Source organism: Nannocystis exedens (assembly GCF_002343915.1).
Classification (GTDB): domain Bacteria; phylum Myxococcota_A; class Polyangia; order Nannocystales; family Nannocystaceae; genus Nannocystis; species Nannocystis exedens.
This window is the reverse complement of sequence record NZ_NETK01000001.1, coordinates 2817773-2933115: the sequence shown is the minus strand read 5'-3', so window position 1 is coordinate 2933115 and position 115343 is coordinate 2817773. Positions and strand designations below refer to the sequence as shown.

The 115343-nt window shown below is 72.4% G+C and carries 84 protein-coding genes (1 of these 84 cut by a window edge); 38 read left to right on the top strand and 46 right to left on the bottom strand.

Annotation, left to right across the window (positions count from 1 at the left end):
* Positions 1–94 precede the first annotated feature (94 nt).
* Positions 95–328, bottom strand: coding sequence for an MYXO-CTERM sorting domain-containing protein (locus tag NAEX_RS11370; protein ID WP_096327533.1), 234 nt, complete (start codon positions 326–328; stop codon positions 95–97).
* Entirely contained in the window at positions 325–915 is a 591-nt protein-coding gene (locus NAEX_RS11365) for a hypothetical protein (protein ID WP_096327532.1), read from the bottom strand. Before NAEX_RS11365 ends, NAEX_RS11370 begins: the two co-directional genes overlap by 4 nt.
* Positions 916–1155: 240 nt before the next feature.
* Here NAEX_RS11365 and NAEX_RS11360 point away from each other — a divergent pair, with 240 nt between their 5' ends.
* The 3 genes from NAEX_RS11360 (at position 1156) to NAEX_RS47670 (ending at position 2161) form a co-directional block, all read left to right on the top strand.
* Positions 1156–1416 (top strand): hypothetical protein, encoded by a 261-nt coding sequence (locus NAEX_RS11360; RefSeq protein WP_096327531.1) that lies wholly within the window; start codon positions 1156–1158, stop codon positions 1414–1416.
* 83 nt (positions 1417–1499) lie between these two features.
* Positions 1500–1766 (top strand): sigma factor, encoded by a 267-nt coding sequence (locus NAEX_RS11355; RefSeq protein WP_096327530.1) that lies wholly within the window; start codon positions 1500–1502, stop codon positions 1764–1766.
* Positions 1767–1777: 11 nt separating this feature from the next.
* On the top strand, positions 1778–2161 hold the full coding sequence (locus NAEX_RS47670; RefSeq protein ID WP_143141531.1) for a hypothetical protein: 384 nt from the start codon (positions 1778–1780) through the stop codon (positions 2159–2161).
* On the opposite strand, the gene NAEX_RS11350 is transcribed toward NAEX_RS47670, so the two are convergent.
* The 3 genes from NAEX_RS11350 to NAEX_RS11340 all read right to left on the bottom strand — a co-directional run bounded on the left by NAEX_RS11350 (position 2133) and on the right by NAEX_RS11340 (position 5193).
* Positions 2133–2741, bottom strand: coding sequence for a hypothetical protein (locus NAEX_RS11350; RefSeq protein ID WP_096327529.1), 609 nt, complete (start codon positions 2739–2741; stop codon positions 2133–2135). The genes NAEX_RS47670 and NAEX_RS11350 overlap by 29 nt on opposite strands.
* Before the next feature lie 153 nt (positions 2742–2894).
* Complete coding sequence (locus NAEX_RS11345; RefSeq protein ID WP_143141532.1) at positions 2895–3800, bottom strand: sigma-70 family RNA polymerase sigma factor; 906 nt, start codon at positions 3798–3800, stop codon at positions 2895–2897.
* The gene (locus NAEX_RS11340; protein ID WP_096327527.1) at positions 3727–5193 is read right to left on the bottom strand and encodes a tetratricopeptide repeat protein; all 1467 of its coding nucleotides are present in this window, start codon (positions 5191–5193) and stop codon (positions 3727–3729) included. The genes NAEX_RS11345 and NAEX_RS11340 overlap by 74 nt, the downstream gene beginning before the upstream one ends.
* A 426-nt stretch (positions 5194–5619) precedes the next feature.
* Here NAEX_RS11340 and NAEX_RS50010 point away from each other — a divergent pair, with 426 nt between their 5' ends.
* The gene (locus tag NAEX_RS50010; RefSeq protein ID WP_170135644.1) at positions 5620–7518 is read left to right on the top strand and encodes an IgGFc-binding protein; all 1899 of its coding nucleotides are present in this window, start codon (positions 5620–5622) and stop codon (positions 7516–7518) included.
* A 167-nt stretch (positions 7519–7685) separates the two neighbouring features.
* Here the strand turns inward: NAEX_RS50010 and NAEX_RS11330 are convergent, their stop codons facing one another.
* Complete coding sequence (locus tag NAEX_RS11330; RefSeq protein WP_170135643.1) at positions 7686–7862, bottom strand: hypothetical protein; 177 nt, start codon at positions 7860–7862, stop codon at positions 7686–7688.
* 139 nt (positions 7863–8001) lie between these two features.
* Between NAEX_RS11330 and NAEX_RS11325 the strand changes: the two genes are divergently transcribed.
* Positions 8002–9006, top strand: a complete 1005-nt coding sequence (locus tag NAEX_RS11325; RefSeq protein WP_143141533.1) for a hypothetical protein — start codon at positions 8002–8004, stop codon at positions 9004–9006.
* A gap of 1129 nt (positions 9007–10135) precedes the next feature.
* The gene (locus tag NAEX_RS11315) at positions 10136–10603 is read left to right on the top strand and encodes a DUF3592 domain-containing protein (protein ID WP_096327522.1); all 468 of its coding nucleotides are present in this window, start codon (positions 10136–10138) and stop codon (positions 10601–10603) included.
* An 81-nt stretch (positions 10604–10684) separates the two neighbouring features.
* Here the strand turns inward: NAEX_RS11315 and NAEX_RS11310 are convergent, their stop codons facing one another.
* From NAEX_RS11310 to NAEX_RS11280, 7 genes are all read right to left on the bottom strand, one after another.
* Positions 10685–11437 carry a hypothetical protein gene (locus NAEX_RS11310; protein WP_096327521.1) on the bottom strand — a complete coding sequence of 251 codons (753 nt, stop codon included), beginning with the start codon at positions 11435–11437 and terminating at the stop codon, positions 10685–10687.
* Between the two features lie 152 nt (positions 11438–11589).
* Complete coding sequence (locus tag NAEX_RS11305; RefSeq protein WP_170135345.1) at positions 11590–12225, bottom strand: IS630 family transposase; 636 nt, start codon at positions 12223–12225, stop codon at positions 11590–11592.
* On the bottom strand, positions 12158–12610 hold the full coding sequence (locus NAEX_RS11300; protein ID WP_170135622.1) for a helix-turn-helix domain-containing protein: 453 nt from the start codon (positions 12608–12610) through the stop codon (positions 12158–12160). The genes NAEX_RS11305 and NAEX_RS11300 overlap by 68 nt, the downstream gene beginning before the upstream one ends.
* Before the next feature lie 309 nt (positions 12611–12919).
* Positions 12920–13165: a hypothetical protein gene (locus NAEX_RS11295; protein ID WP_096327520.1), complete on the bottom strand. Its 246-nt coding sequence runs from the start codon at positions 13163–13165 to the stop codon at positions 12920–12922.
* A gap of 320 nt (positions 13166–13485) precedes the next feature.
* The gene (locus NAEX_RS11290) at positions 13486–15309 is read right to left on the bottom strand and encodes a WD40 repeat domain-containing protein (RefSeq protein ID WP_096327519.1); all 1824 of its coding nucleotides are present in this window, start codon (positions 15307–15309) and stop codon (positions 13486–13488) included.
* 470 nt (positions 15310–15779) lie between these two features.
* Positions 15780–16058, bottom strand: a complete 279-nt coding sequence (locus tag NAEX_RS11285; protein ID WP_143140991.1) for a hypothetical protein — start codon at positions 16056–16058, stop codon at positions 15780–15782.
* A 13-nt stretch (positions 16059–16071) separates the two neighbouring features.
* Entirely contained in the window at positions 16072–19311 is a 3240-nt protein-coding gene (locus NAEX_RS11280) for a WD40 repeat domain-containing protein (protein WP_096327517.1), read from the bottom strand.
* A 1094-nt stretch (positions 19312–20405) separates the two neighbouring features.
* On the opposite strand from NAEX_RS11280, the gene NAEX_RS11275 reads away from it, so the two are divergent.
* The 3 genes from NAEX_RS11275 to NAEX_RS11260 all read left to right on the top strand — a co-directional run bounded on the left by NAEX_RS11275 (position 20406) and on the right by NAEX_RS11260 (position 24454).
* Entirely contained in the window at positions 20406–21038 is a 633-nt protein-coding gene (locus tag NAEX_RS11275) for a hypothetical protein (RefSeq protein ID WP_096327516.1), read from the top strand.
* Positions 21039–21183: 145 nt separating this feature from the next.
* Positions 21184–21570: a hypothetical protein gene (locus NAEX_RS11270; RefSeq protein ID WP_096327515.1), complete on the top strand. Its 387-nt coding sequence runs from the start codon at positions 21184–21186 to the stop codon at positions 21568–21570.
* An 889-nt stretch (positions 21571–22459) separates the two neighbouring features.
* Complete coding sequence (locus NAEX_RS11260) at positions 22460–24454, top strand: esterase/lipase family protein (protein WP_096327513.1); 1995 nt, start codon at positions 22460–22462, stop codon at positions 24452–24454.
* A 362-nt stretch (positions 24455–24816) separates the two neighbouring features.
* On the opposite strand, the gene NAEX_RS11255 is transcribed toward NAEX_RS11260, so the two are convergent.
* The 5 genes from NAEX_RS11255 to NAEX_RS11230 form a co-directional block, all read right to left on the bottom strand.
* On the bottom strand, positions 24817–25311 hold the full coding sequence (locus NAEX_RS11255) for an ADP-ribosylglycohydrolase family protein (protein WP_096327512.1): 495 nt from the start codon (positions 25309–25311) through the stop codon (positions 24817–24819).
* A gap of 3 nt (positions 25312–25314) precedes the next feature.
* Positions 25315–26628 carry a DmpA family aminopeptidase gene (locus NAEX_RS11250; RefSeq protein WP_245913678.1) on the bottom strand — a complete coding sequence of 438 codons (1314 nt, stop codon included), beginning with the start codon at positions 26626–26628 and terminating at the stop codon, positions 25315–25317.
* 527 nt (positions 26629–27155) lie between these two features.
* Entirely contained in the window at positions 27156–27398 is a 243-nt protein-coding gene (locus NAEX_RS11240; protein ID WP_096327509.1) for a hypothetical protein, read from the bottom strand.
* Positions 27399–27646: 248 nt separating this feature from the next.
* Positions 27647–29353, bottom strand: coding sequence for a gamma-glutamyltransferase (ggt, locus tag NAEX_RS11235; protein ID WP_177325990.1), 1707 nt, complete (start codon positions 29351–29353; stop codon positions 27647–27649).
* 430 nt (positions 29354–29783) lie between these two features.
* Entirely contained in the window at positions 29784–31352 is a 1569-nt protein-coding gene (locus NAEX_RS11230; protein ID WP_143140989.1) for an MYXO-CTERM sorting domain-containing protein, read from the bottom strand.
* A 175-nt stretch (positions 31353–31527) separates the two neighbouring features.
* Here NAEX_RS11230 and NAEX_RS11225 point away from each other — a divergent pair, with 175 nt between their 5' ends.
* Positions 31528–34548 carry a poly(A) polymerase gene (locus NAEX_RS11225; RefSeq protein ID WP_096327506.1) on the top strand — a complete coding sequence of 1007 codons (3021 nt, stop codon included), beginning with the start codon at positions 31528–31530 and terminating at the stop codon, positions 34546–34548.
* A 366-nt stretch (positions 34549–34914) separates the two neighbouring features.
* Here NAEX_RS11225 and NAEX_RS11220 read toward each other — a convergent pair whose 3' ends face one another.
* Positions 34915–37374 carry a DUF4215 domain-containing protein gene (locus tag NAEX_RS11220; RefSeq protein ID WP_096327505.1) on the bottom strand — a complete coding sequence of 820 codons (2460 nt, stop codon included), beginning with the start codon at positions 37372–37374 and terminating at the stop codon, positions 34915–34917.
* Positions 37375–38335: 961 nt separating this feature from the next.
* On the opposite strand from NAEX_RS11220, the gene NAEX_RS50005 reads away from it, so the two are divergent.
* Positions 38336–38728: a GlcG/HbpS family heme-binding protein gene (locus tag NAEX_RS50005; RefSeq protein WP_170135641.1), complete on the top strand. Its 393-nt coding sequence runs from the start codon at positions 38336–38338 to the stop codon at positions 38726–38728.
* A gap of 565 nt (positions 38729–39293) precedes the next feature.
* Positions 39294–40076, top strand: coding sequence for an SDR family oxidoreductase (locus NAEX_RS11205; RefSeq protein ID WP_096327502.1), 783 nt, complete (start codon positions 39294–39296; stop codon positions 40074–40076).
* 89 nt (positions 40077–40165) lie between these two features.
* On the opposite strand, the gene NAEX_RS53760 is transcribed toward NAEX_RS11205, so the two are convergent.
* From NAEX_RS53760 to NAEX_RS11190, 3 genes are all read right to left on the bottom strand, one after another.
* A complete protein-coding gene (locus NAEX_RS53760; protein WP_275937587.1) occupies positions 40166–40654 on the bottom strand; it encodes an NUDIX hydrolase in 489 nt (162 codons plus the stop codon).
* 71 nt (positions 40655–40725) lie between these two features.
* On the bottom strand, positions 40726–41247 hold the full coding sequence (locus tag NAEX_RS11195) for an EXPERA domain-containing protein (protein ID WP_096327500.1): 522 nt from the start codon (positions 41245–41247) through the stop codon (positions 40726–40728).
* A 270-nt stretch (positions 41248–41517) separates the two neighbouring features.
* Positions 41518–41874 carry a hypothetical protein gene (locus NAEX_RS11190; RefSeq protein ID WP_096327499.1) on the bottom strand — a complete coding sequence of 119 codons (357 nt, stop codon included), beginning with the start codon at positions 41872–41874 and terminating at the stop codon, positions 41518–41520.
* A gap of 92 nt (positions 41875–41966) precedes the next feature.
* Between NAEX_RS11190 and NAEX_RS11185 the strand changes: the two genes are divergently transcribed.
* On the top strand, positions 41967–42668 hold the full coding sequence (locus NAEX_RS11185; protein WP_096327498.1) for a trimeric intracellular cation channel family protein: 702 nt from the start codon (positions 41967–41969) through the stop codon (positions 42666–42668).
* Between the two features lie 30 nt (positions 42669–42698).
* Here the strand turns inward: NAEX_RS11185 and NAEX_RS11180 are convergent, their stop codons facing one another.
* Entirely contained in the window at positions 42699–43898 is a 1200-nt protein-coding gene (locus NAEX_RS11180; RefSeq protein WP_143140988.1) for a hypothetical protein, read from the bottom strand.
* Between the two features lie 585 nt (positions 43899–44483).
* Between NAEX_RS11180 and NAEX_RS11175 the strand changes: the two genes are divergently transcribed.
* The 4 genes from NAEX_RS11175 to NAEX_RS11160 all read left to right on the top strand — a co-directional run bounded on the left by NAEX_RS11175 (position 44484) and on the right by NAEX_RS11160 (position 49624).
* The gene (locus NAEX_RS11175; protein WP_096327496.1) at positions 44484–45659 is read left to right on the top strand and encodes a tetratricopeptide repeat protein; all 1176 of its coding nucleotides are present in this window, start codon (positions 44484–44486) and stop codon (positions 45657–45659) included.
* Positions 45660–45736: 77 nt separating this feature from the next.
* Positions 45737–46219: a hypothetical protein gene (locus NAEX_RS52040; protein WP_177325989.1), complete on the top strand. Its 483-nt coding sequence runs from the start codon at positions 45737–45739 to the stop codon at positions 46217–46219.
* A 268-nt stretch (positions 46220–46487) separates the two neighbouring features.
* Positions 46488–48266 carry a DUF1592 domain-containing protein gene (locus NAEX_RS11165; protein WP_143140986.1) on the top strand — a complete coding sequence of 593 codons (1779 nt, stop codon included), beginning with the start codon at positions 46488–46490 and terminating at the stop codon, positions 48264–48266.
* Complete coding sequence (locus tag NAEX_RS11160) at positions 48266–49624, top strand: DUF1552 domain-containing protein (RefSeq protein WP_096327493.1); 1359 nt, start codon at positions 48266–48268, stop codon at positions 49622–49624. The genes NAEX_RS11165 and NAEX_RS11160 overlap by 1 nt, the downstream gene beginning before the upstream one ends.
* A 68-nt stretch (positions 49625–49692) precedes the next feature.
* Here the strand turns inward: NAEX_RS11160 and NAEX_RS11155 are convergent, their stop codons facing one another.
* The 3 genes from NAEX_RS11155 to NAEX_RS11145 form a co-directional block, all read right to left on the bottom strand.
* Entirely contained in the window at positions 49693–51270 is a 1578-nt protein-coding gene (locus tag NAEX_RS11155) for a right-handed parallel beta-helix repeat-containing protein (RefSeq protein ID WP_096327492.1), read from the bottom strand.
* A gap of 209 nt (positions 51271–51479) precedes the next feature.
* On the bottom strand, positions 51480–52616 hold the full coding sequence (locus tag NAEX_RS50000) for a BPSS1187 family protein (RefSeq protein ID WP_170135640.1): 1137 nt from the start codon (positions 52614–52616) through the stop codon (positions 51480–51482).
* 80 nt (positions 52617–52696) lie between these two features.
* Positions 52697–53401, bottom strand: coding sequence for a glutathione S-transferase family protein (locus NAEX_RS11145; protein ID WP_096333581.1), 705 nt, complete (start codon positions 53399–53401; stop codon positions 52697–52699).
* A gap of 177 nt (positions 53402–53578) precedes the next feature.
* Between NAEX_RS11145 and NAEX_RS11140 the strand changes: the two genes are divergently transcribed.
* On the top strand, positions 53579–54760 hold the full coding sequence (locus tag NAEX_RS11140; RefSeq protein WP_143140985.1) for a sensor histidine kinase: 1182 nt from the start codon (positions 53579–53581) through the stop codon (positions 54758–54760).
* A gap of 32 nt (positions 54761–54792) precedes the next feature.
* Here the strand turns inward: NAEX_RS11140 and NAEX_RS11135 are convergent, their stop codons facing one another.
* Together NAEX_RS11135 and NAEX_RS11130 are read right to left on the bottom strand one after the other, a co-directional pair.
* Positions 54793–56238 (bottom strand): DUF1552 domain-containing protein, encoded by a 1446-nt coding sequence (locus NAEX_RS11135; RefSeq protein ID WP_096327490.1) that lies wholly within the window; start codon positions 56236–56238, stop codon positions 54793–54795.
* Positions 56239–56262: 24 nt separating this feature from the next.
* Complete coding sequence (locus NAEX_RS11130) at positions 56263–58359, bottom strand: DUF1588 domain-containing protein (RefSeq protein ID WP_096327489.1); 2097 nt, start codon at positions 58357–58359, stop codon at positions 56263–56265.
* Between the two features lie 432 nt (positions 58360–58791).
* Here NAEX_RS11130 and NAEX_RS11125 point away from each other — a divergent pair, with 432 nt between their 5' ends.
* The 3 genes from NAEX_RS11125 (at position 58792) to NAEX_RS11115 (ending at position 62950) form a co-directional block, all read left to right on the top strand.
* Positions 58792–59763: an STAS domain-containing protein gene (locus tag NAEX_RS11125; protein WP_096327488.1), complete on the top strand. Its 972-nt coding sequence runs from the start codon at positions 58792–58794 to the stop codon at positions 59761–59763.
* A 300-nt stretch (positions 59764–60063) separates the two neighbouring features.
* Positions 60064–61341, top strand: coding sequence for a hypothetical protein (locus NAEX_RS11120; RefSeq protein WP_143140984.1), 1278 nt, complete (start codon positions 60064–60066; stop codon positions 61339–61341).
* Between the two features lie 298 nt (positions 61342–61639).
* Complete coding sequence (locus tag NAEX_RS11115; protein WP_096327486.1) at positions 61640–62950, top strand: serine/threonine-protein kinase; 1311 nt, start codon at positions 61640–61642, stop codon at positions 62948–62950.
* 393 nt (positions 62951–63343) lie between these two features.
* Here the strand turns inward: NAEX_RS11115 and NAEX_RS11110 are convergent, their stop codons facing one another.
* Together NAEX_RS11110 and NAEX_RS11105 are read right to left on the bottom strand one after the other, a co-directional pair.
* The gene (locus tag NAEX_RS11110) at positions 63344–64510 is read right to left on the bottom strand and encodes a serine hydrolase domain-containing protein (RefSeq protein ID WP_096327485.1); all 1167 of its coding nucleotides are present in this window, start codon (positions 64508–64510) and stop codon (positions 63344–63346) included.
* 194 nt (positions 64511–64704) lie between these two features.
* Complete coding sequence (locus NAEX_RS11105; RefSeq protein ID WP_096327484.1) at positions 64705–65451, bottom strand: hypothetical protein; 747 nt, start codon at positions 65449–65451, stop codon at positions 64705–64707.
* 525 nt (positions 65452–65976) lie between these two features.
* Here NAEX_RS11105 and NAEX_RS11100 point away from each other — a divergent pair.
* Together NAEX_RS11100 and NAEX_RS11095 are read left to right on the top strand one after the other, a co-directional pair.
* Entirely contained in the window at positions 65977–66624 is a 648-nt protein-coding gene (locus NAEX_RS11100) for a hypothetical protein (protein ID WP_096327483.1), read from the top strand.
* 201 nt (positions 66625–66825) lie between these two features.
* Positions 66826–67419, top strand: a complete 594-nt coding sequence (locus tag NAEX_RS11095) for a hypothetical protein (RefSeq protein ID WP_096327482.1) — start codon at positions 66826–66828, stop codon at positions 67417–67419.
* A 50-nt stretch (positions 67420–67469) separates the two neighbouring features.
* Here the strand turns inward: NAEX_RS11095 and NAEX_RS11090 are convergent, their stop codons facing one another.
* The 3 genes from NAEX_RS11090 to NAEX_RS11075 form a co-directional block, all read right to left on the bottom strand.
* Positions 67470–68339: a sigma-70 family RNA polymerase sigma factor gene (locus NAEX_RS11090; RefSeq protein ID WP_096333580.1), complete on the bottom strand. Its 870-nt coding sequence runs from the start codon at positions 68337–68339 to the stop codon at positions 67470–67472.
* A gap of 7 nt (positions 68340–68346) precedes the next feature.
* Entirely contained in the window at positions 68347–68817 is a 471-nt protein-coding gene (locus tag NAEX_RS11085; protein ID WP_096327481.1) for a carboxymuconolactone decarboxylase family protein, read from the bottom strand.
* A gap of 360 nt (positions 68818–69177) precedes the next feature.
* Complete coding sequence (locus NAEX_RS11075) at positions 69178–70152, bottom strand: NmrA/HSCARG family protein (RefSeq protein ID WP_245913677.1); 975 nt, start codon at positions 70150–70152, stop codon at positions 69178–69180.
* A gap of 34 nt (positions 70153–70186) precedes the next feature.
* Here NAEX_RS11075 and NAEX_RS11070 point away from each other — a divergent pair, with 34 nt between their 5' ends.
* A complete protein-coding gene (locus tag NAEX_RS11070) occupies positions 70187–71152 on the top strand; it encodes an AraC family transcriptional regulator (RefSeq protein WP_096327478.1) in 966 nt (321 codons plus the stop codon).
* 348 nt (positions 71153–71500) lie between these two features.
* Here the strand turns inward: NAEX_RS11070 and NAEX_RS11065 are convergent, their stop codons facing one another.
* A complete protein-coding gene (locus NAEX_RS11065) occupies positions 71501–72079 on the bottom strand; it encodes a hypothetical protein (RefSeq protein ID WP_096327477.1) in 579 nt (192 codons plus the stop codon).
* Between the two features lie 755 nt (positions 72080–72834).
* Between NAEX_RS11065 and NAEX_RS11055 the strand changes: the two genes are divergently transcribed.
* Positions 72835–73596: a hypothetical protein gene (locus NAEX_RS11055; RefSeq protein ID WP_096327475.1), complete on the top strand. Its 762-nt coding sequence runs from the start codon at positions 72835–72837 to the stop codon at positions 73594–73596.
* Between the two features lie 110 nt (positions 73597–73706).
* On the opposite strand, the gene NAEX_RS11050 is transcribed toward NAEX_RS11055, so the two are convergent.
* Entirely contained in the window at positions 73707–74528 is an 822-nt protein-coding gene (locus NAEX_RS11050; protein WP_096327474.1) for an SDR family NAD(P)-dependent oxidoreductase, read from the bottom strand.
* 209 nt (positions 74529–74737) lie between these two features.
* Between NAEX_RS11050 and NAEX_RS11045 the strand changes: the two genes are divergently transcribed.
* Positions 74738–75376, top strand: a complete 639-nt coding sequence (locus tag NAEX_RS11045; protein WP_096327473.1) for a TetR/AcrR family transcriptional regulator — start codon at positions 74738–74740, stop codon at positions 75374–75376.
* A 166-nt stretch (positions 75377–75542) separates the two neighbouring features.
* Here NAEX_RS11045 and NAEX_RS11040 read toward each other — a convergent pair whose 3' ends face one another.
* Positions 75543–76442 carry a LysR family transcriptional regulator gene (locus NAEX_RS11040; protein WP_096327472.1) on the bottom strand — a complete coding sequence of 300 codons (900 nt, stop codon included), beginning with the start codon at positions 76440–76442 and terminating at the stop codon, positions 75543–75545.
* 100 nt (positions 76443–76542) lie between these two features.
* Here NAEX_RS11040 and NAEX_RS11035 point away from each other — a divergent pair, with 100 nt between their 5' ends.
* From NAEX_RS11035 to NAEX_RS11025, 3 genes are all read left to right on the top strand, one after another.
* Positions 76543–77175, top strand: a complete 633-nt coding sequence (locus tag NAEX_RS11035; RefSeq protein WP_096327471.1) for a glutathione S-transferase family protein — start codon at positions 76543–76545, stop codon at positions 77173–77175.
* 22 nt (positions 77176–77197) lie between these two features.
* The gene (locus NAEX_RS11030) at positions 77198–78166 is read left to right on the top strand and encodes a pyridoxamine 5'-phosphate oxidase family protein (protein WP_096327470.1); all 969 of its coding nucleotides are present in this window, start codon (positions 77198–77200) and stop codon (positions 78164–78166) included.
* A gap of 119 nt (positions 78167–78285) precedes the next feature.
* Positions 78286–79836 (top strand): hypothetical protein, encoded by a 1551-nt coding sequence (locus tag NAEX_RS11025; protein WP_096327469.1) that lies wholly within the window; start codon positions 78286–78288, stop codon positions 79834–79836.
* A gap of 389 nt (positions 79837–80225) precedes the next feature.
* Here NAEX_RS11025 and NAEX_RS11020 read toward each other — a convergent pair whose 3' ends face one another.
* Entirely contained in the window at positions 80226–80942 is a 717-nt protein-coding gene (locus NAEX_RS11020; RefSeq protein WP_096327468.1) for an MBL fold metallo-hydrolase, read from the bottom strand.
* Positions 80943–81186: 244 nt separating this feature from the next.
* Positions 81187–82137 carry a hypothetical protein gene (locus NAEX_RS11015; RefSeq protein ID WP_096327467.1) on the bottom strand — a complete coding sequence of 317 codons (951 nt, stop codon included), beginning with the start codon at positions 82135–82137 and terminating at the stop codon, positions 81187–81189.
* Positions 82138–82895: 758 nt separating this feature from the next.
* Here NAEX_RS11015 and NAEX_RS11010 point away from each other — a divergent pair.
* The gene (locus NAEX_RS11010) at positions 82896–83957 is read left to right on the top strand and encodes a DUF4215 domain-containing protein (RefSeq protein ID WP_096327466.1); all 1062 of its coding nucleotides are present in this window, start codon (positions 82896–82898) and stop codon (positions 83955–83957) included.
* 146 nt (positions 83958–84103) lie between these two features.
* Positions 84104–85084 (top strand): hypothetical protein, encoded by a 981-nt coding sequence (locus NAEX_RS49995; RefSeq protein WP_170135639.1) that lies wholly within the window; start codon positions 84104–84106, stop codon positions 85082–85084.
* Between the two features lie 438 nt (positions 85085–85522).
* Here NAEX_RS49995 and NAEX_RS47645 read toward each other — a convergent pair whose 3' ends face one another.
* Positions 85523–86080: a hypothetical protein gene (locus NAEX_RS47645; RefSeq protein ID WP_143140983.1), complete on the bottom strand. Its 558-nt coding sequence runs from the start codon at positions 86078–86080 to the stop codon at positions 85523–85525.
* Positions 86081–86495: 415 nt separating this feature from the next.
* Between NAEX_RS47645 and NAEX_RS10990 the strand changes: the two genes are divergently transcribed.
* The gene (locus NAEX_RS10990; RefSeq protein ID WP_143140982.1) at positions 86496–87338 is read left to right on the top strand and encodes a HEAT repeat domain-containing protein; all 843 of its coding nucleotides are present in this window, start codon (positions 86496–86498) and stop codon (positions 87336–87338) included.
* A gap of 211 nt (positions 87339–87549) precedes the next feature.
* Here NAEX_RS10990 and NAEX_RS10985 read toward each other — a convergent pair whose 3' ends face one another.
* The 3 genes from NAEX_RS10985 to NAEX_RS10975 all read right to left on the bottom strand — a co-directional run bounded on the left by NAEX_RS10985 (position 87550) and on the right by NAEX_RS10975 (position 104290).
* Positions 87550–88746 carry a hypothetical protein gene (locus tag NAEX_RS10985; RefSeq protein ID WP_143140981.1) on the bottom strand — a complete coding sequence of 399 codons (1197 nt, stop codon included), beginning with the start codon at positions 88744–88746 and terminating at the stop codon, positions 87550–87552.
* Positions 88747–89868: 1122 nt separating this feature from the next.
* Positions 89869–91266, bottom strand: a complete 1398-nt coding sequence (locus NAEX_RS10980; RefSeq protein WP_096327460.1) for an FAD-binding oxidoreductase — start codon at positions 91264–91266, stop codon at positions 89869–89871.
* Positions 91267–91696: 430 nt separating this feature from the next.
* Entirely contained in the window at positions 91697–104290 is a 12594-nt protein-coding gene (locus tag NAEX_RS10975; protein WP_096327459.1) for a hybrid non-ribosomal peptide synthetase/type I polyketide synthase, read from the bottom strand.
* Positions 104291–105378: 1088 nt separating this feature from the next.
* On the opposite strand from NAEX_RS10975, the gene NAEX_RS10970 reads away from it, so the two are divergent.
* Positions 105379–106242, top strand: coding sequence for an alpha/beta hydrolase (locus tag NAEX_RS10970; RefSeq protein WP_096327458.1), 864 nt, complete (start codon positions 105379–105381; stop codon positions 106240–106242).
* Between the two features lie 192 nt (positions 106243–106434).
* Here the strand turns inward: NAEX_RS10970 and NAEX_RS10965 are convergent, their stop codons facing one another.
* Positions 106435–107859, bottom strand: a complete 1425-nt coding sequence (locus NAEX_RS10965; protein WP_245913676.1) for an aminotransferase-like domain-containing protein — start codon at positions 107857–107859, stop codon at positions 106435–106437.
* A 154-nt stretch (positions 107860–108013) separates the two neighbouring features.
* Here NAEX_RS10965 and NAEX_RS10960 point away from each other — a divergent pair, with 154 nt between their 5' ends.
* From NAEX_RS10960 to NAEX_RS10950, 3 genes are read left to right on the top strand one after another with little or no spacing between them, the layout of a single operon-like run.
* Complete coding sequence (locus NAEX_RS10960; RefSeq protein WP_096327456.1) at positions 108014–108511, top strand: cupin domain-containing protein; 498 nt, start codon at positions 108014–108016, stop codon at positions 108509–108511.
* Complete coding sequence (locus NAEX_RS10955; protein ID WP_096327455.1) at positions 108508–109401, top strand: dihydrodipicolinate synthase family protein; 894 nt, start codon at positions 108508–108510, stop codon at positions 109399–109401. The genes NAEX_RS10960 and NAEX_RS10955 overlap by 4 nt, the downstream gene beginning before the upstream one ends.
* Before the next feature lie 32 nt (positions 109402–109433).
* Complete coding sequence (locus NAEX_RS10950) at positions 109434–109958, top strand: DUF3565 domain-containing protein (protein WP_096327454.1); 525 nt, start codon at positions 109434–109436, stop codon at positions 109956–109958.
* Between the two features lie 54 nt (positions 109959–110012).
* On the opposite strand, the gene NAEX_RS10945 is transcribed toward NAEX_RS10950, so the two are convergent.
* Together NAEX_RS10945 and NAEX_RS10940 are read right to left on the bottom strand one after the other, a co-directional pair.
* Positions 110013–111383: a leucine-rich repeat domain-containing protein gene (locus tag NAEX_RS10945; RefSeq protein WP_143140980.1), complete on the bottom strand. Its 1371-nt coding sequence runs from the start codon at positions 111381–111383 to the stop codon at positions 110013–110015.
* Between the two features lie 263 nt (positions 111384–111646).
* On the bottom strand, positions 111647–112405 hold the full coding sequence (locus tag NAEX_RS10940) for an SDR family oxidoreductase (protein WP_096327452.1): 759 nt from the start codon (positions 112403–112405) through the stop codon (positions 111647–111649).
* 154 nt (positions 112406–112559) lie between these two features.
* Between NAEX_RS10940 and catB the strand changes: the two genes are divergently transcribed.
* Complete coding sequence (gene catB, locus NAEX_RS10935; protein ID WP_096327451.1) at positions 112560–113213, top strand: type B chloramphenicol O-acetyltransferase; 654 nt, start codon at positions 112560–112562, stop codon at positions 113211–113213.
* Between the two features lie 400 nt (positions 113214–113613).
* Positions 113614–114522, top strand: coding sequence for a metal-dependent hydrolase (locus NAEX_RS10930; RefSeq protein WP_096327450.1), 909 nt, complete (start codon positions 113614–113616; stop codon positions 114520–114522).
* Positions 114523–114555: 33 nt separating this feature from the next.
* Here NAEX_RS10930 and NAEX_RS10925 read toward each other — a convergent pair whose 3' ends face one another.
* On the bottom strand, positions 114556–115343 hold the 3' portion of the coding sequence (locus NAEX_RS10925; protein WP_096327449.1) for a hypothetical protein. The gene runs 340 nt beyond the window's last position; 788 of the gene's 1128 nt are visible here — the last part of the coding sequence; its start codon lies off the right edge, out of view — the gene reads right to left on this strand; its stop codon occupies positions 114556–114558.

Sequence of the window (115343 nt, the reverse complement as noted above, 5' to 3'; positions counted from 1 at the left end):
CGCAGGCTGTCCGAAAAGACAGAGGTGCCGACCGTGAATCCCGAGCACGATTACCAGAGCGGGCACGGCCTGCGCGGAGTCGTCGGGACCGTTGTCAGCGCGGCCGCGACCGGCGGCGGAGCAGCAGCGCGGCGAGCAGGGCCGGGAGACCGCTCGCACCGGGGGCGCCGTGGCAGCCGCAGCCGGTGTCGCCGATGTTCTCGCCGGGGTCGGGGGCGCCGCCGGAGCTGTCCTCCGGGATACGATTCTCGCCGCGGGCGCGGTCGCCCTCGGGTGGTTCGTGCTGGGGCTCAACATGCTCGGGGACGACTCCGCGCGTAATCGTCACTGGTCTACGATCATGGGGAGGCCCCGGCGCGCCGCATCCTGGAGCGCTGTGCGGAGCGTCTCGACGGCGCTCGCCGCCCTTGCCGACCACGGCCTGTTCGACAGCTCCTTCAGCGCCCGCGGGGTCGATCCCACTCGCCGCACGAAAGGCGAGGTCATCTCGATCGTCGCGGCGAAGTCGCATGGAAGCAGGAGCGTCGTTCCCAGATGCAGCATTGCCGAGGGCCCGGTGCCGAAGATGCCGAAGAGGCCGCGCTTCTTGGGTCGCGCCGCATCCTCCAGCAGAGCCTCGTACGACCCCGGGTCGACGCGGTGGAAGGCGGGCTCCGCGACGGAGCTCTCGTCCCACGATGCGTCTCCGATCTCGGGAAGGGCGCGCAGGTCGCCGAGCAGCATTTCCAGGATGGCCTCGCGTCGGGCGGATGCGTCCGCACCGCCGAATGGAGTGTCTTGGGGGATCTGTCGCATGCCGTGAGGCCCGATCAGCGAGTAAGGCAAGCCCGCGTCCCACGCGATGCGCATCGCGGGCGAGATGAAGTCACCAGCGATGTAGCGGCTGAGCGGCATCACCATGAACTCGATGGCCATGCCCAGCCTCTTCGACGACCATGGCCGCTTTGTCAAGCACCTTCGCCACGGCCTCGCCTCGCCGCGCAAACCGGCATTGCAAGGCTGGTACGCCCGTCCGGATAGAGGTCCGCGCGGAAGACGGACGCGTCGTGTTCGAGGTGAACAACCGGGGCCCGGGGCTACGCGGCTCCTACGACGAGGCACGCGACCTCGTCGCGCAGACCTTCGATCGCAGCCGCGCAGGCTGAGGCGCGGACATTGAACTTCGGCGGGATTGAGGGCCTGCACGGCATCGATCTGCGCCCAGAGCTGCGCCTCCTGGCGGAAGCGCTGGACGGCGACCGGATTGCCGTCGTGATCGACGTGCAGCACCGCCCGTGGTGGGCGTCGATCGCCAGCACTGAAGGTGTCGAGCTCTTCGCCGAAGCTGAGGCGATCGAGGAGCCCCATGAGCGCGGCATCGCGGCTGAGAAGATCCTGCGGGCTCTCGAGGATCGGCTTCGAGAGAAGCTGCGTTAGCCCATCGTGCAAGACGACAAGACCCGGTCGTCGATCCGAGGGCCGGGGACCGCCAGGCCGGGACCAGCTTCGCCCGCCGGCTCCTGCCGGTCGCGCGCCGGGTGACACGGGCGCTCCTCGGCTCCGGCACCGACGCCGACGACGTCTCGCAGTCCGCCCTCATCGAGCTGCTCGAGTCGGCACGCACCTACACCTGCCAGGGGCTGCTCGAGGTGTGGGCCCGCCGGATCACCGTCTGTGTCACCCTGCGCTGGCTCCGTCGCGGGCGCCGGCTGGCCGTCGTCACCCACGACGAGGAGGACCCCGGGAGCGCGAGAAGGACCAGGCGTTCCTCCGCGAGCGCGGGCTGAGCACCCCCTTCGTGCCGAGCGCCAACGTCTGCGACCCTGGCCTCGCCTGTCTCGCACCCGACCTCGCGACGGAGTGCGACCCGAGGGCGCCCGGCTGCTGCCTCCCGTTCTGCGACATCGATCTCCCGAACACCTGCCCGGGCCACGCGCGGCAGGCGGCGTGTCAGGGACCGACTTCAGCATCTCCGTCGGCTGATCACAGCCTGCCCGGCATCACGACGAAGCTCAACTACTCGGGCATCGACGTCGTCTCGCCGATCATCGTCAAGGACATGGAGGGCAAGGATGTCCACGCGGAGGCCCTGGGCGAGCGAGGCCGCCAGCTCGGGCCGTCCGGCGGCGACGCAGCGGTCGGGTTGGCGTCTACTACTCTTCGCAGACGATGGCGTTGTTGAACGTGCCGGCGAGGCTCTTTGCCGCGGCGCTCGCCGCGGGGAGAGAAATGGTGCCCGACATCGCCGCGTCGCTCGTCTTCGTGAACGTCACGACGACCCCCCGTATGCCGCCGCTATGGACGGGCGGCTGCCCGGACTTCGTGACGTGGATCTCGCCCCGGATGTCCATAAGCGTCTTCACGTCCTTCGGGCGCGCGGGACTCTTGCCGGAGACGGGGACGAAGACGGAGCTCTTCTCGATCTCCTCTTTGTAGTTGGCGCACGTGAGCTTCGCGCCCACCGGCCCATTGTGGAGCATGACGGAGTAGTCGTACTCCGCCCCGTCCTTGTAGAACGCCACGACCGGCGTCCCCGAAAGCTGCACGGACGCGGGATCCAACTTCACGTACTGATGGTCCGGTTTGACTTCGAAGACGACGGAGCTGCTCGTTTCCGCGGTCGATTGGACGACGGAGCCGCTCGGTTCCGCGGTCGATTGGACGACGGAGCTGCTCGGTTCCGCGGTCGATTTGGAGCAGCCGGCCACCGTCATGGCAGCGGCGGCAAGGACGGGGGAGCGAAGGAGGAAGTGTCTCGACATGGTGGGCTTCAGATCGCCTGGGCTCTTCGCTGGGGCGCGGTTCGCGGGTGGTGAGGGGATGGACGAGCCACGGCGCCAGACGTGGACAGGCTGTCTCACCGCAAGGACGCAGCGAGGGGCTCGACCGTCTCACCAAATTGTTGGGCCCTGAACCTATTGCCCCGACTCATCCCCGCCGTGGGTCTGGCGGAGGAGCTTTGGCAGCGTTCCGTAGAGGTTCGAGGCGACGAGCCGCATCAGCTGGCCGAGCTCCTCGGCCGGAAGGCCGAGCGAGGTCATCAGCCGGGTGCGGGTCCGATTCACCAGATCGGCCCGGGCCTCGGCGAGCCAGCGCGCGGCGGTCGCGCGCGACACGCGGTAGAACGTACCGATCTCCTCGAGCGTGAGCTGATCGATGATCTGAAGGCGGAGCAGCGTACGACTCCGCTTGCTGAGCTCGGCGAGGGCCGCCGCGAACGCACGCTTGAACTCGTCGCGGTAGCTGGTCTTGAGGAACGCGAGCGCCTGATCGTCGCCTTCGTCTGCGATCGCCTCAAGAGTCTCGTCCTCGATAGCGAGCTCCTGGCGCTTGCGCCCGAGGCTGATGGCGGTGCGCACGGCGGAGCTCCGCAGCCATGCCGCGAGGGCGCCTTGACCACCAAACCCTGCGAGCTTCCTCGAATCGCCCACGACGAGCTTCATCAGCAGCTCCTGCACGACGTCCTCGACGGAGAGGTGGCCGCCAAGCCGGGCGACCACGCGTGTGGTCGCGGTGCGGGTCAGCCGCTCGAGAATAGCCAGCGCTGGCTTGTCCCCCGCGAGGCACGCACCCACGAGGTAGACGTCGGACACCGCGAGCTGCGCGAACCCGGCGACGAGGTCGGGCTCGCTGTCAAGCCACGGCGCGAGGGCGTCGAGCCAGAGCTCGTGGCGGATCGCCAGCTCCGGCCACTTCGTGCGCGTCGCCGTGATGGCGGCCTCGAGCTGGGCGGCGAGCTCGGTGACATTACCGGGAGCGAGCGTGTGCCCGGTACGCGCGGCGAGCTGGAGGGCGAGCGTACGCATGGTCAGCGCGACCACCGCTGGAGTTGAGCGTGCAGGACAGCTCGGATCGCCGCGTGCGGCTCGCCCTCGCGGTCGGCGAGCGCAGCCATCGCCTTGTGGGCGAGCGCGACGGCGCGACGGCGATCGCCACCGCGGGCCTCGATGTCGGCCAGGATCGCCCACGCGTGGGCGCGCTCCGGCGGCTCGGCGTGCGCGCGCGTCCAGGCGGCCAGCGCCTGCTCGGCGGCGGTTCGCGCCTCGGCATCACGGCCAACATCGCGCGCGCGCGACCAAAGTGACGCTCGGCGTCCTCGATATCGCCGTTCTCACGCTCGAGAATCGCCAGGTCGTGGAGCGTTCGGCCGACCTCGGGATGCTGTGGCCCGAGCGCCGCCTCCTCGATCTCGAGCGCACGACGGAGCTCGACGGCACCCTCGGCGATCCGTTCGCTCTTGCCGAGCGCCGAGCCGAGGGAGCCGATGGCGCTGGCGAGGGCGAGGCGACGAGCCGGATCACGTGCGGCCGCGACCGCGAGCCGCGCGATCACGCGCCGATAGTGCACGATCGCCTCATCGGTTCGCCCGAGCTGGAGTAGCGCGTCGGCGCGCACGATCTCGATGCGCTCGCTACGGGGGAGCCCGCGCGCGGCGAACGCCTCGACCGCATCGCAGACGCCGAGCGCGTCCGCGGCGCGGTGGTCGTCGATCAGGGCCGCGGCCTCGACGAGCAGTGCTCCAGCGAGCAGGTCGTCTTCTCGCGCGTTGCTCGCCGCGCGGGCTGCCGCGATCGCATGGTCGCGCGCCGCGGTTCGCGCGTGCACATCGAGCTCGACCCTGGCGACCGCCAGCATCGCCAGGGCCTTGGGCGCCAGCTCGGTCGAGCGCTCGGCCTGCGCGAGCACCGCAGGCGCGTGAACCCTCGCTTCCTCCCATCGCCCGGACCGCTGGAGTGCGTCGACCATCGCGGTGGACGCGAGCAGCGAGGCCGATGCCGGGGAGGTTGTGGTGCGCGCCTCGACGCACTCGGCCGGGCTGGGCAGGGCGGCAGCGGCGGCGGTCGCGTGATCGACGACGCTGGCGTCGGCCTTCTCCCACACGGCGAGCTGTGCGCGGAGCTCTCCGAGCTGTCGATCGAGGCAGCTTACCCGCGCGGCTCGCGCCGCCCCTGCCGTGCAGGCGGAACGTCGCTGGAGCCGCCACGCATCGGTCCAGTGCGCGATCAGCGAGGTGATCGAGGTGAGCGTGGCCGCGCTGCGCTCAGGCGCGACCGCCGCGAACTGTCGCGCGAAAGCCGCCCGCGCGTCCGTGTTCCACACGGTATCGACGAGCTGATCGCCGCACGGCGCTTCATGCTGCGCTGAGGGGGCGAGCAGCCCCATGCCGATCACGATCACCGCGCCGATCGCGGCCGCGACCATCAACGTCACCATTCGACGAGTGCTCGAGCGCGGCTAAAAGGTTCGCACGGACGTGGGGGGCCAGGGGAGAGCCGAGGAGGGGGTGATGAAGCGCACATCCATGCGCGGGCAGTCGGGGCCGGCGTCTCCCGATCGCCTCGAGAGCCGGGGGCAGCCCGGATCGACCGCGCCCGGAGTGCCCGCAAGCTGTACCGCCGCCACCGCGCCCGTCCCCGCGACCTCCGAAGCGCGCGTTCTCCCCATCCGCTATGTCGACCCCCCGGCACCTTCTCCGGCAGCTTCTCGACAGGCAGCGCGGGCCGCGACCTCCAGCGTCGTCCATGAGACAGGTTCAGGGGCCCAACAATTTGGTGAGACGGTCGAGCCCCTCGATGCGTCCTTGCGGTGAGACAGCCTGGTCCATGTCTGGCGCCGTGGCTCGTCCATCCCCTCACCACCATGTCGAGCCTCCTTCGCCCCAGCCATCCACGAGTCCTCTCTCTCTTGTGGGTCCTCGGCCTCTCTAGCCACGGATGCGGCGGGGCTCGCCCCGACGACGGCGCAGAGGGCGACGGCACGGCCGCAAGCTCGACGCAGGGCTCGACGAGCACTGGGGCGACCGTCCCGACGGGGGGCGGTACCTTCGACCCAGGCACCACCGACCCGGGCACCACCGACCCGACGACGACCGCCCCAGTGACCGCGACGGCGAGCTCGAGCGGCAGCGATAGCGACACCGGCAGTTCAACCGGTGACCCGCCCTGTGCGCAGGGCACCATCGTCTGCGACGGCGAAGTCGCCAAGGTCTGCGACGGCGCGGGCGGCTTCGAGAGTGAGGAGACCTGCCCGAGCGACTGCGCCCCGGACCTCGGCTGCGTCGCGTGCGTCCCCGGTGAGGGCGTATGCGACGGCAACGTCGCCTCGAAGTGCGACGCCGAGGGCAGCGGCTGGGTCGACAGCTTCTGCGACGACGTCCAGGGCCTCACCTGCGACGCCGGCGAGTGCGTCGGTGCGTGCGCCCCGGCCTCGCTCGGCGCCAGCCACCTCGGCTGCGAGTTCTACTCGGTCGTCACGCCGAGCGCCGTCCAGACGGCCTTCACCTTCGCGGTCGCCGTCTCGAACCTCTCCGCCGAGGACGCCGATGTCACGATCACCCGCGGCGCGGACCCGGTCGTCGACATCCTCGTCCCCGCGAACAGCAGCGAGGTGATCCCGCTGCCGTGGGTCCTCGAGCTCAAGGGCATCAGTGCGAGCCAGATCGTCGCCGACGGCGCCTATCGGATCCGCTCGACACGCCCGGTCGCGGTGCATCAGTACACCCCGCTCGAGTACAAGAAGCAGGGCCTGCAGAGCGCCTTCAACGAGGCCTCGCTGCTGATGCCGAGCAATGCCTACGGGACCGACACAGTAGCGATCGCCCGCAACACCCTCAACGCCAACCCCGGCGTCTACGTCGTCGTTGCCCGCGAGGACGGCACCACGATCAACGTCACCCCTTCGGCGACCGGCGGCATCATCAAGGCCGGCGGGGGCATCGCCGCCGACGGCACCGGCATGGCGGTCCTCGACGCGGGCGACGTCTTGCAGGTGATGTCCGGCGTCGGCGGCGGCGAGCCGGACATGCCCGACAAGGCCGACATCACCGGCACCCGCGTCGCCTCCGACAAGCCGGTGATGGTCCTCGGCGCCCACAACTGCACGTATGTCCCGTTCGACGCCTGCTGCTGCGACCCGCTCGTGGAGCTCAACCTCCCGACCGCGAACCTCGCCAGGGACTACCTCGTCACCACCCCGCTGGTGAAGGCAGCGAACCAGACCCCGGTCGTCAAGGCGCGGATGGTCCGTATCGTCGCCACCGCCGACGCTACCACCCTGACCTACGACCCGCCGCAGGACGGCGCCCCGGCGGCGCTCGCCAAGGCCGGCGACTTTGCCGAGCTCCAGACCGACGAAAACTTCAAGGTCTCCGCGAACTTCAAGATCGCCGTCAGCGAGTACCTCCTCAGCCAGGAAGCCGGGGGCGGCGGCGCGGGCGACCCGGCGATGACGATCGCCGTCCCGATCGAGCAGTACCGCAGCAGCTACGCGTTCCACGCCCCGACCAACTACGAGAGCAACTTCGTCAACATCATCGCCCCGACCGGGGCCGAGGTCGTCCTCGACGGCCAACCCGTCGCCGACTTCCAGGCGATCGGCGCCACCGGCTTCTCCGTCGCCCGCGTCCTGCTCGCCAACGACGGCGACGGCGACCACACCCTGACCGGCGACGCCCCCTTCGGCGTCCAGGTCTACGGCTACGGCCAGTACGTCAGCTACGCGTATCCCGGCGGCCTCGACCTCGACGTCATCCCGCCGTGACCGCCGCCGGGCAGCGCGTCATCGCAGAGAAGCCCTCGCCGTCATCGCTGTGACGGCTCGCCGAGCGGCGGCGGCGCAATCTGCCAGCTGACAAATCCAAGCCCGGTCACGGGCACGTGAATGAGCAGGAACACGCCGAGCCCGAAATTCACCCCGCCCCGGCCGAGCTACCGAGCAACGGGAACCGCGAGGGCGAAGAACAGCTCGCGCACGCCGAGTCCGCCGATCGCGATCGGCACCGCCCCGAGCACCCCCGAGATCGCCAGTAGGAACACGACGTCGACGAACGACAGCCCAAGGTCGAGCGCCACCGCGACCGTGTACGCCTGCGCGTAGTGCAGCATTGCTAGTACTACTTGATCAGCTCCGCGACGGCCCTTTCGACGGGCCACAATCCGCTCTTCCATGTTTTCCGACTCCGTCCCGCGGGACGGGCTCGATTAGCGTTGACTGTCGGATTCTCGAACCGTTACGTTGCGCGCGATGACACTGACCTGGACCCCCGCGACACGACGAAAGCTGCACGGAGCCCGCAACCATCTTCCCGACGATCCGGAAACCGACGATCCGGAAACGGCCCCTCCGTACGTCGCTTGGGAGATTCTCGCTACGTCCTGGTCCATACGGACCAAGGAAGAGACGCAGATCGGCAATCGCGTGCTGCGTCCGACCGCGTTCCGGGCGGAGCGCGAGCCGCTGCGGTCGCGCCTCGCGGCGGTGCTCGAAGAGCTCGAGCGCGACGACCCGCCGGAGGATCTCGACGTCATCAAAGAGCTGCTTCGTGCGTTCGTCCTCGAGCGCACCCGCACTGACAACCGCAGAGAGTCGCTCCAGACGTGGCGGGTCGGTCGTGGCAGCGGGCTCGTCGACCTCTGGGCGGGGACGAAGGGGCTCGCGTTCTGCCTCGACGTGCTGACGAGCCCCGGGCAGTTCACGGCGCTCGACACCGACGACGACTCGGGCGGGATCCTGTTCGATCTCGTCGAGCCGATCGAGGGCGACACGTGGGAACTCTACACGGGCGCGGACACTGTGACGGACCCGTTCTGGTGGGCGCTGCGCGCGTGGGTCTCCGGGTTGTCCGAGGACGCGTTCGCTCGCCAACTCGCCGAGGCCCGGCCCCTCCTCGCGCGGCTGCGGGACCGATCTCCGGGAGTCCGCGCTCGTGTCGCGTTCGCGCTCTCTCGTGACCCGTCGATCGCCGAAGAGCTGAAAGCCGACCTGATGCGGGAAGAGGTCGAGGGGACAGGCGATGCAGTGGTATGGCTCTACCCGTCGTTGCGGGACGCGAAGTCCGTGCTCGAGTTCATCGATGCCATCTTCGGCACCGAGCCGCCGTGGCCGGCCCTCTGGCTGTCGTTCGATGTCGTCGAGGCCTACGGCGCGGAGGCAGCCGAGCTCCTGCGCCGCACCGTCGGGCACCGGCCGGCGGACTTCGAGGTCGATGACCGTGCAGCGCTCGCGTTCCTCGAGCAGCAGGGCAGGTAAGCCGGTCGCGTGTGCGGACGCTCGGCTGCACTTCCCCCAAGTCGGGCGGCGGGCCCATGTCGGGCGCCGCGCTGTCCTCCGCACCGCCCTCCGACGTCGAGCTCGACCGATTCGCGGCGAAGCACGTCATGGCTTGAATTGCATCGGCGGTAGGTTGCCGCCGCCGCCGCCGCCCTTACCCCCATCTTTCTCCCCCACAAAGGCGCTCAAATCGGCATTCCGCTCACGTCCTTCGCGGACTGGGCGCAAGCACATCTGACGGCACGATAGCACCAGATCGGCTCTGGACGTTCGCTGAATCGGGGCGCCCTCGCGCCGGTCGACGGGCGTCAACGGCTCGGACGAATTCACCGTCGCGGAGGGGCGACCGTCGGCTGTTCCACCGCTTCATGTCCTGCCTGTGCCGCTGACGTCGACGAGAACCAGGGTCGGGAGCGACGCTCGACGACGCGGACGCGGTCGACGACGCGCCCGGGGACGTCCTGCCCGTCGTCGGCGGCCTGATACGATCGCGGGCGTCGCCACAGCGGCGCTGTCGCCACCGGCAGCGCCGCCGTCCGCAGCGCCGCGATGCCCGCCAGCATCGCGTCGACCACCGCCGCCACCAGCACCTCGCCCTTCGCCCGCGTGGCCAGCGCCGGGTCGCTTCACGTCCCCGTCGGCGAGTATGTCTCCTCGCTGGCGGGACTGGCGCCCCTGGGCACCCAGCACGCCCTCGACGGCTGCGTGAAGAGACAGGTTACTGCACGCCGCGTTCGGGCAAGTCGTCGGCGGCGCAAGAGGAGCCGCCTGTCCTCTGGCTCATGTCGAGCGCTTGACCCTGGCCATCCACCGAGTGTCCACCAGCGAGCGTGATGTCGCCCGTCGCTCGAACGTGCCCGCTTCGTCCCTACTCCGCTTGTCTCGACGGCCCGGCGACCGGCGACCTGAAAGCTTGGTCAAGCGGGGGGTCTAGGGTGCTTGGAAGGCCCTGATGCGCGACGGCGCGATCTCCCGGTTGTCTCAAAAATTCGTCTCGATTTCGTCTCGAATTTGGCTCTTTTCGAGACGCCTTACCGTAAACGGGCCCGTAGGGGGATCTAGCGCCGCGTGCACATGACTTCACCAACATCAACGGCTCTGCGTCGGAGTGCTGATCGGCGGAACGATCACCTACCTCGGCGTCGTCGACACCGTCGCGGAAGTGCGCCTGCGCAGCGGCGGCGGCATCGTCGAGGCCGACGTGCTCGACACGCGGGTGATGACGTCGCGCAACATGGGGACCACGTATGAGGTCCAGTACGCGTTCACGCTCCCGGGCGCAGCGGAGACGTACACACTCCGCGACGGGACCGGCCGCGACGGCCTGTGGACGGCGCTGCCCGAGGACGACTGGCACGCCGCCCGCGCGTCGAGGAAGGTCGCGGTGCGCTACCTGCCAGAAGACCCGTGGGTGAGCCGCCCGGTGAACGCCGGCGCCTCGCCGCTCGGCGACCCGATCGCCGGGCTCGTCCTCGGTCTGCTGATATCGGTGCCTCCCTGCTCATGCTCGTCCGGGCCCTCCGCCGCACCCGCCAGGGCCGCACGCGGCGGAATGACGACGCCGACCTCGACGTAGCCAGGAGCCCGTCCGTCAGCGCCCCGGGCGAGGGGGCGCGCATGATGCGGGCGAGCTCGGTGTGGAGGAGGCGGTCGATCTTCAGTGCGCGGTACCTCCGTGGCCTGATGGCTCCGTGCCGTCGATGGCCTTGAGTACACGGCCTTGGGCGTCGAGCAGTTCGATTCGGGGGTGGCCGGCGTCGTCGACGGCAAGCCGTATGCGTGGGTGACCATCGCGGTCCGCGATCACCAACTCGGCGACTCCGTCGGCGTGGCGGCCGAGGAACAGGCGCTCTTCGCCCCATTGCATGCGCACCTCTTCGATCTTCGCGTCGCGGGCGGGGCCCGGCGGCATGGCCTTCGCGGCATCGAGGAGCCGGTGATACTCGGAGCCGCTGAGCTTGTGCTCCCAAACGCGGAATCCCGCTTCAAGCTTGCCGTTCTCCTCGTCGTAGGTCATCCCGATGATTTGATCGCCACGATACTGGTCGAACTTCAATCCAGCGGCCGCTACGTACTTCCCATCCGGTTCGGTCTTGCTGTCGAAATAGAGGCCGCCGTTCTCGTCGCCACGATCGTTGAAAAAGATCATGCTATTGAAGGGGAGCCCGTGGCGTTCGAGTTCCTTGCCGTCCAGAACGGGGTTGGGCACGCGCGCGCGATTGGCCAGCACGTACCCCGCCTTGCCATCGGGCTCGACGATATCGAGCCGTTCTACCGCGAGTCGAGCAATATGCTGCTGCTCGCGGCAGCGCAAAACGGTGACCGCGAGGGCGATCGTGACCACGGTGGATGCGAGCGCGTAAATCTTGAGGAGCCGGATATCGCGCGCCAAGGCATGTTCGTTCGCCATGATAGCGAGAATATAGCCGGAACTCCGACCTGAGCGCTCTTCCCAGGGGCCCGAAGGTAGCCCGTCCGACCCCGCGCTGCGAGTGGACGCGTGGTACGGGCCGTGGTGTTCGCGGAGTCGACGCTGGTCGGCCGGCTCGGACAGCGTCGAGGCTAGTGCTCCGACCGCGACGTAGAGATCTGGTCGAGTTTGAACACCGCTCGGGCTTGCTCCTTGGTGAACCGCCAAGTGATCTTCCGCCGTCGCCGGTGGGCGTCCTTGTTCCACAAGGACGTGCGACGGCGCAATTCGGTGAGAGAGCCGATCCGGAGACGTCCAAGGCATTCACGTGACCACAAGCTCGCCTCGTTCTCAGCAGGGTTGAGCCAACTCCCGTGCTTGGGAGTATAGTGCACGGTAAAGCGGCTCCATAGCTCGCGCCCCGCATCATCGCCGAAGGCCATGCACAACGAGTTCTGGCGGTGGGTATTGAGGTTGTCCATGACGAGGTGAATCGTCCGCGCCGAACGATATCGTTGGGCTATCTTGCGGAGAGCCCGAGCGAACTGCTTCGCCGTGCGGTTGGGCGTCGCGTAGGTCAGGTGGCGTCCTGCCTTGGGCTCGACGATGCAGAAGACATTTGCGGTTCCGCGCCGCACGTATTCATAGTCCTGGCGAGCCATGCGGCCAGGTGAGGCTGGCCGGCCAGGTCGAGCGGGGTCTCGAAGTACGACCGGTCGTTCATCCAGGGCGACGACCGGCTCCGACGCGTCGGCTGGTTGCGCCAGGGTGTCGAGGACGTCGTCCATCCGTGCGACGTACTCCTCGTCGATCTGGGGAACGCACCACATTTTTTTCCCGCCACGGCTTGAGCGCGTGGTTCTTCAACAACACCCGGATCGTCTCCCGGCCGACTTGCTCGACGAGCTTGCGTTTCATGCACTCCTCGACGATGAGCATGATCGTCCACCGAGCGCGTCCTTCGGGAGGTGGCCCGCAGACCATGGCGACGATCGCCGCTTCTTGCCGAGCGTCGAGCTTCCGCGGCGGGATCGGCCGCTTCGCGTCCTTGAGCGCGACTTCGACGCCCGCGGCGAGATACCGCTCTCCAACCCGCCGAACGGATGGGACCGCCGATCCAACCGCTGCCGCCGTCGCCGCCAGCGACTTCCCCTCGTCCAACATCTGCAGCATGCGTATTCGCTTCCAGGTCCGCTCCGTTTGCCGCTCCCGAGCCTTTCGCCGCAGGAGCTCTCGATCCTCGTCCTTGAGCTTGAGTCCGGGGAACCGGGGTCGTGGCTTCTTCCGCCTCATGGCACCCGTAGATCAGAATCTCGGACAGAGCGCAAATTCGCGCATGGTTTTTGATCGCTACGCTACGGTCGGAGCACTAGTGCGGTGTCCACCGCACGCGTGGTGCCGTGGACAACTCCCGCCCAGCGTGAGAGCGTCCTGCATGGGGCCCTCGCCGCGACGGCGCACCTCCGGAGCGACGTCGGGTGTTCACCCGCTCTCGAGCGCCCGCTGCAGCCTTTCGAGCGCCGCGTCGCTCACTCCGTCCGCGAGCGCGATCAGCTCCGTGCCGATCGCGTCCATCGTCGCGATCACATCCGCGACATCGTATGGGTCCCACGTCAGGATCGCCATCGACCGCGCCTGGGCGAACGCCAGCGCGTGTACGGCCGCCAGCAGCGCCTCGGCGGCCCCGCGGGCGGCCGCTCGCGCGTCCTCGTGCAACCCCTCGCGCACGGCCCGGCGATACCGTCAGGAACGATCCCCCCGCGTCACCCTCCTCGGCGAAGAAGACGTGCTCCCCGGTCCTCGCATCGAAGCCCCCGACCAGCCCGGACGTCGTGTAGACCGCCACGCGCTCGTCCGGCATGACGGTCAGATCTTCGAATGCCCCTCGCGCCCCCGCGACGCTGAAGCGGCGCCGCCCCGACGGCAGCTCGATCCCGGTGATCGCCCTCGCGCACATGATCAGCGCGAACGACCCGTCGCGCGCGACCAGGAGCTTTCCGCACCTCTCCGTCACCCCCTCGAGCGGCGTCGACGTCCCTGTGGACACATCAACCAGCGACCGCGCCCCGTCGTGCGGCCCGACGACCGCGAACACCCGCTCGCCCGACCTCCCCAGACAGTCGACCACCTCCGGCTCGACCGGCAGCGTCGACAGGCAGCGCCCGTCCGCGAGCGACCACACCCTGATCGTTTGATCTCGCCCCGCCGTGACCAACCGATCCCCGACGACCTCGACTGCTCCGATCGAGCGCGTGTGCCCCGTGAGCGTCGTCTCCGGCCACAGCCCGTCGAGTCCGACCCGCTCGAGCCGACGCGCGAGCGCCCTTGCGAACTCCATCGCCTTCGGGTGACGCCGGGCGATCTGCCGCGCCTCTCGCCACCGCCCGAGCGCCCGCGCCGCATCGCCCTGCGCGAGCGCCTCCGCAGCCCCGCCCAGCAGCTCGGCGAACCGCGACCTGTCCCATGACGCGAGCTCCGGCGCACGCGACCACGGCGCGCGCGTGCTTCGTCGCACACCGCCAGCGTTGCACCCCGCCCCCCTCGCGGGACAGCAGCAGCAGCGCCTCGCCCTGCTCGACGACCGACTCGATCCACGCGTATCCGCCGACCACCGACACGCTCTGCCCGCTCGCGAGGTCCCACAACGCGAGCGACCTGTCTCGCCGTTGATACAGCACGAACCGCCCCGACGGCGAGATCCGCAGGTATGTGGTGCTGTCAATGTCGTCCTGGAGGAACCGGCGGCGCGCTCCGGTCGAGCCGTCGAACGCCTGCAGCGTCCTGTCGTGGCCCGCGGTGACGATCGTCGTCCCGTCGCGCGACACACGAACATCATGGATGTCGGCGCAGTGCCCTGTCCGCGCGCAGCGGCGCTTTCCGCTGGCGACATCGATCACCTCGAGCGCCCGCGCTGCCTTCTGCCGCAGCACCAGCGAGCGCCCGTCCGCCGCGACCACGAACACCTCGCCCGGCCGCTGCCAGCGGCGCGCCCTCGCCTCGACGTCCCATGCCTCACAGCCCTCCCACGTCCCTGCGACCGCGACCGTCCCCGACGCCGACAACCACGCCTCCGTGAACACGCGCTCTCCCTGCCATCGGGCGACCGGCTCCCCTCGCTTCGTCTCCCACACCGACAGTATCCGCCCGCTCGCGGTCAGCAACCGGCCGCCATCGGCCGACAGCGCGATCGCGGCGATCTCCTCCTCGTGGATCGGCGCGCACCGCCGCTTCACTGCCGCAACGTCGAACACCGCCACACGCCGGTCCTTTGTCGCCGCCGCCGCGACGCGTCCGTCCGGCGTCAGCGCGATCGCCGTCGCCTCCGCGCCGGTCACCGGCAGCGGAACGAGCGGCCTCTTTCCGTCCCAGCGATACAGCGACCCCATCGCCTCCAGGCACACCGCCACCGTGCCATCGTCCGCCGTTCTTACAACATGGACCGTCCCCATCCGTTGCGAGGCGAGCAGCGTGACCGGCGGCTCCTGCGGCACCCGCCCGGTCGCCCGCGCCACCAATCCTCGGAGCAGCCCCCGCGCCTGCTCCGCCGCGTGACCCGGCACCCCGCGCTCGCCGTGCACCCACCCGAGGAATCGGCGCGCCTCCTCCTGGGCATCCCCTTGTCCGTCATCCCGCATCGCCTCGAGCGTCGCCACGAACACCGCCTCGCTCGTGCGTCCCTGTCGCCATTGCAGCAGCCCCAGGTTATAGCGCGCATGCGTGTGCAGCGGGTCGAGCCAAAGCGCGCGAACGAGCGCCTGCTCCCCTTCCGCCGCGCGCCCCGCCTCGAGCAGCGCGACCGCCTCGTTGTTGTACGCATCGACGCTGTTCGGGCCCTCTCCACCGACCCCGGGCGTCTGCTCCTGCTTTTGCATCGCCGCGCTCGCGTGGTGATGATGGCAGCTTCGCAGGCGACCGTCGACCTGTCGACGCTGCCACCACGCGACCGGAACCGCCGCTCCGGTTCCGGCTCGCCGTGAGCGACTCGACGGCGACCGTGTCGTCGAGCAGGCGCAGCTCGGCGGCGACGATCGCCGCCCGTCCTTGCCCCACGCCGGACCTCTGCCCCGACGAGGCGGAGACCGTGTCGTTCCGGGGCCGGCGACGCCCGCGGAGGCCCGCGCGCGTCCGCGCCGACGCGCTCGCGCGACCCGCCTGGCTCATGCGTCCGCCGGAGCTGGTCGACCTCGGCCCGCTGCGCGCGTGCTCGCTCTGGGCGGAGGTGAGGGCGCGACGGGTCTCGTCGATCTGGAGGCTGTACCAGGTGGCGTGGCCGTGCGGGCGCGGTGTTCAACGTCGGCGAGAACGCCCCGAACAAGCCCTGCGAGCTCGTGGACGGCCGCCGCTACTTGACGCGAGACACGCCTGACATGCCCGAGAGCTTCGCCTGCATGGCGAAGGTCGGAACGGATGGCGGCGGCGCGTCGATGCGGGTCAGGCGGCGCTGGGCCATGACCGCGGCCAGGGCCTGATCGCGGCTGTGCAGGTTGAGCGCGAGGACCTCGCGGTGCACGGTCTCGAGCGGAGGCGGCCGGCAGCCCACCACCGCGGCGGCGAGCAGCACCAGCCCGAGCCGCCAGCGCGGTTCATGGTTGTCCATGCGACCCCTGTCCTCGCGCATCACCGCCCTTGGTCCTTCAAAACCCTTCGCGCCCGATCGCCTTCTGCAGCATCTCCACCCCGCGCTGCGGCCCGCCGCCCAGGTCCTGCGGCATCGCTCGCAGGAGCTCGAGCGCCGCCGTCCACAGCCCGCGCGCCTGGCAGGCCTCCAGCAGCGGCTGGCTGCGATACGAGCGCTTGCCCTTGCTGATCGCCATATAGGCGCGGTGCGCCCCCGCGAGGTCGCCGTGCTCGGCCATGACCCCGCTGACCTCCTGCAGCGTGATGTCCGGGTAGCTCTCGTCGCGCGCCAGCTCGATCGCCCGGTCGAGCAGCGTCGCGCTGACTTCCGTCAGCCCGCCGCGCGACGCCAGCGCCGCCAGCAGCTGGATCGACTTGCGGTCCTTCGACAGCTCCTCGCGGGCGCGCGTGAACCACTCCTTCCATTCGCGGCGGGCCGGGTCGAGCGCGGCCAGCACGCCCACGCGCACCTCGAACCGCTCCCACTCCGCCTGCTTCTCGAGCTTCTCCGCCACCTCGAGCTTCCCGAGCAGCGCCGCCGCGCCGGCGAGGTTGCGGAAGAACTCCCCGCGGCCCTCCTTGCGCAGCTTGGGCGCCGCCTTGGCGATCTTCTCGAGGTGCCCCTTCGCCAGCACCGGGGCCGCGCGCGCCAGCGCCAGCAAGAAAGCGGCGCAGCCGGTGTGCTTCGGCGCCAGCTCGTCGCCTGCCATCGCCTCCGCGCGCGCCGGCTCGCCCGCGGCCGCGATCGCCTCCACCAGCTTCACGTGCGCCGACCAGGTCGAGAACCCGTCGAACTCGTCGAGCCACGCGCGCGCCGCGTCCCACTCCTTCAGGGCCACCAGCCGCTGCATCCCGCGCTCGACCAGCACGTCATCGTTGTGGGCGCCGCGCGCCTTCATCTTCGTCATCAGGTACTTGAGCTCGGCCGCCGAGGCGCGCGGGCAGATCACCGAGAACGCGGGCCGCGTCTCGGTCCACGACGGCTCCTTCTCGCCGTCGGCCAGCACGTCGATGGCGTCGCGGATCCGTCCGACCGCCGCCAGCGCTTCCGCGACCACGCGCCGGTTCTCGCCCGCGTTCGTCTCCGGGTCGGCCGAGGCGATCGCCGCCTTCAGCAATTCCTCGCCGTGCGCCTGCTCGCCGAGCAGCACCCAGCCCGCGCCGATCATCGCCTTCGGCGGCGCCGGCGAGCGCTCCTTGGCCTCCTTCTTCGTCAGCAGCTTCTCGGCCTCGCGCAGCCAGCGGCGCAGCGTCCCCGTCTGCACGTCGGTCAACGGCGGCCCGGCCTGCCGCCACGCCAGCGCCGCCACCACCGCCTCCGCGTGGGCCCGGGCCGCTTGCCACGGGTTCTTCCACGCCTTCCAGTTGCCGCGGCCCTCGATCGCCTCCGCCGCGCGATCGAACAATCCCAGCACCATCAACGGCTCAACCAGCTTTCGCCGGTAGTTGTTGCCGTGATGGGCGTCGTCGAGCACCTGCAAGCCCTGCTCGGCGAACGCCGCCAGGTCGTCGATCGAACCTCCGGGCGGCGGCCACTTCGCCTTGGTCGCGCGCGCCGGCGCGGCCGCCTTGCCCTTCTTCGCGAACTTGCGCTTGAACGCCGCCGGCGCCGCCGGATCGGTCGCCGCCGACGCCGGGTCGGGCCACACCTTCGCCTCGCCCCAGCGCCACGGCCACGCCCACTTGCGCCCGACCACCCACGCGATCTTGGCGTCGACCTCGGCCTCCGTCGCGCTCGCCTCCGGCGGACCGATGACCACGCCCTCCGGCAACGCCACCGCCACGCGTTCGCCGTCGAGCGGGAACGCCGGGTTCCAGTCCCACGTCGACCCGTAGTCGTCGCCGTCCGTCATCAGCGGGCTCTCGCCGCTGGCCTCGATCGCCGGGTGGAAGCGGCCGATCTCCGCCCCGTCGCGCTCGCGCAGGAACGCCAGCCCCTTGGACGTGTGGCTAACCAGCACCCCGTCGCCGTACGCCACCCCGCCGCTCGGCTCCTCGATGTCGAGCAGCAGCGCCGGCTTGTCGCCGAGCTCCCAGATCTGCAGCCGCCCGCGGGCCGAGATGGCCGCCGCGCGGCCGTCGGGTCGCCACGAGAAGCCGTACCGCTCGCCCTCGTCCTCGTCCTCGCCCGCCTTCAGCGCCGGCACGTCGGGGCTGTAGCGGTACTCGCCGCGGTCGTAGATGAAGATCCCCGGCTCCGCACCCCACTTGTTCCCGGGGTGAACGATCGCCGCCAGCCGCGACCCGTCGCGCGAATAGATCAGCGACTCCGCGCCCACGTGCATCGGCAACTTCCCGTTCGGCAGGCCCGTGCTCGCGTCGTAATAGACGATCCCCGCCGGGTGCATCGCGAACTCGCTGCCGTCGGGCGAGAACGACACCGGCGGATGGGCCTTCTGCTCCCACAGGATCTTCCCCGTCTTCGCGTCGAGCGCGAACAGCTGCGACCCCCCGTCGTAGCCGACGATGCGATCGGGGTGCGACCAGTCGATGTCCGCGAGCGGCCGCAGTCGCGGCTCGGAGTTCGGATCGTTCGGGTCGGCGCGGCCGGCCGACTCGCACCAGCGCGGCTGCGGGCGCCGGCCGACCAGCGGCACGATCGCCCCGAGTGCCAGGTTCGGGCCCCAGCAGGCGATGTAGACGTCGCGGCTGTTCGGCGACCACGCCCACGACGGCGGCCGGCTCCACCCGTCGGTCACGTAGGCGCACGAATCGGGCTCGCCCGTCTGCGCGAACGGGTCGAAGCTGCCGACCCCGTTGGTGTCGAACGCCAGACCGACGCGCTTGCCGTCCGGGCGCCACTGAATGCAACCGCCGTAGTCGGGCGAGCCGACGCCGCCGCGGATCCGCAGCAAGTTCACGCAGCGCCCGGCGCGGACGTCCCAGATCTGCAGCACCCCGCCGCGGTCGTAGTCGTCGCCGACCCACGACCCGGTGGCGAAGAAGCGGCCGTCGGGCGACAGGTCCGTCCATTCGACCTCGACGTCGTGGCCGTGCGCGTGGCCCAGCGCCGCGTGCGGCCGCAGGCGCGCAGTCGCGGCGCGGTGGGCGGCGGTGATCCCGTGCGCCGCCTCGTGGGCGTAAAGCGCCTCACGCAGCGGCGGCAGGTCGCGGTCGGCCTCGAACTCGTCCCACGGCAGCGCCTCGATCGCGGCCGCCAGCGCCGGCCCGGCCTTCTGCGGGTCGAGCCCCGCGAACCCCGTCGTCACCGCGCCCGCCGGCGCCGCCGGTGAGGACGACGGTCTTGCCGCGGACATCGATGGGCATAGCCCATCACTACACGTTTTCGCGCGCCCGGTCCATCGCCGCGCGCGGCCCCAGGCTCGACGGCGCCCGGCCCCCTGACTTCAATCGATGGGGAACAGGCACGTCACGGCAGCCCACTACAATGGCGACAACGACCGGGACCTTCACCCCCCGCTCGCGCTCCTCGGGCCTGGATCGTCACCCACAGCTTCGGACTTGCCAGCGCCCGCCCTCGAAGGCGCGTCGCCCAGACGTAGACATTGCCATCCATCCACCCCATATGTTCGTCCTTCCCGATCATACTCCGCATCGACCGCGACGCCTTCGTCAGCACATCGATCTCTGCCAGCGTCGTCACCAGCTCGCAATGCATGTAGAGCGCCGCCAGCCCCAACCGGAACACGCCAGAGCACATTACGACGACCCCTGGGTGATGCACCGTCGGCCTGGGCGTCAACGGGGTCCAGGACGCCGGCGAGCTCGGCATCGACTGCGGCGGCGCTGGGGCCCGAGAGCGAGCACGGGGCCCGCTCCAGGAGGCTCCTGGGTTGGTGGCCCGCGTGGTGGCCGGAACCGGAGGATCCTGGTTCACTCCGGACCCACGCGTGACACCCGCGATCCCTCTCGAAACACCCGTTTGCTGGAGACCGCGGTTTTCGGCGAGCGGGGGTGTTTCTGAGGTCGCGCGTGTCGATTTCGTCGCGAATTTGGCTCTTTTCGAGGCGTCCTGCCGTGGACGGGCCCGTAGGGGGGCCTAGCGCTACCTGTGCACGATTTCACCGAAGTCTCTTTGCCCTCCGTCCGTCCGGGCGCTCTTTGGGCTCTAAATCTTCATCGGCGTGGAACCGCGTTTCCGTCGAGCGTTATCGAGCTCTTGCCAGACGGCATCGACCGCGCAGAGGGCCACGCCGATGCCAACGACCGCGTAGGCAGGCCGGGTTCCCGGCGGCCTTCGCCGCACTGGCCGCGGTGGGCGTACTGGCGACGTTGTTCTTCGCCGCCTGCGTGCGCGAGCCGCCGCTGCGACCCCCGTGCGCTGGCGCGCCGGAGACTGTGAGCTGCGGCGATTGACCATAGGCGTGGCCCCGTGGGAAGTAGGTCGGCGATGTCCTGGCGCCCGGATACGTGTGGGATCTTCATCCTCGTCTCGTTTGCTGCGTGCATGCGGCGACCGGCGCCGGAGCCCCCGCCGGTCCAGCCCGTCGACGAGCCGTTATGCGCGGCGAGCCTCAAGCTCGCGCACGCCTGCACCGGCGCACAATCCGACCTCGTGATGTGCTCCGTGTTCACGGCCTCCGCCGCGACCTCCGAGATCACCAACAACACCGATCGCGACCTCGTGTTCGCCACGGGCATGATGATCGTCGATGGGCGCGGCGAGGAGCTTCTCCCCCCGGTCCTCGGCCCCGAGGTCCGGGTTCCCGCCCGGTCCACCACTCGGCCGTGGCAGATCGCCATGCCGCGACTGCCGGACGGGTACGTTCGCATCGAGGTTATGGTCCTGGGGACGAGCGCCGATGGCGGACACGAGCCCTCCACCAGCAGCGAGGGCCTGCTCCGGGTGCGCGGCGGGCAGATCGAGGTCCTCGAGTTCCACGAGTGGTACGAGGCGACGGCCTCCATGAACGTATATGAGGCCCTGCCCGGCCAACCGGACGTGGTGCTCGAGGGGCCGACCCCGGGCGAGCGGCTGTATGAGCAGTTGCGGGCGCAGGCCAAGCGATTCGCCACGCCGTGATCCGTCCCCGAGCTCCTCGACCAGCTCGCCCGCTTGGTCGCTGAGGCCCGTCTCGACCCGCTCGCCAGCCACGCAGCGCCGTCGTGTCTCCGACCGCGGGCCACCCGTGGTAAAGTGGCGAGCATCCATGTCGAGCGGACGTGCAATGCGTCGCCTCCAGATCGGGGAGCGCACGTTCCTGTGGCGGGTGAGCCATCGGCACCGCGTGCGGGGCGACGATGAAGTCGAACGCTGCGCCGAGGTGTTCCGGGCCTACGAAGACGGATGTCGTCGCGGGCCGCTGGAGCTGGCGTTCGCCGAGGGCGATGGACGAGGCGCCGGTTATCCGCAGTCGGGTGAGGTGTGGCAGCGCGGCGGAGGCGGAGCGCGATCGCTCGATCTGCACCGCCCGCGGATGGCGCGGGCGATCATCGAGCTGGCGCTCCAGCGCGGCTGGGCCCCCGCAGAGCGGGCGTTGCTGGTCGACGGGTGGGAGTGGTTCGACGCCCTCGAGCGAGAAATGAATGAGGTGCCAGGCGGGGCCGCGACATGAACGGTCGGCGTCGTCGAACACGAGGTCGGTCTTCTTCGAGACCGAGCTGCTCACCTTCGCACCGCGGGCCGTCCGCCCGGCCTCGGCGACCGCGCGGCTCACCCGCGCGAAGGTCCGGTGAGGACGAGGGTCCTCCCTCGGACGTCCATGTGCCGAGTGTGCATGACGCGGGTCCGCGCGACGCGCGCCGTCACCGCGAGATCTCGCCGCCGACCCGTTGTGTGCACCGGGACCGACCGCGAGCGACTTGCCGCGCGGGATGAACTCGCCCTCGATGCCCTGGAGGTATTCGCCAGGGTCCGCCTTTCGGTGGATCGACCGGACCGGGGACACTGATCGCCTGATTGCGGGTGTCGTCGCCTTCGCGGCCACCATCGTCGCCCTCGCAGGCGAGAGTCAGCAGTGGGAGCAGCAAGAGAAGGCGCGTCGATGGTCGCAGCCAGCGGCGTTGCAGGTCGTGGAACTCATAGCGCATGCGGGCCGCATGTCCGCATCTTCGCTGCGCCGCAACATTCATCTCCGTTAATGGGCGTTTATCCGCGGCCAACGCCAAGCGCGGCATCTTGCACCGCAAAACACTGCGCCCTGCGTGTGCAGGTGGCCCGAGTGACGGCGAGCGTGCGACCCCAGGCACGCGCGCGGGCGGCCAGCCCGGCGTGGGTGCTCGTGGCCTCAGTGTCGCCGAGGGGCGCGAAATCGTCGGATGAACGTTGTTCGCGCTCATGCGGTCCGGCGTTGCCGGAGTTATGTTGCAGCGCAAAAGAAATCGCTTGACCATCCCCGGGCCCCGCGACTAACGTCCCCGCCCGTCCAAACAATGAGGAGAAGTGTCATGCGGTGTTTGCTGTCCTCGCTGTCGCACCTGTTCATAGCGCTCTCTGGCCTGGGCTTGGCGGTTTCCGCCGGCTGCGCAGCCTCGCCCGACGATGCGAGCGACGTCGACGAGGCCGACGGCGGGAGCGACGCGGGCGACGCCGTGCCCATCGCCAGGAGCTTGCTCGATCCGGGGGAGGCCGTCCCTGCGCCGTTCGACGGATACTTCGATCCGCCGGCCGACGACGTGTACAAGGATGATTATCGGGTGGTCGGCCAGCTCACGCCGCCGTCGTGGTCTTGGGGGAAGATCGAGCTACTCGAGGGGCTCCAGGCCTACCGCACCGAGGGCTACAATCTGCGGACGCAGAAACTTCGCTGGCAGGATACCTACGAGGACAGCACCTATCCGCTGCAGACCTACTTCGGCGCGCTGAACCAGCAGCTCGTGGACGGATTCAACCTTCATTACAAGAGCGCGTGCGCCGGGAAGGTGGGCTCGAAGTCGGCGCCGTCGTGCTCGTCCGTCGGGCCGACCCGGCCGGAGGCCCGTTTCGTGCTGCTGCAGCACGGGCCGAAGACCGGCAAGGATGCCTGCGATCCCGGGGAGGTGCCCGTGCTGCTCGTGCATGGGGCGCTGCAGAACGGCAACGTGTGGCTCTTCCCGGGCGGGCGCGACGGGTACGGCGACGCGTACCCGGGCACCACGCAGAAGACCGGCTTTGTGCAGGCGCTGGAGGCGACCGGTCGATGCACGTATGCGATCACCTTCGGCAACTTCCACGGCGACAATTACAGCCAGGCCACCAACGTGGCGAACGCGATCGACCGGATCAAGGAGCTCACCGGGCAGCCGAAGGTCGACGTGATCGCTTGGAGCAAGGGGGTGCTGTCCGTCGATCTCTACGCCGGCGACGTCGCCGCGTGGGACGACTTCGGGCCGAAGCACTTCGAGCGGCTGGCGGCGGAGCAGGCGAAGCGCGTGCCGGCGTTCCGCAAGGACGTGCGCGTCTACGTACCGCTGTCGGGCCCGCACCTGGGCATCGACCTCAATTTTCGCCACCCGTACGACGATCTGCTGATCTACAGCACGCTCGAGAACGCGCCGATCGGCCAGGGGCCGGTGACGTGGGGGTGGATGAGCGCGCTCCAGTGCGTCAACTGGGGCTACGGCGGGAGCCCGCTGTACCCCAACCAGTTCGCGCAGTCGGTGTGCGACGGCCGCGGCGGCACGTGGCCGGACTTCTTCTCGCGGATCTACAGCTCGAACATCACCGGGCTCGACGCGGAGGGGCGGCCTGTCTCTTCGAGCAGCCTCGAGGCGCTCAACGCGGCGAACGGGGCGAGCCAGTTCAGCTTCGACAAGTACAACCTGGCGATGTGGGGCTCGGTGGACGAGCACGGGAAGCACGTCTCGGCGTACCTCGGCCAGCTGCAGGCGGCGTATGACTTGCGCCCGTATTACCCGATCCCCGACCGCCAGAGCGACGGCGAGGACTGGTCGGAGCTCGACACCGACGAGACCAAGTGGCGCACGTGGATGTCGTACAAGCTCACGTACCTGTTCGGGGGCTACCTCGACGACGACGACGGTCACATCATGTGCCGCGAGGCGGCGTTCGATCCGGCCGACTCGCCCTGCCAGGCGCAGCACGTCTATTACGACCCGGAGAACGCGGACGACTACTCGTGGGGGTACGCGACGTATCGCCTGATGGACGGGATCGGCATTCGGGCCGTGATGGAGATCGGCGGCAACTTCATCGAGCGGCTCCGTCACCATGGCCTCAGCAGCGAGCTCGACTTCCTGTACGTGGTCCACGGCACTACGGGCGGCGCTGGCGCCCCGTTCGAGATCGACGGCATGAGCTGCCCGACCTGCGAGGTGCATGGCGACGGCGTGCTATTCGATGTCAGCGTGGCAGCGCGCGATCAGCTCACTCAGGGCTGGTCGGACGCCGACAAGGCCGCGCGCTCACGGCAAGAAGGCGTGCCCTTCGGGCACCTCGAGGTCGGCGTCACACCCGAGGTGTGGAACAAGATCATCAGCCAGCTCGACGCGGTGAAGTGACCGTAGAAGGCGGGCCTGGCGCGCTGTCGCCGTGCTGCCGCACCCGCTCGACGCCCCGCGCCGCCGGCGCCAGCACGAGCAGGAAGATGCCCTTGAGGACACCCGGACCTCGTCCCTGCGCACTCCTCTTGGAAGTGGAATGGCCGGTTCCAGACCCGGCGCAGCGTGCCCGCATCACCCGCGCAGCACATATAACGGCCGACCAAGGGTGCTCGCGGCAGGCCCATAGCGAATGGTCTCGGGACAGACTGCCACCGATGGGAGGTCTCGAAGTCGTCTCGCGCGCGCCTCGGTCCCGGCCCTGCGTCGTTGACATCCGCGGCGGTCCTCTGGTCGCCGGGCCAGCGCTGCGAGCAACCCTATCAGGAGGTCGCGGGCAGCGCGGCGAGAATCGGGTCGAGCAGCTCACGGCCGCGCAGGGCGTCGCGCCAGCGGCCGGGGATCGCGGCGAGGCCATCGCGCAGGCCGGCGATGGCTGCTGTGGTGTCGGTGTCGTCGCCGAGAGCGACCGCGGCCTTGACGACGGCCTCGTAGGAGCCTGCCTCGAGAACCATGCGGGCCGAGCGGAGGCTGTCGACGACGTAGCCCGAGCCGCGGCCGAGCGGCGGATTGTCAGGTCGAATGTGGAACTCTAGCTCGGCGTCGGGCTCGGTGGCGAGGTGCGCTCGCAGGCGCGTGACCGCCGAGGTCCACGGCACCGGCTCGCCGCGCAGGACGCCGCGGGCCCACAGGCAGTACAGCGCGCAGCACAGCTGCGAGCGTAGGTGAGGGTGAGTGACGCAGGAGGACAGCCGCGCGTCGTCCGCTACGAACTCGATGTCCTCAACGCGAAGCAGACCGGCCCCCCGATCGTTCACGGCTCAGCGGGCGCGGCCCTCGGTCAAGCGACCGTACTTTTTCAGCGCCGCCCGCAGGCGCGCGTGCGGGAGGGCGTGGGCCGTCGAGCCGCGGACGCCGGTCATCGTCTCGGCGGCGGTCAACGCGTTGACGATCGCCTCCTCTGTCGCCTGCACGGTGGCAGTCAGCAGCGGGTCGAGCGCGTCGTTCGGCACGAACGCGGCGCGGGCCAGGCCGTCCTTGGCGGCCGCTGCGTCGGCGTTGGCGGTCGACAGCGCCAGGAAGATGTCGCCCGAGGAGTTGTGGGCGGTCCCGCCGACGCGGCCGATCCCGAGCGGCACCCGTCGGGCGAGGCGCTTGAGCTGGTGCGGGAGCAGCGGCGCGTCGGTCGCGACGATGACGATGATCGAGCCGTCGCGAGCGTCGGGCTCGCCGCGGACCGGGAGCAGGTCGGCGATCTCGCGACCGACCGGGACGCCGGCGATGACCAACTCGTCGCGCTGGCCGTAGTTGGCCTGGACGAGCACGCCGACGGTATGGCCGCCCGCGTCGACCGACAGCCGGCGCGACGCAGTGCCGATGCCGCCCTTGAATTGATAGGCCATCATGCCGGTGCCGCCGCCGACGTTGCCCTCGGCGACCGGCCCCGACGCGGCGCTGTCGAGCGCCGCGAACGCGTGCTCGCGGGTGACGTGGAACCCGTCGACGTCGTTGAGGAAGCCGTCGTACGTCTCGCCGACGACCGGCAGGCCGAGCTCCCACGCCGCATCGGTGCCGGGGAAGCGGGCGATGCCCCACGCGACGATCGCGTCGCGCACGACACCGACGCTGTTGGTGTTGGTCAAGAGGACCGGCCCGCCGAGCAAGCCGCCCTCCTCGATCCACGTCGTGCCCGTCATCTCGCCGTTGCCGTTGAGCGCGAACCACCCGGCGAAGGCCGGCACGATCGACCGCTTGCCCCGCGGGAGGATCGCGGTCACGCCGGTGCGCACTGCGTGGTCGCCGGCGCCGGCGATGATCGTGGCGTGGCCGACCTCGAGGCCGGCCACGTCGGTGATCGCGTTGTGCGGCCCCGGGGTACCGTCGAACGGCACGCCGAGCGCGCGCGCCCGGGTGCCATGCTGCCGCTCCTCGGTCGCCGTCGCTCCGGCCGGCGCGGCGTGGACCGCACGCGGGCGACAGCCGAGCAGCGCCACGACGAGCAGCAGCGCCGCGGTCATCGCATGTCCGGACGCGAGCGTCCTCGTGGGCGTGCGATCGAGCGCGTCACGCCCCGGGGCAGCGCCGCAGGCGCGGCCGGCCGTCGTGGAGGGGAAGTCCTTGTGCCTTTGTCCCATAACTCGAGCCAGTAGACGCGGACTGTCCCTGAGGCGAGGATGCGCCGAGCCGAGTCCTTCTCGCGCTCGACGATAGCCGAGGTCGTCCCGAAACCCAATTACGGTCGAGTCACCCGGGTTGGGCCGCGGCTTCCGGCGTAGCGGCGCCCGAATGCATCTCCTGAGGTTTCCGACGGTCGTCGGCCTTGCTGGCGGCCATGGCCGCGCTGGCGTTTCCCGGACTCGCGGTCGCGTGCTCGGGGCCGGGCGCAGGGAGACGATTCTCCACGCGGAGCAGCTGGGCCTGGTCTTGCGGTTCACCACGTTGGAGCTCGCGGGCGAATCGGCCTTCATCCCCGAATGCGCGCCCGTGGCCGGCGTAAGCAGTGGCCGCTGCTCCTGCTGGCGGTCCTTCACTCGGGCTGGTGGATGAGCGCTCGCTCCGGGAATTGCGGCCAGACGCTGATCCTGGGCTCCGCCAGTCGGCCGTGAACTCGTCACGAGCGAGTTCGGTGCTGGAGCTCGCCCCGTCTGCGGTGGCGCCAGCCTCAGCTGCGCTTGGCCGCAGCATCGACGACCTCGTCCGCCAGCTCGTGGGCATCCCTCGCTGCCGGCTCGCGCGCCTCGACAACGAGCGGCGGTTCGCCGACGAGATCGCGCAGCAGCGGGCGCTCACCCACAAGAGCCTCGCCGACGTCGACCTGCTCCGTCGCAGCGTCACGACCACCCAACTCCTGGACGGCTTCGCGCGGCAGAGAGCGGAGGTCACTCGGGCTGTAGCGCGACTGCATCTCGAGTGCGTCGGTGTCTCCGTTTCTGTGCCGCGGGGCACGGGTCTGACGAGCATCGAGGGGGCAGGAAGACGAGGATCGAGCGATGGACGAGCGGGACGAGCGTGAAAAGCAGGCGGTCTGCGGCTGCTACTTCAGCGGGCTGCCCGGCCGCGGCCTGACACGACGCGCGACGGCGCGGAGCGAAGTGAGCGTGGCGTCGCCGACGGCGCCGGTCAGGCGCCGCGGTGTTCGCCCGACCGCTCGGTTCAATCGTCGTCGGCGCGGGTGAGGCCGACGGCGACGCCGTCGCGGCGCGGGTCGGCGACGCCGACGTAGGTGTCGCCGTCGATGGCGATGAGGCCGACGTCGCCGACCTCGCGCGGCTCGTCGCGGAAGCGGTGGCCGATCGATTCGAGCTCGGCGCGGACCTCCGGCGAGAGGCCGAGCTCCCAGCGGGCCTTCTCGCTGCAGACGGCGCTGTAGACCCGCGGCTTGGCGATCGCGTGCTCGATGTCGAGGCCGTACTCGAGCAGGTCGAGCAAGACCTGGGCGACGGCGCCGATGATCCGCGGGCCGCCGGGCGAGCCGACGACGTAGACGGGCTCGCCGCCGTGGAACACGAGGGTCGGCGCCATGCTGCTGAGCGGGCGCTTGTTCGGCGCCGGCGAGTTGGGCCGCCCGGGCAGCGGGTCGAAGTCGGTCAGCTCGTTGTTGAGGAAGAAGCCGTAGCCCGGCAGCAGGCGACCGGTCCCGTAGTGCTGCTCGATGGTGACGGTGAAGGTGACGAGGTTGCCCCAGCGGTCGGCGACGTTGACGTGGGTGGTCTGCGGGTCGCCGCCGAGCAGCTCGGCGGGCGCGGGCGCGGGCGGGTTGGCGGCGAGCGGGCCCGGCGGCACCGGGCAGGTGTTGTCGTCGAAGTCGATCAGGGCGGCGCGCTGCTTGATGTACTTGGGGGCGAGCCAGCCCGGCGGGATGTCGACGAACTCGGGGTCGCCGAGGTAGGCGTTGCGGTCGGCGAACGCGAGGTGCATCGCCTTCATCACCAGGTGGTAGCGCAGGCTGGAGTCGTACGCGTACTGGCCGGGATCGAGCCGCTCGAGGATCTCGAGGAATTGCAGCACCGTGAGCCCGCCGCCGCTGGGCGGCGCGGTGGTGACGATCTCGTAGTCGCCGTACTGGCCGCGCACCGGCTCGTCGATGGTGAGCTTGTATTGAGCGAGGTCGGACATCTTCATGCCGCCGCCGGCGGCCTTGACCTCGGCGACGAAGGCCTCGCCGATCGGCCCGTCGTAGAAGGCGTCGATGCCGTCCTCGGCGATGAGCCGCAAGGTGTCGGCGAGCTCGGGCTGGACGAGCAGGTCGCCGATCGCCAGCGGCTGGCCGCCGGGCAAGAAGAGGGCGCTCGCGGCTGGGTTGGCGGCCAAAACGCCCTGGTGCTCGCGCAGGCTGGCGGCCATGAGTCGGCTGACGATCACGCCGTCCTCGGCGAGCGCGATCGAGGGGGCGATCAGGTCGGCGAGCGTGCGGGTGCCGAACTCGGCCCGCGCGTACTCGGCCCCGGCCAGCGCGCCCGGCACCCCGACGGCGACGCCGAGAGTGCGCCGCTTGGCGAACGGGATCGGCTCGCCGTTCTTCTTCAAGAACATCTTCGGCTTGGCGCTGGCGGGGGCGCGCTCGCGGCTGTCGATGACGGTGACCGCGTCGGCGGAGGCGTCGTAGATCATCATGAAGCCGCCGCCGCCGATGCCGGAGAAGCCGGGCTCGGCGACGCCGAGCGCGAACTGGATGGCGACCGCCGCGTCGACGGCGTTGCCGCCGCTGGCCAGGATCTCGGCGCCGACCCGCGCGGCCTCGTTGTTCGAAGAGACGACCATGCCGTCCTCGCCGCCGACGATCGGCCCGATCGCGGTCGCGAACTCCGCGGCCGCTGCGTCGGTCGAGGCCAGCGCGAGGGCGCCGAGCATGGTCAGCATCAACAGGGGCATTTCAGGGCGTGCGCGCATGCGTGCTCCGATCCGGCCGCTCGCCGGCGATGGGGAAGATCGCGGAGCGCAGGAGCATGGCACGCGACGCATCGGCGGCAACCGAATCTCGGCGCGCGGCGGCGCGCGACCGGGACGAGGGGCGGGGAGGTGACGACCACGAATGACGCCGACGCCGACGAGGGGCCGGGGGAGCAGGCGACTGCCACGAATGGCGTCGACGCCGGTGAGAGGGCCGGGGCGAGGGCGACTGCCACGAATGGGCGCGGCGACGGGCGGGCGAGCCGTCCGCGCGGGGGCGGGCGGGCGACCGCGAGTCATGGGGCGCAGTGAGGTGCGGGCGAGTCGCCCGCTCGGGGGCGAGCGAACGACTGCCACGAATGGGGAGCGGTGACGGGCGTCCGCCCGCCGCGGGCGACTGCTACGAATGACGCCGGCGCCGGCGCAGCAGGCCTGCGAGGGCGAGCAGGGCGAGCGGTCCGCCGGCGGACGCATCGCTGCGGCAGCCGCAGCCGCCGTCGTCGTCGGTGGCGGGCGAGGTGTCGGTGGCGCTGCTGCCGTCGGTGCCCGCTTGCGTGGTGGCGCCGCCGGTCGGCTCGCCGCTCGACGTCTCGCTGTCCGTCCCGCCCGGATCTGCGGTCGTCGGGCCGCCGGTCGGATCGCCGGAGTCGCTGGTGGTGGGATCGCCGGTGGTGGGATCGCCGGTGGGATCGCCGGTCGGGTCGCCCGTGGTCTCGCCGCCGCTGCTGCCGCCGGGGACCGGCAGGCCGCCGTTGCAGCCGTCGCCGTCGTACTCGATCGCGCCGATGTCGGGCGCGCCGTCGTCGCGATCGTTGCCGCAGTAATCGTCGGTGACCTCGGGCACGGCGAGGCCGAGGTCGACGAAGGCGGCGCCGTCGACGAGGGTGAAGTCCTGCGCGGCGGGGTCGGCGAACCAGGCGGCGAACTGGTCGAGGGTGGCCTCGACGACGTTGCTCTGCTTGTCGGTGACGGCGCCGTCGCGGTCGCGGATCTTGCCCATCAGCAGGTTGTTGTGGACGACGCCGGTGGTCTCGGCGAAGCGCATGTCGATGCCGGTGGTGTTGTAGAGGGTGTTGTTGAAGATCTTCGAGTCGGCGCCGGCGTTGATGTAGATGCCGACGTCGGCCGGGCAGTTGAGGATCAGGTTGTTGCGCACGATGCCCCGCTCGTGCTCCGGCTTGCACGCCCCGTCCTCGCAGATCATGTCGGGGCTCGAGCCGCCGCCGCCGAGCGACAGGCCGAGGCGGATCTGGCCGCTGTGGAGCAGCTCGCACACCACGAGGTTGCGCTCGATGAGCCCGTCCTTCGAGTGGCCCTTGAGGAAGGCGGCGTAGCTGATGTTGTCGCCGCCGCCCTTGGCGTGGTCGTGGATGAAGTTGCCGCGGAGGATCCACCGCTGGCCGCCGACGACGTCGATCGGGGTGACGGGGTTGCTGGTGTCGCGCGGCGCCTCGTTGAAGAACTCGTTGTACTCGACGACGACGTCGTCGGGGTGCTCGTAGGCGTTGTTGGGCCCGATCGGCTCGCCGTTGCCCTTGATCATGGCGTTGAAGCCGTGCAGGCGGTTGCCGACGATGTGGGTGTTGCTGGCGGCGCCGGTGATGTGGAAGGCGTGCTCGCAGTCGCTGTCGGCGGCGCAGATGCCCTCGATGTCGAGGCCCTCGAAGCGCCAGTAGGGGGCGCGCACGTGGAAGCCCTCGAGCGAGTCGAGGCGCAGCTTGGCCGCGCCCGGCTCGGCGGCGCGGACGACGATCGGGGCGTCGGCGGTGCCGGGGGTCTCGCAGGCGATCTTGCCCTGGTGCACCTCGTACTCGCCGGCGGCGAGGACGATGGTGTCGCCGGGCTGAGCGGCGGCGATGGCAGCGAGGAGGGCGTCGACATCGGTCACCGGCACCTCGGCGGCGTGAGCCGTGGCGCTGGCGAGGGCGATGGCGAGAGACGAGGTCGCGATCAGCAACGGACGATGCATGGCGGCGACGGTAACACCGCCGGTCGGCGCGGCGGCGTGCGCACGGCGATGCGCGCGAACTCGAGTGCCGCACGCACGCGCGGGCGCGGGCGCGCGGCTCGAGAGACCCCTTGCGTCCGCGGGCGTCGCTGCCTAGCCTGCGGGTCCCCGCAGCGCGGTCTGCGGCGGGTCGGTCATGGCGAAGCAGCGCGACAAGCAGGGGCTCCGGCCGGTGCAGGACGTGGTCGGGCGGCTCCGCTTCGACGCGACGTTCGACGTGCGAAGGTTCGTGGTCGGCTACGAGGAGCGCTTCGCCGGCGTGCGCGAGGCGCCGCTCGCCGACTTCTTCGCCGGCGACAACGAGATCCCGTGGCACCGGATCTTCTTCATCAAGGCCGGCGAGCTGATCGTGTGGGATCGCCGGTCCCGCATCGACCTGGTCTTCGGGTCAGGTGACAGCCCGGCCCCCGATCACGCGGCGATCGCCCGCGCGTGCGCGCCGGCCCCGGTCGCCGCGCCGACGCCGACGCCGACGCGGCGCAGCAAGGCGCGGACCGGCCCGGCGCTGTTCGTGACCCGGCCGTGCTTCCGCTTCGACCCGCTCCGCGGGGCCTGGCTGCCGGTGGCGACGGCGGGGCTGCACGAGGCGCGCGTCGAGGCGCTGCAGGTCGCGACCTACAACGTGCTGTTCGACCTGTACGAGCCCGAGCAGCTCTACAGCGAGGCGCGCGCGCCGGTGTGCAGCGAGCTGCTGCGCGAGCGCGACGCCGACATCATCGCCCTGCAGGAGGTGACGCCGCGGCTGTGGGCCGAGCTGCTGGCGGCTCCGTGGCTGCGCGCGGGCTACTACGTGTCCGAAGGGCCAGACGCCGAGGGGCTGCAGCCGTACGGGCAGGTGCTGCTGTCGCGCTGGCCGCTGGCGCTCGAGCTGCACGAGTTCTCGGCGCGCAAGCGGCTGGTGGTCGGGCGGCTGTCGCTCGCGGGCCGGCGGCTGGCGGTCGCCGCGGTCCACCTGACGAGCAACCGCAAGGCCGACGCGGACGACCGCCGCGCCGAACAATTGGCGGTGCTGGTCGAGCGGCTCGGCCGCGCCGACGTCGACGACGCGCTGGTGCTCGGCGACCTCAACTTCGGCGACGGCGAGGAGGACCAGCAGCTCGCGCGCGCGGGCCTGGTCGACGTGTGGCGCGAGGTCCACCCGCACCACCCGGGCTTCACGTTCGACCCGCAGGCCAACCCGCTGGCGGCGCTGGCGACCCGCACCGGCAAGGCGGCCCGGTTCGACCGCGCGCTGCTGCGCTCGCCGGCGGGGGCGCTGGCGCCGATCGACGCCGCGCTGTTCGGCGACAAGCCCTTCGGGACAGGTCCCGGGGGACAGGAGCTGTTCGCGTCGGATCACTTCGGCGTGTGCGCGCTGTTGCAGGTGGTCGCCGACGCCGACGCGGCCGCGCGCCGGGCCCGGCTGGCCGCGGCGAGCCCGGTCCACCGCAGCGCGCTGGTGGTGATCCCGCCGGCGCAGGCGTGGCCGCCGATCGAGGCGATCCGCGCCGAGCACGACCCGAGCCACGGGCGCTGGATGCCGCACATCAACCTGGTGTACGGGTTCGTGCCCGAGGCGCTGTTCGCCGACGCGGCGGCGGCGTTGACGACGGCGCTGCGCGGGCTGTTGCCGCTGCGCATCGCGCTGAAGGCGGTGCGCCGGTTCGACCACCGCGGCAGCACGACGGTGTGGCTCGAGCCGGTGAGCGACCCGCCCGGGGCGCTGATGGCCCTGCAGGCGGCCGCGGCGGCGCTGTTCCCTCTGTGCGACGAGCAGTCGTCGCGCGGGCCGGGGTTTTTGCCGCACCTGACGATCGCCAAGCTGACGGGCAGCGAGGCGGAGATCGCGGCCGCGATCGCGCGCTGGCAGGCGAGCTGGCGCCCGCTGGAATTCACGGTGGAGGCGGTGCACCTGATCAGTCGCCGCGAAGACGAGCCGTTTGCGATCCGCGCGACCGTGCCGACCTGCCCTGAAGAGCAGGCGGACGCGGAGGAGCCGGGCGGGAGCTTGCCGCCGTTCGGCCGCTGGCCGTCGCCGGCGCACGAGCGGGTGACGGAGGCGTTCGCGCGGGCGACCGCGGCGGTGCGCGCAGGCTCGCAGCTCCACGTGGTCGGCTCGGCGCGGCTCGGGGTGGCGCAGCCCGACGGGGACCTCGATCTGGTGTGGGCCGGCGAGGACGGGCTCGACCGCGAGGCGCTGTTCGCCGCGGTGACGGAGCGCCTGGCCGCGGCCGGCGAGCTGCACGAGGTGCGCACGGTGAAGAGCGCGGGCCTGCCTGTCCTGAAGTGCAGGTTCGAGGGGATCGCGGTCGACCTGCAGTACGCCGGGCTGCCGGCGCCGCTGCAGGCGCGGGCGCTCGGGTCGCTGCGGCCGGACGAGCTGGCGACGCTCGACGAGGCCAGCCGGCGCGCGGCGCTCGGCTGCGTCGACGCCGACGCGCTGGTGCTCCTGGTCGGCGACTACTACGATTCGACGGTGTTCCGCGAGACGCTGGCGCGGGTGCGCCGGTGGGCCCGCGCGCGCCAGCTCGACGCCGGGGCGTGGGGGCTGCTCGGCGGCTACACGTGGGCGATCGTGACGGCGTGGGCGATGCGCGCGGCCGGCGAGGCGGGCGTGGCCGCCGAGCCGGAGGCGCTGCTGCGGCACTTCTTCATGCTGCTGGCGGCGCGCACGCCGGGAGCGCCGATCGCGTTCGCCCCGCCGCCGGAGCCGAGGGGCGGGCGCAAGCCGCCGTGGCCGATCTGGACGCCGACGCCGCCGCCGTTCAACTCGGCGCGCCACGTGACGCGCTCGACGCTGGCGCTGCTGCACGCGGAGCTGCGCCGCGGGCACGCGCTGGCCAGCGCGGGCGATCCGGCCGTCGTCGCGGCGGTCGACCCGGCAGGGCATCCGCGGCGGGTCGAGCTGACGCTGGTCGGGGTCGCCGAGGCGCCGGCGCGGTGCGTCGGCTGGCTCGAAGGACATGTGATGGGATTGCTGCTCGCGCTCGAGGACGCCGGGGCGCGGGTGCGGCCGTACCCGCGGCCGCTGGGCGCGGGCGCGGCGCGCTGGGCGATCGGGCTCGAGGGCGGGGAGTCGCCGGCGATCGAGGCGGCGTCGGCGGCGTTCGCGGCCTCGTTCGCGGCGTGGGCGGAGCGGCCGGAGGGCGCCGAGCTGCAGGTGCGGCTCGTCGAGTGAGCCCGGTTCCGCCGGGCTCTCCGCTCGCGGCTCTGGGCGTGGTGACGCGAGCGGCGAGCGGCGAGCGGAGCTCGGGCTCGGGGCGGCGACGACCGGCAGCAGCGGTCGCGCGGAGCTGTCCCGAAGGCCGGGTGACGCGAAGAGCCGCCTGTCCTCGGGGACATGCCCGTCGCGGGCCGCTCCGCGGGTCTGCGGGCGCGAGGGTCGCAAGGTCGACCGTTCCGTTCGAGGCGGTGCTCTGCCGGAGAGCGCCGCCGAGTGAATGTCCGCATGGACATGGTTTTATAAACATGTCTATGAAGACATGGATGACATCAAGATGGCTCGCGCGGCTGTCCAGTGCACGGCAGCCGCGCGAGGCAGGGTTCACGGCGCGTTGGCGGCGCCCGGGGTCGAGGTGGCGACGAACTTCCAGTCGACGCCCATCTGGTCGGTGTCGATGCCGTTGGGGATCCGGCTCAGCGAGCCGGCGCCGCCGTCGATGAGGTTGGCCGGCACGCCCTCGACGAGGTTGAAGGGGCCGACGCCCATGAAGGTCACGCCGTTGATCTCGCCGGTATAGGACAGGGCGTCGATGTACTGCTTGCTCGGCACGTGGAGCAGCGCCACGCCGTCGGGGGAGCCGTTCTGCAAGAGGTTGCTCGTCACGTTGGCGGTCAGCTTGAGCTGGCCTCCGGGGACGGCCGTGTCGCCCCAGATGACGACGAGGTACTGGCCCGCGGCGAGGGTGGGGAACGACGCGCCGAGGTCGACCGGCATGTAGCTCTGTTTGTTCGAGCCGTTGACCGGCACCAGCCAGTGCCCGGCGAGGCTCACCGGGCCGCTCGAGACGTTCAAGATCTCGACGAACTCGGCGGTGTCGGTGCCCGGCTGGTCGTAGTCGACCTCGTTGATCACCAGGCACTGCTTCGGGCAGGGGCCGCCGCAGTCGACGCCGAGCTCGCCGGCGTTCGGGATGCCGTTGACGCACAGGCCGAGCGTGCACGTGTTGGTGCAGGCGTCGTCGTTGTCGGCGTTGGCGTCGTCGCACTCCTCGTGGCCGGCCCAGACGATGCCGTCGCCGCAGGTGGCGGGCTTGCACGCGTCGGTGCAGGCGTCGGTGGCGACGGTGTTGTCGTCGTCGCACTGCTCGACGCCGGCGTGGAGCAGGCCGTCGCCGCAGGTGGCGTCGAGGCACTCGAGCACGCAGGCGTCGGTGTCGTCGGTGTTGCCGTCGTCGCACTGCTCGACGCCGACGTGGAGGATGTTGTCGTGGCAGGCGGCGGGCTGGCAGGTGGCGAGGCAGGCGTCGCTGCTCGACAGGTTGCCGTCGTCGCAGGCCTCGCCGTCGCCGGCCTGGACGAAGCCGTCGCCGCAGGCGGGCAGGGTGCAGGTCAGGGTGCAGGCGCCGGTGTTGGCGTTGGCGTCGCCGAGGTCGCACGCCTCGCCGGGCTGCTTGATGCCGTCGCCGCAGGTGGCCGGCTTGCAGGCGCTGGTGCAGGCGTCGTCGTCCTTGGTGTTGCCGTCGTCGCAGCCCTCGCCGGGGCCCTGGTCGCCGTCGCCGCAGACGTTGGCGAGGCAGCCGGCCTTGCAGGCCTTGCCGGGGCCGTTGTTGGCGCCGTCGTCGCACTGCTCGACGTCGGCGTGGACGAGGCCGTCGCCGCACGAGGCGTCGGCGCAGGCGAGGGTGCAGGCGCCGCTGTCGCTGTTCTGCGGGCCGAGGTCGCAGCCCTCGCCCTCGCTCGGCTGCTCGAAGCCGTCGCCGCAGGCGGGCAGCGTGCACAGGTCGGTGCAGCCGTCGTCGTTGTCGCCGTTCTGGCCGTCGTCGCAGGCCTCGCCGGGGTCGAGCACGCTGTTGCCGCAGGCCTCGAGCTTGCAAGTCGCGGAGCAGCCGTCGCCGGGATCGAGGTTGCCGTCGTCGCAGGCCTCGTCGGGGCCCTGGTCGCCGTCGCCGCAGACGTTGAGCTGGCAGTCGGCCTTGCAGGCCTTGCCGGGGCCGTTGTCGCCGCCGTTGTCGCACTGTTCGAGGCCGTCGCCGGTGTCGAAGACGTGGCCGTCGCCGCACACGGCGAGCTTGCATGCGCTGGTGCAGGCGGCGGCATCGGCGTTGTCGGGGCCGTCGTCGCACTCCTCGCCGGCGCCGGTCTGCAGGTGGCCGTCGCTGCAGGCGGCGAGGGTGCAGGTCTCGGTGCATTCGTCGGTGCTGTCGGTGTCGCCGTCGTCGCACTCCTCGGTCGGGCCGACGATCGCGTCGCCGCACGAGGCGAGCGCGCACATGTTGTTGCACTCGTCGTCGTCGACGTCGTCGCCGTCGTCGCAGCCCTCGCCGGGGCCCTTGGCCCCGTCGCCGCAGACGTTGTCGGTGCAGTCGGCCTTGCAGCTGTTGCCGTCGGCGTTGTCGGCACCGTCGTCGCACTCCTCGCGCGGGCCGGCGTCGCCGTCGCCGCAGACGTTGAGGACGCAGGCGGCGTTGCAGGCCTCGCCCGGGCCGTTGTCGGCCCCGTCGTCGCACTGCTCGCCGGCGTCGAGCGTGCCGTCGCCGCACACGCCGTCGCCGCCGGTGTCGGTGTCGCCGGTCGTGGTCGTGGTGGCGGTGTCCGTCGACGTCTCGGTGGTGCTCGTCGTCGTCGAGGTGGTGGGGACGGTGGTGGTCGGCGGGGTCGTGGTCTGGGCGTCGGTGGTGGTCTCGGTGCCGCTGGTGCTGCCGGCGGTGTCGGTCTCGGTGCCGCTCGTGGACGGCGTATTCGGGCAGGCCGCCAGCCACAGGCATCCAGCCAGGCCGAGGCTCCGGCGCAGCGGCGCCGATGGACGTGAAACACTGGCAGCGACGATTCGAGCGCGATGCATCGCGCGGACGCTACCACGAGCGACGCGCACGGCCGGCGGCGCGAGGAGGACGGCGATCGCAGGCGGCGGACTCTCGCCGCGCTCGCGCGACCATGGCGTCGCGACGCGTTCGCGAGCCGAGCATGCGGTGCGGTGGGCTGCGGGATCTCGACGTGTGGCGCGTGAGGTCGCGGCGCGTGCGGCGGCGGGATGATCCGGCCCCGCGAAATGTCGTGTCGGCGGTGCGAGATCGAGGAGGTCTTCGCCGGCGGGTGGAGGCGCTGGCGGGGGTCGGCGAGCCTCGGCGTGGACGTCGGCAGCGGTGGCGAGCTGGGGCGAAGCGGGGCGAGTGCGGCGGTCTGCGTCGCGCTCGACGTTCGCAGCGGGTGCGGAGACTCGCGCCATTGCGCCGAATCGTGAGCGAACTCAGGGCGGGCCGGGTTCGTGAGGTGGTCTTTCGGACAGGTAACCGAAAAAAATGCGAGCGCGAATCGGTGCGGCGAAATGGTGGCAGCACGGGCTGTGGGTATTGCGACCCGAGTGGCTACGGTGTTCTCGGCGGGCGAGGGATGGCGTGCGCGGCGATCGTGGCCTGCGGCGCGCGATGGCGTGCGTGCGCGCCGTTCGCGTCGGCCGACGAGGGGGCTGGTCGGCGGGGGCCCGCGCTGTTGCTCGCAGGCCGCGAGTCGGGGGCTGCGGGCGCTGTCCGCACCCGCCGGTGCGGTCGCAATCGCGGACGCAAGGATCTGGGAACAGGGGCGGGCGAGTCGAAACATTGCCGGGGCCTCGCGCGGCTGCGAGCCCGGCGGCGCTGCGGCCGGTGTCGAGGGCCGCGCCGGCCCCGCGTGACTCGAGTATCATTCGCCGCGGTTGCGGTAGCAGGGGGCCGGCGGGTCGCGGGCGTCGTTTTGGCAGATGGAACCGCGGTCATGCGGCCAATGGCGGTACGAAATCGAGTGGGCGGCACAGCGGAAGGACGACCATGGAATCGAGCCACGTGAAATTCAGCGTCTCGCAACTGACGGCCCAGGCGGTCGTCTTCGCCGTCGTCCAGCGGGCGGGCGCGCTCGGGGTGCCGCGATCGGTGGCCGTGCTCGACGAGAGCGGGGTGGTGGTGGCGCTGTGTCGCATGGCGGGAGCGCCGCTGGTCAGCGTCGAGGTGGCGCAGAGCAAGGCCTTCACCGCGCTGTTCGGGCCGGCGCCGCCGAGCGAGGTGCTCCCGCCGGGCGTGTCGCGGTTGCCGCGGCTCGGGGCGGTCGGGGCCGGGCTGCCGATCGTGGTCGAGGGGCGGCAGATCGGGGCGATCGGGGTCAGCGGGGGGGACGGGCGAGCAGGACCTCGAATGCGCGCGGGCCGGGCTCGCGGCGGTGCATGAGTCGGCGGCATCCCGGGGGCACGCGGGCGGAGCGCTCGGGGAGCGTCGAGCCGGCGTGGACGGGCGCTGAGGGCGCTCCTGCGGTCGGGGTGCGGCGCGCCGTCGACGCGGAAGAGCCCGCTCGAGCGGCCTCCGGGTGACGTGCGGCCCGCGCGGGTCCGGGCGATGCCTCGACGGTGAAGAAGCGCCGCGATGCGCCCATGGGGCGATGTCGACGAGGTCGCCCTCGCCGTACGAATGATCATAGACGGGGTTATGCGTCGGCGACGCCTCGTCGCTCGACCGCGGCGGCGTCGTGCTGCTGCGAGAGGCGGCAGAGGACGCGGCGCTCGGACGCTGCGCGTCTGCACCGGCAGCGGCATCTTGCATGCTTACCCGCGAGTAAGCTCCTCACTTTTCCGTGCGCTCTTGCGGCCGGCGACGGCCTCTTTAAATAGTGGGACATGCAATCGATGTCCCTCGAACAATCGCGGCTGGTCTCGGGCGGCGCTCCGAACGGCCTGCTCGATCTGCGGTCTCAGTTCACGCTGCAGGGTGGCTCCACCTCCCGCTCGGAGGTCGGCTGATGTCGTTCGATCTCGAGCTGACGGGTCGCCGCGTGCTCGTCACCGGCGGAACCAAGGGCATCGGCGGCGCCGTGGTCACGGCGCTGCGCCAGGCGGGCGCGCGCGTGGTCGCGACGGCGCGTACGGTCCCGACCGAGGCGCCGGGCGGGGTCCACTACATCGCCGCGGACGCGACCACGCCGGCGGGCTGCGAGACGATCGCCCGCGGGGCGCTGGAGCTCCTCGGCGGCATCGACGTCATCGTCCACGTGCTGGGCGGCTCGAGCGCCCCGGGCGGCGGCTTCGCGGCGCTCGACGACCAGGAGTGGCAAAAGGAGCTCGACCTCAACCTGATGCCCGCGGTGCGCCTCGACCGCGCGCTCGTGCCGACGATGCTCGCGCAGCGTGCGGGCGTGATCGTCCACGTGACCTCGATCCAGCACGAGCTGCCGCTGCCCGAGTCGACGACGGCGTACGCCGCGGCGAAGGCGGCCCTGTCGACGTACAGCAAGGCGCTCGCCAAGGAGGTCGCTTCCAGGGGCGTGCGCGTGGTCCGGGTGTCGCCGGGATGGGTGGAGACCGAGGCCTCGGTGCGGCTGGCCGAGCGGCTGGCCGCCGAAGCCGGCACCGACTACGAGGGCGGCCAGAAGATTATCATGGACTCGCTCGGCGGGATCCCGCTGGGGAGGCCCGCGCAGCCGCGCGAGGTCGCGGACCTGATCGCGTTCCTGGTGTCGCCCCGGGCGGCCGCCATCACCGGCACCGAATACGTCATCGACGGCGGCACGGTGCCCACGGCGTGAGGCTGTCGCCAGGACATGTCCTCAGGGCCAGGCGACGCGGCCCTGGCGCTCGAACCACCAGTAGAGGCCGCAGATGACCATCGAGTTGATCACGGTGTCGCCGACCTGGGGGCGCAGGTCGGCGGGGCTGCACAGGACGATCTCGATGTCCTCGCCCTCGTCGAAGGCGGTTCGCCGGTGCGGCGGCAGCCCTCGGCGAGGACGGTGAAGCAGCGGTTGCCCTGGAACGCGGCGTTGGGGGCGACCTCGCCGAGGCGGACGATCGAGGCGGCGGAGTAACCTGTCTCTTCGAGCAGCTCGCGCGCGGCCGCCTGCTCCGGCGTCTCGCCCGGCTCGATCGCGCCGGCCGGCAGCTCGAGCTCGAAGCGGCGGGTGCCGTGCCGCCACTGGCGGACCAGCACGAGCTGACCCTCGGGGGTGAGGGCGACGAGGTTGACCCAGTCGGGCGCGTCGAGGGTGACGTACGGCCGCAGGCTGCCGGTGCGCGGGTGCTCGGCCTCGATCTCCTGCAGGCGGAAGATCGGGGTGGTCGCCAGCTCGCGGGTGGCGCCGTAACGAAAGGGCTTCAACGTGGTCACGCGGGTGCTCCGCGGCCGACGTTGGCACGTGGGCCGCGGAGCGCCGCGGCGGGCGATGCCGCGAGGCGCGATCACGCGGCCGAGGCGTCGCCGCGCAGGCGCGCGCCGAGGTGGCGGATCGAGTCCCAGGCCATGTAGGCGTAGCCGAGCAGCCACGGCAGGTTGGGCGCGTAGAACAGGAAGAACGTGTAGGGCGACTGGTAGCGCATGTCGGGGTAGCCGGTGACGTGCGCGGCCCAGAAGTAGAGCACCACCGAGTAGGCGAGGTACGAGCCGACGACGAGCTGGAGGATGTGGCGGTAGTACGCGCGCTGGACGATGGCCCACACCAGCCAGATGTTGACGATCTGGGTGACGAACACGTTGATCTGCTCGAGGCCGATCGCCATCGGCGTGACGCGGTCGTAGTAGGCCCGGTCGGCGTCGCCGTAGATCTGGAACAGCCTGGCGAACAGCTCGTGGTCGGCGCGGGCGACCAAGCTGTCGTTGTAGACGATCCAGTAGAGCTCGAGCGAGAAGGCGATGCAGACGAAGAACGCCAGCAGGCCGATGATGACGCGATCGCTCGTGGACATTTTGTCGGGCGTGGACATGGCGCGCGGAGTCTAGAGGCCCGGCGCGCGCGGTGTTGCCGGCCGGATCACACCGCGAGCCGCGGGGCGCCCCGAGGGCCGGCGCGGCGGATCGCCGAGGGCCCGATCGCGGCGTCGCGACGCGACAGCACGGAAGGCTGCCGCTGCGCGGCGAGCAGGTCGTACGCGGCGCGGCGCGACAGGTGCGAAGTGGTCCGCGGCGATCGCGGGGGCCTGCCCGCTGCACGGCGGCGGTGCGGCCTTGACCGCGACGCGCAGGCGTGATGCGGGTCAGCGCGGGCGAGCGACGTAGGTGACGTCGGAGATCGAGTCGGACAGCGCCAGGTAGCGCTCGGCGAACCGGGCGTCGACGTGGAGGGTGCCGCGGCCGGTGGCGGCGTTGTAGAAGCTGCTCTCGACCCGCGCCTCCTCGGTCTCGCCCGGCAGGCGGACGAAGCCCTCGATGAGGAACTGACCGCCGTGTTCGGCCTCGCGCTTCAAGCCCGTGACGCGCACCACCAGGGCCGCGCCGGGCTTCTCGCCGTAGAGCTCGACGGTGCCGCCCGCGGGCAGGTCGAGCAGCTGCTCGGTGCTGGGATTGGCCGGGTTGGCGGGGTTGTTGACGATGTCGATCGACTGCGTGGCCATGCGGCCGATGGTAGCAGCGGCCGGCGGCGGTCGGCGACGGCGCACCGGTGTCGGCGGATCCGCGCGCGCTCGCCGGGGGCTATGATGGACAGGTGGTCGCCGTCCGCCCCGAGGAGTTCTTCCAGCTGCCGCTCTACTTCGACCTCGGCGCGACGCTGCTGTTCGGCCTCAGCGGCGCGCTGCTGGCCGCGCGCCGCGGCTACGACCCGGTGGGGCTGTTCGTGGTCGCGCTGGCGACCGGCGTCGGCGGCGGGCTCTTGCGCGACGGGCTGTTCCTGCAGCAGGGCCCGCCGGTGTGCGTGCAGGACTCGCGCTACTTGCTGGTGGTGCTGATCGCCAGCGTGGTCGGCTACTTCTTCGCGGCGGCGCTCGACCGGATCCGCGGGCTCCTGTTCGTGGTCGACGCGATCGGCCTCGGCACCTACGCGGTGGTCGGGGTGCAGAAGTCGCTGGCGCTCGGGCTCGGCGTCGGCGCGGCGAGCTTCATCGGCGTGATCAATGCCGTCGGCGGCGGCCTTCTGCGCGACGTGCTGGTGCGCGAGGAGCCGTTCCTGTTCAAGCCCGGCGAGTACTACGCATTGGTGGCAGGCGCCGGCGCGGCGCTGTTCTGCCTGCTGACGGTGGCGCTCGAGTGGCGGCCGCCGCGAGCGGCGGGGGTGGCGATCGCGGCGACGTTCGCGCTGCGGGTGGTGTCGCATCGCCTCGGCTGGGTGACGCCGCCGGCGCGCACGGGGCCGCACCCGCGCGTGCAGGCGCCGCTGCGGCAAGACAAGGATGGAGCGAGCGGCCGGTGAATCGTCGTCGTCGGGGCCGACGCGCTGCCCTCATTGCGGGATCGGCGGCGGCGGCTCGAAGCCCTGGACGATGTAGATCCGGTCCTGCCCGGCGCCCCAGGTCAGGAACATGAAGTCGCCGGTGAGCGGCTCGAAGTAGGCGCCCCACGGGCTCGGGAAGTCGAGGTAAAAGTCCTTGCGCGACTCCGGCAGCGGGTCGCCCTGGTCGTCGACCCGGTAGACGCCGACGGTGCCGGCCGACCACTCGGAGACGATCAGGTGGTCGACCTCGAACCCGGGCGAGCCCTTGGGCACGTAGGCGAAGCCGCCGGGGCCGAACGGGAGCGCGGCGGTCTGCTGGGCGTTGGCGAGGGTGAAGGTGTCGCCATTGGCGGTGCGGTCGAGGTGATACCATTTGCCGCCCGGCCAGGTGATCGTGCGCATGCCGCCGGCGTCGACGAAGCCGGGGGGGACGAAGCCGAGGCCGCTGACGGAGTTCTCGACGCCGAGCGCGGCCATGTCGGTGGTGACGGCGGGGGCCATCTGCCCGGGCAGCAATTGGCCGATCTGGTTGATCGGCCAGGCGGTGTAGAACATCAGGCCGGACTCGACCAGGGCCAGGTTGGCGTCGACGTAGGGGGTGTCGGCGACGAGCTGGGCGACGCCCTTGAAGTTGACGATGTGGTCGCAATTGCCGCGCACGACCTCGATCGCCCACACCTTGCCGGTCGCGGTCTCGGAGTCGCCGGCGACCAGGAGGAGGTTCGGGTCCTCGTTGGAGATCACGCAGCCGCCGAGCCGCGAGTCGGTGGGGATCCCCGGGACCTGGCCGAGCTCGTAGGTCTTGTAAAATTCGGCGAACTCCGGCGCGAGCACGACGTCGGGGCCGGCGGGGATCGGCGGCTCGTCGCTGCAATCGACCGGGCCGCCGGTGGTGGTGCCGGGATTGCCGGTGGTGGTGGTGGTCGAATCGCCGGTGGTGAGATGGGTGGTGGTGCCGGGCTCGCCGGTGGTCGTGGTCGTGGTCGCAGGGTCGTCGGTGGCGCTGACGGCGGTGGTCGCCGTCGTGCCGGTCGGCGGCTCGGCGGTGGTCGAACCGACGCTCGCCGTGGTCTCGCTCGGGCCGGTGGTCTCGCCGGCGGTGCCGCCGGTCGGGTCGCTGCTGTCGGTCGTCATCGTGCCCTGATTGCCAGGACAGGCGGCGACGGCGAACCCCGCCACTACCACTGCGATCGTCGTTTCCCTCTGCATCGCCCGCGAGTCTACGCGAGCACCGGCGCAGGGCCGCCTATTTGCACATAAATGGGGGATTCACGGCAATTTGGCGCGTTGTGGTCTCGACCCCCCAGGATGGCCGCGGGGCCGGCGGAGCTCGCGTCATCGACCGCTCCGCGGGGTGTGGCCGCGGCCGCGGTGTTGACATTGCCGGCCGCGAATGCGTGGAGCACGAGCGGGCGTCGGGCCGCGTCGCAAGCGGACAGGTGTCACGCGAGCCGAGCCGCCGCTCACCGTCGATCGCGGGGCGCGCACGGCGACGGCGCGCCGCGGGCTCGCACGTCGGTAGGCCCGCGCCCGCCGACGCGTCGCACGCGAGCGCCGCGGCGATCGCGACGCACGGACGAGGCAGGCGCGAGGGCGCAAGCGAGCGCCGGGGCGACGCGTGAGCGCGTGTGCGGGCGCGGCAGATTCATCGCTGCGGCGCCGGTATCCGCTGGGCGCCGAGCGACATACAAGGACTGCATCGGCGCTGCCACGAGATTTTCGTTGACGTGGCCGCGGACCTGGTCTTTTCATGGCGGGGTGCGCCGCAAGGGTCGCTGTCTCCGCTTCGATGTCATGCTCTTTTCGCTCGCGCTCGCGGGCTGTCACAAGGAGTCGACGCAGGCGCCGTCCGGCGACGAGTCGTGCTCGGGCGCGCGGTGCGTCGAGCAGGCCGAAGCGGCGATGTTCTACAAGGATTACGACAACGCGCGCGAGCCGTTGACGGCGGTGTGCGAGCGCAACGACGGGTTCCAGTGCTTCCGCCTGGCCGAGCTGTACCAGACCGGGCGCGGCGGGCCGGTCGACCTGGCGAAGGCGGCAGAGGTGTACGAGAAGTCGTGCGCGGCCGAGTACCCGGAGGCGTGCGAGCGCCGGGCGGACATGGCGCGCGACGGGACGGGCACGCCGCAGATCGAGCTCGAGTACGCGATCAAGGCGTGTGACGGCGGGCGGTCGGCGGCGTGTACGCGGGCGGGCCTGCAGCTGAGCGCCGGCCGCGGGGTCGAGGCCGATCCGGTGCAGGCCATCGAGCTGATGCAGAAGGGCTGCAAGCTCGGCGACATCGACGGCTGCACCGGCGTCGGCGACCTGCTGTTCGCGCAGGACTCGGCCGACGCCAAGATGCGCGGGGTGTCGGCGTACATCAACGCGTGCGTCGGTCACAGCGCGTACGGCTGCTTCAAGGCCGCCATCGCGTTCCACGAGGGCACCGGCACCAAGCGCGACGTCGCCAGGGCGGAGCAGCACTTCGCCAAGGCGTGCGAGTGGCAGTTCGACGACGCCTGTCACGCGGTCAAGCAGCTGACCGAGGCCGCGGGCAAGCCGGTCGAGCTCGAGCTGACGACGAAGGCGGCCGAGCTGGGCGCGGGCGGGCTGCAGACGCGCGACCTGGCGTGCCGCATGGTCGCGCAGGGCGAGCCGGCGCTGGCGAAGGTGGTCGCCGGGGTGGCGAAGAGCAAGGAGTCGCTCGACTCGTGCGCGAAGGAAGGCGCGGCGATCGCCGTGAGGTGGGAGTTCGAGAACGGCAAGCTGCTGCAGGCCAAGGTGGTCGGCAAGGCGCCGAAGAAGTTGAAGGAGTGCGTGGCCTACGTGCTGCGCAAGAAGGCGAAATACTCGCACTCGGGCACCTGCTCGGCGGTGCTCCTGCTCGGCGACCCCGACGGCGCGGCCAAGGCCCTGGCCGCGCGGGCGAGCGCGCCGGCCGACGACGGCCGGGTCCACGTCCGCATGAGCGCCGAGGACGAGGAGTAGCGCGCGCAGGAAATCGCGCGTCGCGGCTGCGGACGAGCCCGGTTGCGGCGCACGCGCCGGCGCGGTAGGGTCGGGCCATGATTGGCTTGCGACACCGCGCATTCGCGGCCGCGCTCTCGCTGCATTGCATTGCGACGAGCCCGGCCTGCTCCGACACCGACAAGGGCACCGACACCGACGCGACGACGACGCCCGGGACGACCGACGCGACGACGACGACCGGCGACGGCACCGACGCGACGACCTCGCCCGGGACGACCACGCCGACCACCACCGGCGGGACCGGCGACCCCGACTACCGCCGCGAGTGCCAGCCCGGCGACTTCGTGTGCGACGACCTCGGCTGCGAGGACGTGACGATCCCCGACGAGTGCTACAAGCCGTGTACGCCCGACGGCGAGGTCGGCGGGGTCGACAGCGAATGCGACGAGCCGGAGCGGCCGTTCTGCAGCCAGGTCGGCCTGGCCGAGGGCGGCGACTTCTCCTGCAATTCGTGCGTCCACATCTGCACGGCGGAGTCGGAGAACTGGTGCGACTTCGCGGCCGACGCGTGCCAGTAGATTCGCGCGACCTCGATTGCCCGGTCGCGCGATTGGTGTGAGCCCGCGGCCGATCGGCGCGACCCATGGGGCGTCATCGCCGGGGCGTGAGTGAGCTGTCCTGAGGGACAGCTGGCGAGTCGGCGAATGTCGAGGCCCGCGGCCCACGCTGGGGTGCGTCGGCGTCGCTGGCGTCCGCGGAGGTCACGGGCGGATCCGCGTGCGAGGCCTCGGCGACCCCATGGATCGCCGGATAGCGCCCGGCGGCGTGCTCGGCCATGGTGCTCGGGTGCGGCGAGGCGGCGTGGCGCGGGGCGTGGTGGCGGCGGCGATCGTCGTCGGCGGTTGCGGCGACCCGGCGGGCGCGGACTCGGCGAGCGAGGCGACCGCGGAGACGGCGAGCGACCCCGGCGGGACCACGCTGCCGACCACGGGGTCGAGCGAGGGCGAGGCGCCGACCGGGACGGGCACCACCGGCGAGCCGCTCGGCCCGTGCGAGCAGGCGCATCCGGGCGAGCAGGTGTTCCGCCGGCTCACGCACAGCGAGTTCAACGCGACGGTGATCGACCTGTTCGGCGCCGAGGTGGTGAAGAGTCCGGCGGCGCGGCTGGCCTACGAGGGCGACAGCAACGGCTTCACCAATGACGTCGCGCTGCTGACGGTCTCGTGGCAGCACGTCTATACGTACCTCGGCGCGGCGGAGGCGATCGCCGCCGAAGTGGTGGCGGCGCTGCCGCAGCTGGTGCCGTGCGCGGGCGATCCGGCGGCGGACCGCGCGTGCGCGGGCGAATTCGTCGACGCGTACGCGCCGCGGGCGTACCGGCGGCCGCTGGCGGACGGCGAGCGCGAGGCGCTGCTGGCCAGCTACGACGACGCGATCGCGGAGGGCGAGGGGTTCGCCGAGGGCGTCGAATTGGTGGTGATGCGAATGCTGCAATCGCCGCAGTTCCTCTACCGCGTCGAGCTCGGCGCCGGCCCGCACGACGGCGCGGCCGACCGCCTCACGCCGTACGAGACGGCGGCGCGGCTGTCGTATCTGCTGTGGGGGTCGATGCCCGACGACGAGCTGTTCGCGGCCGCCGAGCAGGGCCTGCTGGCGACGCCCGAGGAGCTGGCGGCCCAGGCCGAGCGCATGCTGCAGCACCCGCACGCGCGCCGGCGGGTGCGCCAGCTCCACCGCGAATGGCTGCACCTCGGGGCGGTGCGCGGGGTCCAGCGCGACGGCGGGCTGTTCCCCGGCTTCGATGGCCTGAAGGACATGTTGATCGCGCAGGCCGAGCGGTTCGCCGAGCTCGTGCTGTTCGACGCCGAGGCGGCCGACCTGCGGACCCTGCTGACGGCCCCGTACGCGCTGCTCAACGCCGACCTGGCGCCGCTCTACGGCGTCGACGCGGCGGCGGCGGGGCTGATGGCGGAGGACGGCGATCCGCAGACCGACGAGTTCGAGGTGACGCCGCTCGACCCGACGCAGCGGGCGGGGATGTTCACCCACGCGGCGATCCTCGGCGCGCTGGCCAAGCCGAACGCGCCGGCGCCGGTGCTGCGCGGCAAGTTCGTGATCGAGCGCCTGCTGTGCGGGCAGACGCCGCCGCCGCCGCCCGACATCGTCATGCAGCCGCCGGCGGACGACCTCGGCGACACGACGCGCGCGCGCTGGGAGGCGCTGACCGAGGCCGACGGCACGACGTGCGCGGGCTGCCACGCGAGCATCAACGCGCCGGGGCACGCGTTCGGCCACTACAGCGCGATCGGCGGGTGGATGGCCGACGAGGGCGGGGCGGCGATCGACGCCTCGGGCAGCCTGGCGGGTCAGGGGATCGACGGCGAGTTCGCCGACGCGGTCGAGATGATGCACCTGCTGGCCGACGCGCCGGCGGTGCGGGCGTGCGTGCTGAAGCAGTACTTCCGCCACGCGTACGGCCGCAGCGCCGGCGCCGGGCAGGACGCGTGCACGATGGACGAACTGACGGCGCGGTTCGACGGGTCGGACGGCGACCTGCGCGATCTGCTGATCGCGCTGACGCAGACCGACGCGTTCCGGTTCCGGCCGCGGGCAGGAGGCAATTGATGGCGAGTGGTCGCATCAGTCGACGCGCGGCGCTGCGCGGGGCCGCGGGGGCGGTGATCGCCCTGCCGCTGCTCGAGGCGATGGGCTGCGACGATCCCCCCGGCGGCGCGCCGGGGGCCCGCAGCGGCCGCGCCGCTCCGCCGCGGCGCTTCCTCGCCACCTACATCCCCAACGGCATGGCGCCGGCCCAGTGGTGGCCGAGCAACGTGCAGAGCGAGACCCAGTTCGACCTGAGCCCGAGCCTGGCGCCGTTCGCGGCGGTGCGCGACGAGATGATCGTGCTGCGCGGGATCACCCTGGCGTCGGCGCTCCTGGGCGTCCAGGACGGCCACCGCGAGGGCAGCATGGCGCTGCTCACGGGCAGCAAGATCGGCCCCGAGTGGCGGGTCGACAACGATTCGCTCGACATCCACCTGGCGAACCAGCTCGGCGCGGCGACCCGGCTGCCGGCGCTGCAGCTCGGGGCCGTGGGCGGGTGGGCCAATCACGGCAGCCTGTCGCACTTCAAGCACGGCGGCGGGCCCGATCGCCTGGTCCAGCCGCTCGACGTGTTCGCGCAGTTGTTCGGCGACCCGGGCCTCGACCCGGCCGAGCTGGCGCGGCTGATCAAGCGGCGCAAGAGCGTGCTCGACCGGGTGGCGTCGGACTACGAGGCGCTGTCGCCGAAGATCGGCGGCGCGGACAAGCAGCGCATCGACGCCCACCTCGAGGCGATCCGCACCGTCGAGCTGACGATCGGCAAGGAGGTCGTGTGCGACCCGCCGGACCCGGGCGCGCTGCCGCCGATCGCGGACAACGATTTGACGCCGTGGTTCGACGCGATGACGCAGCTGATCGTGCTCGCGTTCCAGTGCGACATCACGCGGGTGATCACGCTGACCTTCCGCAACGGCGGCGGCGGGTCGAGCTACTTCCCGTGGCTCGGGCTCTCGTTCGACGGCGAGCCCGACTACGGCTACCGCGAGCACCACGAGATCTCCCACTTCTGGGAGGACTTCACCGACGTCGGCAACGGCGAGAGCAAGGCCGGCAACTTCCTGGCGATCCTCGACTGGCACCTCCAGCAGCTCGCCAAGCTGGTGGGCGCGCTCAAGGCCGCGCCCGACGCCGAGGGGTCGGTGCTCGACCACACGGCGGTGCTGCACGGCTCCGAGCACAGCTGGGCCCACGACAAGAACGACATGCCGTTCCTGCTGTTCGGCCGCGCCGGCGGGGCGTTCAAGCCCGGGCGCTACCTGCAGTACGGCGGGGTCCCGCACAACCAGCTGCTGGTCGCGGTGATGAACGCGATGGGTGTCCCCGGGGACAGCTTCGGCGAGCCGTCGCTCAACGCCGGGCCGCTGCCGGGGCTCGGCTGAGCGCGGGGCGGGAGGCGAAAGGGACATGTCGCATGCGACATGTCCCCGGAGGCACTCACCGTCGACCGCTACCGGCGGCGGCGGCGGCTCGTGATGCCCAGCACGGCGAGGCCGGTCAGCAGCGCCGCAGGGCCGCCGCCGGCGTCGTTGCGGCAGCCGCAGCCGCCGTCGTCGTCGCCGGCCGAGCCGGTGGCGCTGTCGGTGTCGGTGGCGTCGCCGCCGGTCGCGTCGGTCGTGCCGATGCCGCCCTCGGTGGTCGGCGCGGGGCCGCCGGTCGCGGTCTCGCCGTCGCTGGTGTCGCCGGCGGTGGTGGGGTCGTTCGTCGTCGGGCCGCCCGAGGTCGGGTCGTCGGTGGTCGGGCCGCCCGAGGTCGGGCCGTCGGAGCTCGTGCCCGGGTCGGGCTCGGTGGTCGAGTCGTCGCCGGTGGTCGAGTCGTCGCCGGTGGTCGAGTCGTCGCCGGTGGTGCCCTCGTCGACGCCGAACTCGTAGGCGCCGATGTCGGGCGCGCCGACGACCGGGCGGGCCTCGGTCTGGGTCGGGTGGAGGTACTGCGAATCGGGGATCAGCAGGGCGTCGAGGACCTCGCCGGCGTCGATCCCGGGCGCGCCGTCCAGCAGGTGGTAATCGTAGCCGGCGCGGTCGACGAGGCCGGCGTCCTCGGTCTGGAGGTTGCCGAGGTCGACGATCTTGGTGTTGGGGTCGCCGGTCTTGATCGGCGTGCCGGGGCCGACGAACAGGTTGTTGTAGACGTTGACCTCGGTGCCGGCCTTGGCCTCGACGAACACCGCGGCGGGCGCGCCGTCGTTGACGAACGTGTTGTGGCTGACGAACAGGCGCAGGTCGGGGTTGGTGCCGCCCTCGCCCTTGTAGAAGACGATGCGGTACTTGTTCTCCGCCTTCGGCCCCTTCTGGATCAGGTTGCCGATCACGTAGGAGAGGCCGCCCTGCGGCAGGTCGATCAGCGCCGAGCCGGTGCCGTCGGCCTCCTCCATCAGGCGGTTGTAGACGATGTGGTTCTCGAGCGCGCGCGACTTGACCGCGTGGCCCGACTTGACGTGGTGCGAGTAGTTGCCGCGGAACACGAACTTCGGCGCGACGCCGATGTAGACGTTGTGCTCGTAGCCGGCCTCGCCGTTGTAGGCGAACTCGGAGTACTCGATCGTCATCGCCCCGTCGCCGGCGAGGATGCCGTTCTGGTTGTCGTGGAAGTAGCAGTTGCGGACGGTGAGGTCGGTGCCCTGGGCGCGGATGCCGGCGCCGTTGTTGCCGTCGCCCTCGCTGATCTTCGAGCCCGAGAACTCGAGGTTCTCGACGGTGACCGGGCCGACGCCGGCCTCGACGACGAAGATGCCCTTCTTGTTGGGCGGCGGCACGGTGGCCCGCAGGTGCGGCCGCGAGTCGCCGACGCCGCGGATGGTCAGGTCGCCGACCTTGATCGACGAGATGTCGTCGACGTACTCGCCCGGATCGATCTCGATGACGTCGCCGCTCTTGGCCGCCGCGACCGCGTCCTTCACGGTCTTGTACTGCTTGTCGGCGCCCACGGTCAGCGTGGCGGCCAGCGCCAGCGACGGCGCGAGCAGGCCGAATGCCGCGGCGAAGCCGGCGGCGGTCGAGAGGTGCGCGTAATTGAAAGTCGTACGCATGCGGTCAATCTCCGGCCCTTCGTGTGCCCGTCCCGTCGGCCGACGTCAAGGGTCTCCCCGTTCGGAGAACGTGCGCCGCTCGCGGCCTGGGGCCCTTTCTGAGGCTTTCCCGGCCCCAGGTGCGGGCGGCGAGGGACTATCGGCAGGGGCGCGTTCGCCATGTCCCAAGAGACATCTCAGATGTCCCCGGGGACATCTGTCCGCAGCGCTCAATCCGCGCCGTACATCGCGCGCCAGACCGGCTCGAAGACGTACAGGTCGCCGTCCTTGGGCGACGAGCCGCCGGCCTGGGTCGAGCCGTGGCCGTCGCCGGTGGGGGCGGAGGTGACGAGGCGGTGCGAATCCATGTAGGGCGGGGCGGCGCCGTCGACCACGAACGGCTCGCCGGGCAGCATCATGTCGGCGAAGCTCTGCAGGTGGCCGGGGTGCTGCTGGTCGCCGGTGTGGGTGAAGGCCCAGAAGCGGTCGATCGGGGTCAGCGGGTCGCCCCCCAGCCAGGCCTGGTCGCTGTCGAGCGGGCCCGACAGCATGACCACGCGCTCGACCGCGCGGTTCATGCCGATCACGCCCGAGCTGCTGGCGCCGTGGGAGATCCCCGAGATCACGATCTCCGACCAGCGCGGCTCGCCGTCCTCGATGAAGTACTGCCAATCGCCGCCGGGGTGCAGCGCCTGCAGGTGCTCGAGCATCTTGACCACCCGCGTCTCGATGCTGTCGGGCGGCGGGATGTCGATGAATTCGTGGTGGTCGACGCCCTCGAACGCCTCGAGGCGGCAGCCGCCGATGTCGTCGCCGCAGTTGCCGACGCCGTAGTCGCTGACGTAGCACGGGTGGATCACGTGGAAGCCCATGCGCGCGAGCACCACGCCGTGCGCCTGCGAGCCGCAGGTGGTCGGCGCGCCGGCGCCGTGCAGGTACACGACCAGCCGGCCCTGCAGCGGCACGGTGGTGTCGAGCTCGGCGAGCTGGGTGCCGAGCGCGAGCGAGGCCTCGGGGTCGGCCTCGTTCGGCTTGAACGAGAACTCGTAGAGCTGCGGGTCGGACACGTCGACGTTCGGCCCGCTCGGCATCGCCTCGGTGGTGGTGGTGGTGTCGTCGCCGGTGGTGGTGACGGTGCCGGTGGTCGTCGGCTCGACGGTGGTCGTCGGCGAGGTCGAGGTCGAGGAGGTCGAGGTGGTGTCGGCGGCGGTGGTGGTGTCGTCGCCGGTGGTCGCGGTCTGGGTGCCCGTGGTGTCCGGAGTGGAGGACGTGGTCGAGGTCGAGGTCGTGTCGGTGGCGGTGTCGACGGGCTCACTGCTGCACGCGGCGAGCAGCGCCGCCGCGCAGATCGATCGCGTGCGTGGCATGCGGCGAATATGCCAGAGACGGCCGCGCACGGGTGCGCGGCGATCGTCGTGGTCTCACCGAGCGCGCGGCCGTGCGATCGTCACGCCGCAATTGCATACATCGGGCTGGTGCGGCCGAGGCCGCCGTGCAGGTCGCGCACGCGCTCGAGCCACGCGACCACGGGATCGTCGCGCTCGAGCAGCGGCAGCGTCGCCACCGAGGCGACCCACTGCAAGAGCCCCGCGGCGATGTAGTCGGCGTACCCCGGACGATCGCCGGTGATGTACTGCTGGCCCTGGACGGTGAAGTTGAGGCGCAGCGGGTTCAAGGCCGCGCGCACGTCGCCGAGCCGCTCCTCGCGCCCCGCCGCTGCGGCCTCGAGGCTACGGCCGAGCCACTTCTCGCGGCTCTCGCGGAAGTACGCGCGATCCTCGGGCCGCGCGTGATCATGGATGTCGAGCGCGAGCATCGGCATGAGCAGCGGCACGAGGGAGCCGAACAGCCACGCCTCGGTGAATCGACAGAGCGCGCGCTCGGCTGGCCCTTCGAACAGGCGCGGCCGATCGGGGTAGCGGGCGTCGAGGTAGTCGGCGATGGCCCACGAGTCGCCGACGAGGTGGCCGTCGTCGTCGAGGATCGGCACGGTCCGGTGCGCGCCGCCGTAGAGCCGCGGGATGTCGAGGAAGCCCTGCGGGCGCGCCTCGAACTCGAGGCCCTTGTGGGCCAGGGCGTACTTGCTCCGCCAGCAATAAGGGCTGGGGCGGCGATCGTCGAGACACGCGAGGTCGTGGAGGATTCGTGGCACGGCGCAGGCGATGGTGGCGGAAGCCGCGACCGCGGACAAGCGATCGCGGCGCCGGCCTCGCCGGGCGAACGCGCGCGCTCCGGGGGGCTGCGGGCCTGGCCGTGCGCGCGCCCGTCGACGGCGTTTGCGTCGCGGCCGGGCGGCGCGCCGACGGTGTTCCGCTACCCTGGCCGGACGATGCTGACGCGCTCGCAGCAGGCGCATGTGCTGGCCGAGCGGCTGGAGCGCGACCGGCAGGCGATCATCGACCGCTGGCTGAACCGCGTCCAGGCGCGCCGGCTGGCCGGTCGGTCGATGCCGACGCCGGAGCTGGTCGACAACCTGCCGGCGTTCCTGGACCAACTGGCCGCGGCGCTGCGGCGCGGGGCGTCCGACGACGAGCGCGCCGGGGGCGACGCGCCGACGCCGACGACGCAGGAGGCCCGCGAGCACGGGACGCAGCGCTACCGCCACGGCCTCGACATCCGCGCGGTCGTCGACGAGTACGCGAGCCTCCTCGATGTCCTGTTCGACCTGTTCGCGGAGACCGAGCCGAGCCTCGACGTCGACAACTCGCGGGTGCTGGTCCACGCGGTCTCGACGGGGTTGGCCGCCGCGGTCGACCAATTCTCGCGCGAGCGCGAGGCCGACGTGGAGGCGGCCCAGGAGGCGCTGCTGAAGGCGCGCGAATACGAGCGACAGCTGATCGGGGTGGTGTCGCACGATCTGCGCAATCCGCTGGCCGTCATCGTCCATTGTGCAGAGCTGATCCACCGGACCCCGCATTTGGCCGGATCGGTGTGCCGCCCGCTCGGCCGCCTGCGGAGCAGCGCCGAGCGGGCGTTGCGGCTGATCGGCGACCTGCTCGACTTCACGCAGGAGCGCAATCAGGGGCGGATCCCCGTCAAGCCCGCCGCCGCCGACTTGCGGCTGCTGCTGCGACAGGTGATCGACGAGGCGACGCTGATTCATCCGTGCCGCGCGGTCGAGCGCGCGGGGCCGGACGTGCGGATGCTCGGCTGGTGGGACCCCGACCGGATCGCGCAGGTGCTGACGAACCTGCTGGACAACGCGTTCAAGTTCAGCCCGCCTGATTCAGTGGTGCGGGTCGCGTGGGACATGACCGACGACGAAGCGAAGGTGTCGGTGCACAATTGGGGCGACCCGATCCCGCCGGAGCGGCTCGGCTCGGTGTTCGAGCCGTTCCAGCGCGCCGACCCGGACGCGAACGCGCGGGTGTCGCTGGGGCTCGGTCTGCACATTTCGCGGCAGATCGCGCTGGCCCACCGCGGCAACCTGACCGTCGAGTCGTCGGCGGAGGCCGGCACGTGCTTCACGCTGACGCTGCCGCGCTCGTGCTCGCGGGGTGAGGCGGGCTGAGACGCGGGCCGCTTCGGCGCGCGCCGTGAGCGTCAGCCCCAGACCTCGGCGAGCGGGCCCTCCGCGACCCGCGTCGCCGGGTCGCTGTGGCCGAAGTCGTCGGTCGGCAGGCCGGCGCCGTGGAGCAGCGAGTTGAACAGGTTGGACGTCTGGCGATTGTTCTCGTGGCCGCTCTTCGGGTAGGTGACGCTGCGGCCGTCGGTCTTGAAGCCCATGTTGTTGCCGCCGAGCAGCAGCATGGCCCACTCCTCGGAGTTCGAGTGGTGCTTCTCGCCGTTGTCGGACATGTAGAGGAGCAGGGTGTTGTCGAGCATGGTGCCGCCCTGCTCGGGGTGGGCTGCGAGGGTCCGGGCCATGCGCGCCATCTCGGCGACGCCGCGGCTCGTGACCTCGTGGAGCACCTCGTAGAACGCGGGGCTCTCGCCGTGGCGGAGGTCGTGGCCGCCGAGCATCTGCTGGCCGGGGTAGAGGTCGACGAGGCTCGGATATTGCAGCGACCAGTAGTAGCTGCCGGCGCCGAACGAGATGACGGCGACATTGGTCAATCCGGCGAGCAGCGAGGCGGTGGCGATGTCGGCCTGCAGGCGCAATTGCTCGAGCGGGTCGTCCGATTGATAGGGGTCGGGGTCGGCCTCGCCGGGCCCGAGCGGCTTGACGGCCTGCAGCGCGCCCTTCATGCCGAGGATCTGGTCGTTGCGGGCGAGCATGGTCAGCAGCGAGGCCTCGTAGGTCTCGAGCTTGGCCCGCCCGCGCTTCGAGCCGCTGAAGGTCTTGAGCTCGCGGGTCACGTCCTCGAGCGCGAACTCCAGCAATTGCTTGCGGGTCTCGAACTCCTCGCCGGCCTGGCCGGAGGCGACCGAGCCGAACAGCGAGGCGAACGCGGCCGCGGGGCTGAGCAGCAGCGGGGCCGGCTTGCCGGCGTCGAAGGCACAGCTGACGTAATTGAGCGGGGTCGTGGCCGCGCCGACGCCGATGCGGATGGCGTCGAACGGGGTGTTGCCGCGGACCTCGGGGATCGCCGACAGCACGCTCTCGATCGTCGGGCCGGCCGGGCCGCCGGCGGCCCGCGAGGCGCTGAGCGCCCCGAAGTCGGTCGAGTGGCCGCCGCCGAGGTAGGTGGCCGACAAGCCGAGCACCAGGCAGGCGCGCTCGACCAGCGAGATGTCGTCGTCGACGCCGGCGAGCGCGCCGAGCGAGCGCGCCTCGGCGAGCGGCGCGGCCGGGACGACGACCGGATCGTCGTGGCCGTAGTCGCGGCTGCTCTCGATCGGCTTGCCGGCGTGGCCCGCGAGCGTCTCGAGCGTCAACGGGTCGCGCACGCAATCCGGGCGGATGCCGTTGCCCTCGAGGAAGATGACGATGCGCCGCGGGTCGCCGTCGGCCGCGCGGCTGCGCCGGCCGGTCAGGGCGGCGCCGCCGAACAGGCCGGCGCCGGTGAGAAGGCCCGCGGTGGTGAGGAAGTCACGACGCGTGAACATGGTAGGTCTCCTGGTCGTCGCCGCTCACTCGGGCACGCGGTACTGGAAGCTGTCGCTGTTGAACAGGGCGATCAGCAGCTCGGTGAACGAGCCGCCGCTCTCGTCGTAGGCGGTCTCCATCGCCACCAGGGTGCAGCCGTCGTGCATCGTCTCCTCGCGGCCGGCGAAGAAGCGGAAGGCCTGGCGCATGAAGCAGCGCTTGGCGTACTTCGAGCCGGCGAGGCGGACGCTGAGGTCGATGGCGCTGGTGACCGCGCCGTCGAGCTCGGGCGCCGGCATGTTGGCGAGCACGCTGGTGCCGTTCGGCGGGCCGCCGTGATCCTCGACGCGGAGGAACCCGGCGTGGTTGTAGATCTCGAACGGATAGCCGAGCGGGTTCATCATCTGGTGGCAACCGTTGCAGTACGGGTCGGCGTCGATCTGCTCGGAGATCCGCTGGCGCGCCGACTGCTCGCGCGACTCCTCGGACAGCATGGCGTCGACGTTGAGCGGCAGGTCGGGGATGTTCTGGCACAGCAGCTCCTCGCGGATCCACTTGCCGCGGTGGACCAGGTTGGGGTCGTTCTCGAACGACAGCGAGTGCGCGCCGAGCCACGCCGGGTGGGTGAGCACGCCGGCGCGCTCGTTCTCCGGCAGCTCCTTCCAGCGCGCCTCGCGGGTCTGCGGGGTGACGCCCTGGACGTTGTAGACGCGGTTCATCTCGGCGGTCGACTTCCAGATCGAGCTCTCGCCCTCCTGATAGCCCTCGGTGGCCGGGGTGTAGAACAGGCGCGAGGTCAGCAATTGTCTGTAGACGTCCTGGTCGCCGGCGACGATCCGCGCGATCATGTCGTCGAGCTGGGTGACGAGCGTGTTCTCGTAGCCGTAGATGCCGGAGATCGTATTCTCGTAGCTGAACTCGACGGCGGTGCCCATCCACCCGGAGGTCTTGGCGACCTCGACCTTCGGCGGCTTGTCGGCCAGGCCGCCGTAGCCGAGCCACTCGCGGAAGAACGCGCGCACGCCGGTGGCCATCCAGTACTCGCCCTGGTTCTCCCACCAGCGCCCGTCGTGCGGCTCGAACAGGAGGTCGCGGCGCTCCTCGTCGAGGCCGCCGATGTGCGCGCGGACGAGGGTGGCGACGACGTCGGGGTCCTTGATCGTGCCGTCGGCGGCGGCGTCGAGGAAGTCGCCGAGGTCGCCGTCGAGGTCGCCCTTGGTGAAGCCGGCCTCGTAGGTGCGGTTGACGCTCGGGACCCCGGCCGGGGCGCGCGTCAGCGCGTAGGCGATCGCCTGCGCCAGCTCCCAGTCGCCGAGCCGCAGGCGGCCGTGCTCGTCGGGCTGGCCCTCGCCGAGCTCGGGCCGGTACAGCGCGGCGGTGGTCATCCACGCGGCCGCGGCGATCCGCTTGATCGTCGCCGGGCGCGACTCGACGCCGGCCTCGGCCGCGAGCACCGACTGGGCGAACTCGCGGAGCGCCGCGAATTGCTCGTCGCTGGCGGGGCGGTAGACCGCGCCGAATTCGAGGTAGCGGCGGACGAAGTAATCGACGCACTCCGGCGTGGGCGCGGCGTCGGCGAGGAAGCACTGGCACTCGGGATCTTCGATCACGGTGCGCACGCGGCCGACGTCCCATTTGCCGATCGTCCACGAGGTGCCCGAGCCGCCGACGACGTCGAGGTAGAGCGAGAGGACGCTGGGGTCGAGCGCCTCGTCGTCGCTGTAGGTCGAGTAGCGGTGGGCGGCCCGCGGGTACAGCGGGTTGTTGGCGAGGTCGGTGCCGGACCAGGTGCCGACGCTCCGCGTCCACTCGTCCCGGTCGATCAGGCGGAGGTCGGCCGGCGGCAGGGCGGGGCGGTCGTCGCAGGTGAACAGGGCGTTCTGATCGAGCGCGTTGCCGGACGGCTCGCCGGGGGGCTCGCCGGTGTCGCCGGTGTCGCCGGTGTCACCCGTCGCGCCGGTGTCGCTCGAGGTCGGCCCGGGGCCGCTGGCGCTGGTGGTCGGGACGTCGGTGCCGGTGGCGGCGCCGGTGGCCGCGTCGCCGGTGGTGCTCGGGTCGCCCTGCGTGGCGACATCGCCGCCCTGCGGGCAGCCGAGCGCGACGAGCACCGGCAAGAGCAGCGAGCGCTGGATCGTCGACATGCGGGGCACGATGGCGACGTTATCACGCGAGCCCGCGCGCACACGGCAGGACGCGGGGCCGGGCCGGGAGTTTTGCCGAGGGTGGCGATTCCCGTGGGCGAGATGCCTAGGGCGTCGCCGCGCGACGGCCATGGAAATGACGACCCCTGCGCGCAAGCCACTGCTCACATTGCGGCGCGGCTGCGCGCGCGACGTTCGAACTGTGATGATACGTGTTACAGCGAGTGACGTGAATGAGGTCCGCAGATCGACGCATTCCTGGACGTCCCTCGGCGCGGCGCCGTGAACGGGGCTTCGCAATCTGCCCGCGGAGGGCATGTGCGCCGCAGTGCGGGCTCGAGAGCGCGCGCCGCCGTGGTGACTTCGCGCAAGGGTCGACCGCAACGGCGGGCACGTCGCTGCGCCGGCCTCGGTTATCGTCCCCGCCGCACCATGGAAGAGACCGCGACCGTCGCCAGCCTACGCGCCGAGAACGATGATCTGCGGGCCCGCATCGCCCGGCTCGAGCGCGAGGCCGCCGAGACGCAGCGGGCGACCGAGGAGCGGCTGAAGCTGGCGGCGGCGCTCGAGATCCTCTACCGCGGGTTGCCCGACCTGTTCTTCCAGCTGCGCCTCGACGGCACGATCACGCACTTTCTCGCCAGCCCGTCGACCCCGCTGTACGTGCCGCCCGAGTTCTTCATCGGCAAGCGCATGCAGGACGTGCTGCCGCCCGAGGTCGGCGCGCAGTTCGAGGCGACGTTTGCGACCGCGGCGGGCCCGACGGGCAAGGCTCGCCTCGAGTACCCGCTCGAGATGGGCGGCACGATCGAGTGGTTCGAGGCGCGGGTGATCCGGGTCGGCGAGGACGGCCTCGTCAAGGTCGTCCGCAACATCACCGAGCAGCGGCGTGACCGCGAGGCGGTGCTGCGCCTCAACGCGGAGCTCGAGGCCCGCGTGGCCGAGCGGACGGCGGCGCTCGAGGCGGCGGCGGCCGAGCACGTGGCGCTGCAGCAGCAGGTGATCGAGGCCCAGCGGGCGACGCTGCTGGCGCTGTCGACCCCGCTGGTGCCGATCGCCCGCCACGTGGTCGCGGTGCCGCTGGTCGGCGACGTCGACGCGGAGCGCGCGGGCCGCCTGCTCGAGGCGATCCTCGAGGGGGTGCAGGCGCGGCGGGCCGCGTTCGTGCTGCTCGACGTCACCGGGGTGCCGCGGGTCGACGAGGTGGCGGCGCGGGCGCTGGCGGACGTGACCCGCGCGGTGCGGCTGCTCGGCGCGGAGCTGGTGCTCACGGGTATCAAGCCGGAGGTGGCGCGCGTGCTCGTCGAGCTCGGGGCCGACTTCGGCGGGGCGCAGACGCTGCCCAGCCTCGAGCACGGGATCGCGTACGCGATGCAGTCGGCGGCGACGCGCAAAAAACGATAGCGGGGCGATTCGTCGGACCGGTGAATCCTCGGTCGGGTCGGATGCCGGCAAAAGCCGTGGTGCGGTGAATGATCGCAGACCGGCGAGGGTTCAGCGAGGTGCGGGCGGGCGTGATGATTGTTCGCGGGGGCGCGGCGAGGGCGTGAACGCGGACCCATAGCACGGCCGGCGGCGCGTGCAAGGGCCGGGCGCGCGCCGGCGAGGTGCGTGCGGAGGTCGGCACCGCGACGCAGGAAAGGCGGGGAATACTCCCAGGAGCGGCCGGGTTGGACGGCCATGCTTCGAGAGCCTCGTGGATGGGTGCATCGTTCGGCCGCGCCGTGGGTCGTCGGTGTGGGAATGTTCGCGGCGACGGGCCAGGCGCTCGCGGTCGATGAATCGTTCGACGTACGGGTGCGCTACGCGATCCTCGACGAGCAAGGCGAACGGCTGCGGACGCTCGACGGCGAGGACGTCGAGCGCTTCGTCAATCGCGCCCGCTGCGAGTGCGGCACGCCGATCCAGGCGGAGCTTCAGACCGAAGGCGCGGTGGGATCGGCGGAGCGGACGATCCTCGGGCTCCTCGGCAATCGTTGCGCCGGGCGCGAGGCGGCGGAGGGGCGCCACGGGCTGTGTAGCCTGCTGTTCGAGGAGCCGGCGGCGGCGTTCCGGGCCGGGTTCTCGGCGCTGTTCCACCCGGCGTTCCTCGGCAGCTACGTCGCTTCCACGCAGCGCGAGGCGGGGTCGTCGTACACGGCGCTGGCGCGCGGCTGCGAGGGCGAGGGCGAGGGCGGGGTGTGGGTGTGCGACCCGCAGGCCGACGGGGCAGAGGGCTGTCAGGCGGATGACTTCGTGTACGACGCCGAGGCGGCGGGCGAGCTGCTGCGCTACGACTTCGAGCCGCCGTACGAGCTGCCGTACGACCTGAGGGCCGAGCCGCGCTGGGGCGGCGTGCAGCTCCGCTGGAGCTTGCCCGATTCGCAGGACATCGCCGGCTTCCGCGTGCTGTGCGAGACGGAGTGGCAATACTCGGCGGAGCTCGAGTTCCCGGCGCCGGCGCGCGACGCGGCGGCGGACGGGACGACTTACTATACGGTCGACAGCGTGTGCGGCGGGCAGCCCCAATCGCTGGTCAAGGTCGCCGAGGACGGCCTCGGTATCTGCGGCGACGGTCGCGTCGATCCGGGCGAGGAGTGCGACGAGGGCTACCAGAACTCCGACGCGGGCCTGTGTAGCGACGCTTGCGAGCTGTGCGTGAGCCCGCAGATGCAGCGGCTCGACTGGAGCCGGGTGTGCAGCGACTTCATCGCTCCCGACCAGACGTCGGTGTTCATCGACGGGCTCATCCCCGGCGTGACGTACCACTTCGCGCTGGTCGCTCACGACGCGGCCGGCAACGCGCGGGCGCTGGGGCGGCTGGCCTCGGCCACGGTGGACGATTCGGGGTACTACGGCGGGGGCGCCGGCGGCGGGAGTTTTTGCAGCGTGAGTTCAGAAGGACAGGTCTCTTGGGTCATGTCCTTGGGGCTCTGTAGCTTGCTCGGGTGGCTCCGGCGGCGGCGGTCGATCGAGCTCGAGCTTCGCCGCGGGACGCTCTAGGGTCGCATCGTCCGCGAGTCCGGGCCCGGGACCGCGACGAGACGACGCCTTGCAGGGCGAGCGGCGCCGCTGCGACTCGGCGGGGCGGTCGCGTCGGTGAATTCGACGTGAACGGGCCGTCGGCGCCCGAAACGCGGCGGAGGCGAGGCGAGGCGGGTATTGCGCGTGAACCGGCCCGCGGGCCGCAGGGCCCTGTCGCGTCCGCTCCGCCGGGCCGATCGTGCTCATCCAGCCGCTCGCGTCCCCGCGACGCGTCGGGCCCGGTCGACCGAGCGTGCTCCAGCATTACGTTTGCCGCGTGGCCGCGCACGAAGCAGGCAAGGTCGTCGCTGCTCGTTATCGCCTCGAGCGCGTCTTGGCGCAAGGAGGCATGGGGAGCATCTGGATCGCCCGCCACCTCCAGCTCGACGTCGACGTCGCGGTCAAATTCATGGCGCCCGAGCTCGCCGATTCGGCCGAGCTGCGCAGCCGCTTCGAGCGCGAGGCCAAGGCCGCGGCGATGCTGAAGAGCCCGCACGCGGTGCAGGTCCACGACTACGGCATCGACGACGGCACTCCTTATATCGTGATGGAGCTGCTCGAGGGCGAGGACCTGGCGACCCGGCTGTCGCGCGAGCGGCGACTGTCGCTCGCGGCGACGCGGCGGATCGTCGAGGACGTGGGCAAGGCGCTGCGCCGGGCGCACGAGATCGGCCTCATCCACCGCGACATGAAGCCGGCCAACATCTTCCTGGTGCGCCAGGCCGGCGACGAGGTGGTGAAGATCCTCGACTTCGGGATCGCCAAGTCGACGGGCGTCATCGACGGCGACCCGCCGACCCAGGTCGACGCGGTGCTCGGCTCGCCGCGATACATGAGCCCGGAGCAGATCCGCAGCAGCGCCCAGGTCGATCATCGCACCGACCTGTGGTCGCTCGGCGTCATCGCCTTTCGCTGCCTCACCGGCCGGCTGCCGTTCCGCGACGGGGAGATCGGCGACGTGTTCGTGTCGATCTGCACCGCGCCGATCCCCCGCGCCTCGGAGGTCGCGCCCGACCTCGGCCCCGAGGTCGATCGTTTCTTCGAGCGCGCGCTGGCCCGGCCGGTCGAGCAGCGGTTCCAGAGCGCGGCCGAGCTGGTCGAGGCGTTCGCGGCCCTGCCGGGGACCGGCGCGCCGGCGGTCGAAGCCGCCGGCGAGCGTGCGCGCGAGGCGAGCCGCAGCCGCGCCGCGCGGGCAGGGGCGCGCGCGGCGGAATTCCTGCCGACGTTGCCCGCGAGCGGCACGCTGGCGGATGCGCCCGCGCGAGCGCTCGACAGTCGCCTGCGGACCGCGCTGCTGGCCGTCGGGGGAATCACGGCAATCGGGCTGGTGGTCGCCCTGTATCGGTGGAGCCCGACTCCGCCCACCGTGCCTCCGGCGGCGGAGGAAGTGGCGACTCCGGCGGCTCCAGCGCCTCCGACGCCATTGCCTGCACCCGCGATTCCCGATTCGACGCAGTTTCCTCCGCAGTCCGCTCCGCCACAGCCTCCGCCCGCCGCTGCGGCGAAGCCGGCGCAGTCGCCTCATCCGTCGCGGCGTACGGGCGCCGCGCGGCCGGACCGAAGCGATGATCTCCTCAAGCCCATGTGATTCGATGCGGCGGCGGGCGACGGCAGCGCCCACGTCGACGCGCCGACCGTTCGCCGCCGGCAGCTTCAGCGGGGTGGCCTGCTTCACGACGCTGCACCACGTGCCGTCACCGCGCTGCAGGACCGGTCGTTCGCCGCGGCGCTGCGGGTGCTCCGTCCGGGGGGCACGTTCGCCGGCGCCGACAGCATGAAGAGCGCGGGTTTCCGCCTGCTGCACCTGTTCGACGCGATGGTCCTCGTCGACCCCCGAATTGCCGCGGCGGCTCGCCGCCGTCGGCTTCGTCGACGTCGCCGTCGAGGCCGAGCCGGGCCGTTCGTTCAAGTTCCGGGCGCGCCGCCCGGAGTGAGGGGCGGCGGGCGCCCGCGGCATGTCCTTGTGGACATGTGTGATGATTCAACGCGGCGGCGCCGCGGGGCGTTCGCCGCCGGCGGCCAGGTGCTGCGCCAGCGCGTCCGCCAGCGCGACGAGCCGGGTCTGGGCCTGGGGGTCCGACTCGTTGGCGAGCAGGACGATGCCGAGCTCGCGCGCGGGGTGGAGGACGAGGTAGCTGCTGAAGCCGAAGGTGCCGCCGGTGTGCCAGATCGTCCGCGACCCCTCGGGCCCGCGATCGACGTGCCAGTGGAGGCCGACTGCGTCGCCCTCGGCCTCGACCGTGACGCGGTGGCTCAGCGCGACCGCGTCACGCGTCTCGTCGAGCTGGACCGCGACGAACTTGAGCATGTCCGCGGTGGTCGAGGTCAGACCGCCGGCGGTCCGGAGGTCCTGCATGTCCATGTACGGCATCACGCGCCCCGCCTGGTCGTAGCCGGTCGCCAGCGCCGCGGGCGACTGGTCGCCGTGAAACGCGGTGTGCTCCATGCCCAGCGGGCCGAGCACGTGTTGGCGCAGCAGCGAGTCGTAGGGCTGGTCGTAGACGCGCTCGAGGATGAGCGCCAGCAGCTGGGCCGCGACGTTGGAGTGCCTGGGGCGGGCGCCCGGCGCCGCGCGCAGCTGGACCCGGTGGAGGTCGCGGTAAAACTGGTCGCGGTCGTAGTCGCGGTGCAGGGCGACGAGCGCGGCGGGGATGGCCTCGGGGCGCAGGTCCTCGAACAGCTCCGGTCGGTCCGGCAGCCAGTTGGGCAGCTCCGAGGTGAGATTGGCGAGGTGGACGACGCGGATGGGTTGCCCGTCGTATTCGAGGTTGGGATAGGCCGCGGGCAAATATGCGCGGATGTCGTCGTCCAGCCGCAGCTTCTTGTCATGCACCGCCCGGGCGAGCAGCGCGCTGGTGAAGACCTTGGTGAGCGAGCCGATCTCGTAGACGGTCCGCGACGTCGTCGGGGCGCCGGTGGCCCGATTCATGACGCCGAAGTCGTAGCACTCGACCGCGCCGGCGCGGTGGATGCCGATCGACACGCCGACGCTCGGCGGGGCCTGCACGAACGCCGCGCCGAGGGCGAGGATCGCCGGATCGGCGCCGACCGGGCACGCGCCCGCGGTCGTCTCGGGCGCGCGCGACGGGCTGCCGCCGCGGCAGGCGAGGAGCAGCAGAGGAACGGCCGCGAGGGCTGCGAGGCGCATGCGCGGCGCCGGTTCTACCCCAAAACGTCGTGTGGGGTCCGCGCCGTGATCGATGCATACGCGTGCGTGCGCCGGTCGTGAGGACGCGCAGGCCGCGGGCGGTCGACGGGTCCGGCGCTCCGTATGCTGCACATGTCGTCGGCCCGGCCGGTCCGTGCCGGCCGGCTCGTGCGCCGGGTGTGGTGATTCGCCCGTCAGCGCTCGGTGAGGCGGCGGCCGGCCTCGCTGGCGGCGTAGATCTCGGGGCGGGCCGATTGCATCACCCCGTCGGGGATGAGGCCCATCGCCGAGGTGCCGGGGTGGAGCTCGAACGCGTCCTCGTCGACCTGGAGGCGCTCGCGCAGGTCGATGGTGGCGAGCGAGTGCCAGCCGTCGCCGAGCGCCTCGGCCTGCAGCTCGAGGCGCAGGGTCGCCTTCTTCTTGCTGACGGCGAGCTCGAGCCGCTGGTTGCGATCGGCGCCGGCGGGGGACGGCTGGAGCGGGACCAGGCGCAGGTAGACGCGGCCGAGGTCGTCGAGGCGGTAGGGGAGGATCGAATGATAGGTGTTGTCGAGGAAGTCGCCGGTGTCGGTGGCGAACGTCGAGACCGGCATGCGTAGCACCGTGGTCGCGGTGACGAACGAGAGGTCCTGGTCGCCGGGCAAGAGGTGCAGGGTGGTCTCGTCGTTGCCGCGGACGCGCAGCGACACGCCGAGCAGGTCGGGGCGGCGGCGGCCCTGCGGCCAGCGCCACAGCGCGCCCGACAGGCGGACCAGCGCGGTCCCGCCGAGGCGCTTGGCGAGCGGCTTGAGCGCGGCGTGGTGCGCGTCGGGCTGAACCTCGGCCCGGTAGAGCACGCCGTCGGGATGGAAGATCCGGTCGCGGCGGACCGCGCTGGCGACGAACGCGAGGGGGGCCATCGCCACGCCGAGGACTCGTCCGATATAGTTCTGGATGCTCATGACTTCCTCCGGCAAAACATGATGCGGTGGCGATTGTCGCGCCCGTGCGCGCAGGATCGCCCTGACGCCCGGGCGGGCGGAGAACCGCGGCCGACGCGGAGATGTTGCCCGTCGTCTTGATGCAGTCGTCGACGCGGCGCGGCGCGGTGCGGAGGATCCGCAACCCGCGCGCCCGGGCCGCCCGCGTCGCTGACGGGCCTCGGCGAAATCGCGCCCCGGGAGCCGCGAGGTCCGGGCGCTGGCGGGGACATGGGCGGCTCACTGGTTGTTCGCCGGGGGCACGGGTCGCGCTGGTTCGGCCGCGCCGCTCGAGGCTCCGTCGGCGATGCGGCTGAACCGTCTGGTCATGTCTTTGCGGACATGTCGATGGAGTCCATGGCCCGCACCCCGGCGAACCTCGCCGTGGCCTCCGGGGTCTCGAGCCTGCATAGCGCGTCGTGCGCGTGCGCCGGCGCGGGCGAGCGGTGACAGTGCCGGCCGCGCCGCGTATGCTGGGCCGCGCTTATCCTTGCCGGGCAAGTCGTCATGAAGGCCGCTGTTCTGCTGCTGGGCTGTTCTCTCGTCGCGTGCAAGCTGGTGTCCGATCTGGGGCACGAGCGCGAGCCGGCGATCGTCACCTCCACGCTGGTGCTCGCCTCCGACGGGCAGGAGCGCGAGCTGGGCGACGAGCGGGCGGTCTGGGCCGACGACCCGACGGCGTCGTGCGAGGTCGACGGGACCGACAATGAGCACACCGGGGCGTATAACCGCAGCTTCGCGTTCGCCATGGCCGCCGACGAGCGCGACCCGGTGGCGTTCGGCGTCGCCATCGAATTGAACGAGCGCGGCGTGTGGCAAAGCGACATCGGCCTGTACGCGCAGGGCCAGGACGCGTGGGTCCCGGCCGACGATTGTCTGCTGGAGCTGGGCGAGTGGGACTACGAGGCGCGGTTCTTCGCGTTCAGCGTCGACTGCACGTTCACCCGCGAAGGGGCGGCCGACATCGTCGTGGTGGGTGACCTGCGGGCCGAGCGGTGCTTCGATCGCAGCGCGACGTCGATCGAGCTCGCCAAGTCGATCGTCGCCGAGGGCGCCCAGGCGGCGCTCGAGCTCGGGCGGGCGCTGGTCGAGGATCCGGCGGGCTTCGCCAAGACGATCGCGCTGCTGCCGCTGTACGCGGCGGGCGGTCACTGACGGCCGCAGGAGCCCTCGACCGGGCGAGTGGCGGCCAGCAGGGACGCGGCGCTCGGGCCACGCGGGTGGCGACGAACGGGCGCGCGTCGGCTCAGGGCGCGGCCCGGCGGACGGGACGAGGCTCGTCGCGGCTCGCCAGCTCGGGCCGCACCGGGTCGCTCCTCGCCGATCGACGTCCCGACTCTGGTACCTTCGCCGGCGATGTCCCTGTTCGGCGGCAAGGAGATCGCGGCGCTGCAGCAGCAACTGAACGAGCTGCGGGGCGCGCTCGCGGCGGCGCAGCGGCGCTCGGGCGAGCTCGAGGCGGAGCTCGCGGGGTTGCGGAGCAGCCACGACGCGGCGGTCCGGCGCGCGTACGAGCTGCAGGCCGAGCTGGCGCGCGCCGAGGAGCGCGCGAGCACCTGCGCCGCGCGGCTCGATCGCCTGCGCGCAGGGACGCGTCCGGGCGTGGGGGGTGCGTCCGCGCCGTCGCCCGCGTTCGAGGTGATCGAGGACGCCGAGCCGGACGAACGCGTGGTCCGCGGGCGCTACGAGATCGAGGGCCGGGAGCGGCACCTGCAGGCGGTCGAGCGGGTGCTGCAGATCGCCGCGAGCGCCGGTGAGGTCGGCGCTTCGGTGTACATCGAGGTGCTCGTCGACGGCGACGGCGCAGCGCAGCTGGTGGCGCGGCGCGACGGGCGAGCCCTGCGGCTGTCGGCGGCCGAGACGCGGGCGTGGCTGCTCGGGCAGGAAGAGGCGCTGGCGGAGGTCGAGGATATTCGCCACGACGGTGTGCTGCGCGTCGAGCTGACCTGAGCGACGCGGCTGCGACCGCCTCGGCGGTGGTCCTATGATTCTCTCAATGTTCAGAGTGCCGATGGCTGCGTCGGCTCGGCCGCGAGCGCGGCGGCCACGTGGCGCAGCTTGTCGGGGTTGCGGACGATGTAGATGGCGGCGATCCGGCCGTCCTTCAGCTCGAGCGCGGTGGTCTGCAACACGCGGCCGCGATCGATGCTGGCGTAGCCGGGCAGGCCGTCGATCACCAGCGGGCGCAGCAGGACCGGCAGCTCGGTGAACTTGCGCCGCAGGCCGCGGTAGAGCCGGAGCACCCGCGCGAGGCCGCGGATCGGGTTGCGGAACGCGAGCACCCGGCCGCCGCCGTCGGCGTGGATCACGACGTCCTCGGCGAGCATCGCCTGCAGCGCCTGCAGGTCGCCGTCGCGCGAGGCGACGAAGAAGGCCTGGGCGATCCGGTCGGCCTCGGCCGGCTCGACGCGGTAGCGCGGGCGGGCCGCCTGGACGTGCTTGCGCGCGCGGGCGGCCAGCTGGCGGACCGCGGCGGCGTCGCGGTCGAGGGTGCTGGCGACCTCGCCGAGCGCGACGCCGAAGACGTCGTGCAGGAGGAACGCGGCCCGCTCGAGCGGCGACAGGCGCTCGAGCGCCAGCATCAAGGTGAGGGTCAGGTCGTCGGCAGGGTCCGACTCCGGCGCGAGCAACGGCTCGGGCAGCCAGTCGCCGACGTAGGTCTCGCGCCGGGCTCGCGCCGACTTCATGCGATCGAGGCAGAGCCGGGCGACGATCCGCCGGAGGTAGGCGGCGGGGGCGTCGACCGGGGCGTCGACCTTGCGCCAGCGCAGCCAGGCGTCCTGCACGACGTCCTCGGCCTCGGCGACGGAGCCGAGCATGCGATACGCGAGGCGCTGCAGCCGGGGCCGCTGCGCCTCGAAGGCGGCCATCGCGTCGTCAGCGAGCTGCACTCGGCGGGTCCACCGGGTGGGGCGCGCGGAAGCCGACCTGCAGCCGGTTCCACACGTTGATCGCGCCGATCAGCAGCGTCAGCTGGACCTGCTCGGCCTCGCTGAACTGGGCCTTGACCAGCTCGTAGTCGCTGTCGGGCGCGCCGGTGTCGGCGAGGCGCGTGAGGGCCTCGGTCCAGGCCAGCGCCGCCCGCTCGCGCGGGGTGTACAGGGTCGACTCGCGCCACGCGTTGAGCATGTAGAGCCGCATCTCGGTCTCGCCCTCCTTGCGCGCGTCGGTGGCGTGCATGTGGATGCAGAAGGCGCAGCCGTTGATCTGCGAGGCCCGCAGCTTCACCAGGTGCATCAGGCTCTGCTCGAGGCCGCTCGACTTGAAGCTCGCCTCGAGCGCCATCATCGCCTTGGTACCCTCGGGCGCGAGTTTGAACGGATTGCTCTGCAGTCGTGGGGTCGTCATGTTCGTCTCCTGCGTGCTCGCTGCACGCTCACGGGACAAGACGAGGCGGCGAGTGCCGGTTGTGACATGGCCGAAAATTTTTTTCGACGTGGCCGGCCTGCGGCCCGCGGGGCCGGGTCTTACGGGCGCGGGTCGGACGCGAAAGCAGGCCCGGCGCGAGCGGCGGGCGCCGGGTCATGACGAACCGCACGGCCGGACCGGGGCGGGCGGGGCGCGAACAGCGAGCCCGCGAAGCCGAGGCGGATCTCGCCGCCGGTCGCCGTCTCGTTGCCCGAGACGTCGTCGACGTCGCAGGCGGCGAGGACGACGTTCACGCCTTCTCGCGCTCGTCCTCGACTTCGCAAGCGACGAGGACGACGCTCACCCTTGCGCGCTCGCCTCCTTCGCGGTGCGCCGCAGATGCGCCTCCGCCCAGGTCCTGAATTCGGTGGTCGCAAGCCCGCGGGCGCGCGCGTGCTCCGGACGGGCGGGGCTGTCGACGACGTTCATCCGCTGCTGCGAGACGACGAAGGGCCGCCAGAGCCCCTGGGCGAGCGCCTCCTCCGCGGTGAGCGAGGGCGCCTCGATCGGCGTGCCGAGCACCTCCGAGAGGACCGCCGCGATCTCCCGCATCGACAGCCGGTCTCCCGCCAGCTCCAGCTCGACCCCGTTCCAGGCCACCGGATCCGAGAAGGCGGCGGCCGCCGCCGCCCCGATGTCCTGCACCGCCACCATCGAGAGCACCGTGTCCGGCGCGAGCATCGTCAGCAGCCGGTCCTCGACGAAGTTCTTGAACAAGAACGACGGCCGCACGAAGTTCTCCATGAAGAACGACGGCCTCAGCAAGGTGAACGAGCGGAACCCGGCGGCGCGCACGAGATCTTCGATGTACGCCTTGCTGTCCCAGTAGTGGACGTTCGACTCCGGCGTGCCCCAGCCCGGCTGTCGGCGCTGGTACTCGCCCGCGCCCGAGACGGACGTGTGCACGAGCTGCGGCACGCCCGCTGCCCGCGCTGCGTCGACGAGGTTCTTCCCCTGCCGCCGCTCGTCGTCGCCTTCGAGGTTTTTCAAGTTCGGCATCTGCACCGAGAACACGCCGCGGGCGCCGGCGCAGGCGGCCCGCAGCGACGCGGGTTCGTCGAGGTCGCCGCGCACCAGGGTCGCGCCGAGCTCGCGCAGCGCCCGGGCCCCTGCCGCCTCCACGTCGCGCACCAGCGCGCGCACCGGGGCCCCGCGAGCGAGCAGGGCCCGCGCGACGGCGCCGCCCTGCCTGCCGGTCGCGCCCGTGACGAGGACCGGGTCGGTCGGCGCCGCCCCCATGGCGAGGATCGAATCGGATGTGGTTGCAATGCTCATTGGCAAGTCATACGCCCCGCGGTATGGACGATCGATGGCTCGCCGTCCAAATCTCGTATCCAAGACGCCAGAACTGCTGGACCTGCAGGACCCCCGCGGCGACGCCCTCGCCGACGTGCTGAGCGTGTCCCTGCTCCCGAACGCCCTGTTCAAGTGCCTCGAGGCCCGCTCGCCCTGGGGCCTGCGCGTCCCGCAGCGCGACCGCGCCGTCTTCTACCTGATCGCCCGCGGGCACGCTATGTTGGAGGTCGACGGCGAGCCGCCGCGCCGCCTCGCCGGCGGGGACGTCGTCTTCATCCCGCACGGCACGGCGCACGTCCTCCGCGCCGAAGGGGCGCGGCAGCTGTTCGTGGTCCACGACGGTCCCTGCTGCGCGACCCAAGGCGCGGCCCGGATCGGCGGCGACGGAGCGCTCACCATCCTGCTCACGGGCTTCTTCTCCTACACCGGCGGCGTGCGACCCGTCCTGCTCGCGCGCGTCCCCGCGGTCGCGGTGCTGTCCTCGTCCGGCGGCGCGCCGCGGCCGTGGAGCGCGGCCACGATCGACCTCATGCTCGCCGAGATCGCGTCGCCCGGGCCCGCCAGCACCCTCGTCCTCCAGCGCCTCGCCGACGTCCTGTTCGTGCAGGTGCTCCGCCACCTGCCGACCCACGAGGGCTGCGGCCTGGTCGAGGCGCTCTCCGACCCCCACGTGCATCAGGCATTGAACCTCATGCACACCCGCGTCAACGAGCCGTGGACGGTCGCCCGGCTCGCGGCGCTCGTCGGTCTGTCCCGCTCCGGCTTCGCCCAGCGCTTCACGCAGGTCGTCGGTGACCCGCCGCTCCAGTACCTCGCCCGCTGGCGGATGGCCCGCGCCGCCGAGCTGCTGCGCGAGACCGACGATACGATCGCCCGGATCGCCGAGCGCGTCGGCTACGAGAGCGTGCCGTCCTTCAGCAAGGCGTTCAAGCGCTGGCAGGGCCGGAGCCCGACGCACCACCGCGCTCTTCAAGGGTAGGTCGGACGGCGTGAGCGCCGGGAGGTCATTGACATGTCCCGAGAGACATGTCGCGACGCAGAGGGTCGAGCGTCGGCGTCGCCGCGGCAGCTCGGCCGTTGCGCCGCGCTCGGCGACCACCGCAAGAATCGGCGCAGCCGCCGCCGAGTCGAGCGCGCGACGGACTCGCGGCTGGGTACATCCGCAGGCCCGTGCATTCGACTACTGTGATATGTTCTTGAGGATATGATCAGAAGGACATGTCTTAACGGCCACTCGGAGTGGGGCGGCGACCGTCCAACCTCGGCTCGATCATCCGGCGCCGCGGCGATCGGGCCGGGCGGAGACGACCGAGCTCGGGGTGATCGTTCATCGCCCGGGGTTCTCGCGCAGGCGCTCTCGGGCCTCGACGAGGAGGTGAAAGCGCAGCTCGACCTCCCTGATCGGCTCGAAGCGTGAGGTCGGGGTCGGGGTGGTGAAGAGCAGGTCGCCCCGCGCGTGCAGCGTCTGTGACGCGCCCGCGCCGTCGCGCAGCGTCACGCGCTCGGGCCGGGCCTCGACCACCTCCCACGCGCACGCGCGCGCGGTCCAGCGCTTGCGCCGGCGCAGGTGCTCGCCGCAGCGGCCGTCCGCGAGCACGACGATGCGGTCGAGGCCGCAGAGCACGATCGAGGCGCCGACGCGGATCCCGGAGAGCTCGCCGCCGAGGAACCACGCGCCCGCCGGATCGCGGCCGAGGGTGTACTGCTCCGTCCAGCGCCGTTCGCCCGGGTCCGCGCGAGCGGCCCCGCCGATTTCACAGCGACGCGCGCCCTGTTCGCCGGACCCGCGGCTCCGACTGTGCTCGCGCAGTCGCTCCGCCGCCCGTGTCGTCGGCTCGACCCACTTCGCCCTCGACGAGGCCGAGCTCGCGCTGTCCGTCGCGCCTGCCTCGGCGGGAAGGGCCATGGGCCCGCCGTCGACCTCATGCTTGCCGAGATCGCGTCTCCCGGCCCGCCAGCAGCTCGTCCTCCAGCGCCTCGCCGACAACCTGTTCGTGCAGGTGCTCCGCCACCTGGCCACCCACGAGGGCTGCGGGCTGGTCGAGGCGCTCTCCGATCGCGTCGGCGCTCCTCGTCTCAACGAGGGCGAGGCGATGATTGTTCCGTCCCCCGAGCATCCAAGAGACTGGGCCTGCGGTTGTCCGCCAGGTGTCAAAAGACCGGGAGATACGTCTCCTCCGCCGCATCGGCCGCGATCGTCGGTACTGCTTTCGAGCAGTGCCAGAACAATCTTGTTGTCCAATGCGCGGGTGAGGATGGCATCGATCCCTACTCCTTCACTGGCGTTCCGACGAACAGTCCATGCACGGAGGTCTGACAGCAGGTCCATGCCGTCTCGATCCTCTGCGACTGGATCAAGACGGCCCCGACCACGTCCGAGGTAGCTTTTGCGGCGCCGCGCGCAGGACGTGCAGACCTACGAGCAGCGCGCCGAGAGCTTCGGCGTGGGACGAGCGACGGTGGATCGAATGCTGCGTCTCGCGCGAGAGACAGGCTCGGTCGAGTCCAGGCCACACGCATCGGTCATGGCGTCTCCGGCCAGGGCGACGCGAGCGGCGTCGCGCGCCCGCCAGGCGCTCCGCGGTCCGCCGCTCGCTGTTACGGCGCCGTGCGTCGGAGCGCGGAGCGGGCGTCGCAGCGACGTTTGCGGTAAGGTAGGGCATGCTCGGGACCCGAACGCACCTCGTCACCGTCGCCGGCGTGTTCGCGGGGGTCCTGGGGGCGTGCCCGTCGGCCGAGACGACCGCCCCGCCAAGCGCGCCGGAACGGGTGTCGGCGGTGCCGAAGGTCCCGCCGAGCGCGCCGGAACCGACGCCGGCGGAGAGCCCGGTCCCCGCGGACGGACCCGAGGCGCGGCTGCGGCAGGTGCAGCACGAGGTCGGCGAGAAACTGCTCGCGCTCGGCGTCACGTCGATGTCGACGATCGAGGCCGGTCGCGTCCGCCTGGAGATCACCGATCGCAAGGCCCTCGACGCCGCGCTGGCCGCGGAAAACTACGTGCTGCCGCCCGAGGTGGACGTCGTGGCGGTCTACGAGCCGGTCGGCGACCGCCCGCCGTTCCCGGTCAACCCCGACCCCACGATCTTCTTCCCGCAGTTTCGCATGCGCAGCCCGATGATGATGACCGCGCTCCTGGAGGGCACGCTGAGCGTCGTCGACGGCTGCCTGCGCGTCACCCGGGGCGACGGCTCGCCCGGGCACGTCGTGATCTGGCAGCCCGACCATTACCTCCACCGCAAGGGCAAACGGCGCGTGATGCTCGACCGCGAGGGCAAGATCGTCGCGCGGGTCGGCGAGCACATCGCCATGAGCGGCGGCCTCGCCTCGCCCGAGGGCGTCGACGCCCGGTTCCTCAAGCAGCCGATCCCCGCCCGCTGCAAGGGCCCGTACTTCGAGATGGGCGCTCTCATGGCGTCGCCGTGACGCGGGGAACCCGGCGAGGCCGGTGCCGCTCGGCGCGTCCGCGGGTGAGAGGTGCGGGTCGGACATGTACATCCGGACATGTCCTTCGGGGCTAGCCGGCTTGCCCGGTCTCAGGGCGTGGCCGCAGGCAAGCCGAATTCGTGGCGGATGAGGGCCTCGAACGCGCGGGAGGGCAGCAGGCGGCGGCCCCAGGCGGCATAGGTCGCCTTGCCGCCGACGCGGAGGCGGAACGGAGGGCGCGGGCTCGACACGGCGGCGACGACGGCCGCGGCGATCCGCTCGGGGCTCGCGCCGCGATCGATCTGCCCGCGGATGATCGCCTCGACGTGCGCGCGCCCCTGATCGTAGACGGCCATCGGCGTGCGTGGGCGCGACATCGCGATCGCCGTGCGATGCGCGGCCGGCTCGATCAGGGACACGGCGACGCCGAACGGCGCGAGCTCGACGCGCAGCGCCTCGCTGTAGCCGGCGAGCGCGTGCTTGCTGGCGGCGTAGACGCCGTGGAACGGCACGCCGACGAAGCCGGACAGCGAGCCGATGTTGACGATGTGGCCTCGCCGACGCCCTCGCATCATCGGCAGCAGCGCCGAGACGACGCGCATGACGCCGAACACATTGGTTTCGAACAGCGCGCGCGCCTCGTCGGCGCCGGTCTCCTCGCAGGCGCCGACCATCGCCCGGCCGGCGTTGTTGACGAGGACGTCGAGGGCGCCGGCGCGGCGCGACAGCTCGGCCGCGCAGGCGGACACGGAGGCGTCGTCGTCGACGTCGAGCGTCAACATCGCGACGCCGGGGGGGCCGGCGTTGTCGTGGCGGCTGGTGCCGAACACGCGCCAGCCGCGACGGACGAGCGCGCTCGCCGTGACAGCGCCGACGCCGGAAGAGGCGCCGGTGACGAGGGCGACAGGGGTGGGTGATCGATCGAGGGTCATCCGAGTTCTCCACGCGCGAGCGAACGTCGCGCCGATGCGCTGAGGATGCGGCCGACGCCCGGCGGTGACGACTCAGTTCGCGGCCCGGTGGCGATGGCCTCGCAGCGGCCCGTGGAGGCTCACGGGAGGACGCGCGGCGCGCCGGTCGATCGATGGTTTATTTTCTCGCGGGTCGGTCGCGGCGGCGCGCGTGCTAAGGTCGGCGCTCGATGCCACCCCGCGATCGGACCCGCCGGCGCGTGACGCCGCGACAGGACCGCGCGCGCGCCAGCGTCGACGCGATCCTCGTCGCGGCAGAGCAGGTGCTGGCCGAGGTCGGCTTCGCCCGCGCGACGACCGGCCGGATCGCCGCGCGCGCCGGGGTCAACGTGGCGCTCGTCTACCGCTACTTTGCCGGCAAGGAGGCGATCGTGGGGGCGCTGGTCGAGCGCGGCGCCGAACGGACCCTGCGCGCCGTGCAGGACGCGCTGGTCGAGCACGCCTCGGCGCCGCTGGCCGAGGCGGTGCGGGCCCTGGTGCGCGCGCTGGTGCTGACGCCCGGCCTGCCGCAGGCGCTGCACCGCGAGCTGGTCGAGCACGTCGACGTCACCCGCCGCCGTCCGGCGATCCACGCCCTGCGAGCCCGCGCGAGCGCGCTGTTCGGCGAGTTCCTGGCCCGCCGGGCCGGGGAGCTGCGCCCGCACGCGGACTCGGAGGCGCTGCGCTTCGTGCTCGACCACGCGGTCGAGGGAGCGGCCCACGCGGCCGCGTTCTACCGCCCGGAGGGGCTCGACGTCGCCCGAGCCGTCGACGCGCTCGCGGAGCTGGTGCTGCGCGTGCTGGTCACCGAGCCGGCGTCGGGGGGCTGACGGTGCGCGAGCGCGACAGCTTCGCCCGGCGTGACAGGTCGGTCGGTCCGCCGTCCCTCCGGAGGTCGCGGCGGTGCATCGATTGCAGCGAGGCGCGCCGCGGGTCGCAGGAGAGACTGCAGGGAGCCGCGCCGTGCGAGCGCGAGGCGGTCGGGGGCGACGCGCTTCACAGCGCGACGTAGTTCCAGTCACATGTCTCGAGGACCAGGTCGACGAACGCGCGGACCTTGGCCGGGACGAGGCGGGCGCTCGGGTAGACGAGGTGGATCGGCTGGGGCGGCGGCTCGAACTCGGCCAGCACGACGGCGAGGCGGCCGGCGCGGACGGAGGCCGCGACCTGGTAGGCGAGCGCCATGGTCAGGCCGCCGCCGCGCTCGGCGTGGCTGATCGTCGCGTCGGCGCTGTTGGTCGCCAGCACCGGGCGCAGGGCGACCGTCCGCGGGCGGCCGTCGACGACGAAGCGCCACTCGGGCGTGGGGTCGAGGCCGGTGAACTGGGCGACGGGGTGGTCGGCGAGCTCGTCCGGGGTGCGCGGCGGCGGTCGACTTGCGAGGTAGGCGGGCGCGGCGACGACGACGCGCCGCGTGGCGCCGACCCGGCGCGCGTGCAGGCTCGAGTCGGACAGCGCGCCGATCCGCACCGCCACGTCGACGCCGTCCTCGACGAGGTTGATGTTGCGGTCGGAGAGGGTGAGCTCGGCGACGACGCCGGGGTGGCGCGCGAGGTAGTCCGACAGCACCGGGGCCACGGCGAGCCGGCCGAACAGGTTGGAGGCGGCGACGACGAGGCGCCCGGTCGGCTCGCCGTGCTCGGCCTGGGCGGCGGCCTCGGCCTCGTCGAGGTCGCTCAAGATCCGCCGCGCCCGCTCGAGGTAGCGCGCGCCGGCGTCGGTGAGGCTGACCGACCGGGTGGTGCGCTGCAGCAGGCGCGTCGTCAGCCGCTCCTCGAGCGCGGCCACCAGGCGGGTGACCGCCGAGGGCGAGAGCCCCAGCTCGCGCGCCGCGGGGGCGAAGCCGCGCAGCTCGGCGACGGCGACGAAGGCGGCCATGGCGTCGAACCGGTCCACGGCGATTATTGCAGCACGCGCAATGGTGAAGTGTCAATCTGCCGGATTGTTGCCGTGGATGGGGCGGCCCATGCTCGCGGCGTCTCCACGGAGCCACGCCATGACGCGAAATCGCACCCTCAAGCTCTACCGCCACCCGCTGTCCGGGCACGCCCACCGGGTCCAGCTGTTCCTGTCGCTGCTCGGCCTGCCGGTCGAGCTCGTCGACGTCGACCTGCGGGCCGGGGCGCAGCGGCAGCCGCAGTTCCTCGCGCTCAACCGGTTCGGCCAGGTGCCGGTGCTCGACGACGACGGCACGATCGTCGCCGACTCGAACGCGATCCTGGTGTACCTGGCGCGCAAGCACGGCGGCGAGGCGTGGTCGCCGAGCGACCCGGTCGGGGCGGCGGCGGTGCAGCGCTGGCTGTCGGTCGCGGCCGGGCCGCTGGCGTCCGGGCCGGCGGCGGCGCGCCTGGTCACCGTGTTCGGCGCGAAGTTCGACGCCGCCGAGGTGATCGCTCGCGCCCACGCGCTGCTGCGGGTGATGGACGCCGAGCTGGCCGGCCGCGACTTCCTCGCCGGCGACCGGGCGACGATCGCCGACGTCGCCTGCTACGCGTACGTGGCCCACGCGCCCGAGGGCAACGTGTCGCTCGCGGAGTACGCGGCGGTCCGCGCGTGGCTGGCCCGCGTCGAGGCGCTGCGGGGGTTCGTGCCGATGCAGGCGAGCGCGGTCGGGCTGGCGCGCGGGTGAGGCTCCGACGCGGAGGACGAACATGACGACGAGCGAGCGACATCGCGGTCCGTGGCACGCGGGCGAGGTGCGGCTGCAGGCGCGGCTCGGGGTCGCGGAGCGCATGGCCGAGATCGGCGGGCGCGTGATCCGTGACTTCATGCCGGACCAGCACCGGGCGTTCTACGCGCAATTGCCGTTCCTCGTGCTCGGCGCGGTCGACGAGGCCGGGACGCCGTGGGCGACGCTCGTCGAGGGCGCGCCGGGGTTCGCTCGCTCGCCCGATCCGCGGACGCTGCGGGTCGACGCATTGCCGGGGCAGGGCGATCCGGCGGACGTCGGCATCGCCGTCGGGGCGGCGATCGGATGCCTCGGGATCGAGCTGCCCACGCGCCGCCGGAACCGCGTCAACGGCCGGGTGCGAGCGCGCGACGACGAGGGCTTCACGCTGGCGGCCCAGTGGTCGTTCGGCAACTGTCCGCAGTACATCCAGACGCGCACGCCGATGGAAACCGGCGGCGAGGCGGCGCCGGCCGAGCGCACGGCGGGGCTCGACGAGGCGGCGCGCGCGGCGATCGCGGCGGCCGACACGTTCTTCGTCGCCAGCTACGTCGACGAGGACGGCGACCCGGCCCGCCGCGGGGTCGACGTGTCGCACCGCGGCGGCCGCCCGGGCTTCGTGCGCGTCGACGGCGAGGTGCTGACGATCCCCGACTTCGCCGGCAACCTGTTCTTCAACACGCTGGGCAACCTGCTGGTCAACCCGCGAGCGGGGCTCCTGTTCGTCGACTTCGCCCGCGGCGACCTGCTGCAGGTCACCGGCCCGACCGAGCAGGTGTTCGCGGGCGAGGAGCTGGCGCGGTTCGAGGGCGCCGAGCGGCTGTGGCGCGTGACGGCGCAGCAGGTGGTGCGCCGCCGCGGGGCGCTGCGGTCGCGCTGGCAGTTCGAGCAGTTCTCGCCGCGATCGCTGGCGACCGGGTCGTGGGCCGAGCCGACGATAGGAGATGTCTGAAAGGACATGCGATCCCTCGGGGGAGAGCCCGAGGGCTCGCGATCGCGCTGCGAGCCGCGCGGTTCGATTCGCCGCGAGCGAGCCTTGCGCGGCGAGACTGTGTATCCTGCTCGCCCGCAATGCCCCGCGTCCTCGCGCTCCGCCACGCGCTCGTGTGCGTCCTGTTCGGGCTCGCCGGCTGCACGCGCGGCTGCGACGTGCTGGGGACGCCGGCCGAGCCGTGCGACGACGACGGCGACTGCGACGCCCCCGAGACTTGCTACCGGGGCTACTGCGCGAGCCCGGGCTACGTCTCGTTCGCCCGCGCGTGCCAGGCCGCGCCGGGCTGCCGCGAGCAGGGCAAGTGCGGGGCGTTGCGGGTGCGCAGCTTCCTCGGCGCCGACAACAGCCTCGAGTGCGCGGCGGTCGACGAGGCCGACTGCCGCGCCGCGCAGCGCTGCGCGACCCACGGCACGTGCTCGCTGTCCGACGGCTGGTGCGTCGCCGCCAGCGACGAGGAGTGCGCCGCCTCGCAGCGCTGCCCGACGCACGAGGAGTGCAGCGCCGAGCACGGCGCGTGCGTGCGCCGCTGGCCCGAATGCCCGCCGTTCTCCCCGCCGCCGGGCGCGCCCAATTGGTATCACCCGAGCACCGACGCGGTCGTCGACCTGCGAACGGTCGGCGGGCCGTGGCAGCCGGGCGCCCTCGATGCCGGCGTGATCGCGTGCGAGGTCCGGCTCGCGCAGGCCGGCCGCAGTCGGGTGCGCCTCGGCGGGCGCTGCCAGGACGGCCCCCGGGTCCGCAGCGCGGAGCCGGCGACGTTCTTGCTGTCCGGCGTGCGCCTGGCCCCGGGCGACGAGCTGGCGGTGGTGGTGCAGGCGTTCGACGACCGGAGCTCCGCGGCCACCGACTCGTTCGTCAAGGCGAAGTACGCCGGCGCGTCGCCGTTCGCAGGGGGCGCCGGCGACGAGGCGCTCGTCTGCCACGTCGTCGCCCGCGAGGCCGCGCTCGCGCTCGTCGCCGACGCGCTGGCGCAGGCCGACAGCGAGCTCGCGGCGGTGCAAGCGTTCCGCCCGCGCAACTTCGGCACGCCGCCGCTCGCGGAGGCGCGCGGGGCGATCGCCGAGGCCGCGCTGTGGCTCGGCTGGGCCGACGCCGAGGTCCGCGCGCGGCTGCAGCGGATGGTCGCCATCGAACAGGCGTGGAACGGGCACCTGGTCGCGTGGCTCACCGAGCTGCGCAAGGAGGCCACGTCCCCCGACGGGACCGCCCGCGCGGACAAGCTGTCGATTCAGGTCACGGGCCGGGTGTGCGGGGCGGAGCTGGCGGCCCGCCGCGGGGACGCTCGCCCGACCGAGGCGTCGACCTGCGGGCTCGAGCTCACCGTCACCAACCGCGGCAAGAAGCCGCAGCAATTCACGACGGAGTACTTCCCGCAGATGGAGTGGTTGGCCGTCATCGGCGGGGTCGCCCAGCGCGGCGACGTGGAGGTGGTGGGCGGCGAGCGCTCGGTCGAGCTGCCGGCCCGCGGCTCGGCGGCGTTCGTGCTGACCGGGAGGGACAGGGATCTCCCGCCGGTGGCGAGCGACGCCGGCGACTTTTCGCTGCTGCGCGGTCGCATCACGGCGAGCGAGTGGATCACGCTGCGCGCCGAGCCGAGCTCCGCAGCGGGGACGAAGGCCGCGAAGTAGGGCCGACGAAGCTGCTCACGGCGCGCTCGCCGGCGGTGGCCGGCGCGTGATCGCCAGGTCTCGCAATGCTGTCGCTGGTCGCGCCGTGGCAGTCCCACGGACCGGCGAGGCCCCCGCGAGGGGCCGCGGGGGCAAGAGCGGGCCGGGGCGGCGTGAACGAACGATCGCGAGCGAATCGCCGTCGCCACGGCCCGCCGATGGGGCGACATTCCCGTCGATGCCGGCACCGCCGGGAATGCGGGCATCGGCGAGGCCGTCGCCGCCGGTGCTTCTCACGAGCGGCGATGCCGGCACCGCCGGACCGCCGCCCGCCGGTGACGACAATCAATATTCGCACCTCGAAGAAGAGTCGGCACCACGGGGACGGCTGCGCGAGGCCGCCTCGTCGCTCACGCCGGGAACGCCTCGGCCACGCTGGCGGCGATCCGCGCGTGGGCCTCGTCGCGCAGCGGCTCGCCGTGGGCGCTGATCAGGTGGCGGAACGGCAGCGCGAGCAGCCGGGCGAAGTCTTCGGAGCTCGGCTGGCAGGCGTGGCGCCACGTCGCCGGGACGTTGGCGGGGCGGATGAAGCCCTGGGCGACGAACCTCTGGCCGCACTCGGGCGAGAAGAAGCGGTCGACCTCGGTCCAGTTCTGGATCGCGTCGCAGGTGATGAGGATCCCGCCCTCGCGCGCGAGCAGGACCGCGGCCTCGGGGAAGCGGGCCGAGGTGAACTCGAACACCCGGCCGTCGGCGAGCGGGAACGGGCCGCCCACCGCGAGCTCCCGCCCGGTCGCGCGCCCGTCGGCGTGGGTCACGGCGGGCAGGGCCCACAGCGTCGCGCCGTAGCGGTCGCAGTAGAACGGGTCGTCGCGGCCATGGAACGCCCCGAGCCGGACGACGTGGCGGACCTGCCCGAGCTGCTCGAGCGCGGCCAGCCCGTCGTCGTCGAGGCGCACCGTGTTCAGCAGGGTGAGCGCCCCGTCCTCGCGGACGACGGTCATCGTCCGGCTGGTCTGAAAGTCGACGCCGGCGTGGACTGTCCGGTTGGTGCCGACGACGAAGAACACCTCGGGGAACGCAACCTGCAGCGCCCCGTGCGGCCATGCTGGGCTGTACTCGAACATCGATGGTTACCTCGCGGCGAAGGTTGACGCGCCCGGTCACGCGCCGTCAACCGGCTCGTGACCGGATCCCCCATTTTAAATTTGCCGGGGAGGGCGTCGCCGATTCACGCGACGACGCCTCGAATGGGGTACCACCGGTTCGGTGCGGGTGCAAGTGCTGGATCGACGCTGTCACGCGGACATGCATCGATTCCGCGTCGCAGCTGACGACACCTGCGAATCGCAGCGTCTCGCGGAGGGACCGTCAACCCTCGATGTCCGGAGAGTCGTAGGCGACCCCCCAGCCGAACGATTCGCCGTAGCAGGAGGGGCAGATACCCGACCAGAACGGGTGCAGGCGGCCACGGAACCGCGCGCCGCCGAGCGGGGCGCTGTAGAAGGTGTACGCGCTCTTCGCGTAACCGGCCCCGCACGCGGTCCCCCACACCTTGGCCTCGATCTTCACGGTCAATACCGACGTCCAGGATCCGCTGACCAGCTTGTCGACGTAGAAATTGCGATCGTCGTAGGCGTTGGAGGTGCACGTGTTGGGCGGCGTGAAGGTCCCCTGGTCCGCCGCGCATACGCCGAGCCAGATCTCGGTGTTGTACGCGGTCCCGGGGTAGAAGGTGACGTAGTCGTTGTCCTCCTCCTGGACGCGGAAGTCGGCCCCATGCACCTCACTCACCGGGTTGAGGTCGTTCGCCCACGCGACGGGCCAGTCGATCGCGTTGCAGATGCTGTGTCCGTCGTGGTAGCCGTCCAGCTCGAGGTCGTAAACGCTCGCGGCGGGCGCGGAGGGGGCCTTGAAGGCGCGAGGGCCGGTCTCGACCAGGCGATGATGGTGAGCCGCGAGTCGCTCGCGCGCGGCGTCGTTCTTCCCGTCGGCGGCGAGGTACAGCTCCAGCGGCGTGGCCTCCTCGTCGCGGATCATCCGCGCCATCCACGACGGCTGGGCGGGATCGCGACCTTCAAGGAGGCCGATGTCGCCGTCGCCGACGTCGATGAAGTGGAGGATGGAGCCGTCGGCGAGCTCGACGGTGTCGAGCACGGCGCCGCTCGCCAGGGCGCCGCTCGTCGGCTCGTCGGCCATCTCGGCGGCCGCGATCGCGTCGTCCTCGGCGATCGACTCGGGGGCTTCGAGGTCGCAGCCGGCCAGCCCAAAGGCGACGGCGCCGAGACCGAACAGGTGCGCGAAAGATCCGTGTCTGTGCATGAGTAATCCGTTTCTTCTCGTGGGGTTGGTTCGCCGGCGACGTGCCGTGCCGACCAGCGGCGACCATGAGCAAATGTCGGGCCAGCAGAGCTCCCTTGATTCGCCGCCGCGGAGCGCCTCGATGGAGCGACGGTCGGTGGCCCGGCCCCATGGGACAATCCGGCTGCGCACGCGTTGGCCCCTGGGGTTGCGCGCGCAGGCGTGGGTCGGAGGCAAACTTCGTGGTTCAGGCCGCGCGCGACCGTCGGCCGCGGCCGCCCCGACGCGAACCGTGCGCGCTCTTCTTCGCCGTGATGATGATTTGCCGCCGGGGCTCGCCGCGGTCCGCGAGGTCGCGGTACCGGCCTGGCGCGGCATCATCACGTCGGAGACGATGAGATGCCGCGGCGAGCCGGAGGTCCGTCGCCATGGAAACGACGCGGCCTGGAGATCGGCAGGAAAGTACGCAGCATGCTTCGCGCTGGGGCTCGCGGTTCGCGGTCGGCAGGTGGTCGTCATGCGCCGTCTCGCCGCGGAGATCGGCGGCACGAAGGCGCCGCGAGGGCGCCCGATCGCCTGCGGGGCACGAGCTCCAGCGCGGGGCCTCGGGGCCGCGCATCCGGGAGCGCCTGGCCTGCGTCGGACCCTGACCTGCCGAGTTCGTGCGTCGGCGCGGGGATGGAGAGCGGGCGCGCTCGCGGTCGTGTTCGTCGCGCTCGTGGCGCGGTGGCGTTCGTGGCTTGGCGGACCGCGGGCTCGTTGGCACTCTCGGGCTCCGCATGCGCACGCTGGTCCTCTCTCTCTGCCTCGCCGCGGCGGCCTGCGGCACCGACCCCGGCGTTGCGACCGACGAGCCGGACGAGACCGGCGCCGCGGCGGCGAGCGAGACCGGCGCGCCGGTGACGGCCACCGAGGCGCCGGCGACGACGGCCGAGCCGCCGGTCGGGTCGACCACCGACGGCGAGGGGACCTGCGGGGACGGGCTGGTGCAGTCGCCCGAGACCTGCGACTTCGGGGACCTCAACGCCGACGACGGCCCCTGCACCCTCGCGTGTCAGTTCGCCCGCTGCGGCGACGGCCTGGTGTACGCCGGCGTCGAGGTGTGCGACGACGCCAACCTCATCGAGTCCGACGGCTGCCCCAACGACTGCGTCCCCGGCGGCTGCGGCAACGGCCACGTCGAGCCCGACGAGGCCTGCGACGACGGCAACGACAGCGACGAGGACGCCTGCCTCGGCACCTGCGAGGCGGCCCGCTGCGGCGACGGCTTCGTGCACGCGGGCGTCGAAGAGTGCGACGACGGCGACGACGACGACAACGACCTGTGTACGACCGCCTGCGTGCCGCCGAGCTGCTCGGACGGGGTCGCCAACGGCTACGAGCCGGACGTCGACTGCGGCGGGCCGCACTGCGCCAAGTGCTCGCTCGGCGAGAAGTGCTTCAACAACCAGGACTGCGACCAGGCGGTGTGCAAGCAGATGCAGTGCGTGCCGCCGATGCCGCTGATGCCGCCCGACTGCGCGCCGGCGACGGTCAGCGCGACGCAGGCGTGGCAGGCCGTGGCCGGCTCGTGCAACTGCCACGGCAAGGGCGTCGGCACCAGCCTGATCTTCAAGGACGGCCCCAGCTTCCGCGACAGCATGGTCGGGGTGCCGTCGACGATGGCGACGATCGACATCGTCACCGCGGGTGACGTCGATCGCAGCTATCTGCTGTTCAAGCTGCTCAATCAGCAGACCAATGTGGTGGGCGGCGGCGGCAACCCGATGCCGATCGGCAAGGTCCTGACCGAGAACCAGCTCTGCACGGTGATCGAGTGGGTCCGCAGCGGGGCGAATTGACGGCGCGCCCGCGCTGACGCGCGAGCGCCGGCGGCCGGGGCGGCTCCTCGATGCCGGAGAGGTCCGAAAGAGCCTCCGCAGGCCCGGCGCGAGCGCGCGAATTCGTCGCGGTTGCGGGCGCAGGCGGACGGTGAAACCCTCGGCGCATGACGAACGCTCCGCGGGCGGGTGCTGCTCGAGCCATCACGGGGGCCCTCGGGCTCGTGCTCGCGGGCTCCGCCAGGGAGGCGGCCGCCGATGGGGTGCCGTACGACGCGGAGAAGTACGGCGAGGCCAAGACGAGCATCGAGGTCCACGGGGTGGCGGCGCTCGGCGACGTGGTGCTGGTCGTGTACCCGTACCCGTGCGAGGTGTCGGGGGCGTTCGAGCGCTTCGAGGAGGCGCTGAAGGAGCGGCCGGACGCGAGGCTCGCGGTCGCCCTCGACGACACGGTCGAGACGCGCGGGTACCTCGTCGTCGGCGAGGGCGAGCGCTTCGAGAGCACGACCAATCACGAGGGGCCGTACGCCATCTGCTACTTCTTCGGGCTGCCGAGGGCGGCGTTCCCGGCGGAGGGCGGGGCGATCGCTCGCCTCGACGCGATGACGCACGAGGAGCGCTGGCGGCTGTTCTCGCGCGATCCGTCGGTGGTGCGCACCGGCGTCGCGCTGGCGATGGACGGGGTGGTCAAGCTGAACACGGAGCGCTCGCGGGTGGTGACGTACGAGGCGCGACGCGACGGCGCCGGGCTGGCGATCGAGGAAGTGCGCTGGACGTGGGGCAGCGGGCGCGTGCAAGACCCGCGGAGGCCGTCGCGCCGCGACGTGAAGGTGATCGATCCGTATGAAGATGACGGCCGGGTAGAGGAGCAGGAGGCGAAGTACTTCGCGGGCAGCCTGATCGGGGCGCCCTGGGGCGCGGAGGCGCCGGCGAAAGCCGGGGCGGTCGTGGTCGAGGGGAAGGCGGCGGGCGAGGGTAAGGCGAGCGAGGGGAAGGCGAGCGAGGGGAAGGGCGTCGAAGTCGCGAGCGCTGGGCCGGCGGTCAGGTCCGAGGCGGGCGAGTCGGCGATCGACTTCAGGCTGATCTATGGCGGAGCGTGCCTGTTCGTCGCGGCAGGGGCGGGGATGATGTTGCGGCGGCGGCGGTAGCGGGCGCAGCTGGCCGGGCGAAGGCTCGGTGCATGCCGTGCGGATCGGCCAAGCGAAAAAATCAGGGTCCGTTCAGGGGGCTGTTGTTGCGGCGGAGTCGGGGGGGTCGTTCGGGCCAGCGGGCAGCGCATGTCGTGCGGAGCGCCGCGCCGAGATGATTCGTGGTTCGTTCGGCGGGGCTGTCGTGATGGTGTGGCGGGGGAGTTGTTCCGGCGGAGGCTCGGCGAGCGGAGCGTGGAGTTGAAATGACCGTAGTGCGTTCGGCGGGAGCGCGCTGTCGCGATGGGGGTGGTGGCGGGCGGAGCTGCTCGGGCGAACGCCCGGGAATGCCGTGGGAAGCGCCGAGCGGAGACGTTCGTCGCCAATCCCGCGGAGCCGGGCTGTCGTCGGGGGCCGGCGAGCGGGCTGCATTGTTCCATGCGCGCCGGCGGTGGAGCCTCAGCCGGGCAGGCAGATCCCGCCGGCGCAGTAGCAGCATTCGCCGCAACCGCCGTTGTCGACGCAATCGACGCACAGGCCCATCGCGTCGCATTGATCCGCGAGACCGTTGCAGAGGCTGCCGACGGGGGCATTTTTAAAAGTGCACTGGCCGTCGACGCAGGCGGGCAGCTTGCATTCGCCGTCGTTATTCGGGCAGTCCATGTCGCTGAAGCACTCCGGCTCGAGCGTGGTCGCGGCGGTGGATTCCTGGCTGGTCGTCGAGCCGGTGGCGGTCGAGGTCGTGGTGGCGTCGGTGGTGGAGGTCGACGTGCTGGTGGAGGTCGACGTGCCGGTGGTCGGGTCGCCGGTCAGGGTCGGCGAGGATGTCGTGCTGGTCGTCGAGGTGGCGGGATCGGGGCCGGTGCCGGGCGCGGTGGACGGTTCGGTCGTCGCGGTGGTGGTGGTCCCGCCGGGAGCCGTGGTAGTGCCCGTGGTGGGCGAGGTGCCTTCGGGGGCGAAGCAGGCCGCGAGGAGGGCGACAGGAAGGAGTCTCGCTCGGGGACGAATGCAACGCACGAGGCGAGCGTAACACGCCGAAGAGCGGCGGCCGCGACGCCGCGCGTGCGTCCTCGAGGCGCGCACGGCCGCGTCGGGGTCTCCGCACGACTGCGCACATTGGGCCTCGGGCAGTGGGGTCACCCTCGCAGTGACTCCAGCGGGCACGCGGTGGCGCCTTTTGCTGCAAGGATGCGTCGCGTGCTCGTCGCGACGGCAGGAGGGCGCGAGCGCCGGGCCGCCGGTGCATCGGCTCGATTCACTTCCGGGGACGCTCCGGGGCGCTCTCGGCAGCAAGGTTGGGCGAGCGAGGCGAGCGACGACGGATGCTCGCGCGCTCACGAGACGAACGCGTCAGGGAATGCCGGTCTCGCGCGTGAGCTCGTGTCCCTCATGGTTGACAGCCCCTGGCGATCACGCGAAAAACCCGCGACCGATGGCCCGGCAAGATCCCGCAGTCCTCGCCTTGCTGCCCCTGTTCAAGTTCCATGATTCGTCGGCGGAGGGATTGGCCCGGCTGGTCGAGGGCGTCACCGCCCTCGGCAGCGACGGCTTGCCGGCCCTGCGTCGCGCCGCTCGCGGCAGCAAGCAGCGCGCGCGCCGGCGGGTCGACGTGCTCCTCGCGCTCGGCGACGCCGAGCCCGGCGGTGCGGCCGATGCCGAGGTCCGCGAGCTCCTGAGCGTGCATGACGACGTGCGCGACTGGCTGGTGCAGGGCATGAAGACGCGGGCGCGGTTCATCCCCGAGCTCCGGGCGATCGCCCGCGACGGCGACGACCCCCAGTGGGCGTGGGCCGTCGACGGGCTCGGCGAGCTCGGCGACCGTGACGGCGTCGAGATCCTCATGGCGCATACGGCAGGCCGGGACACGCCCTTCGTGCTGCTCGACGCGCTGCGCAAGCTCAAGGACCCGATCGCCGCCCTGGTGTTCGAGCCCAACCTGACGCACCCCGAGACGCGCACGCGGGTGTACGCGCTGTGGGGCCTCGCCGCCCTCGGCCACGAGGCGCCGATCGCCGGGCTCGTCGCGCTGCTCGACGACCCGGAGGTGCGGACCGCGACCTCGTACGCGCCGGGCGAGTCGCGCCGCGCGGCGCAGGCCCTGTGCGACCTGTTCGGCTGGCCGTTCGAATGGAAGCCGGAGGCGGTGGAGGCGACCCGCACGCGGGTCCGGGCCCGCTTCACGCCCGCGTATCTGGCCGCCTGCGCGGAGGCGCTGGCGCGTGGACACTTCGACCTGCCCAGGGACGATCCCCGGCGCTCGCCCGGGCACCGATGAGGCCGGGCGAGGTCGCCGTCCATCGGACGGATGAAGCTTCAGAGCCTCGACCGCGCGCGACCGCCGGCTCGGCGCCGCGAGGATCGACTGTGCATATTCGGATTCGACGGCCCGGCCGCGGAGCGGCCGATGCCTCGTCGGTCGCCCGCGATGGCTCGGGCCGGCCGGTGCGCCGCGCTTCGATCGACGGCGCACCGGCAGCGAGGCGCGCTCACTGCGGCGCGCCGCAGAAGTCCTTCGGCTTGGCCCAGGCGACCATGTTCACCCAGAAGTCCTGGACGTCGGCGTAGCCCTGCCAGTCGCTGTCGAAGGTGATCCACTCGTCGCCCCACACGATCACGCGGCCGCCGTTCATGTCGGTCTGGTGGGCGATACCCGCGTTGGCCGCCTGCACGGTGGCGAACACCTCCGAGGTGCCCTGGTTCTCGACGTCGACCGGCTGGATGCCGCCGGCGAAGTTGACGTCGACGATGCCCATGGAGATCGGGTGGTCGGGGTCGAAGGTCGGGATGACCCCGTCGCCGAAGTAGCCGCCCTCGTAGGCCAGGCCGAACGGCGCGAGCGCCGAGTTGGCCCGGTCGCGCTCGGGGGCCGGGTTGAGGTTGTCGAAGTTGTAGCCGATGAGGGTGATCATCCCGCGGCCGTCCTCCTTGACGAAGGCCTCGAGCGCGGCGGCCTCGTCGGCGCTGAGCGCCCGCTCGATGCGGTCGATCAGCACGAGGTCGTAGTTGGCGAGGAACGCCGGCGTGACGACGCCGGGGTTGTTGACCAGCTTGGTGCGGACGACCGAGGAGCCCTGCTCCTCGAGCCAGGCCTGGAAGTCCGAGCTCGGCGCGTAGCCGACGTCGCCGAGGATGCCGATGCTCAGGCAGTCGCAGATGCCGTCGCCGCCGGCGTCGATGTTGTCGACGTTCGAGTCGCAGTCGTTGTCGATGTTGTCGCAGGTGACCTCGACGTCCTCGGTCGGCACGCAGTCGGGCGGGTCGTCGGTGGTGCTCGAGGTGTCCGTGCTCGTCCCGGTCGTGGTGGTGGTGGTGCCGTCGGTCGTGGTGGTGCCGTCGGTCGTGGTGGTCGTCGTGCCGTCGGTGGTGGTGGCCGTGCCGTCGGTCGTGGTCGTCTCGCTCGGGTCGACGGGCTCCGTGGTGCCGTCGGTCGTCGAGGTCGGCGTGGTGGTGCTGGTGGTGGTGGTGCCGGTCTCGGAGGCCGACTCGCCGCTCGTGCTCGTGGGGGGCGTGACGGTGGTGTCGGTCGTCGTCTGCGCGTCGGTCTCGCTCGCGTCGCTCGACGAGCTGGTCGCGCCGTCGGTGACCCCGGCCGAGTCGTTCCCGCCCGGGTTACAGGCGATCATCATCAGGCCGAAGCTCGTCATCACTCGCACAAGGACAGTCTCGAGATTGCTACCTAGCATGGGGGGCCAGGATAGCGGGCAGCGCCGAGCGACGCCACCATGATTGGTTCACCGGCGGCCCCGGCGCCCGACGAGCCGCGTGCAGGCGGTGATGGTTTTGGGGTGGGTGGAGGTGCGGACGAGGGTACGTCGAATGTTGAAAAGCTCTCGTACTCACGCGAGCAAACCACCGACGGATCGGCAGGGTGTCGGGGCCGGCGTCGGGCCAGCGGCCAACATTCGCCAGTTCCAAGCGCGGCTCGACGAGGCGACGTGGGTGGACGCACGCGCTCTCGACCGCGGCGACGCGGCGCGTGAGCAGCCGCTGATTGAGAACGTGCTTCTTCGCGTGTACGTTGGTGCGCGGTCTCGGCCGAACGAGAACGGAGACAGCCGTATTTCACCCGGCTGAGTATTCCTTTTCTCTTTTTTGCAGAGAGAGATATGGGGTGAACGATAACATGGCTGTTCTTCCCTCGATTCGGGGAGGGCGTGAACGCATTCCTCCATCGAGGTAACTCCCTCGTCGAGCAGAAATTGCGTGTACCGCCGGGGCGCCGTACCCGGCGCCGGCCCGGCGCCGGGCCGGCGAGCGCAATGGGCGGCCGGCTCGCAGGGGCTCCGGAGGCCGGACAGTCGACCGCGTGAGGCGTGGCGCCGACCCGGCCGCTGCATCGGTCGCCCGCCGAAGCCTGACGTGGTGCGGCGAAATACGGAGGATTGACGGGACGGGCCGAGGGCGGACAGGCCGAATCGTCGGACCCGGGCGAATCGAGTCACCACCGAAGGCCCGCTCGCCGGCCGGCGCTCCGTTGAAGAGTCTTCAGCAGGTGAGGCGCCCGGTCGCCGAGGTGGATGGCGAGGTCCGCGGGCACATCGTCGGATGGCGCTGTCGTTATCGCCGTGGCGGCGAGATCGCCGGCGGTGCGGACGTGCGGCACAGCGGTGCGGAGATCTTCGGCGCGACGAGGTCGAATCGACCGGGGCGATGGTCTTGTTCACGCCCGCAGGACGAGACCACGAGCTCCCGGGCTGCGCGGATGGACTGGCGGCGATCGGCGGTCCAAGCCGGAGGCGGTCACGGGCGGATGGTCTTCGTCCATGCCCGCGAGGGGCGAGACGACGAGGACCGGACGGCCGCGGTCACGGGCGGATGTTCTTGTTCATGCGGAAGAAGTTGTCCGGGTCGTGGGTGCGCTTGAGGTCGACGAGGCGGCGGTACTTGGCGGCGCCGAAGGCCTCGGCGATCCGCTCGGGCGGCTCGTCGTCGATGTAGTTCGGGTAGGTGCCGCCGAGGGCGAACGGGCGGAGGGCCTGCCACGCACCGGCGGTCCAGGCGAGGTGGCGCTCGCTGTCGGCGAGGTCCTTCCAGGTCGACTGGAACAGGCCGAAGTAGGGGGCGTCGCGGCGCGGGAACGCGGTCGCATCCTCGGAGACGCGGGCGATGGCGCCGCCGAGGTGCAGCAGCTCGAAGCCGCACATCGCCGAGGGGACGCGCCGCAGCTGGTCCTCGACGGCGGCGATGGCCGCGTCGGACAGCTCGCCGAAGAACTCCGAGCGCATGCACTGGCGGTAGCCGTAGACGGCCGCGGGCCCGCCGTCGAACATGCTCTGCAGCGTCGTGTAGGGCACCTCGCGCACCATCTCGGACGTCGGCGGGCCGAAGCGGCGCAGCGGCGCGAACGCCTGCTCGGCGGCGGCGAGCGGGCCGTTGTAGGTGGCGACGATGATGACGCCGAGGACGCCGCGCATCTCGGCAGGGACCGTCGGCATGTTCGGCATCTCGGTGCAGAGGAACACGCTGCACATCTCGTCCGGCTCGCCGGCGGCGCTGACCTGGAACGCCCGCAGCGCGTCGGCGAAGCGCTCGGCCGGGTGCATGAACACGCCGACGACGAGCCGCTCGACCGGGTGCAGGCGCAGCTCGAGGCCGGTGACGACGCCGAAATTGCCGCCGCCGCCGCGTAGGCCCCAAAACAGCTCGGGGCGCTCGTCGGCGCTGGCGGTGATGGCCTGGCCGTCGGCGGTCACGAGGTCGACCGAGAGGATGTTGTCGATGGTGAGGCCGTGCTGGCGCATCAGCCAGCCGAGCCCGCCCCCCAGAGCGACGCCGACGACGCCGGTCTTCGAGCACTGCCCGCCGGTGGTGGCGAGCCCGAACGCCTGCGTCTCGCGGTCGAGCTCGTTCCAGTTCAGCCCGGCCTGGGCGTACACGGTCCGGCGCGCCGGGTCGACGCGCACGCCCTTCATCCCCGACATGTCGAGGACGAGGCCGCGGTCGCACACGGCGTTGCCGGCGACGTCGTGCCCGCCGCCGCGGACCGCGACGAGCAGGCCGCGGGCGCGGGCGAAGCGGACGGCGGCGACGACGTCGGCGACGCCGGTGCAGCGGGCGATCAGGGCCGGACGCCGATCGATGCGGGCGTTCCACACGGCGCGGGCGGCGTCGTAGCGCGCGTGCCCGGGCTCGACGAGCTCGCCGCGAAATTCGGCCTTGAAAGCGGTGAGCGCGGCGGGATCGAGGCGAGAGTCGTCGTGCATGAGCGGGCGGGATGGTGCTCGGTGGTTCAATGAGGAGCGCGTCGCCGCGGCGAGAGCGGCCGGTGCTCCGGTGATGGAAACAGGGTCGCATAAATCGCGACGAGAGAGGTCGGGCGGGGTGTCGCGCGGTGGTTCAAAGAGGAGCGCGTGGCCGCCGGCGAGAGCCGCCGGGCGGATGGTGCGCAGGGGTTCGGATCGATCGCAGACCGCAGCGAGAGCGGTCGGGCGGCGCTCAGCCGTTCAACCACCGCGGTGAGAGAGGTCGGGCCCCGGACGGCTTCAGTACTCGCAAGAAAAGCGCAGGGCCGCGGTGAGAAAGGCCGGGTGGGATGGTGCTCGGTGGTTCCGAGCACCGCAGTGAGAGGACGGGCAGGATCGTGGTCGGCGCTGCCGGGAGGGGCAGCGCCGAGAGCGTCGGCAGGAGGGGGGTTCAGCGCTGCAAGTAGGGTCGCATCGCTGCGGCGAGGCGCGCCACGTTGTCGCCCTTCATGATCGAGAAATGGTCGCCGGGGATCTCGTGCGCCTCGGTGCCGGCGGCGTAGGGTTCCCAGCCGAGCGCGCCGGTGAGGGCGCGCTCGCGTTCGACCAGGAAGCTGGCCGGGTCGCGGGCGCGGAACTGCAGCAGCGGGCCCGGGTAGGGGCGCGGCTCGTAGCGGCACCAGATCCGGATGTTGTCGGACAGGAGCATCAGCAGCTCCTCGAGCTGGCGGACGTCGACGATGTCCGGGGCCGCGTGGGATTGCTGGATCCGGGCGAACAGCGCGGAGATCCGCGCCTCCGGCGGCAGGGCCTCGAGCGCCGCCGTCTCGGCCGGGTCGAGCTCGGCGCCCCCGAGCTCGGCGGAGAACACCCGGAAGGCGCGGGCCTCGACCGCGGCGGCGACGTCGCGGAAGTGCGTCGGCGCGGGGCTGTCGATCAGCAGCGGGAGGACGCTCTGGCCCGCGGCGCGCAGCTGGGAGGCGATCTCGAAGGCGACGGCGCCGCCGAATGACCAGCCGGCGATCCGGTAGGGCCCCTCGGGCTGGACGGCGCGGAGGCGCTCGAGATAGGCGCGGGCGATCGCCTCGATGCTGCCGGCCCGGGCCTTGCGCTCCTCGGCCGCGAAGGCGCGGAGGCCGAAGACCGCCTGGTCGAGCTGCAGGTGGCCGGCCAGCTCGGCGTAGCTGTACACGTGGCCGCCGACGGCGTGCACGAGGAACAGCGGCTGCGCCGTCCCGCCGCCGCGGAGCTGGACGAGGTTGTCCGCGGGGGCGACCTCGACCTGCGGCCCGGCGGCGGCGCGCCGTTGCTCGTCGATCCATTCGCTGAGCTGGGCGATCGTCGGCCGCTCGAGCAGGGCGTGCGAGTCGAAGCGGACCGCGAACGCGGCGCGCAGCCGGGTCAGCAAACCGACGGCGATCAGCGAGTCGCCGCCGAGAGCGAAGAAGTTGGCGTGCACGTCCTCGCACGGGAGGCCGAGGGCCTGCTGCCACAGCGCGGCGATGGCCCGCTCCTGGTCCGAGCGCGGCGGGGTGGCGGCGCGGCCGGGGGCGCTCGCGCGGGTGCCGGGGCGGAGCTCGGCCGGATGGCCGAGGGTCGGCGCGAGGCCGGCGGGGTGGGCCTGGGCGGCGATCAGGACGTGGTCGGTGGCGGCGCGCTCGTCCTCCTCCTCGGGGAGCACGCGGGCGCAGCGGAAGCCCTGAGCCGCGAACAGGGCCTGCCAGCCGGCGGCCGGCAGGACGGGCGAGTCGGGCCGCAGGTCGGTGTCGGTGGACGACCACCAGCCCTCCTCGAGGCCCCACAGCGCGGTGTGCCAGGTCGCCAGGCGGGTGACCTCGACGGCGACGAGGAGGCCGTTCTCGTGCAGCACGTGGCGCAGGCCGGCGAGGCTGTGCGCGAGGTCGCGGGCGACGTGCAGGGCGTCGAGGCCGAGGATGATGTCGAAGTAGCCGCGCGGGTAGCCCTGGTGGATCGGGTCCTCGTCGAGGTCGAGCCGGCTGAAGCGCATGAAGTCGAGGGCCTCCTCGCGGGCCCGCTCCTCGGCCTTGAGGGTGAAGTAGCGGCTGATGTCGGTGAACCAGTACTCGACGTCGAGGCCGTCGAGCAGCGGCGCGAGCTCCCAGGTGAGCCGGCCCTGGCCGCCGCCGAACTCGAGGATCCGCAGCGGCGCCCCGCCGGCGCTGCGGACGGCGCGGAGCACGAGGTCGCGGACCATGCGGATGTACACCTCCGGGTGCGAGGTGCGGAGCAGCAGCTCCTCGGCCGGACGCACGAGCGCGTAGGAGCCGTCGGGGTGGAGCACGGCGGTGTTGTCGATCTCGCCGCGCAGCGCCGGGCCGTAGTGGGCCCCGCAGTGCTCGGCGAGCGCGAGGAGCGGCGCGGCGTCGGGGTGACGGGCGGCGAACCGACGCGCGAGGACGTCGGGCTCGGCCAGCTCGCGGGCGCCGGGCAGCAGCTCGATCGCGTCGCCGTCGCGCCGGAGCGCGCCCTCCTGTTCGAGCGAGCGGAGGAAGAAGTCGGCGCAGCGCGTGAACTTGGCGGTCACGCCGAGGCGGGCCAAGAGCTCGTCGCGATGGAAGCTGGTGCGGCCGTCTGTCCCGTGGAACAGGTAGGCGTAGAGCTGGCTGGCGCACACGCGGTCGAGGTCGGCGACCAGGGCGGCGTCGTCGTCGGTGACGCGGGCGGCGTCGCGGAGGCGTCGCAGCCGGGGGGCCAGCTCGTCGGCGGCCCGGGCGAGGTCGAGGGCGAGCCGCCGGTCGCTCGGCGGGGCGCCGTCGGCCCGCGGCCCGGCGTAGACGTGCCGGGTCCGCGCGAACGGGTAGGTCGGCAACGGCACGCGCTTGCGCGCCTCGCCGGCCGCCAGCGCGGCGCCGTCGAGCTCGACGCCGGCGCACCACAGGCGGCCGACGGCGGCGAGCAGCGCCTCGGCGTCGTCGTCGAAGACGCCGGGCTGCGCCATCGTGGGTACGACGAGCCGTTCGCCGGAGAATATGGTCGAAAAAACATGTTGTGAATGACGTGTCGAATCAGACATGTCCAATGAGGCATTCGATGCGATGCCTGCGATCGGCGCGGCGATCCGCTCGCCGCGGGCGGCGGCGTGCGGGTGGCGCGAGGCGAGCTTGGTCAAGGTGACGCCGGGTCCGACCTCGATGAACACGCGGCTCGGGTCGGCGAGCAGGGTCGTGAGGCCGTCGGCGAAGCGCACCGTGCCGCGCAGGTGGCGGGCCCAGTAGCCCGGGTCGCGGGCCTCCTCGGCGGTCATGAAGCGGCCGGTGAGGTTGGAGATGATCGGGATCCGCGGCGCCTCGAAGGTCAGCGCGGCGGCCCGCTCATGCATGCGGCCGAGGAACGGCTCGACGAGCGAGGAGTGGGCGGCGGTGGCGATCGCCAGGCGGGTGACGTCCCGACCCTCGCGCACGAGCGCGGCCTCGAGGTCGCGCAGGGCCTGGCGCGTGCCGGACACGACGCACACCTCGGGGCCGTTGACGGCGGCGAGGGAGATGTCGGCGCCGAGCCGCGGGGTCAGCTCGGCCTCGGAGATCCGCACGATCAGGGTCTCGGCGTCAGGGGGCAGGGCCTCGTAGATCCGCCCGCGCTCGGCGATCAGCGCCGCCGCGCCGGCGAGCGAGAGGACCCCGGCGACGTGGGCCGCGGCGTACTCGCCGAGGCTGTGGCCGGTGACCGCGGCCGGACGGATCGCCCACGACTGCAGCAGCTCGGCCAGCGCGACCTCGGTCGAGAAGATCACGGCGAGGTTCTCGCGCGGGCGCAGCATCTGCTCGGCCGCGGCGGCCCGGGCGTCGCCCGGGGGGAACAGCAGGGCGCGGATGTCGAGCCCCAGCTCGGCCTGGAAGGCGTCGGCGCAGCGATCGAGGGCGGCGCGGTAGACCGGCTCGCTGCGGTAGAGCTCGCGCCCCATGTCGAGCTGCTGCGAGCCGCCGCCGGGGAACATGAACACCACCGGCGGGGGCGCGGCCGCGGCCACGCCGTCGGCGGTGAAGCCGACGCGGCCGTCCTTCGTGACGAGCACGCGGCGGTGGGCCATCGCCATCCGGCCGACGCGCAGGGTGTGGGCGACGTCGGCGAGGTTCAGCCCGGGCGTAGCTTGCAAGTGCACGGAGAGGCGCTCGGCGCTGGTCGCCAGGGCGGCCTCGGTGCGCGCGGACAGGGTGAGGAGCTGGCAGCGGCGCGACGAGGTCGACGAGGTCCGGGTCGGCGCCTCCTCGAGGACGACGTGGGCGTTGGTACCGCCGACCCCGAATGCGCTCACCCCGGCGCGCCGGGGGGTGGCCTGGCGCGGCCACGGCAGCGGCGACGCCGGCACGAAGAACGGGCTCTGCTCGAGCGCGAGCTCCGGGTTGGGGCGGCGGAAGTGCAGGGTCGGCGGGACCAACTCGTGCTGCAGCGCGAGCGTGGCCTTGATCAGGCCGGTCACGCCGGCGGCGGCCCCGAGGTGGCCGACGTTGCCCTTGACCGAGCCGAGCGCGGTGACGCCGACGGCGTCGGTGTGCCGGCGGAACACCCGGGTCAGCGCCGCGACCTCGATCGGGTCGCCGAGGCGCGTGCCGGTCCCGTGAGCCTCGACGTAGCCGACGCTGGCCGGGTCGACGTCGGCGGCCGCGAGCGCGCGGGCGATCGTCTCGGCCTGGCCGTCGACGCCGGGCGCGGTGTAGCCGACCTTGCGGGCGCCGTCGTTGCCGACGGCCGAGCCGCGGATGACGGCGTGGATCGTGTCGCCCTCGGCGAGCGCGTCGGCGAGGCGGCGCAGGACCACCACGGCGACGCCGCTGCCGTTGACGGTGCCGGCGGCGTCGGCGTCGAACGGGCGGCAGTGGCCGTCGGGCGACACCAACGAGCCCTCCTCGTGGACGTGGCCGACCCGCGACGGCGGGTGGATCGCGGCCCCGCCGGCCAGCGCCAGCTCGCACTCGCCGGCGAGCAGGCTGCGGCAGGCGAGGTGAACGGCGACCAGCGACGTCGAGCAGGCCGACAGGACCGTGAGCGCCGGGCCGCGCAGGCCGAGCTTGTAGGCGGTGCGCGTGGTCAGGCCGTCGGCCATGTTGGCGCCGGCGACCCGGTAGTACTCGCTGGCCAGCGGCCCGCCGCGGAAGCCGATCCGCTCCATCCAGTAGTTCGGGGCGTCGCAGCCGGCGAACACGCCGACGGCGCCGGGGTGGCCGGTCGGGCGGTGGCCGGCGTGCTCCAGCGCCGCCCACGCGCACTCGAGGAACACGCGGTGCTGCGGGTCCATCAGCGCGGCGTCGCCGGGGCTCGTGGCGAACAGCTCGGCGTCGAAGGCGAAGGCGTCGTCGAGGACGCCGCTCGCGGGCACGAGGCCCGGCGTGGCGGCGACGCCGAGGGCGCGCAGGGTCGCCTCGTCGGCGACGGTGATCGACTCGACGCCGGCGCGCAGGTTGGCCCAGAAGGCGGCGACGTCGGCCGCGCCCGGGAAGCGACCGGCCATGCCGACGATGGCGACGGCGTCGTCGGCGTGCTCGCGGCGCGCCGGCGCTTCGGGGCGCGCGGGCGCTTCGGCGGCGCCGCGGAGGTGGGCCGCGAGGCTGCGGATCGTCGGGTGCTGGAACAGCTCGACGATCGGGACGTCGCGGCCGAGCTGGGTGCGGATCGCCGCGCGCACCTGGGCGAGCAGCAGCGAGTGGCCGCCGAGCTCGAAGAACGGGTCGTCGAGGCCGACCTCGTCGAGGCCGAGGAGGCGGCGCCAGATCGCCGCCAGGGTCGCCTCGACGTCGGTGGTCGCCGACGCGGGGGCTTCGGCCCGCTGCGGCGTCGCGGGGGCCGGCAGGGCGCGGCGGTCGAGCTTGCCGTGCGGCGTGCGCGGCAGGGCGTCGAGCTGGACGAACGCGGCCGGGATCATGGCCTCGTGCAGCCGCCCGGCGAGGTGGCGCCGCAGCGCCGGGGCGAGGTCGCCGAGCTGGCGGGTCCGCGGCGGCTCGTGGACCAGCGACTCGCGCGGGCGCGCGGCGCTCGGCCGGGCGCGGTGCCAGGCGCGCGGCCGCTGCGGGTCGGCGTCCGCCTCGAACAGGACGTCCATGGCCGCGGGGCCATGTCCTTGCGACCAGGTGATGCGGACGGCCCAGCCGTGCCGCTCGCCGAGCTCCCACAGCGCCTCGGGCTCGATCGCGGGCCGGCGCGTGCGGGCGAGCAGGGCGGCGAAGGTCTCGCCGACGGGCGCGGGCTCCTGCAGCGCCGCGGCGGCGCGGGCGTCGTCGGCCACGCGCGCGTTGGGGACGCCGAGCAGCTCGAGCGAGCCGACGTCGCGGGCGGCGAGGCGGCGCTCGAGCGCGGCGAGGTCGTCGAGGTCGGTCCACGCGAGCGTGCACGCCGGCTCGACCGCGGGCGGCGGCTCGCCGACGAACAGCGCGGCGTCGTAACGGTAGCGCGTCATCTCGTCGTCGCCGCGGCCGCGCTTGAGCCAGACCTCGACGTGGCCGACGCGCGGGAGGTCGTCGCCGACGGTGAAGAAGTACGCCGGGTCGACGCACAGCTCCTCGTCGTGGGCGACGGCGCGACGGACCCGCTCGGCGATCGCGGCGGCCGGCGTGTCCGCGTTGGCGCGGGCCCGCTCGACCGAGGTGCGGAAGGCCGCCAGCAGCGGCAGGCTGCGCACGTCGCCGACGAACACGACGCCGCCGGCGGCGACGGAGCGGACCGCGCCAACCAGCACGCGGCGCAGGTAGGCCTCGTGCGGGAAGTACTGCGCGATCGAGTTGAGGACCACGAGGTCGACGCTGTCGGCGGCGACGCCGGCGAAGTCGTCGGCCTCGCGGCGCTGCAGGGTCACGTGCGCCAGCGCGGGGGTCAGCGCCGGGGCGATCGCGTCGAGGGCCCGCTGCGAGAAGTCGGTGCCGAGGTAGGTCGCGCAGGCGGGCGCGAGCGGGAGCAGCAACAGGCCGGTGCCGCAGCCGATCTCCCACACCCGCGCGGGGCGGAACGCCAGCAATCGCTCGACCGTGCGGTCCCGCCAGGTGCGCATGACCGCGGGGTCGTAGGCCGCGCCGGTGTAGCTGCTGTTCCAGCCGACGATGTCGAAGCCCGGCACGGCGGTCCGCTCGCGCCCGTAGGTCTCGTCGTAGAGCGCGCGCCAGGCCGACACGTGCTCCTCGTGGGCATCACCCGCGGGGTCGGCGTCGACCTCGGCGCGGGTGAAGTAGGCGACCAGTCGCCGGGTCGCGGGCCCGTCCTCGGTCGCGACCACGGCGACGTCGCGGACGGCCGGGTGCTCGCGCAGGGCGGCCTCGATCTCGCCGGGCTCGATGCGGACGCCGCGGATCTTGACCTGCTCGTCGAGCCGGCCGAGGAACTCGAGCTCGCCGCCGTCGCGCCAGCGGACCAGGTCGCCGCTGCGGTACAGCCGGGCGCCCGGGGCGGAGGGGTCGGGGATGAAGCGCTCGGCGGTCAAATCGGGGCGGCCGAGGTAGCCGCGGGCGACGCCGACGCCGCCGATGTGCAGCTCGCCGGGGACGCCGGCGGGGACCGCCTGGCCGTGGGCGTCGAGGACGAGCACGCGGGCGCCGGCGATCGGGCGGCCGAGGGCCGGCTCGCGCGCGACCTCGCCGGGGGCGAGCGGCGCGACGAGGCCCGAGGTGGTGACCACGGTGGCCTCGGTCGGGCCGTAGTTGTTGACCAGCGCGAACGGCAGGCCGGGGCCGGGTCGTCCGCGCAGGCGGTCGCCGCCGGTCAGCAGGACGCGGAGGGCGCAGCGCGCCGGCCACTGCAGGCGCAGCAGCTCCTCGGCGATCGCCGTCGGCTGGAACGAGATCGTGATCGCCTGGCCGATCAGCCAGTCGCGCAGATCCTCGGGCGAGAGCCGCAGCGTCGCCGCCGGCACGGCCAGGCTGGCCCCGTTGCACAGGTACGGCCAGATCTCCCACACCGACGCGTCGAAGCCGGGGCTAGCCACCAGCGTCGCCCGGGCGGCCGGACCGACCTCGAAGCGGCGCGTGTGCCAGGCGACGAGGTTGGCGAGGCCGCGGTGCTCGACCAGCACGCCCTTCGGCCGGCCGGTCGAGCCGGAGGTGTAGACGACGTAGGCGAGGTCACCGGGGCCGGTGCGCCGCGGCGGGGCAGCGTCGGCGCCTTCGAGGTCGTCGGCGAGCCGGAGCACGCGCCCCGCGTAGCCGGGCAGCTCGACGCGCGGACCGGCGAGCAGCACCGGCGCGCCGGCGTCGGCGAGGATGTGAGCCAGCCGCTCGGCGCCGCCCTCGGGGTCGAGCGGGACGTAGGCGGCGCCGGCCTTCCAGGCGGCGAGCAGCGCGACCAGGAGCTCGGGCGAGCGCTCCATGCACACGCCGACGCGGGTGTCCGCGGCGACGCCGAGCGCGCGGAGGCGATGCGCGAGGTGGTTGGCGCGGCGGTCGAGCTGGCGGTACGTCAGCGAGCGCGCGCCGGCGGTGACGGCGAGCGCGTCGGGGGTCCGCGCGGCCTGGGCTTCGAAAAGGTCGAGGGCGGTGCGTGCATCTGCATCGACCGCAGGGCCGGCGCCCCACGTCGCGACGAGCCGGCGCTCGTCGCCCGTGAGCATCGGCAGCGCCGACACGCGGCGGGCCGGGTCGGCCGCCATCGCGGCGAGCAGGGCGGTCAGGTGGCCGACCATGCGCTCGATCGTCGCGCGCTCGAAGCGGTCGGTGCTGTACTCGAAGATCCCCGCGACCCCGCCGGCGCTCTCCCACGAGTAGAACGAGAGGTCGAAGATCGCCTTGCGGGCGTCGGCGGCGAGGTGCTGCGAGGTCAGCCCGCGCAGCTGCAGGCTGCGGCCGGCGGGCGGCTGCGGGGCGAACGCGACCTGGACGACGGGGTTGTAGCCGGCGTCGCGCGCGGGCCGGAGCTCGTGGACGAGCCGCTCGAACGGCAGGGCGTCGTGGTCGTAGGCGGCGAGGCAGACCTGGCGGACGCGCTCGAGCAGCTCGGCGACGGTCGGGTCGCCGGCGAGGTCGACGCGGATCGCCAGGGTGTTGACGAAGAAGCCCATGGTCCGCTCGAGCTCGACGCGGTCGCGGTTGGCGCTGGGCATGCCGATCACGAGGTCGTCGACGCGGGCGTGGCGGTGCAGCAGCGCGGCGTAGGCGGCCAGCAGGGTCATCGTCAGGGTCATGCCCTGGCGCCCGCCGAGGTCGCGCAGCGCTCGCGTGAGCGCCGGCGGCAGCTCGAAGGTCACGGCGGCGCCCTCGAAGCTCTGGACGGGCGGGCGCGGGCGGTCGCCCGGGAGGTCGAGCAGCGGCGGCGCGCCGTGCAGGGCCTGCTTCCAGAAGCCGAGCAGCGGCGCGGTCGCGTCGTCGGTCGCGCGCTCGCGCTGCCAGGCGGCGAAGTCGGCGTACTGCACGGTCAGCGCGGGCAGGCCGGCGGGCACGCCCTGCGAGAATTCGGCGTAGAGCGCCGCGACCTCGCGGAACGCCAGCTCGGTCGACCAGCCGTCCATCGTCAGGTGGTGGAAGTGCAGCCACAACACCTGATCCTCGGGGCCGAGCCTCAGCAGCCCGGCGCGGAACAGCGGGCCGCGCTCGAGGTCGAACAGGCGCTGGGCCTCGGCGTCGAGCTGGGCCCGGACCTCGGCCTCGCGCTCCGCCGGCGCGAGGTGCTGGAGGTCGGTGACGGCCAGGCGGAACGAGCCCTCCTCGTCGACGCGCTGCACCGGTCGCCCGTCGATCTCCGCGTAGGTGGTCCGCAAGATCTCGTGGCGCTCGACCAGCGCGCGCAGGCTGCGGTCGATCGCCGCCACGTCGAGCGCGCCGGTCAGGCGATAGGCGTACATGCAATTGTACGCCCGGCTCTGCGGGGCGAAGCGGTTGAGGAACCACAGCCGCTCCTGCCCGAACGACAGCGGCAGCGGCCGGTCGCGCGGGGCCCTGGCGATCGCGCCCTCGACGTTCGGGGCGCTGCGGGCCCGTCGCATCAGGACCGCCAGCTCGGCGACGGTCGAGCGGCCGAAGAACTCCTGGAACCGGACCTCGACGCCGAACACCGCGCGCAGGCGCGAGAACAGCTGGACGGCGTGCAGCGAGTGACCGCCGAGGGCGAAGAAGTCGTCGTGGACGCCGACCTGCGGCTGGCCGAGCAGCTCGCGCCAGATGTCGGCGAGCGACTCCTCGAGCTCGGAGCGCGGGGCCACGAACTCGCGACCCGCCGCCAGCCGGCGCGCGTCGAGGGCGGGCAGGGCGGCGCGGTCGAGCTTGCCGTTCGGGGTGTACGGCAGCGCGTCCAGGACCACGAACTCGGCGGGGACCATGTACTCGGGCAGGCGCTGGGCCAGCGCGCCGCGGAGCGTCCGCGCGATCGCGTCGTCGCTGCCGTCGGCGGCGACGTAGGCGACCAGGCGCCGGTCCCCGGCGACCTCGACGGCGATCACCGCGGCCTGGCGCACGCCCGGCTGCTCGGCGAGCGCGGCCTCGATCTCGCCGAGCTCGACGCGGAACCCGCGGATCTTGAGCTGCTGGTCGATGCGGCCGTGGAACTCGAGCCGGCCGTCGTGGCGCAGCCGGCCGAGGTCGCCGGTGCGGTACATCCGCGCGTCGCCGCCCGGCGCGAACGGGTCGCGGAGGAAGCGTTCGGCGGTGAGCTCGGGGCGGCGGTGATAGCCGCGACCGACGCCGGCGCCGGCGATCCAGATCTCGCCGCACACGCCGGGCGGGACCGGCTCGCGGTGGGCGTCGAGGACGTAGACAGCGACCCGCGCGATCGGCCGGCCGATCGGGATCGCGGCGCCCGCGGCCGGCGCGTCGGCGACGCGGCACCACGTGGCGCACACGGTCGCCTCGGTCGGGCCATAGCCGTTGATCAGGTGCCGCGGCGGGCCGCCTTCGAGCACCCGGCGGACGGCCTCGGGGTCGAGCACGTCGCCGCCGCATACCAGCGTCTTCAGCGGCGCGAACGCCCCCGGCACCGCGCGCGCGACCGCGGCGAACAGCGCCGGCGTGAGGAGCATGAAGCCGAACGACTCCTCGGCGATCGCCCGCGCCAGGCGAGTCGGCTCGAGCGCGGTCTCTCGCGCGACGCCGACCAGCTCCGCGCCGTGCAGCAGGGCGCTCCAGATCTCCATGGTCGCGGCGTCGAACGAGGCGTTGGCCGTCTGGGCCACGCGGTCGGACGGATCGATCTGCAGGTAGTCGGTGTCGACCAGCAAATTGATGACGTTGCGATGCGTGACGCAGGCGCCCTTGGGCTGGCCGGTCGAGCCGGAGGTGTAGATCGCGTAGGCGAGGTTGTCGGGGCCCTCGCCCGCGAGCGGCGCGACCGCGTGCTCGGGCTCGGCGGCCAGCCGGTCCCGGTCGGCGTCGAAGGCCACGACCTCCACGCCGGGCTCGGGCAGCCAATCGATGCAGTCCGAGGTGGCGAGCAGCACCGACACCCCGGAGTCGGCGAGCATGAAGGCGAGGCGCGGGGCCGGGTGCGTCGGGTCGAAGGGCACGTAGGCGCCGCCGGCCTTGAGCACCGCGAGCATGGCGACGATCATGTCGACCGAGCGCTCCATGCACACGCCGACGAGCACGTCGGGGCCGACGCCGCGCCGGCGCAGCAGGTGGGCGACCTGGTTGCTGCGGCGATCGAGCTCGCCGTAGGTGAGGCGGCGGTCGGCGAAGCGCACCGCCGGCGCGGCCGGGTCGCGGCGCGCGTGGGCCTCGACGCGGGCGTGCAGGCAAGCGGGCCCGCGGGGCGCGGGGGCGTCGCGGGCGTCGAGCGCTCGCAGCACGCGGCGGCGCTCGCCCCGGGGCAGCAGCGGCTGGCGCGAGACCGGGGCGTCCGGGTCCTCGAGGGCGCCGCGCAGCAGCACCTCCCACTGGGCGAGCAGCCCGGCCGCGGCGGCCGGGTCGAACAGGTCGCGGTTGTACTCGATGCGGAGCGCGAGGCCGTCGCCGCCCGCGAGCGGCTGGGCGGTCACGACCAGGTCGTAGGCGACGTGGCGCAGGTCGACGTCGACCGGGGTGAGCGTGACGCCTGCCCGCTTGCGCGGGGCGGCGGCCGGCGGCCGCACGTGGAAGAGGACCTGGAACAGCGGGGTCCGGCTCGGGTCGCGCGCCGGCGCGAGCCGCTCGACGACCGACTTGAACGACACGTCGCCGTGGCGCCGGCCGTCCTGCACGGTGCGGTGGAGCTGGCGGACGACCTCGTGGAACGCCGGGTCGCCGGCGAACCGGCCGCGGAACACCACCGGGTTGCCGAAGTAGCCGATCGCGCGAGCAAACCGCGGGTCGTCGCGGCCGGCCAGCGGCGCGCCGACGAGGATGTCGTCCTGCCGGCTGTGACGATGCAGCACGGCCTGCAGCCCGGCGAGCAGGAGCACGTAGAGGTCGGTGTCCGCCGCCGCGGCGAAGCCGACCAGCGCGCGCGTCAACTCGCCGTCGAGCACGCGCGCCTCGCCGGCGCCGGTGAACGTCTGCACCGCCGGTCGCGGCCGGTCCGTCGCCAACGCCAGCGCCGCCGGGGCCCCGGCGAGCTCCTCGGCCCAGTACTCGAGCTGCGCCTCGGCCCGCGCGCGCGCCTCCGCGGTGAGCTGCGTCCGCGCGTGGTCGCGGTACTGCGCCTCGCGCCGCGGCAGCGCCCCGCCGTGATAGCCGGCGAACAGCTCGGCGAAGAACAGCTCGAGGCTGGCGTCGCCGTCGGAGATCAGGTGGTGCATGACCACGACGAGCAGGTGACGACGCCCGTGGAGCGTGAAGAGGGTCGCGCGGAACAGCGGGCCGCGCTCGAGATCGAAGGGGAGCGCGGCCTCGTCGGCGGCGGCCGCGAGCGCGTCGCCGTCGCTCGCAGGTTGGAGGTCGGTGCCGAGCGCGACCTGGCGGAGCGTGACCTCCGCCGCGGGCCAGACGAGCTGCGCCGGCCGCCCGTCGCGCTCGCCGATCGTGGTTCGCAGCACCTCGTGACGCGCCACGATCTGCGCGACCGCGTCGCCCAGCCGCGACGCGTCGACGTCGCCGTCGAGCCAGGCACCGCCGCGCTCGTGGAAGGCGGGCACGGAGCCGTGCAGTCGGGCGAGGAGCCACATCCGCTCCTGTTCCAGCGAGATCGGTGCAATCGTCGGTTCAATCATGGCAGTCGGGTTCTTCGTGAAAGGACGAGGCGGAGCGCGGGCGTGCGAACGGCGCGCTCATGACGCGGCGGGCCGGCTCGGCGCGCGCGGTCGTGTGCGTTGTAACCAGCTGTTTTTGTTAATCTTAACGATGATACATGAGGCTTTGCCGGCGGCGCAATCCGGGCCGGCCCCCCGGCGATCGGACGAGGTCATGACGGGGCGACGAGAACATCGGGTCGTGTCCGACACGACGTCGCACTCTGCACATTCGCGCCCCGGCGCCGATGTCCGCACCGGAGTTCGCTCGAGACCCGGGACGAAGACCCCCGCGCGTGCCGGGCGCATTGTCATGACCGTCGCGGGGTCGTCGCGCGATCGCGGGTGCGAGGGTGAATTTGCGGAGGTCGCGGCTCAGCATGTCGCCTGCTTCGATGGCGACAGGGCATCCCGCGGCCGTGGACCGGCGACGCTTCGTCCCTGCGGCCAGCCCTCGGCCGGCTCCCCGCTTCAGCAACGAGCGTGCCACCCGGGCGCGAACCGAATCGCGGGCGAGGTGGGCGTGGGACCGGCCTTTCGCGCCGGCCGAGCGCAAGCCCCATGGGACAGCGCGCCGCGAGCCCCTGGGACATCGCTCGCACCCAGCCGCCGTCGCAGACTGCGACGCCGCCGGCCCTCCCCGCCGATCTGGCGGCGAAACACGACCTGTCTCTGGCGCCATGTCGAAATCGACGAATTGTCCCGCGTCCGCGCGCTCGGCGACGCCCGCTGGAGCCGTGGAGCTGCGGTGATGAGGGGACCGCCGGCGATGGATCGGTCGACGAGCGCCCGCGTCGGGCGCACGCCTTCATCGGCGCAAGTGTGACGGAGCGCTCGCATCGGGCTCACCCCGGCGCGATGTCATAAGCCGCCCTCCGCGCGCGGGAGGCCGCGTCACACGACGCGCTCGCCGCGTCGAACGTGACGCGCGCTCGCATCGCCTCACCCGGGCGAGCGCGACGCGAAGGTCGTCGCGTCGACGAGCGAGCCGTCGATGCGGCGCAGCTGCGGGCTCGGCTTGACCCGCGCGAGGGTTCCGTGGTCTCGTCCGCGCCGCCCCTCGGGCTCGCATGCGTCGCCGCCCCCGCCCTGTCCCGCTGGCCTGCCTGCTGGCCTGCCTGTGCGGCTGCGCGGGGCCGCGGCCTCGGGCGCCGGCACAGCCGGCGGAGCTCGTGATCGGCCGCTCGATCACGATCGACTCGCGGGTGCTCGGCGAGACGCGGCGGGTCAATGTCTACACCCCGCCCGGCCACGAGAGCCAGCCGCTGCCGGTGCTCTACATGCCGGACGGCGGCATGAACGAAGATTTTCACCACATCACCGGGATCGTCCAGGTCTCGACGATGAACGGCACGATGCGGCCGTTCCTGGTGGTGGGCATCGAGAACACCGAGCGCCGCCGCGACCTCACCGGGCCGACGACCGATCCGGAGGACCGCAAGATCGCCCCGCGCGTCGGTGGATCGGCCGAATTCCGCCGGTTCATCCGCGAGGAGCTGATGCCGGAGATCCAGCAGCGCTATCCGACCACCGAGGAGACGGCGATCGTCGGCGAGTCGCTGGCGGGGCTGTTCGCGCTCGAGACGTTTCTCCGCGAGCCCGACCTGTTCGACATCTACATCGCCATCGACCCGAGCGCCTGGTGGGATCGCGGGTCGCTCGCGCGCGAGGCGGCGGCTCGCCTGCAGCAGCCCGGGCAGCCGCCGCGGACCCTGTATTTGGCGACCTCCGACGAGCAGGACATGCAGCAGCACGTGCAGGTCGTCGTCGACGCCCTGCGCCAGGTCGATCCGCCGGGCGTGCGCTGGCACTACCAGCCGATGCCGGAAGAGCGCCACGGCACGATCTTCCACGCCGCAGCGCTGCGAGCCTTCCGCACGGTCCTCGCGCCCGCGGCCGGGGGCGCGAAGCCGGGCGAACCAACGTCACCGTAGACCGCGCGACGATCCTCGCCGCGGCCGGCGTGCTCTCGCCGCGCGACGTCTGCCCGGCACCGGATGCTGCGCCGCGGTGGTCCTGCGAACATCGAGGTCTCCTCGCTCGTGAGGGCGGCGAGGCGCTCGAGCGCTCCCCCCGCACGACCTCTGCGTCGCGCACAGGATGTTGCGCGTGCAAGGGTCCGACGCTCACCGCGTGCTCGCGCCGCGGCGCGACCGGGGCGGCGGAGTCGAGCACTGTTCGAGGATCCCGCAGATCGCCGACAGCTCCGCGGGCGTGTGGGCCGCGAAGCCGAAGCGAAACGCCGCGACGTCGCCGTGCGCGAGGTGGACCGAGCCCGGGGCGAGGACGAGGCCCCGCGCCCGCGCGCGGGTCACCAGGTCGTCGATGCGCGCCGGGCCGTTTCGCCGGACCCACAGCGCGAGGCCGCCGCTCGGGCGCTCGCACGCGAAGCTCGCCGACAGCGTCGGGCTCGCCGCCAACAGCCCGAGCAGGTGGTCTCTGCGCTGCATGTAGAGCTGCCGCGCGCGCCGGGCGTGGCGCTGCAGCTCGCCGTCCTCGATGAGCTCGGCGATGGCGCGCTCGAGCACGACGTCGCCCTGACGATCGAGGCTCTCGCGGGTCGCTCGCAGGCGCGCGACGATCGGCGCGCCGGCGATGACGTACCCGAGCCGCACCGCCGGGGCCAGCAGCTTCGACAGCGAGGCGACGTAGACGAACGGCGGGCCGTCCGGGGACGACGTGGCCGCCAGCGGCAGGAGCGGCGTGCCGTCGAAGTGGTACTCGTAATCGTAGTCGTCCTCGATCACGAAGGCCCCGTGCTTCTCGCAGATCCGGCGCAGGTGCATGCGCCGCTCGGGCGCCAGCGCGACCGTCGTCGGGTACTGATGATGCGGGGTGACGTAGACCGCCTTGAGCCGCCCGCGCAGCTTCCTGGCCGCGGTCTCGAGGGCGTCGGTGCACAGGCCGTGCGCGTCGACGTCGACGTGCACCACCGAGGCGCCGGCCAGCTCGAACGCGCGCCAGGCCGGCGCGTAGCCGGGGTGCTCGACCGCGACGACGTCGCCGGGCTTCAGCAGCGCGAGCGCGAGCAAACTGAGGGCGCCCTGGCTGCCGTGGGTGAGCACCACCTCTTCGCTCGTGCACGACAGGCCGCGGGCCTGGTTGACGAAGCCGGCGAGGACCTCGCGCAGCACGGGGTCGCCGGCAGGGTCGCCGTAGCCCTGCCTGGCCGAACGGACATAGGCGCGGAAGGCCCGCCGCTGCGCCCGGGCGAGCGCGTCCACCGGGGCGATCCGCGCGTCCGGGATCCCGTCGCTCACGCGGGTCAGCGTGGGCTCGCGCGGGGCGGCCCGCGGGGCCTGCGAGCGGCGCGCCTCCGCGTCGCCGACCGGGAACCGCGGCAGGTGGAGGGCCACGCGGACCCCTCGCGCCGGCAGGGCCTCGAGCCACCCCTGCGCCACCAGCTCGTCGACGGCCGCGACCACCACCTTGCGGTTGACGCCCACCTGGGCCGCCAACGTGCGGCTGCCGGGCAGGAACGAGCCGGGCGCCAGGCGTCCGCGCTGGATCTCCGCCACCAGCGCCCGCGCCAGCACGGTCTGGCGCGGCACCGCAGCCGTCCTGTCGAGCCCGAGGTCGAAGCGCCACGGCCGTCGATCTGGACCCCTCGCTATGTTGGTTCTGGCTCCTGCCACGGGTCCAGTGTCGCGCTACCTCCTTCCTCGCGCAAGCCGGCGGCTGGCCGGCCGTGAAAGCGGAGAGACGATGACGCACAAGTTCCACTCGGCAGACTTCGACAAGACACCACCCCGGCCGCGGGTCGTGATGCCCGAACGGCTCGCCCACCCCGCCGTCGAGGCGGCCGGGCATCACGGCGACTACTCGAAGGCGAGGAAGCACCCGGTCTTCTTCGTCGACCTGCCGTCGCACGCGATCAGCATGACGATCGGCTGGCTCGACGTCGGGCAGTCCTCCAACCGCCACCGCCACACCTACGAGACCGTGATCTACATCCTCGAGGGCGAGGGTTATTCGTACATCGGCGGCCGGCGCGTCGAATGGCGGCAGGGCGACGCCGTGTACGTGCCCGTGTGGGCCTGGCACAACCACGTCAACACCGGCAGCGGCCGGGCGCGCTACCTCGCCTGCGAGAACGCGCCGATGCTGCAGAACATGGGCGGCGTGGCCCTGCGCGAGGAGGTGCCCGACCGCGGCGACCAGCTGTTCGACGCCCACCACGAGGCCGAGGGAGGTGGCCGATGAACGCGTCGCTGCGGGGGATCGTCGCCTATCCCATCACGCCGTTCACGGACGCCGGTCGCGTCGACGAGCGCCTGCTCGCGCGGATCGTCGACGACATGCTGGCAGCAGGGGTGCACGCGCTCGCGCCGCTCGGCAGCACCGGCGTGCTCCCGTACCTGTCCGACGACGAGCGCGAGGCGGTCGCCGAGACGGTGGTGAAGCGGGTCGCCGGGCGCGTGCCGACGCTGGTCGGCGTCTCGGCCCTCACCACCGAGCGGACCGTGCATCACGCCCGCCACGCCGAGCGGGTCGGCGCCAGCGCGGTGATGATCATCCCGATGAGCTACTGGAAGCTCACCGACGCCGAGATCGTGGCCCACTTCGACCGCGTGGCGCGGGCGATCTCGATCCCCATCGCGGTCTACAACAACCCGGCGACCGGCGGCCTCGACCTCGCTCCCGACACGCTCGCCCGGCTGCTGCAGATCGCCAACGTCACCATGGTCAAGGAGAGCACCGGCGACGTGCATCGCATGCACCGCCTCGTGCAGCTGTGCGGCGAGGACGTCGCGTTCTACAACGGCAGCAATCCGCTCGCGCTCGCGGCCCTGGTCGCCGGGGCGCGCGGCTGGTGCACCGCCGCCCCGCACGTGATCCCGCGCCTCAACCTCGAGCTGTACGAGGCGGTGACGCGCGGCGATCTCGCCGGCGCCCGGCGGTCCTTCTACCGGCAGCTGCCGTTCCTGCAATTCATCGTCGCCCACGGGCTGCCGCGCGCGATCGCGGCGGCGCTCGAGCTGTGCGGCACGCCGGTCGGGCCGCTGCGCGCGCCGCTGCGGCCGCTCGAGCCGGAGCGCGTCGCGGAGCTGCGGCGGATCCTCGTCGACCTCGGCGTCCTGCCGGCGGCGTGACCGCGACGCCCGGTCGGCGATAGACTGACGCGGTGACCGATCCGGCGAGCACGCACGGCGGCGGGAATCTCGCGGTCCCGCGGCGGATCCTCGGCTTTGCGCCCGACGCCGCCGACGCGTGGATCGTCCACCTCGATTGTGGGCACCGCCGGCACGTCCGGCACCGCCCGCCGCTGTCCGACTATCCGTGGCTCGGCGACCCGGCTGCGCGCGCGGCCCGGGTCGGCGCGCCGATCGAGTGCGGTCGCTGCGGGCGCGGCGAGCTGCCCGACGGCGCGGCCGCGTATCGCACGACCGACGCGTTCGACGAGACGACCCTCCCGGCCGGCCTGCGCCGCGAGCATACGCTCCGCGCCGGTCGCTGGGGACGGGTCGAGGTGCTCGCGGGTCGGCTGCGCTTCGTGATGCCGGCGCTGGCCGTCGACCGCGAGCTCGCGGCCGGCGAGCACGCGATCCTCCCGCCCGAGCTGCCGCACCACGTCGAGCCGCTCGGGCCGGTGCGCATGCGGGTGGTGTTCCTGCGCGCCCCGGCGCCCGACCTCCCGCGCGAGTCGTGAGCGCGGTCCGCGTGCGTCGATTCTGCGCATGGCCGATTGGACATGCGCGATCGATCATGGCATGAAGCAGCCGGGGGTGCCGCCGCACATGAGGTCGCCGGCGACCACCTGCACGAGGGTGGTGTCGCACAGGGTGACGGCGTCGAGCTCGGCCTGGGCCGACAGCGGGTTGCCGGTCAGGCCCAGGGCGCCGCAGGCGGCATCGTCGACGAGCCAGTCGGCCGCCAGCAGCGGGGCGATCGAGGTGATCTGATTGTTGCCGAGGCTGAAGGAGCCCGGCGTCGGCCAGGTGGCGACCGGCGCGACGTCGGCGATCTGGCAGTCGGAGGCGGACAGCTCGTGGATCGGCAGGCCGGTCAGCGACGAGAGATCGGCGATCGCGGTGAAGCGGATGTGGAGGCTCCGCAGCGCGCTCATGCCCGCGAGCGGAGCCAGGTCGGTGATCGCGGTCTTGTCGAGCAAGAGCTCCTCCATGGCGACGAGGCCCGCGAGCGGCGCGAGGTCGGCGACGGCCGTCTTCCTGGCGTCGAGGAGGCGCAGCGTGGTGAGGTCGGCGAGCGGCGAGAGGTCGGTGACGGGCGCGCCCTCGAGGTGCAGCGCCGCGAGCGTGGCGAGGCCCGCGAGCGGGGAGAGGTCGGTGACGGGCGTGCCCTCGAGGTGCAGCTCCTCGAGCGCGGCGAGGCCGGAGAGCGGCGAGAGGTCGGTGACGGGCGTGGCGTCGAGCACGAGCCGCTGCAGCGCGGTGAGGCCCGCGAGCGGCGCGAGGTCGGTGTACGTGCCGCCCTGGAGCTCGAGGTCCTGCAGCGCGGTGAGGCCCGCGAGCACGGCCAGCGAGGTGACGCCGGAGCCGTGCAGGCGGAGGTTCTCGAGCTTGGTGAGCGCGGCGAGCGGCGCGACCCCGGCGTCGCCGAGCTCGGCGTAGCCGATCAAGCCGAGGGCGGTAAGGCCGGTGGCGCACTCGAGCCCGCCGAGGTCGACGATCGGCCCCGTGTGCAGCTTTTGCATCCCCAGCTCCGGCAGCGCGGCCAGGACGTCGCCGGGGATCGGCCCCTCGGGGATGTCGAGCACCGAGCGCACCTTGGCCTCGAGGTTGGCGTCGGCGAACTCGACGACGGCGCAGGCGGGCGCGCCGGTGGTCGTGTCCGGACCGGTCACGGCCGACGGGTCGGGCGTCGTGAGGACGTCGTCGGTGGCCGAGGTCGAGGTCGAGGTCGCGTCGTCGGTGGTCGAGGTCGAGGTCGAGGTCGCGTCGACGGTGGTCGAGCCGGTGGTCGGCGCGGAGGTCGAGCCGTGGGTCGACGCCGTGGTGCTCGCGTCGTCGACCGTGGTGCCCGGCTCGCCGGCGGTGCTGCCGTCGCCGGTGGTGGGCTCGGCGGGCGCGGGGCCGCAGGCGGCGAGGAGGGCGACGAGACCTGCACGGGGCACGCGGGCGGGCATACCCCCCCACCGTGCCATGGGCCGGCGGGCGCGGGCGAGGGGCGCCCCGTGCCCACTGTCGCGATGACCGGGCGACGGATCGCGGGCGCAGTGGACACGGGCTGCGTCGGTGTCGGTGAGGACCTGTCCCAAGGGCCATGCGGAGGGCGAAAACGCACGCGCGGGCCTGCGCGTCGCGCTCGTGAGGCGGCGGCGCCCGCCGCGAGCGCCGTGATTGTTGGTACATGGTCGAAAGAGCAGGTTTGCCCGGCTCACAGCCCGCCGGCGACCTTGACCACCGCGCCGGAGACGTAGGACGCGCGGTCGGACAGCAGCCACAGGATCGCCTCGGCGACCTCGTCGGCGGCGGCCACGCGGCGCAGCGGGGCGATCCGGGCGATCATCGCCGGTCGGTCGGGGTTGCCGGAGCGGGCGTGGATCTCGGTGTCGGTGGTGCCGGGCTGGACGGCGTTGACGCGGATCCCGAGCGGGCCGACCTCGCGGGCGACGCCGATCGTGAAGGTCTCGAGCGCCGCCTTCGACGCGGCGTAATGCACGTACTCGCCGGGGCTGCCGGTGACGGCGGCGATCGACGACACGTTGACGATGGCGCCGCCGCGCCCGCCTCGTTCGGTCGACATGCGGCGGATCGCCTGCTGGGTGCAGAAGATCGCGCCGGCGACGTTGACGGCGAGCACGCCGTGGACCGCCGCGGCCGCGACGTCCTCGACCCGCGCCGCCGCGCCGATGATCCCGGCGTTGTTGACCAGATGCGTGATCGCGCCGAGGTCGCGCTCGCAGGCGACGAACAGGCGCTCGACGTCCGCGGGCGCGGCGACGTCGGCCTGCACCGCGATCGCCTCGACGCCGCAGGCCCTGCAGTCGGCGACGACCTCGCGGGCGCGGGCCTCGTCGGCGACGTAGTTGATGCAGACGCGATAACCCGCGCGCGCGGCGAGCCGCGCGGTCGCGGCTCCGATGCCGCGGCCGCCGCCGGTGATCAGGATGGTGCGGGGTGCATCGTTCGTCATGCGAGAGCGATACACCCGTCGCGCGAGTCGACGCCAGCCGAAAGCGGCGAGACCGGCGCCTCGGGGATCGGCGGGCGCCTCGGCTGGGAGAGTTCCCGTTCCCGCGCGGCCCGATTCGGAGTACGTTGCGCGCGGTAACCCGAGAGCTTCCGCCATGAACTACTTCGAGAGCCCGTTCCGGGGCAAGCTGCTGGCCGAGCAGGTCACCAACCCCAACATCGTCGCCGGCCGCTTCAGCTACTACTCCGGCTATTACCACGGCCATTCGTTCGACGACTGCGCGCTGTATTTGATGCCGGACCGCACCGACGTCGACAAGCTGATCATCGGCAGCTTCTGCTCGATCGGCACCGGCGCCGCGTTCGTCATGGCCGGCAATCAGGGCCACCGCCACGACTGGGTGTCCAGCTTCCCGTTCTTCTACATGCCCGAGGTGCCGGCCTTCGCCGGGGCGCGCGACGCGTTTCAGCCGGCCGGCGACACGGTGATCGGCAACGACGTGTGGATCGGCGCCGAGGCGATGTTCATGCCGGGCGTGCGGGTCGGCCACGGCGCGGTGATCGGCAGCCGGGCGCTCGTCACCCGCGACGTGGAGCCGTACACGATCGTCGGCGGGAACCCGGCGAGGCCGATCCGCAAGCGCTTCTCGGACCCGGAGATCGCCATGCTGCTGGAGATGGCGTGGTGGGATTGGCCGCTGGAGCGGATCCACGAGGCCATGCCGCTGCTGTGCTCGAGCGACATCGCGGGGCTCTACCACATGTGGCAAGGGTTCGCGTCGAGCCCCGGCAGCGACGCCGAGGGATGATCGGCGGCCGCGACGGCGGGCGGCCGTCGCGGTCCGCAGGTCGGACGCGCACCGGGCCAGCAGCCCCCCGGGCGTCGGCCGAGAGTCGTCGCGCGGCCTCAGCCCGCGAGGTCGCGGGCGTCGCGCTCCGCGAGCACGAGACCGAGCTCCGGTTCCAGTCGGTGGCTCGCCGCAACGCGAGGAACGCCGAATCGACCGCTACAGCCATCGACGAGCTCTTGGGCGCGAGCGCCGGGGAGCGAGGGCAGGGCGTCCGCGGGCGTCCTCGTGCCGTTGCATCGACGCACCATGGAGGTGCGCCGATGTTGCGTTGTCGCTCTCGTGAACGCGGCGTAGCCTGGTCGTCGGGACGACCTCGCGCTGTCGGCGGGGCCGCGTGAGCGATCCGGGGAGCAGACGCATGACCGCCTTGCAGGTCCGCAAAGTGCAGTTCGACTTCGACGGCGACGTCCCGTTCCTGTGGAACCGGCACAACCCCGCGTTCTCGCTGGTGACGAACCTGATCAGCGTCATCGCCGTCGCCTTCGAGAAATACATCGTGCAGGCGGTGCGGCAGGTGATGCCGCAGATCGCCGATCCGGCGGTCGCCGCCGAGGCGGACGCGTTCCTGCGGCAGGAGGCCCAGCACGCGCGGGTCCACCGGCTGCACCTGAAGGCGCTGATCCGCAAGTACCCGGGCCTGCAACAGATGCTCGACCAGGCGATCGGCTGCTTCGACGAGCTCTACGAGGCCCGGTCGCTGAAGTATCACCTCGCCTACATCGCCGACCTCGAGGCCACGTTCACGCCGACGTTCAAGCTGCTGCTCGACAACGAGGAGCGGCTGTTCCGGCCCGGCGACGAGCGGGTCGCGTCGATGCTGCTGTGGCACTTCGTCGAGGAGGTCGAGCACCGCAGCTCGGCGCTGATCGTCTACCGGGCGATCGGCGGCGGCGAGGCCTATCGCCTCGCCGTGCTGCCGTCGGTGGTCCTGCACATGAACCGGGTGCTGGGGGTGATCGTCGCCGGCTTCAACGCCCACGTCCCGCTCGCGGACCGCGAGATCGACGCGCGCGTGCTCCTGCCGACCTTTCAGCTGCGCCACAAGCTCCGCTCGCTGTTCGGCCGCGAGCGGGGCCCCCTGCCCGACGGCTTCGCGGGCGTGCCCGCGAGCGAGCGCCGGACGGCGTCGCTGCGGATCTTGCGGTCGCAGATGCCGAACCATGACCCGGAGGACCAGCCGCTGCCGGTGTTCGCCGCGCAGTGGCTCGAGCGTTACGAGCGCGGGGAGGACGTCGTCCGCTGGTACTCGTCGGAGCTGGCGCGCTGACGCGTGGGCGAACGCGGGGCTCGCACGCGCGGTTCAGAGGTCGCCGCACCCGTTGAGGTTGTCGTAGAGGAACATGTTGCCCTTGAAGCCGTTCGCCTGCATCAAGGCGTACGCCATCTCGGCGTTGCCGCACCACAGCTTCTTGTTGTGGGTGAAGTAGAGGGTGTTCTTGGGCAGGCACCCGGCGACGTCGAGGACGTCGACGAGGTTGGGGTTGTACTCGAAGCGGAGCTCGCCGTGGATGGTGGTCGAGCCGAGCCCCGCGAGGGTCTCGATCCCGTTGCCCTCGACGCGCATGCTGTAGCCGACGAAGCTCAGCGCCCCGAGCCCCTTCAGGTCCTTGAGGGCAGGGTTGCCCTCGAGCCGGAAGTAGCCGAACCCCTGGGGCGTGGCGCCGACCGAGACCAGGTTGCCGAGCGCGTGCAGGTCGGCGAGCTGCGTGTTGTGCTCGATGAGGAGCTGGCCGCCGACCTCTTCGAGGCTGTCGAGGCCGTCCAGGCTCGTCAGCCCGGTCTCACTGATCGTGAGATCGCCCCCGACCCGCTGCAGGCATTGCAGGCCGGCCAGGCTCGCCAGGCCGGGCGCGTGGATCGTCAGGTCGCCCGTGATCTCCTTGTAAGCGGCGAGCGCGTCGACGTCGAGCGAGTTCTCGATCGAGTAGGACCCCTGCAGGACCTGCAGGTCGGGCGCGCAGTCGATCGGTTCGCCCGTGGTGCCGGTGCTCGTCTCGTCGGTGGTGCTCCCCGAGCTCGTCTCACCGGTGGTGTTTTCGGACGTCGTCTCACCGGTGGTGGTGGTCGCATCTTCGGTGGTGGTGCCGG

What these genes read in the sequence shown, in the direction of transcription:
- NAEX_RS11365 (WP_096327532.1), bottom strand. Translation starts at nt 915, where the DNA reads ATGGCCATCGAGTTCATGGTGATGCCGCTCAGCCGCTACATCGCTGGT.
- NAEX_RS11350 (WP_096327529.1), bottom strand. Translation starts at nt 2,741, where the DNA reads ATGTCGAGACACTTCCTCCTTCGCTCCCCCGTCCTTGCCGCCGCTGCC.
- NAEX_RS11340 (WP_096327527.1), bottom strand. Translation starts at nt 5,193, where the DNA reads ATGGTGACGTTGATGGTCGCGGCCGCGATCGGCGCGGTGATCGTGATC.
- NAEX_RS50010 (WP_170135644.1), top strand. Translation starts at nt 5,620, where the DNA reads ATGTCGAGCCTCCTTCGCCCCAGCCATCCACGAGTCCTCTCTCTCTTG.
- NAEX_RS11330 (WP_170135643.1), bottom strand. Translation starts at nt 7,862, where the DNA reads ATGCTGCACTACGCGCAGGCGTACACGGTCGCGGTGGCGCTCGACCTT.
- NAEX_RS11325 (WP_143141533.1), top strand. Translation starts at nt 8,002, where the DNA reads ATGACACTGACCTGGACCCCCGCGACACGACGAAAGCTGCACGGAGCC.
- NAEX_RS11310 (WP_096327521.1), bottom strand. Translation starts at nt 11,437, where the DNA reads ATGGCGAACGAACATGCCTTGGCGCGCGATATCCGGCTCCTCAAGATT.
- NAEX_RS11305 (WP_170135345.1), bottom strand. Translation starts at nt 12,225, where the DNA reads ATGGACGACGTCCTCGACACCCTGGCGCAACCAGCCGACGCGTCGGAG.
- NAEX_RS11300 (WP_170135622.1), bottom strand. Translation starts at nt 12,610, where the DNA reads ATGCTGCAGATGTTGGACGAGGGGAAGTCGCTGGCGGCGACGGCGGCA.
- NAEX_RS11290 (WP_096327519.1), bottom strand. Translation starts at nt 15,309, where the DNA reads ATGCAAAAGCAGGAGCAGACGCCCGGGGTCGGTGGAGAGGGCCCGAAC.
- NAEX_RS11280 (WP_096327517.1), bottom strand. Translation starts at nt 19,311, where the DNA reads ATGTCCGCGGCAAGACCGTCGTCCTCACCGGCGGCGCCGGCGGGCGCG.
- NAEX_RS11275 (WP_096327516.1), top strand. Translation starts at nt 20,406, where the DNA reads ATGTCCTGGCGCCCGGATACGTGTGGGATCTTCATCCTCGTCTCGTTT.
- NAEX_RS11270 (WP_096327515.1), top strand. Translation starts at nt 21,184, where the DNA reads ATGCGTCGCCTCCAGATCGGGGAGCGCACGTTCCTGTGGCGGGTGAGC.
- NAEX_RS11250 (WP_245913678.1), bottom strand. Translation starts at nt 26,628, where the DNA reads ATGGGACAAAGGCACAAGGACTTCCCCTCCACGACGGCCGGCCGCGCC.
- NAEX_RS11240 (WP_096327509.1), bottom strand. Translation starts at nt 27,398, where the DNA reads ATGCAGTCGCGCTACAGCCCGAGTGACCTCCGCTCTCTGCCGCGCGAA.
- ggt (WP_177325990.1), bottom strand. Translation starts at nt 29,353, where the DNA reads ATGCTGACCATGCTCGGCGCCCTCGCGCTGGCCTCGACCGACGCAGCG.
- NAEX_RS11230 (WP_143140989.1), bottom strand. Translation starts at nt 31,352, where the DNA reads ATGCATCGTCCGTTGCTGATCGCGACCTCGTCTCTCGCCATCGCCCTC.
- NAEX_RS11225 (WP_096327506.1), top strand. Translation starts at nt 31,528, where the DNA reads ATGGCGAAGCAGCGCGACAAGCAGGGGCTCCGGCCGGTGCAGGACGTG.
- NAEX_RS11220 (WP_096327505.1), bottom strand. Translation starts at nt 37,374, where the DNA reads ATGCATCGCGCTCGAATCGTCGCTGCCAGTGTTTCACGTCCATCGGCG.
- NAEX_RS50005 (WP_170135641.1), top strand. Translation starts at nt 38,336, where the DNA reads ATGGAATCGAGCCACGTGAAATTCAGCGTCTCGCAACTGACGGCCCAG.
- NAEX_RS11205 (WP_096327502.1), top strand. Translation starts at nt 39,294, where the DNA reads ATGTCGTTCGATCTCGAGCTGACGGGTCGCCGCGTGCTCGTCACCGGC.
- NAEX_RS11195 (WP_096327500.1), bottom strand. Translation starts at nt 41,247, where the DNA reads ATGTCCACGCCCGACAAAATGTCCACGAGCGATCGCGTCATCATCGGC.
- NAEX_RS11190 (WP_096327499.1), bottom strand. Translation starts at nt 41,874, where the DNA reads ATGGCCACGCAGTCGATCGACATCGTCAACAACCCCGCCAACCCGGCC.
- NAEX_RS11180 (WP_143140988.1), bottom strand. Translation starts at nt 43,898, where the DNA reads ATGCAGAGGGAAACGACGATCGCAGTGGTAGTGGCGGGGTTCGCCGTC.
- NAEX_RS11175 (WP_096327496.1), top strand. Translation starts at nt 44,484, where the DNA reads ATGCTCTTTTCGCTCGCGCTCGCGGGCTGTCACAAGGAGTCGACGCAG.
- NAEX_RS52040 (WP_177325989.1), top strand. Translation starts at nt 45,737, where the DNA reads ATGATTGGCTTGCGACACCGCGCATTCGCGGCCGCGCTCTCGCTGCAT.
- NAEX_RS11160 (WP_096327493.1), top strand. Translation starts at nt 48,266, where the DNA reads ATGGCGAGTGGTCGCATCAGTCGACGCGCGGCGCTGCGCGGGGCCGCG.
- NAEX_RS11155 (WP_096327492.1), bottom strand. Translation starts at nt 51,270, where the DNA reads ATGCGTACGACTTTCAATTACGCGCACCTCTCGACCGCCGCCGGCTTC.
- NAEX_RS50000 (WP_170135640.1), bottom strand. Translation starts at nt 52,616, where the DNA reads ATGCCACGCACGCGATCGATCTGCGCGGCGGCGCTGCTCGCCGCGTGC.
- NAEX_RS11140 (WP_143140985.1), top strand. Translation starts at nt 53,579, where the DNA reads ATGCTGACGCGCTCGCAGCAGGCGCATGTGCTGGCCGAGCGGCTGGAG.
- NAEX_RS11135 (WP_096327490.1), bottom strand. Translation starts at nt 56,238, where the DNA reads ATGTTCACGCGTCGTGACTTCCTCACCACCGCGGGCCTTCTCACCGGC.
- NAEX_RS11130 (WP_096327489.1), bottom strand. Translation starts at nt 58,359, where the DNA reads ATGTCGACGATCCAGCGCTCGCTGCTCTTGCCGGTGCTCGTCGCGCTC.
- NAEX_RS11125 (WP_096327488.1), top strand. Translation starts at nt 58,792, where the DNA reads ATGGAAGAGACCGCGACCGTCGCCAGCCTACGCGCCGAGAACGATGAT.
- NAEX_RS11110 (WP_096327485.1), bottom strand. Translation starts at nt 64,510, where the DNA reads ATGCGCCTCGCAGCCCTCGCGGCCGTTCCTCTGCTGCTCCTCGCCTGC.
- NAEX_RS11105 (WP_096327484.1), bottom strand. Translation starts at nt 65,451, where the DNA reads ATGAGCATCCAGAACTATATCGGACGAGTCCTCGGCGTGGCGATGGCC.
- NAEX_RS11100 (WP_096327483.1), top strand. Translation starts at nt 65,977, where the DNA reads ATGAAGGCCGCTGTTCTGCTGCTGGGCTGTTCTCTCGTCGCGTGCAAG.
- NAEX_RS11095 (WP_096327482.1), top strand. Translation starts at nt 66,826, where the DNA reads ATGTCCCTGTTCGGCGGCAAGGAGATCGCGGCGCTGCAGCAGCAACTG.
- NAEX_RS11090 (WP_096333580.1), bottom strand. Translation starts at nt 68,339, where the DNA reads ATGGCCGCCTTCGAGGCGCAGCGGCCCCGGCTGCAGCGCCTCGCGTAT.
- NAEX_RS11085 (WP_096327481.1), bottom strand. Translation starts at nt 68,817, where the DNA reads ATGACGACCCCACGACTGCAGAGCAATCCGTTCAAACTCGCGCCCGAG.
- NAEX_RS11075 (WP_245913677.1), bottom strand. Translation starts at nt 70,152, where the DNA reads ATGAGCATTGCAACCACATCCGATTCGATCCTCGCCATGGGGGCGGCG.
- NAEX_RS11070 (WP_096327478.1), top strand. Translation starts at nt 70,187, where the DNA reads ATGGCTCGCCGTCCAAATCTCGTATCCAAGACGCCAGAACTGCTGGAC.
- NAEX_RS11065 (WP_096327477.1), bottom strand. Translation starts at nt 72,079, where the DNA reads ATGGCCCTTCCCGCCGAGGCAGGCGCGACGGACAGCGCGAGCTCGGCC.
- NAEX_RS11055 (WP_096327475.1), top strand. Translation starts at nt 72,835, where the DNA reads ATGCTCGGGACCCGAACGCACCTCGTCACCGTCGCCGGCGTGTTCGCG.
- NAEX_RS11050 (WP_096327474.1), bottom strand. Translation starts at nt 74,528, where the DNA reads ATGACCCTCGATCGATCACCCACCCCTGTCGCCCTCGTCACCGGCGCC.
- NAEX_RS11045 (WP_096327473.1), top strand. Translation starts at nt 74,738, where the DNA reads ATGCCACCCCGCGATCGGACCCGCCGGCGCGTGACGCCGCGACAGGAC.
- NAEX_RS11035 (WP_096327471.1), top strand. Translation starts at nt 76,543, where the DNA reads ATGACGCGAAATCGCACCCTCAAGCTCTACCGCCACCCGCTGTCCGGG.
- NAEX_RS11030 (WP_096327470.1), top strand. Translation starts at nt 77,198, where the DNA reads ATGACGACGAGCGAGCGACATCGCGGTCCGTGGCACGCGGGCGAGGTG.
- NAEX_RS11025 (WP_096327469.1), top strand. Translation starts at nt 78,286, where the DNA reads ATGCCCCGCGTCCTCGCGCTCCGCCACGCGCTCGTGTGCGTCCTGTTC.
- NAEX_RS11020 (WP_096327468.1), bottom strand. Translation starts at nt 80,942, where the DNA reads ATGTTCGAGTACAGCCCAGCATGGCCGCACGGGGCGCTGCAGGTTGCG.
- NAEX_RS11015 (WP_096327467.1), bottom strand. Translation starts at nt 82,137, where the DNA reads ATGCACAGACACGGATCTTTCGCGCACCTGTTCGGTCTCGGCGCCGTC.
- NAEX_RS11010 (WP_096327466.1), top strand. Translation starts at nt 82,896, where the DNA reads ATGCGCACGCTGGTCCTCTCTCTCTGCCTCGCCGCGGCGGCCTGCGGC.
- NAEX_RS49995 (WP_170135639.1), top strand. Translation starts at nt 84,104, where the DNA reads ATGACGAACGCTCCGCGGGCGGGTGCTGCTCGAGCCATCACGGGGGCC.
- NAEX_RS10990 (WP_143140982.1), top strand. Translation starts at nt 86,496, where the DNA reads ATGGCCCGGCAAGATCCCGCAGTCCTCGCCTTGCTGCCCCTGTTCAAG.
- NAEX_RS10985 (WP_143140981.1), bottom strand. Translation starts at nt 88,746, where the DNA reads ATGCTAGGTAGCAATCTCGAGACTGTCCTTGTGCGAGTGATGACGAGC.
- NAEX_RS10980 (WP_096327460.1), bottom strand. Translation starts at nt 91,266, where the DNA reads ATGCACGACGACTCTCGCCTCGATCCCGCCGCGCTCACCGCTTTCAAG.
- NAEX_RS10975 (WP_096327459.1), bottom strand. Translation starts at nt 104,290, where the DNA reads ATGATTGAACCGACGATTGCACCGATCTCGCTGGAACAGGAGCGGATG.
- NAEX_RS10970 (WP_096327458.1), top strand. Translation starts at nt 105,379, where the DNA reads ATGCGTCGCCGCCCCCGCCCTGTCCCGCTGGCCTGCCTGCTGGCCTGC.
- NAEX_RS10960 (WP_096327456.1), top strand. Translation starts at nt 108,014, where the DNA reads ATGACGCACAAGTTCCACTCGGCAGACTTCGACAAGACACCACCCCGG.
- NAEX_RS10955 (WP_096327455.1), top strand. Translation starts at nt 108,508, where the DNA reads ATGAACGCGTCGCTGCGGGGGATCGTCGCCTATCCCATCACGCCGTTC.
- NAEX_RS10940 (WP_096327452.1), bottom strand. Translation starts at nt 112,405, where the DNA reads ATGACGAACGATGCACCCCGCACCATCCTGATCACCGGCGGCGGCCGC.
- catB (WP_096327451.1), top strand. Translation starts at nt 112,560, where the DNA reads ATGAACTACTTCGAGAGCCCGTTCCGGGGCAAGCTGCTGGCCGAGCAG.
- NAEX_RS10930 (WP_096327450.1), top strand. Translation starts at nt 113,614, where the DNA reads ATGACCGCCTTGCAGGTCCGCAAAGTGCAGTTCGACTTCGACGGCGAC.